We start from the raw sequence: 114,293 nt of genomic DNA on the forward strand, positions 1-114,293 counted from the left end.
GAATTCATCCATCCGCTCCTGCGCGCTGCCGTCCTTTGCGCCCTCGCCCAGCGAGGCAAAGCGATCGCTGATCATGTCGCCGAACGGCGTCAGCGTCGCTGCCAGAACGACCACCGCCACGGTCCCCACCAGGATGAAGCCGGCTTTGCGGCGCGTGGTGTTGAACAGCAGGCAGAACAGGATGCCGACCGCCAGCGAGATCCACGCCGTGCGGTAGGACGACAGCAGCAGAGCGAAGGCGGCGGGGCACACCAGCAGCAGCAATTCCCAGCGCAGCCGGGAGAAGCACACCACGATCAGGCCGATCGCGGTGAAGGTCGCGAAACTCGCCGGCCCGTTCATCGTGCTGAAGGTACGAACACCGTAGGGCACCGGCTGGCCGACCGAGGGAATCGATGCGAGCTGCATCCAGTAAATATCCCAGCTCGGCGGGTCGACATACTGGAAGATGCCGTAGATGCCGATGATCGGCAGGATGATGAGAAACGCCGGGGCTGCCGCCTGCACCATTTCGTCGCGGTCGGCATGTGCGATCAGCGCCGCCGCATAGATCAGCGGTGCGGTCCATTTCAACGCCCCTGAGGCGGCGCTCATCCAGTCGGCCTGCATGATCGACAGCGCGGTGGCATAGGCGACGCAGCCGCCGACCACCAGAAGCGGCACCATCACCGGGCTCGGCCCGCGCGACGAATTCAGCAATCGCAGCAGTCCTGGCGCCGGCGCCAGGATGGCCAGCATCGGACCGATCAGCAGCAGGCCGGACTGATCGAAGCCAGCGGACAGGTCGACAACCCGGCGCACGAACGGCGCGAAGGCAAACAGCACCAGCATGGATTGCAGATGCGAGGCCGCACCTTGCTGCCATGCGTACCAGCCGAGCGCGGCACAGCCGAGCACGAACAGCGGCTTGGCGAGGCCGCCCAGCGCGCCGCCGAGCACAGCCGTTCCGACGATCAGCGCCGCTGCGGCCAGCCAGCCGGGCAGCGGCCAGATGCCGATACGGAACGCGGGAACTGCTCCCACGCTCATGCCGCGGCTCCCGCGCCCAACCGACCGATCACGCCGGAGATGGATTGCAGCATCTGCGCCATGCCGTAATGCGAACGCGCACGGGCGACTGCGTAAGCGACCTGTCCGTTGAGGTCGGCGGGCCGCGACAGCACCCGCTTCACCGCGCGCGCCAGCGACTCGGAATCGTCGGGCGGCACCAGCGTGCCGGCCTTGCCGGCTTCCAGAATGTCCGACGCCGCCCCGGCATCGGTGGCGATCACCGGCACGCCGGCGAGCATCGCCTCGACCAGGGTGCGGCCGAACGGTTCGGGATCGATCGAGGGATGGATCACCGCATCGACGGCGCTCATCAGCCGCGGCACATCGCTGCGCTGGCCGAGAAAGTGGACGCGGTCGGCAAGACCAAGTTCATCCACGAGCTTGCTGAGACGCGTCGCATAGGCCTGTTCGCCGAACAGCGCGTCGCCGGCAATGATGCAGCTCACGCCGGGCAGCTGCGCCAGCGCCTGTAGCACCACGTGCTGTCCCTTCCACGGCGCCAGCCGGCTGAACACACCGATCAGCGGGCCGGTGGGCAATCCCAGTTGCTGCCTGATCTCGGCCGGCGACTGGCTTTCCGGCGTGACGTCGAGGCCGTTGGCAATGACCTCGACCAGATCCTGGCGGCCGCCTTCGGCGACGAAGGCGGCCGCCGCGGCCTGCGACGGCACGATCACCTTCGATGCGCAAGAATTGGCGAGCAACACCTGAACGCGGCGCTGCATGGCGCCGAAGTGGACGCCGCTGATGATGTCGTGCAGGTGCCAGACCAGCGGGCGCCGCGCCAGGGTGGCGGCGATAGCGGAGAGCACAAAGGCCTTCTGCGAATTGGCGTAGACGATATCGCGACTGCGCGCGGCGCGGGCGACTTCAAGAACGATGGCGCAGAGCCGACCGACCAGCGGCACCACCCTGAGGATCGAGCTGTCGCGTCGCACGCCGCCGAGGCCCTGGCCCCAGCGCGAGACGGTGACGTCGAGTTCCCGGCTTGCCAGCGCCTGGCGCAGCGGACCGTCCTCGAACAGAAAGGCCGACGCGCCCACCCAGGGCTGCACCACGTCGAGCAGCACCAGTTCGGCGCCCGAGACCTGTCCGGTGTGACTGACGAACATCACCCGCGGCGCAGGCATCACGTCGCCCTGAGATAGGCATCGACCGCCGGCTCGGCCGGACGGGCGGACGCATCCGGCTTCATCATGGTCATGGCGATGCCGAGCACCTTGCCGCCGGCCGCCTTGATGGCGCTGGTGGTCGCCACCGCCTCGCCGATGGAGAAACTGCCGGCCCGCATGCTGAGCAGCACGCCGTCGACCTGCCGCGCCAGCACGCCGACATCCATCAGCACGGCCGGAATCGGACCGTCGACCAGCACGACTTCGTAACTCTGGCTCCACAGCAGCAGGTCGGACATCTGCCTGCGGCGCAGCAGATCGAACTGGCTGGAGGCCGGGCCGGCGGCGATCACGTCCAGATTCGGAATCGAAGTGCGGACCACCACGTCGCCCGGTTGGGCGTCGCCGAGCAGCACGGCCTGCAGTCCGCGTCCTCCGGCAAGCGCCAGCGCCGCCTCGAAGCGCGGCGTGCGCAAGTCGCATTCCACGGCCAGCACTTTGCGCCCGGCGATGGCGAGATGCTGCGCCAGCGCCAGCGTCAGGAATGTCTTGCCCTCGCCCGCGCCAGGCGCGGTCATCAGGATCTTCTGGCAGGCCCCGGCTTTGGCCCCAACCGCCAGGCCAGCGGCGAGATCGCGCAGCGCCGCCTGATAGGCGGGGTCCTGCTGCGCCACCGAGAGCGAGCGGACCAGCGACAGGCCGGATTGCCCGGCAAGGATGGCACTGATCGGCGACTCCGGCACGTCATTGGCGATCACCGGCAGCCGCGCCAGGATCGACGCGCCGGTCACGACGGAAAGTTCAGTGGCGCGCTCAACCGGTGTCGCGACCGGTTTCGCAACGGCGGCCGTGACCGGTGGCGGCGTCGGCGCCGCTGCCGGTGACAGCGGCGGAGCAGCAGCCGGCGCCGGAATTGCCGGCAATGGCGCGGCCGGCTTTGCCGGCGCGGCGATCGCAGAAGCGGCCGCAGGCGGAGCGACAGCGACGGCCGGTGTCGCAGCCACCGGCGCGGCCTTGCGCGGCAAGGCCGGGCGTGTGGGCAGCCAGGCGGCGGCGGGCTTCAGCCGATCCCCGAACAGCACGGCAGCAAGGGCCAGCAGCAGGCCGATGGTCCCGCCGGCCGCGAGGAACGGGATCTTTTTCGGGAAGAACGGTTTGTTCGGTAACTCCGCGAGGCTGACCAGCCGGGTGCTGCCGAGCAATACCCGGCGCTCGGTCTCCAGCTCGCTGGTGCGCTTGTAGAGCTCGGCATATTGCTGGCGCTTGATTTCGGTGTCGCGCACCATGCTCTCGATCGAGGCCTCGTCGGTGGTGGCCGACCCGACCTCCGCCTTCACGGCATCGACCTGCTTGCGCAGCGAGGTCACCAGCGCGTCATTGGCGTCATAGGTCTTTTGCGCGCTCGCCGCGATGCTGGCGATCTCGGCAGTCAGCCGTTGCTGCACCAGGTCGCGTTCGCGCTCCAGCGCGCGCAGCGCCGGATGCCGCGGGCCCAGCACGTTGGATTGGCTCGCCGGCTGTGCACTCACCACCGTGAGCTGCTGCTTCAGATCCGCCACCGCACGGCTCGACAGCACTGACGGCGCGTCGCTGGCGCCGCGCGACTGGTTGGCCTTGATTTCCTGCAGCCGCGCCGCGGCGTCGGCGCGCGCCGCCTCGGCCACCGACAGTTGCTGGCTGATGCTGGTCAGGCGCTCCGAGCTGATCGGCGCGGTGGCGCCGCGGGCCAGGCCCTTGTTGCGCCGGAATGCCTGGATCTTGGCATCGGCGTCGCGCAACTGGGTGTCGAGCTGGGCCAGTTCCTTGCGCAACCACGAAGCCGCGACCTCGCGGCTGTTCGATCCGGCGGCGCGCTGGTCCTCGAGGAAGGCGTTGGTCAGCGCATTGGCCATGGTCTGCGCGACCTCGGGGATCGACGACTGGTAGGAAATATTGATGACCCGCGAGCGGCCGACGGCACCGATGGCGTAGCGGTTCTGCACGTAGTCGACGAAGTCTGCGCTGTCGGTCTGCATCCGATCGCAGATGCTTCCGCCGCGGGCGGCACGACAATCTGCGACCGCGGCATCGAGCACGCCGGGCAGCGCCATCGCCAGTCGCATCACCCGCGGCGAGCGGATCACCAGCAACTGGCTCTCGAGGTCGGCGGGATCGCCGATCTTCTGTGCCCAGGCCGCGGAGGTCGAGTTGTTGCCAAGCTCCTGCTCGGCGACGATCACCGAGCCGGTGGCGAGGTAGCGCACCGGCAGCACCAGAAGTGCGATGACCGTCAGCACCAGCACGCCGCCAAGCACTGCGGCGACTAGGCCGCGGCGCTGCCAGATCCGCTGCACCAGACCCGGCTCCCGGGTTTCGTTGCTGTCAGTCGCGTCCATTGTGGTTGGGTGCCTATCAGTCATTGCGGCCATCAGGCTGAGACACGGGATGGCAGTGGACGGCCGGATTTGACGTCGAGACCGGAGCGGCTCTGCTCCATGGCGCCTTCGACCACCGCCATGAACTCAGCACGAAACCGCTCGGCAGAGAACTGGCTGGCCTGCGCCCGGCAGTCGTCGCGCGAGAAGAGTTGTTCCTGCGCCACGAAGGCGCGCACGCACTCGGCGATCGCTGCAGGCTCCGCCGTGTCGAACAGCATGCCGGTGCGGCGGCCGAGCGCGGTCGACACCGTCTCGCGCGCGCCGCCGCGTCCCAGCGCCAGCACCGGCGTGCCCTCGGACTGCACCTCGACCACGATGATGCCGAAGTCTTCCTCCGCCGCGAACACGAAGGCGCGTGCCGTCGCCATCAGCCGGCGCAGCTCGGCGTCGCTGACAAAGCCGGCGAAGCTGACATTCGGCGTTGCCAGCGCCTTGAGGCGCGCCGCCTCCGGGCCGTCGCCGGCCACGATCAACTGTTCGTCCGGCAGGTCCGCGAAGGCGCGCACCACCGCTTCGATCTTCTTGTAGGGCACCAGCCGGCTGGCGGCGAGAAAATGCCGGCCGACCGGCAGTTCTACTGATAGCGCCGACAGGGTCACCGGCGGATACACCACCTGGGCGACGCGGCCGTAGATCTTCAGAATCCGGCGCGCCACGAATCTCGAATTGGCGATCATCACGTCCGGACCGTGCGCGGTGCGCGCGTCCCACATCCGGATGTTGTGCAGGATCAGCCGCGCGATCATGCCCTTCAGCCCGCGCGCATAGCCGCTTTCCTTGAGATAAGCGTGCTGCAGATCCCAGGCATAGCGCATCGGCGAATGTACATAGGCGACGTGGACCTGGTTCGGCCCGGTCAGGATTCCTTTGGCCACCGCATAGCTCGACGAGATCACCAGATCGTAGTCGGAGAAATCGAACTGCTCGATGGCCAGCGGCATCAGCGGCAGATAGGAGCGATGGCGGCTGGCGATGAACGGCATCTTCTGCAGGAAGCTGGTGTGCGTCTGCCTGATGCCGATCTTGGCGCGATCTTCCGGCGTCAGCACATCGAACAGGGTGAACACGTCGGCATCGGGATAGCAGTGCAGGATCTCACGCAGGACCTGCTCGGCGCCGCCGACGACATACAGCCAGTCATGTACAATCGCGACGCGCATCTCGTACCTCTTGCCGGCCCGGCCAACGCCGAACCCGCCGAATCTCATAGATCAACAGCAAGGCGGCACAAACGAATTTTGGCGCTTACGTTAATCCGGCAGGATGCCCTCGCGACCGACCAAATAGCGCATCGCGCGCCGCGATCGTCAACCGTCGCCGCCGCCCCCTTGCCGGATACCGGAACCGCAGTTCCGAAAGCTCTTGCCGACCGGGCGTCACGATGGCTAACGCGCTGTTCGCGCATCTTCATTTACCGATCCCTTGGTTAATATGGGGTTTAGAGCGGCGCTGCGGCTGCCCCTGCCGGCAGCGGCGCTCCCCTCCCGCCGCGCGTTCCGCCGCCGGAACTTTCACCGGCATGTGGCGTTTTGTCCCGCAGCAACGGAGTCAAGCGATGAGCATTCTGAAGTGGGCCCTGATCTTCTTTGTCGTGTCGATCGTGGCCGGCATTCTCGGCTTCACCGGCGTCTCGGCGGCCTCGGCCGACGTGGCGCGGGTGCTGTTCTATATCTTCGTGATCATCTTCGTGGTGCTGCTGATCCTGGGGTTCACCATCTTCCGGGCGTAGCGGCCGAGCTGATCTGGTAGTGCGCTCTTCCTTTTCCCCTCCCCCCGCGTCTTCGCGGTGGGGAGGGTGGCCGCGCGCAGCGCGGTCGGGTGGGGGACGCGCAGCAAACACTGCAGCGCGTGGCGCGCCCCCACCCCGGCCTCCACTTCGCCGATGCTGCGCATCGCCTTTGTTCGGCCGACCCTCCCCGCCTCGCGCGGCTGCGCCGCGCTCCGGGGGAGGGATTCTTCAGGCGCCTTGCCTGAACATCCGATTCAACTGTCAAACAGCCAAGCAACAACAATCCCGCGACGCTTGCGCGCCCGGGGTGTGCTGCATTCCCTTGCCCCCTCGAAATCGAGAGGGCGCGCGGAACGCCGGGTGCCCGATGCACCCATGGGCTTGTGCGCAAAGTGTAGTAAGCGCACAAGGCTTGCCACGGTCACACCGGACTGATCCGGCGTTCCGCGCGCGATGGTGTTAACGGCTTATTGCGTGCTCTCCCCGGCGGCCGACACGGTTTCTCGTCGCCGTCGCCTCCGGTTGAGGGTGTTCCGCGGACGGGTTGCCGCGGACTCTCCACCGGGCTTGGTGCTCACGCGGGGCACCAGGACCACACGCCTTCGCCGTCCGCGCAGCGCTGTCGTCTGCGCTTCCTCCGGTTCTCACTGGCCATTCTGGCGAGCCCTGAACCGAATTCCGCGCCTGACGCTGCTGCGTCCACCGCACCCCGCCCCGCGAACCTGACGATCGCGATACGCCCCTCTCGGTGGGGCGGGATGCGAGGGATTATAATCTTAGATGGGAAACCGTCAAGAGGAATTTCGGAATATTTTCTCTGCGCGCCTGTCGCTGCCGTTCCGTACCCCGGACGCGGTGCACTGCGCCGCGCTTGCGGCGTGGTGCGCCGCAGATCCAGGGGCCCAGCTTGTTGACATCAAGCAAGCTGGGTCCCGGGTCTGCGCAGCAGCACCGTCGGCGATGCTGCGCATCGCCTGTGCTGCAGCGCGCCCGGGACACGAAGAGCAACAGTGCGACCGGGACACGAACGACGCGGTCGCGCGCCCGGGAAACGAAGGGCGACAGCGCGCCTACCCCGCCTTCATCTCGTTCAGGCTCTTCGCCAAAATCTCGGCAAACGTCGCCGCGGCAACCGGCAGGGTGCGGCCGCGCAGCCGGCACAGCACGAGGTCGGCGGTCGGCACGTCGCGGACGTCGACCGGGCGGCTGACCAGCCCGAGTCCGAGATCGCCGGTCGGTGCGCCGATCTCGATCTGGAACGAGATCATGTTGCAGCGGAACACCAGTCCGCGCAGCATTTCGAACGAATTGGATTCGGCGAGCATGTTGAGCCGCAGGTCGCGCCGCGCGGTGACCTCGTCGAGCACCTGGCGACCGCTCAAGGTACGGTCCGGCAGCGCCGCGGGATAGTCGGCGCAATCCGACAGCCGCAGCATCTTCTTCGCCGCCAGTGGATGATCGGCGCGGCAGATCACTGCCAGCCGCTGTGGGATATGCGCGATGACCCGCAGCGACGGCCACATCGCCGGCCGATAGACCAGCGCCAGATCGACGTCGTAGGCGGCGAGCGCCGCCAGCGCCCGCTCGTGGTCCATCACCTTGAGATCGAACACCACCTTCGGATGTTTTTCGCGAAAGGTGGCGATGCGCGCCGCGAGGAAATCATGGGCCAGCGCCTGGCTGCAGGCGATCTGCACCGGGCCGCGGCGCAGGCCCCTGAGATCCTCGACCTGCGACTTCATACGCTCGGCATCGGCGATCTGGCTGCGCGCATAGCGCACGAACATCTCGCCGGCGGTGGTGAGTTTCACTCCGCGCGGCCGGCGCTCGAACAACGGCGTGCCGACCTCGGCCTCGAGATCCTGGATGCGCCGGTTCATCGCCGACGGCGTCAGGTTCAACAGCTCAGCGGCGCGGCGGATCGAGCCCGACCGCGCTACCTCCACCACATGGGTCAGCAGTTTCAGGTGCCGCATGGCGTCTCCGGACGAATTCCGAGTGATGCCTTTTCGGCACCGCTCCGTCAGAAACATAGCAGCAGATAAGCTCACTGGAACAGGCTTTACTTGTCCGAGGAGCGGCCGCGCTGAAGCCAGCACGGCCAGGGATGGCAGGCTTCAACAGGACAACAGCGATGATCGGACACCATGGATTTCGTGGACTGCGGACGCTTGCGCTCGCGCTGGCGGTAACCGCAGGCCCTTTCGCCACCGCCCAGGCACAGACCAGGATCAAGATGATCCTGAACTGGAAGTACGAGGGGCCGCAGGGCATGTTGTTCCTCGCGGACGACCGTGGCTACTTCAAAGCGGAAGGCCTCGACGTCACTTTCGACCAGGGCAACGGTTCCGGCGCCGCGGTGCCGCAGGTCGCCAACGGCGCCTATGACATGGGCTTCGGCGACATCAACGCGCTGATCGAACTGGCCGCCAAGAAGCCCGACGAGGCGCCGATCGGCGTCTACCAGATGTACAACCGGCCGCCCTTCACCGTGGCGGTGAAGGCCGGCAGCGCCATCAAGACGCCGGCCGACTTCATCGGCAAGAAGCTCGGCGGCGCCGCCAATGACGGCGCGCTGAAACTGTTCCCGGCGCTGTGCGCCACCGCCAAGATCGACTGCGCCAAGGTCGAGATCACCAACATGCAGCCGAACCTGCGCGAGCAGATGCTGATGAAGGACCAGGTCGACGGCGTGTTCGGCTACATCACCACCATCCGCTTCAGCGCCAAGCTGATCGGCGTCGATCCCGACAAGGAGTTGCGCTTCATCAAGTTCGGCGACTACGGCATGGACCTGTATTCCAACGCCATCATCGTCTCGCGCAAATTCGCCAAGGAGAATCCGGCCGCGGTGAAGGGCTTCCTCAAGGCGCTCAACCACGGCATCAAGGACGCCATGGCCGATCCCAAGGCGGCCGTCGACGCCGTCGCCAAGCGGGAATCGCTGATCAAGCAGGACGTCGAACTGGCGCGCCTCAACGCCACCTTCGCCGACGAGATGAATGCCCCGGAGATCGCCAAGATCGGCCACGGCGACATCAGCGATATCAGAATGGCCAAGGCCATCGACATCCTGGTCAGCGCCAAGGAACTGCCGCGCACGCCGAAGGTGAACGAGATCTTTGATCGCAGCTTCATGCCGCCGCTCAGCGAACGGCCGACGGCGATCAAGGCGGCGATGTGAGAACGAGACCCCTCATGGTGAGGAGCGCGCCCCTGGGCGCGTGTCTCGAACCATGAGGGATTGTGGCGCTCATCCTTCGAGACGCGCGCAAGTGCGCGCTCCTCAGGATGAGGGCTGAGTGAAACCGCAGAAAGTCATTTCCATGAACCTCTCCCTCGACAACCGCGTCGTGCTGATCACCGGCCCCGCCAAGGGCATGGGCGCCGCGATCAGCCTCGCTTTCGCTGCCGAAGGCTGCAAGCTGGCGCTGATGGGCCGCGACACCGCCGCGATTCAGCCGGTAGCCGACGAAGTGAAGGCCAAAGGCGGCCAGGCCGTCGTGATCGCCTGCGACCTGACCAGGGCCGAGCAATGCGACGCCGCGGTGGAGACCGCCAAGCAGGCGTTCGGCGGGCGCATCGACATCCTCGTCAACGTCGCCGGTGGTTCCGGGCCGATCGGCAAGACCGGCGTGCAGACCACGCCGGAGGAATTCGACGAGATCGTCACCCTCAACATGAACGGCTGCTTCCACGCCATGCGCGCGGCACTGCCCAGCATGATCGCGCAGCGCTACGGCAAGGTGGTCAATGTCGGCGGCACTTTTGGCATGCGCGGGCGTGCAGGCCGTGTCGCCTACTCGGCGTCCAAATGGGGCCTGCGCGGCATCACCAAGAGCTTTGCGCTCGAGGTCGGCCAGCACAACATCAACGTCAACTGCGTGGCGCCCGGCATGGTCGACGGCCCGCGCTTCCGCGACAAGGTCTGTCGCGACATGGCGCTGAAGCTCGGCATCTCCGAGGAAGAAGCCGCCGAGCGCCATGCCGCCGACTATGCACTGAAGCGCGTCACCGTCGACCAGGACGTCGCCAATGCCTGCCTGTTTCTGGCCAGCGACGTGTCGCGCCAGATCACCGGCGTCGACCTGCCGGTCGATGGCGGCTGGGCCATGCTGTGAGCGGAGACATGACCATGATCGCAGACCTCGTCATCAACGGCGGCACTATCGTGTCGCCGGATGCCACCTACTCCGCCAGCATCGCCATCAAGGACGGCAGGATTCTCGCCATCGGCGCGGCGGATGCGATGCCGCCGGCAAAAGAGACGCTGGACGCCAGCGGGCTGCACATCCTGCCGGGGGCCATCGACGTCCACGTGCATTTCAGGGATCCCGGCTATCCGCAGAAGGAAGACTTTGCCAGCGGCACCGCCGCGGCGGCATTCGGCGGCATCACCTGCGTGTTCGACATGCCCAACACGCTGCCGACCATCAACAATGCGCAATCGCTGGCCGACAAGCACGCCATCGCCTCGGCCAAGGCCTATGTGGATTACGGGCTCTACGCCGTGCTCGGCGAGGACAGCATCGCGCATGTACCGGCGCTGATCGACGGCGGCGTGATCGGCTTCAAGCTGTACATGGGCAACACCTTCGGCCGCATCCCCTCGCCGTCGACCGGCGCGATGCTGGAAGCCTTCGAGGTGGTGGCGCCCACCGGCAAGCGCATCTCGCTGCATGCCGAGACCAATTCGATCATGGAGCGCCGCGAGGCGCGATTACGCGCCGCAGGCCGCACCGAGCCGATCGCGCATCTGGCGGCGCGGCCTGCGGTGGTCGCGGTGGAAGCAGTCGAGCGCGCCGCGACGCTGGCGGAATGGACCGGCGCCCGCATCCACGTGCTGCATATTTCGTCGGCGGCCGAGTTGCGTCCACTTGCCGAGGCCAAGGCGCGCGGCGTCGACATTACCGGCGAGACCTGCCCGCAATATCTGCTGCTCGACGAGACCGACTACGACAAGTTCGGCGGCGTGGTGCGCGTCAATCCGCCGGTGCGCGAGAGGCCCAACCAGCAGCCGATCTGGGACGCACTGATGGACGGCACTGTGGACATGATCGCCACCGACCACGCGCCGCATGCGCCCGAGGAAAAGACACGGGCCGACATCTGGACGGTGGACTGCGGCTTCCCGGGCGTCGAGACCCAGATGCCGCTGATGCTGACGGAGATCAACAAGGGCCGCGCCACGCTGCAGGACTATGTGCGCTGGAGCGCCGAGGCGCCGGCCAAGGTCTGGGGCCTGTATCCGCGCAAGGGCACGCTGACGGTCGGCTCCGACGCCGACATCGCCATCGTCGATCTCAACCGCAAGTGGACGGTGGACGATGCCGCGATCCAGTCGACGTCGAAGATCTCGCCGTGGCACGGCCGCGCCGCCAGCGCGCTGCCGATCCACACCATCGTGCGCGGCCGTTTCGCGATGAAGGACCGAATCTTGCAGGAGGATGCGCGCGGCACCGGCCGTTCGGTGCATGCGATCCAGCAGATGCCGGTGCCGGAGCCGCGAAACACTGACAGCACCATGGCCGCCATCACCGCGCAGAAAGCCTGATCCGATGAACGCTCCGGTCGCAGTTCAAAAACCCCGCGCTGCGGACAATGTGATCGAGCTGGAGAAGGTCCGGGTCACCTTCGGCGATTCCAAACATGCTGTCACCGCGCTGGAGGAAACCTCGCTGCGCATCGACCACGGCGAGTTCGTCGCTCTGGTCGGGCCATCGGGCTGCGGCAAATCGACCATCCTCAAGCTGGTGGCGGGGACGCTGAGTGCCTCGCAGGGCCATGTGTTCGTCGCCGGCCGCGAGATTGGCGCGGGCGCCGCGCGGATTGGTATGGCGTTCCAGAACCCGACATTGCTGCCGTGGCTGAACATCCGCGACAACGTCATGCTGCCGCTGAAGATCGTGCCGCCGTTCAAAGCGGAGTTCGGCGCCAAGCGCAAGACCGAGTATCGCGACCGCGTCGAGGCCTCGCTGAAGCAGGTCGGGCTCGGCGGCTTCGGCGACAAGTTTCCCTGGCGGCTGTCCGGCGGCATGCAGCAGCGGGCGTCCTTGTGCCGCGCGCTGATCCACGATCCCACTTTGCTGCTGCTCGACGAGCCCTTCGGCGCGCTGGATCAATTCACCCGCGAGGAGTTGTGGGAGATCATGCAGAACCTGTGGATCGAGAAGAAGCCGACCGTGCTGCTGGTGACCCACGACCTCAAGGAAGCCGCTTACCTGGCATCGCGGATCTGCGTCATGCAGGCGCGCCCCGGCCGCATCGTCGACGACAGCGTGGTGCCGTTCGCGCGGCCGCGCACCATCGAGGTGTCGTTCGAACCGGAATTCGTCACGCTGACCCAGCGCCTGCGCGAGCGCATCGTCGCCGCCCGCGCCGTGCAGGAGGCCACGTCATGAGCGAGACCACGCGCCGCCGCATTCTCTCCACCGCCTGCATCATCGGCTTCTTCGTTGCCTGGGAATTGCTGTGCCTGATGTTCCACGTCTCGGACATCGTGCTGCCGCGGCCGAGCCAGGTGCTTATCACGCTGTGGACGCGGTTTCCGGCGATCATGCCGCACGCGGTGCAGACGCTGTACACCACCATGGTCGGCTTCGCCCTCGGCATCGTCATCGGCATTCTGCTCGGCGCGCTGATCGGCTCGTCGAAGCTCGCTTATGACGTGGCCTATCCGATGCTGGTCGGGTTCTCGTCGATCCCGAAAGTCGCCGTGGTGCCGATCTTCGTGCTGTGGTTCGGCGCCGGCACCGTGCCAGCGATCCTCACCGCCATGATCATGTGCATCTTCCCCATCGTGGTGAACGTCGCCACCGGCCTTGCCGCCACCGAGCCGGAATTGCAGGACGTCATGAAGACGCTCCGCGCGACCCGGATGGAGATCCTGTGGAATGTCGGCCTGCCGCGCACCATGCCGTATTTCTTCGCCTCGCTGAAGGTGGCGGCGACGCTCGCCTTCGTCGGCACGGTGATCTCGGAAACGGTGGCCTCCAACCGCGGCATCGGCAACCTGATGATGATCGCCTCCTCCTCCTTCGACGTGCCGCTGGTGTTCGCCGGGCTGTTTATTCTCGCCGCGCTCGGCGTCGGACTGTATGTCATCTTCTCGCTGATCGAAGCACGGGTGACCGGCTGGGCCGTGCGCAGCGATACATTTGCCGCCGGTGGCTGAGGACAACAGATGACACAGACCCTTCTTCCCACGCCTTCCACCGTTCACTGGGGCCATTTCGACGCGGCGCTGAAGCCGGTCGCGACCATCAACCCCGGCGACACCATCGTCATCAACAGCGTCAGCGGCGCCCCCGACGACCTGCCGGCGCAGCCCGGCATGAATGTGCGGCCGGAACTGACCGCGATCCACGCCGCGGTGAAGCCGGAGGTCGGGCCGCATCTGCTCACCGGCCCGGTGGCGATTACGGGCGCGATGCCCGGCGACGCGCTGCGCGTCGAAATCCTCGACGTGCAGCTCGCCGACGACTGGGGTTTTAACCTGTTCAAGCCCGGCTTCGGCACGCTGCCGGACGATTTCCCCCATGCGCGCCGCGTCCATCACGGCATCGATCGCGCCAAGGGCGTGGTGCACACATCATGGGGCATGGCGCTGCCGGCGCAGCCGTTCTTCGGCGTGATGGGCGCAGCCCCCGCGCCCGCCGTCGGCCGTGTCAGTTCGGTGATGCCGTCGACATTCGGCGGCAACATCGACAACAAGGAACTCGGCGCCGGCGCGGTGCTGTACCTGCCGGTGGCGGTGGAAGGCGGGCTGTTCTCGTGCGGCGACGGCCATGCCGCGCAGGGCGACGGCGAGGTCTGCCTCACTGCGGTGGAGACTGGCCTGACCGGCACCTTCAGGATCGATCTGGTGAAAGGCGCCAATCTCGAGGCACCCTACGCCGAGACAAAAACCCATCTGATCTCGATGGCCTTCGACGAGGATCTCAACGAGGCAGCCCGCGTCGCGCTGCGGCGGATGATCGCGCTGGTGGTGGCAAGGACCACGCTGACCGCCGACGACGCCTACATGCTCTGCAGCCTCGCCGCCGACATGCATGTCACGCAGCTGGTCAACCGCAGCAAGGGCATCCATGTGATGATGCCCTTCGCGCTGCTCGAACAGGCCAAGCGCTGATGGCCGCGCGTGCGATCAACAGCGTGGCCGTGTTCTGCGGCTCCAACTTCGGCGAGTCCGATGTCTATGCGGAGGGCGCGGCGAAGCTCGGCGCCGCCGTCGCCGCGGCCGGCATCACGCTGGTCTATGGCGGCACCACCAAAGGGCTGATGGGCGTGGTCGCCGATGCCGTGCTCAAGGCCGGCGGCAGCGCCCATGGCGTGATCACCGAGCGCCTGCTTGCGCGCGGCCACTCGCACGCCGCGCTGACCCGCAGCGAGACGGTCGGCACGCTACGCAACCGCAAGGAACGGATGACCGAGCTGGCGGATGCCTTCATCGCGCTGCCGGGCGGCATCGGCACCATGGAAGAGATGATGGAGGTCTGGACCATGAACCAGCTCTCGGAGATCGACAAGCCGGTCGGCCTGCTAGACATCGCCGGCTTCTTCGCGCCGTTCCTCGCTTTCATCGATCATATGGTGGTGACGAAATTCCTGCCGGCTGCGCACCGCCACTCGATCTGCGTTGATCCGGAGCCGGCGGCGCTGCTCGACAAGTTGCGGCACTTCCAGAAAACCGACGTGCCGAAATGGCTTTAGGTAGCAATCCACAAAGCAACGACGGCGCTCTTCACCTCTCCCCGCTTGCGGGGAGAGGTCGACCGGCGAGCGCAGCGAAGTCGGTCGGGTGAGGGGGAGCCGGTGTTTCACGCGATAGTCCCCCTCACCCGGATCGCGCGATGCTGCGCATCGCCGCAATCAGACCTCTCCCCGCCTGGCGAAGCTTCGCTTCGCTGTGCGGGGAGAGGTGAACGCCGCCGCCCCCAGCGTTCTGCTTCAACAATCACCACCCCGCCCTCACCGGAGACCTGACATGCGCTGTATCCTGACGTCCCTTCTCATCGCCGGCAGTCTCGCCGTGCCCTTCGCGTCAGGTGCTGCGGCAGCAGATCCGACCAAGATCAAGTTCACGTTGGACTGGAAGATCCAGGGCGTGCACGCGCCGTACTACTGGGCCAAGGCGAAGGGCTACTTCAAGGACGAGAACCTCGACGTCACCATCGACCAGGGCGAGGGCTCGGCCGCCACGGTGACCCGCGTGATGTCCGGCGCCTATGACGCCGGCTTCGGCGACATCAACGCCATCATCCAGAATGCCGCGACCAAGCCCGGCGAAGCACCCGTGATGGTCTACATGATCTACAGCAAGGCGCCGTTCGCGCTGCTGACCAAGGCCGACAGCCCGATCAAGACGCTGAAGGATCTCGCCGGCTCCAAGCTCGGCGCACCGGCCGGCGGCGCCTCCGTCAAGCTGCTGCCGCTGCTGGCCAAGCAGAACGGCGTCGACTACGGCAAGATCAACCTCACCACGGTATCGCCGGCGCTGCAGGAGCAGATGCTGCTGCAGGGCCAGGTGGAATCCGTGGCCGTGTTCACCGCTACCAGCTACATGAACCTGGTGTCGCTCAAGCTCGATCCGGACAAGGATTTCCGCTGGATGTATTATTCGGACTATGGGCTGGACCTGTATTCCAACGGCATCATGGTGTCGCCGAAGCTGGCGAAGGAGAAGCCCGAGGCGGTCAAGGGCCTGTTGCGCGCGATCAACCGCGCGCTGAAGGAGACGGTGCAAAATCCCGACGCCGCCATCGACCTGCTGGCCGCCGAGGAGTCGCTGATCAAGAAGGACATCGAGAAGCGCCGCCTGCTCTATGTCTACAAGACCCTGATCGACACGCCGGAAGCCCGCGAGCTGGGCCTCGGCGACGTCGGCGACAAGCGTCTGACCTCGGCCATCGCCACCGTCGCCGCGTCGTTCGAACTGCCGAAGGTGCCAGCATCAGGCGATGTGTTCGATCGCGGGTTCCTCCCCGCCAAGGCCGATCGCGTGCCGCCGACGGTTGCGAACTAAAGCACGACGCGGCACTGTGCCGGTGTAAGGCACCCAGACTCTACATGTCGTCCCCGCGAAAGCGGGGACCCATAACCTCCGGGCCCGTGGTCGCAGACCGGCACCCGCCCCATGACTCATATCTGCACGGCGTATGGGTCCACGCCCTGCGCGCGCCAAAGGCGCGCCGGGCGGGGACGACTCGCTGAAACGTTCGGAGATCACGGTATGACCGACCCCACCCGCACCATCGATTGCACCCATGTGATCGGCCCCACAGGATCGCTCGGCGCGCAGACGATTGCCATCAAGGGCGACGCGATCGCTGCGGTCACGCCGTCGAAAAGCGCCGCGGCTGAAAAGCTGCTGGCGATGCCGGCACTGGTCAATGCCCACGATCACGGTCGCGCGGTGCGCACCAGTTCGATCGGCGCTGACGCCATGCCGCTGGAGATCTGGATCAACTATATCGGGCTGTTTCCCGCGGTGGATCCCTATCTGGCCGCAGCGATGTCCTATGCCAACAGCGCGCTCGGCGGCGCCGGCACGGTGATGAACCACTACACCCGCGCTCAGGGCCTCACCGACCTGCCCACGGAAGTCGCCGAGGTGGCGCGCGCCGCGCGCGACGTCGGCATCCGCGCCGGATTTGCGGTGTCGATGAAGGACCGCAACCCGCTGGTTTACGGCGATGCCGGGCCGTTGCTGGCGGCGCTGCCGGCCGAAGCGCGGCGCGAGATCGAGGCGCGGCTGCTGAAGCCGCCGCTGTCGCCGCAGGACTACATCAAGCTGGTGGACGACGTCGCCGCCGCTGCCGACAGCCCGCATTTCAACGTGCAATACGGCCCCAACGGCGTGCAGTGGTGCAGCGACGAACTGCTGCAGGCCATCGCCAAAGCCTCGGAGCGCACCGGCCGCCGCGTCCACATGCACCTGCTGGAAACCAAATACCAGCGCGCCTGGGCCGACGAGACCTATCCGCACGGCGTGGTGCGCATGCTCGACAATATCGGCCTGCTGTCGCCACGGCTGACGCTGGCGCATTGCACCTGGGCCAACCAGTATGAGCTCGACCTGCTGGCCGAGCGCGACGTCACCATCACGGTCAATACCAGCTCCAACCTGCATCTGCATTCCGGCGTGGCGCCGGTGCCGCAGATGCACAAGTCGATCTGCAAGGTTGCCATGGGCATCGACAGCAAGGCGCTGGACGATGACGACGATGCGCTGCGCGAGTTGCGGCTGTCCTATCTGCTGCACGCCGGCACCGGCTTCGACCTGCAGACCACGCGGCTGCAGGCGCTGCAACAGGCGGTCGGCAACGGCCGCTTCGCGGTCACCAATGTCAACGACGGCGGCCGCATCGAGCCGGGCGCCGCCGCCGACCTGCTGCTGCTCGACTGGGCGGCGCTCGACAATGACGGCCTCCGCGACGACCTCGACCCGCTCCATGTGCTGTATTCCCGCGCCACCCGCGCGCACATCCGCGAGCTGATAGTCGGCGGACGCAGCATCGTGACGGACGGCCGCGTGCTCGGCGTCGACCTGCCGGCGGTGCGCGCCGAAGTGCTGGACAAGATGCGCGCCGGCATGGCCGCCAATGCCGGGATGATCCAGGCACTGGCGGCGCTGCAGCCGGGCGTGACCAAGTACTATCTCGACATGCCGTGCTGCTGACGGGCATCGCGCCACCGCGCGCACGGGTCTAACCTCTCCCCGCAGGCGGGGAGAGGTTAAGTAAGACCCGCCCCCATAAATATGGCTGTCGCAACGCGCACCGGCGGGGCTAATCTTCTCTGTGCGACCGGAATAGCAGTCGGGGACGATGGCATGACGCTGCCAGGTGACGAGCGCCTTGCGCAGGCGATCACGGTGTTGCTCGTGGAGGACGATGCGCCGACGCTGTGGCGGCTGCAGGATGCGCTGACGCAGGCCGGATTCCAGGTCACGGCAGCCGCGACGCTGGCCGAGGCGCGCAGTGCGCTTTCCCAGAAAGCACCGCGCGTGCTGCTGACCGACCTCCAACTGCCCGACGGCCATGGCAGCGCGCTGATCCGCGAGACGCGGCAGCGTTTTCCCGATACCGAGATCATGGTGATCTCGATCCTCGGCGACGAGGAGAGCGTGATCTCCGCGATCACCGTCGGCGCCACCGGCTATCTGCTCAAGGACGCCTTTCCGACCGACATCGCCGCCACCGTGCACGAGCTGGTCGCCGGGCATTCGCCGATCTCGGCGTCGATCGCGCGTTTCATCGTGCGCCGCACCCAGACCCAGGCCGAACCCGCGGCCTTGCCGGCGCTCAACACCATCCGGCTGACGCCGCGGGAGATCGATATCCTGTGGGGTATCGCCAAGGGCTTCAGCTACGCCGAGATCGCCGGCCATCTCGGCCTGTCCAAGCAGACCGTGCCCGGCCATATCAAGAACATCTACCGCAAGCTCGAGGTTCACACCCGCGGCGAGGCGGTGTTCGAGGCGGTACAACAGGGCCTGATCAAGCTGTGACGGAAACCGCGGACAAACCGTTTGCGTTCGCACCCCGGGCCTGGGGCTGGTACGCGCCCAAACTGCGGCTGGCGCCATATCTGGCGCTGCAGGCGCTGATCGCAATCGTGTTCGTGCTGCTGCTGCGCCAGCCGCAGCCGGAGCCGCCGGCATCCTTGCGGTTGACCGCGTTCGATCTCAGGGAAAGCGGCAGCGAGCGCGCCGTCACGCTGCCGCACTTCACCGCTTCGCGTTTCGCGATGCACGATCCGCCAGTCTACACCACGCGCTTCAGCGAACCGGACGACCCGCGCGCATGGTCGGTGTTGCTGCCGCGTTTCACCAACGGCGTCGAAGTCGCGGTCAATGGCGTGGCGATCCTCGACAGCCGCCGCGACCCCGCCGCCAACCGGCCCGACCGAAACACACCGGAGATCGCGGTGATCCCCGCCTCGCTGCTGCACAAGGGCGACAATGTGCTGTCGATCCGGCTGTTCGTCTGGGGACCGTTGACCGGCTATCTCGATCCCGTCTATCTCGGACCCGACGAGGTGCTGCGTCGGGTCTACGACAAGCGCATCCGCCGGTTCATCACTCTGCCGGTGGTGTTCTCCGCGTGGCAGGCGATCCTCGCGGTGATCCTCACCATCATGTGGCTGATGCGGCGCCACGAGCGGGCTTACGGCGTGCTCGCCGCCGCCATGGCGATCGGCGCCGTGCAGGCATTCCTGCCGACGCCGATGGAGCCGTCTGCGTTCTCCCGGCTCAACGCGACGCTGATTGCCTCGGCGCCGATCGAGGGCGCGCTGTTTCTGACATTTGCCATTCTGTTCTTCGAGGGGACCTGGCCACGCTACGGTTGGCTGATCTTTGCGCCGGGCCTGCTGGTGGTCGTCGTCGGGCTGTTCGGCGGCCAGCCGCTGGTGCGCAGCATGTTCGTCTGGGTCGGCGTGCCAACCGTCGGACTCTGCCTGTCGGCCATGGCTATCGTCGTGGCACGCGCCGTGCTCCGGCGACAGGACATTGCGAGCCTGATGCTGGGTTGCGCCGCCACCATTGCGCTGACCTGCTGGGTGAGCGACATCCTCGGGGTTCTGCAGGTGATCGACAACGGCCGGATTTTCGTGTCTCGCCTGTCCTATTCGGCGCTGCTGGTGGCGATCGGCGCCGGGCTCACCTGGCGCTTCGCACGCGCGCTCAACGAGGTCGACAGCTTCGCCAGCAACATGGTGACGCTGGTGCGCGAGGCCGAGGACAAGCTGAAGGCCAGCTTCGCGCGCGAGGAACAGCGCGCCCGCGCCGCGGCGCTGGCGCTGGAGCGCACCCGGCTGATGCGCGACCTCCACGACGGACTCGGCGGGCAACTCGTCAGCATCGTCGCACTCAGCGAACGCGACAATGCCGGTGCCCCGATCGGCGAGGCCGCGCGCGCCGCGCTGAAGGACCTCCGCCTCGTGATCGACGCCATGGACGATATCGGCGGCGACCTGATGCTGGCTTTGGGATCGTGGCGCGAGCGTGCCACGGCGCAACTGCGTCCGCATGACATGACTCTGCACTGGCAGACGCTGACGCCGCAGGGCCTGCCGGTGCACCCCGAGCTCAGGCCCTGGCACGTCATCCAGATCGTGCGGCTGCTCGATGAGGCCCTGACCAACGCCATCAAGCATGCCGGCGCACGACGGATCACGGTGACGATCGAGACGCTGACCGACCCGGCGCAAGGCGACTATGGCTGCATCACCATCGCGGATGACGGCAACGGCTTCGCGCTGGCGCCGGACGGCGCCGCGGCTGCCGGCGCGAGCTCGGCGCGCGGCCTGCGCAACATGAAAAGCCGCGCCGCGCGCTGCGGCGCGACGCTGGAGCTCGCCTCCGACGCCGGCGGCACGAGGGTGAAGCTCGTGCTGCCGCGCCGCTTTCCCGACGGCGACGCCGCCGGCTGATCCGCCGAGCGTCAGCGGCGGCCGACGCGGTTGACCGGACCGCCGCGATTCCACGGCGTACCCGGGCGGACGCCGACGCCGCGCGCACCGACCCCGACGCCGGCCACCCGCGTCGCCGCAACGACCGGCGCGCCGACGCGCGCCACGCAGCCCTGCGGCACGCCGGCGGTCTTGCACACCACCACCGCCTGGGCCTGTCCGGCGCCCAGCGAGATCGTGGGCGCCGTCGTGATCAGTCCGGCGCGCACCCATCCTGTCTTGCTCAGCATGTCATCTCTCCCTGTTGGACGTCCGGCGCTGCGCGGGACTGGTCGGTCGCTGCAGCCGACGCGGGGTGATCCTTGCGACGGCGGCGTGCGATGGAAAATCCCATGAAAATGGGAGAACGATCGCGCATTGCGCGATCGTCCCTGCGATTGCGCGATCATCCATGCCACGAATATGGCATTGGTCGGTCTCGCCTGCCCCGCCATGGTGAAGCGGTCGAAACGCGAGTCAGCTCAGCAACAACCGAAAGGTCGCTCCATGATCTGGTCCATCATCAGGAATTCCATCGGCATCGCCATCGTGACGGTGGCAGCCGCATCGTCAGCGCTGTCGCAATCCGGGCCGAGCCGCGAAGAGCAGCTCGCCTGCCGCTCCGATGCCGGCCGATTCTGCGCCGAGCACATAGGCAAGCCGCCGGAGATGAATGCCTGCCTGCGCGCCAACAAGACGAAACTGTCCGACTCCTGCCGCAAGGTGGTGGAGTCGAGGGGCGGGTAGAATTCACGGCGCCTTGCTAACCTCTCCCCGCTTGCGGGGAGAGGTCTAAGCCGAGCGACAGCGAGGCTTCGGGTGAGGGGGAGCCGGAGTTTTACACGATAGCCCCCTCACCCGACCGACGTCGCTGCGCTCCGCCGGTCGACCCCTCCCCGCCTAGCGAAGCTTTGCTTCGCGCGGCGGGGAGAGGTGAAGAACTCAATTAATGAATCCCCACCCCGACCAGCCGGTCGACCAGCGCGCGGTCGGATCGCAGCGCGTCAGGTGCGCCGGTCCAGCCGATGCGGCCGCGTTCCATCACCATCACACTGTCGGCAAAATCCAGCGCGCGTTCGATCTGCTGCTCGACCAGGATGATGGTGACCTCGCCGCCGGCGGCGAGCCGGGTCAGCAGCGCCATCAGCTCGTCGCAGATCACCGGCGCGAGGCCCTCGAGCGGCTCGTCGAGCAGCAGGATGGACGGCTTGCCGAGCAGCGTGCGGGCCATCGACAGCATCTGCTGCTCGCCGCCGGACAGACTGCTTGCCGTAATTGCCGCGCCGCTCGCGCAGCCGCGGGAACATGGCATAGGCCTCGTCCAGCGCCGATGGCGGGCGCTCCTTCAACCCGGTGCGCAGATTCTCCTCGACGGTCAGCGACGGAAAGATGTCGCGGGTCTGCGGCACATAGCCGATGCCGCGCTCCGCGCGCGCCGAGGTGCGCCGGGATGTGATGTCCTCGTCGCCGATGCCGATCCGGCCGCCATGGCGCGTGGTCAGGCCCATCAGGGTGGCGAGCAGCGTGGTCTTGCCCATGCCGTTGCGGCCGAGCACCGCAAGACGACCGCCGGCCTTCACCGCAAACGAAATGTCCTCGATGATCCGGGTCGGACCATAGCCGGCGCACAGGCCGCTGATCTCAAGGGGCGCGGCGGGCATCGGCATAGCTCCCCAGATAGGCACGGCGGACTTCGTGATCGGCGGTGACGTCTTTCGGCGAGCCTTCGAAGATCAGCCTTCCTGCCGCCAGCACCAGCACGCGGCTGGCGAACTTGAACACCAGATCCATGTCGTGCTCGATCATCAGCACCGCGATGTCGGATGGCAGCGCGTTGATGACGTCGAGAATCCGCGGCGCCTCGTCATGGGGCACGCCGGCGGCGGGCTCATCGAGCAGCAGCACCTTGGGCTTCAGCGCAATGCCTATCGCCAGCTCAATCAATCGCTGCTGGCCGTAGGCCAGTTCGGAGACCTTGCGGTAGGCCAGCGCATCGAGGCCGACACGAGCCAGGATGTCGCTCCATTCGGCGCGCACATCGGGCCGTTCGGTGGCGCGCGAAAAGAACCGTCGGGCGATGCCGCGGCGCTGCATGATGGCCAGGGCCACATTGTCAGCCACGGTGAGGGTCTGGAACAGCCGGGTGGTCTGGAACGTGCGCACCAGGCCGCGCTGCACGCGAGCGGGAATGCTCTCGGCGGTGATGTCGTCGCCCGACATCAGGAACGCCCCGACGCTCGGCGCGATGTCGCCGGTGATGAGGTTGACCAAAGTGGTCTTGCCGGCGCCGTTGGGACCGATCAGCGCCACGCGGTCGCCGGGCTGCAGCGCAAAGCTGACATTGTTGGTCACGTGCAAGCCGCCAAAGGCGCGCGAGATGCCGCGGGCTTCGAGCAGGGCGGTCATGATGCCCTCCCATGGCGCAGGCGCTGCGCCAGCGCCAGCACGGGCTCGATCAACCCCCGCGGCGCGAACACCACGATGCCGATCAGCAGCAGGCCGACCAGTGTCATCCAGTGAAACGGGTTGGCGGCGGCGACGATGTGCTCGAAGATCTGGAACAGCACAGCGCCGGCCAGCGCCCCCCACAGATGCCCGGCGCCGCCCAGCACCAGCATCACCAGCACTTCCGCGGAGCGCTCGAAGCTGACGCTGTCGAGCCCGACCACGCCGGTGCTCATGGCGGTCAGCGCGCCGCCGATGCCGGCCACCGCGCCGGAGACGCCGTACATGATGACGAGCCGCGGATAGACGCCCACGCCGATCATCTTGGCGCGCAGGTCGTCATCCTTGATGGCCCGGCACATCAGCCCGAACGGCGAGCGCACGAAGCGCGACAGCACGACGAACACGACGATCAAGACTGCCAGCGAAAACAGGAAAGCGGTGCGGCTGTACATGTCGAAACCGTAGATGCCGAACACCTTTGACGGCTCGATGCCTGAGAGGCCGTCGCTGCCGCCGGTGAGCCATTGCAGCTTGTTGGCGAGCGCCGCCACCAGTTGCCCGACGGCGATGGACAGCACCAATTGCGGCAGGCCGCGAAAGCGCGCGATCAGCGCGCCGGAGATCAGGCCCATCAGCGTGCCGGCAACGAGGCCGACACCGAGCAACGCCAGCGGATCGGTGACGCCGCGCACGCAGGCAATGCCGGCGGCATAGGCGGCGACGCCAAACTGCGCGGCATGGCCGAGCGTGGCGATGCCGCAATAGCCGGTGACGAGATCCAGTGACAGCACCAGAAACGAAATGCCGATCAGCCGCGTCAGGAAGGCCAGATCGTCGGGAAACAGGAACCAGCCGATGGTACCGAGCAAGGCAATGGCCAGCGCGCCGCCGGCTTCCTGCGCGAAGGGAATCATCCGTCGATGCGGAACTTGGCTCACGGCAATCTCACTCATGTGTGCTTCCTGCCGAACAGACCGTGCGGAAACAGGAACACGATGACGATCACGGTGAGATAGAAGAAGAACTCGCCGAATTCCGGCGCCAGGTACTTGCCGGTGGTGTCGGCAAGGCCGAGCAGCAGGGACGCCGACAGCGCGCCGGTGATCGAGCCGGCGCCGCCGACGGAGACCACCACCAGGAACGTCACCATGTAGCGCAGCGCGTAGAACGGCTCGATCGGCAGGATCTCGGCGCCGACCACGCCGCCGAACGCGCCGAGGCCGATGGCCAGCGCGAAGGTCGCCGCATAGATGATCTCGGTGCGGATGCCCAGCGCGTCGGCCATGCCGCTGTGATCGACCGAGGCGCGCAGCTTGATGCCGAATTCGGTCTTTTCGATCAGCAGCCACAACAGAAGCGCCGTCACGAGGCCGCAGGCAATGACGAACAGCCGATGCGTCGGGATCGAACGGAAGCCGATATCCAGCGGGCCGCTCAGGGTGGCCGGCAGCGGGATGGACTTCAGCGTCGGGCCGAAGATGAAATTGACGACGCCGATGATGAAGAAGGTGATGCCGATGGTCATCAGCACCTGGATCAGCGGATCGGACTTGCGATAGATCCGTCGATACAGCAGCAGCTCGAACGGGATCGAAACGATAATGGTGCCGACCACGGCGAGCATGATCGCGACGCTGTAATGCACGTGCAGGTCGCGGATCGCATAGGACGCGAGATAGCCGCCGATCATGGCGAAAGCGCCATGCGCCAGATTCACCACGCGCATCAACCCCATCATGATCGACAGACCGATGGAGATGATGAACAGCACCATGCCATAGGCCAGGGCGTCGGTGAGTATGCTGAGGGCAAGGCGCATGGGGTACTTTATTCGCAGAAACGGCGGTTGCCGCAAACATTCTGAACGAGAGGATGCTGGCTCTCTCCACGGTCGTCCCCGCGAAGGCGGGGACCCATAACCACCGTCGTCGAAAGCAGAACCGCGACGGCCTGAAGCATTTTATCCGAGAGCGCGGTGTCTATGGGTCCCCGCCTTCGCGGGGACGACTGGCTGAAAAGGGGTGCGTACCACCATCAGCCAGTCAGCCACAGATTCCTACTCCTTGCTCAGCGCCCAGTCCGGCTGGGCGTCAAAGGTCTGGCTTTCCTTGTTGATCAGCTTGCCGTCGACCTTCTCCACCGAGCGCAGATAGACGTTCTGGCGGATGTGGCGGGTGGCGGGATCGATGGAGACCGGGCCGCGCGGGCTGACCCACTTCATGCCCTTGACGGCGGCCAGGGCCTTTTCCGGATCGCGCTTGCCGTCGGTGGCCTCGATCATCTTGTAGATTAGGCGGGCACCGTCATAGGCGGCGACCGATGTCATGGTGACGTCATCGAGCTTGCCGCCACCCTTCTGGATCGAGGCGAGGAACGCCCTGTTCTCCGGCGAGTCATGCGACACCGAATAGTGATAGGTCGACAAAATGCCGATACCGGAATCGCCGATGGTCGGCAGATCGGGCTCGGTGACCACGTCGCCGGTGGACATCAGCTTGACGCCGCCCGCCTTCAGGCCGTTGTCGATATAGGCCTTGACGAAGCCGAGGGTCGGCGGCCCCGACGGCAGGAAGGTGAAGATGGTGTCGGCGCCGGAATTCTTGATGCGCTGCATGATCGGGCTGAAGTCGGTGGTGGCGAGCGGAATGCGGATCGCCTCGACCACGGCGCCACCGGCGGTCTCGAAGGTCTTCTTGAACGCCGCCTCGGCGTCGATGCCCGGGCCGTAATCGCTGACCGCGATCGCCACCTTCTTGGCGCCGTTCTTGAAGGCGACGTTGGCGGCCGGCACGGTGTTCTGCCACATGGTGAACGAGGTGCGCACGATATAGGGGCTTTTTTCGACGATGGCCGAGGTGGCGGCATTCATCACCACCAGCGGGGTCTTGGACTCCTCCAGCAGCGGTGCAATGGCCATGGCGTTCGGGGTGAAATAGACGCCGGCGAGATACTGCACCTTGTCCTTGACGATCAGTTCCTGGGCCAGCGCCTTCGACTTGGCGGGGTTCGGGCTCTCCTCGTCCTTGTAGACGAACTCGACCTCATGGCTGCCGACCTTGTTGCCGTGTTCGGCGACCCAGGCATCGATGCCCATCTTGAAGTTCTGGCCGAACAGCGCGTAGGGACCGGACATGGTCCCGATGACGCCGACCTTGATCACGTCGGCCGAGGCCGCGCCGGTCATCAGGCCCAGGAAGGCGAATGCAAGAATCGATTGGCGGTGTCTGATCATCATTGGTCCCCGGTGTTGGTCACGAAGTTTCGACAAACGTGTATTCAATAGATGTGCCGTAATGCGCCAGAGCAGGCGCGTCAAAACATCTCGAAATATTCGCGCTGCTCCCAGTCGGAAACCTCCGCCTGGAAACGCTCGACCTCGGCGAGTTTGATGTGGGTGTAATAATCCACCATCGTTGCGCCCATGGCATCGCGGAAGAACGGATCATCCTTCAGCGCAAACACCGCCTCGCGCAGCGACTTCGGCAGCAGCGGCGCGTCGCTCTCATAAGGCGTATCCGCCGACGGACCGGGATCGAGCGCGCGGTCGACGCCGTCGAGCCCGGCGAGGATCTGCGACGACATGTAGAGATAGGGATTGGCGGCGGGCTCGCCGACGCGGTTTTCCAGCCGCGTCGCGGAATCGTTGGGACCGCCGAGCACGCGGATCATGGCGCCGCGGTTGTCGCGGCCCCAGATCGCGCGGTCCGGCGCCAGCGAATAGGAGCGGTAGCGCTTGTAGCCGTTGATGGTCGGCGTGGTGAACACGGTGGCGGCGCGGGCGTGGGCCAGCAGGCCGGCGAGCCAGCCGCGGCCGAACGGCGACAGCGGCACGTTCTCCTCCGTGGACATGAAGGCGTTGGTGCCGCCATCGCGCGCCACGATCGACTGGTGCAGATGCCAGCCGGACGAGACCACGTTGGGAATCTTCGGCCGGCACATGAAGGTGGCGTGATAGCCGCGGCGATGGCAGATCTGTTTCACCGCTGAGCGGAACAGCACCATGCTGTCCGCCGGCGCCATGCCCACGGTCGGCGCGAAGGTGAATTCGCACTGGCTCGGGCCGTATTCCACTTCGATCGAACGCAACGGCAGGCCGAGCGCCAGCACGTCGCGGCGGATGAATTCCAGCACCGGCTCCATCTGGTCGTAGCGCTGCTCGGTGAGATACTGGTAGCCGAGCGACAGCAGGCTCACCTCCGGCGGACGACCGGGCTGGCCGGCATCCTCCGGCGCCATCCGCATCTCCTCGGACTTGAAGATGTGGCACTCGACCTCGAGGCCGGCGACGAAATCGTAACCGCGCTTGTTGAGATCGGCGAGCACGCCCTTGTAGAGATTGCGGGTGGCGAACGGCACCGGACGGCCATCGGCGAAATGCACGTCGCACAGCAGCCAGCCGGTGGCCTCGACCCACGGCAGCACGCGGAAGGTCAGCGGATCGGGAATCATCAGCGCGTCGGCGGCGCCCTGCATTTCGGGAATGCCGAAGCCGCCGCCGGCGGTGAACACCGGAAACACCGACTTGTGCGAGGTGTCCTTGGCGAACATGGTGGTGGTGATGCTGCAGCCGTTTTCCAGGCAGCGCAGTGCCTCGCTGGCGATCAGCGTCTTGCCGCGCAGGATGCCGTGCTGGTCCGGGAACGACAGCCGGATCACTTCCAGCTTCTGCTCCTCAACGATGCGGCGCAGCCGGACGGCAGCATCCTTCTGTTCTGCGGACCACAACCCGTGACGTTCGACGAAACTCAACGCGATCTCCTCATTCGATCAAACAAGCGCGGGCATCTTCCCCCCGCCCAGCGAAGCAAAGCTTCGCCAGGCGGGAGAGGGTGGCGCGAAAGACCGCAGGTCATTCGCGTCGGGTGAGGGCCTCTTGAGCGAAACACGGGCAGCCCCTCACCCGAAGCCTCGCTCACGCGAGGGTTCGACCTCTCCCCGCAAAAGCGGGGCGAGGTTAAGTGGTTACTCCGCCGCCGTCATGCGGGTCACGGTGGCCGGCGTCTCGTTCGGCACCGGTGCGGCCCAAGGTGCGCCGCGGCGGCGGGCGACGTCAACTTCCATCCAGTAGGTTTCCCAGCCCCTGGTCGGGCCGATGCCGTCCATGGTGCCCGGCCCCTGGATGCTGCGCGCATTGCTGGCGTCGAGGACCATCATCGGCTTCTGGCCGCCGGCGACCTTCTCGATCTCGGCGCGCAGCAGTTTTCTGTAGGCGATGATCGCCTTGTCGGAACTGCCGAGATGCTCGCGGGTGCGGTCCTGGATCTTGCCCATGGATTCCACCGCCCACTGGTCGTGGACGTTGATGTCGGCGCCCATGCCGGTATAGGTCTCGGTCGCCTGCTCGTGCGGATCGAAACCGTAATCGTTGCTGCGGTTTTTTCGCGACTTGTAATCCGGCAATTCGTAGAGCTCGAGCCTCTGCGCGCGCATCTTCACCTTGTCGACCGGCTTGGTGTAGCTGGTGAAGATCGCATACCAGTAGCAGTTCTCGTCATCCACCGGCACGTGCCACTGCGAAATGGTCATCTCGGTGCTCATGGGAATGACAAAACCGTGGGGGAACACCTGGTTGGTGACGCGCACATGGGTGCGCTCGTCGTCGAGCTGGCGCAGCGCAATCAGCCGCAACCCGTATTCGGTGCTTTCCACGTTGATGATCGGACGATCGTATTCGCGCAGGATCTTGGTCATCGGCAGCTCGCTTCCGGCGGAAGCGCCGCGGAACTGCTTGCCATAGGCCGCCGACGTGTCCTCGTCCTCGAAGAAGCGATGCAGGAACGAGGCATGCGCGGGATCGATGCCGACCTCCAGCGCCTGCAGCCAGTTGCATTCGAACAGGCCCTTGAAGGCAAAAGTGTAGGCGCCGGGGGCTGCGAAACAGTCGAGTTCGGGAAATGCCGGCGGCTCGCCTTCGCCGAGATAGGCCCAGAGGATGCCACCCTTTTCCATCACCGGATAAGCGCGCTGCTTGATGCCGGCGCACAGCTTGGAGGTCGCGGGTTCGGCCGGCGTCTCCAGGCACTTGCCGTTGACGTCGAACAGCCAGCCGTGAAAGGCGCAGCGCACGCCGCCGCCTTCGAGCCGGCCGAAGGCGAGATCGGCGCCGCGATGCGGGCAGTCGCGGTCGAGCAGGCCGTAGCGCCCCGCTTCATCGCGGAAGATGACAAAATCCTCGCCGAGCAGCCGGACCGGCTTGATCGGGCGCGGGCCGTCAAGTTCATCCACCAGCGCCGCCGGCTGCCAGTAATTGCGCATCAGCTTGCCGGCCGGCGCCTTCGGCCCGACCCGGGTGATCAGATCATTTTGCTCTTGGCTCATCATGGTGAGGGCCCTCGAATTGAACGATATCGCGCGGAATTCTCCGCCAGCGGCCAAACATATTTGTTCGTCTATTGAACTTATGGGCGATTTTATATCTAGATGAATTCCAAGCAAGAGGATTGTTGTGGCAGCGGTTGCCGCGATGCTGGGCAAGGCTGCCCGCAGCATTGGCTTGCACCCGGCGAACGCTTGTTCGATATACGCCACATCGCAAGGAGTCCGCCGTGCCCCGAACCCTCTCCATCTCCAGCTTCTGCACGCCGGGACACCCGCTATGAGCGGCCTGCTGATCATTGGCGCATCCTATGCCGGCGTCCAGGCGGCCATCAGCGCGCGCGAAGCCGGCTACCAGGCGCCGATCCGCATCGTCGCCGACGAGGCCGACCTGCCCTATCAGCGGCCGCCGCTGTCCAAGGGCTTTCTGTCCGGCAGCGTGGCGCACAGCAACCTGATCCTGCGCGGCGCCGATTTTTTTGCCGCCCAGCGCATCGATATGACGCTCGGCCACCGCGCCATACGGATCGATCGCGACGCCCGCTGCGTCGAGCTGCAAGGCGGCGAGCGCCTCACCTATGACACGCTGCTGATCGCCACCGGCTCCCGCGCGCGCAAACTTGCCATTCCCGGCCATGACCGCGACGGCATTTCCTATCTGCGCACCCTCGACGACGCGGTCGACCTGAAGCGGCGCCTCGACGCGGCCCGCTCGGTGGTGATCGTCGGCGGCGGCTTCATCGGACTCGAAGTGGCGGCCACCGCCGCCAAGGCCGGCAAGACGGTGACGCTGATCGAGGCGGCCTCGCGCTTGCTGGAGCGCGCGGTATCGCCGCTGATCTCCAACTACCTGCGCGACCTGCATCAGGGTCACGGCGTCGATATCCGCTTCAACGAGACCGCGGTGCGCATCGACGACGGCCCGGACAGCGCCCATGACGTGGTGTGCGGCGATGGCAGCAGCGTGCATGGCAATCTCATCGTCGCCGGCATCGGCGGCATCGCCAACGACGAACTGGCCTCGCAAGCGGGCATCCATTGCAGCAACGGCATCGACGTCGACGACTGCGGCCGCACCGATGTGCCAGGGATCTATGCGGCCGGCGATTGCAGCAACCACTACAACCGGCTTGTCGGCCGGCGGGTGCGGCTGGAATCCGTGCAGAACGCCACCGACCAGGGCAAGGCTGTCGGCGCCGCCATTGCCGGCAAGTCCGAGCCCAATGACAGCGTGCCGCGATTCTGGTCCGACCAGTACGACGCCAAGCTGCAGATCGTCGGCCTGTCGGCACCCAGCGATGTTGCGGTGATCCGCGGCGCCATCGAGCAAGGCAAGTTCTCGGTGTTCTACTATCGCGGCACCACCCTGACCGCGGTGGACAGCATCAACCGGCCGGGCGACCAGATGATCGCGCGCCGGCTGATTGCCGCATCGCAGTCGCCGACCCCGGAACAGGCTGCCGACCTCGCCTTCGACCTGAAGAAACTGGAAGCCGTCGGTTGACGCGCGCGAGGATGCGATGCCGAAACTGAAACGCGATCCCGACGATGCGCGCGGCACCGACTTCATCGAAAGCCTCGACCGCGGACTGCGGGTGTTCGAGCTGTTCGGCGCCCACCCGCGCCCGATGACGCTGAGCGATCTCGCCAAGGCTGCCGACCTGCCGCGTGCCACTGCGCGGCGCATCCTGTTCACGCTGGAACGCGCGGGCTATGTCGCCAGCGACGGCAAGCTGTTCACGCTGACGCCGCGCGTGCTGTCGTTGGCGTCCTCCTATCTCACCTCCAACCAGGTGGTGACGATCCTGCAGCCGGTGCTCGACCGGGTGTCGAGCGCGGCGCAGGAAATCTCCTCGCTGGCGATTCTCGACGGCAACGAGGTGATCTTCGTGGCGCGCAGCAGCCCGGCGCGGGTGTTCTCCGCCGGCATCGATCTCGGCTACCGGCTGCCTGCCTTCTGCAGCTCGGTCGGGCGCGTCCTGCTCGGCCAACTCTCCAACAGCGCGCTGGCCGAAACCATCGACGCGATGGAGCTGGCGCCGCTGACGCCGCACACCGTCACCGACAAGGACCTGCTGAAGGCCACCATCATCACCGACCGCGAAAAGGGCTATTCGCTGGTCGACCGCGAGGCCGAGCCGGGCTTCCGCTCGATCGCCGTGCCGGTGCTGCGCTATGACGGCACCATCGCCGCGGCCATCAACATGGGCGCCCATGTCGACCGCGTCTCCACCGGCGAAATGATCGACCGCTTCCTGCCGCTGCTGCGCGAGGGCGCGGAGTCGGTGAAGTCGATGCTGCTGTAGGTCTGGAAGAGCGCACTTTACCTCTCCCCGCCGCGCGAAGCGAAGCTTCGCTGGGCGGGGAGAGGTGAAAGGCGGCGTGTCATTCAACCAATGGAGATTCCATGCCGCATATCGTCATCGAACATTCCACCGACGGCCACGCCTCCTTCGACGCAACGACGCTGATGCAGGCGCTGCACGAGGCGGCGGCGGCCACCGGCGTGGTGCAGGCGGAGGATCTCAAGATCCGCGCGATGTCCTATGCGACCTATCTGGTAGCCGGGAAGCGCGACGGCTTCTGCCACGTGACGCTGTCCCTGCTGGAAGGCCGCACGCCGGCTCAGAAGGTGGCGCTCAGCGAGGCCCTGCGCGCGGCCATGGTTCGGCTGCTGCCCCAGACCAAAAGCCTCAGCGTCGACATCCGCGACATGGATGCGGTGGCCTACAAGAAGCGGCTGCTGGGATAACTGTTCACGTGTCGGACACCACCGTCCTCATGGTGAGGAGCGCGCCCTTGCGCGCGTCTCGAACCATGAGAATGTGGGCCCAATCCTTCGAGACGCGGTCGAAAACGACCGCTCCTCAGGATGAGGGGCCGTTCCATTGTCCTACGCAAAGCAGGACACACTTCATCGCAAACGCAATCGCGGCGCCCTGCTGGTGCAGGACGCCGCGATCAGACTCAAAGCCTGATGCGATTACCGGGCGGCAATCGCGGGTCGGATCAGACCGCGTCCTTGGCGGCCTTGACCGGACGGGCGCGCACGATCTTGCGGGCCGGCTTGGCCTTGAAGGTCATCGGTTCGCCAGTGAAGGGATTGGTGCCCTTGCGCGCCTTGGTGGCGGGCTTCTTGATGACCACGAATTTCGCGAAACCGGGAACGAGGAAAACGCCGTTCTTCTTCAGTTCCTTGTAGCCGATGGTGGCGAGCGTCTCGAGAACGCCCTTGACGTCCTTCTTGGTCAGCTCGGTGTGGGACTCGTTGATCTTCTCGATCAGCTGGGACTTGGTCATTTGGTCGGCCATGTGAGGCTCCTTTGGGGGTGATTCGGTCGTCAAACACTATGGGGAAACCGCAGGAAAAACTCGCACTCAATGCGAATTTCACAGTTTTTCACGGTGTTTTCGCCATTTATTTTCGATCAACCCTTCAAAACAAGGCCTCAGGGCGTTTTTGTCGGGGCGAATCGCCGGATTTCGCCGCAAACCGGCACCATTCGCGCCCTAGCAGTCCAGCGTAGTATCGCGCTCCCACTCCGTAAGATGACGGGCGTAGTCGTCCCATTCCTGCTTCTTCAGCTTGAGATAGGCCGGCACCAGCGGCCCCAGGCTCTGCTGCAGCAGCTCGGACTGCTCCAGTGCGCGGATGGCGTCGAGCAGGTTGAGGGGCAGCCGCTTGACGTCGCCGACGGTGTGGCCGTCGGTGTACATGTTGATGTCGAGGCGCTTGCCCGGATCGCGCTTGCTGGCGATCCCGTCGAGGCCGGCGGCGATGATCGCGGCCTGCATGGCATAGGGGTTGGCGGCGCCGTCCGGCAGCCGCAGCTCGAAGCGGCCGGCCTCGGGAATGCGGATCATGTGGGTGCGGTTGTTGCCGGTATAGGTCACCGTGTTGGGCGACCAGGTGGCGCCGGACAGGGTGCGCGGCGCGTTGATGCGCTTGTAGGAATTCACCGTGGGATTGAGGATCGCCGCCATGGCATCGGCGGAATGGATGATGCCGCCGATGAAATGATAGCCCAGCGCGGAGACGCCAAGCTCGCCCTTGTCGTCCTCGAACAGGTTGCGGTCGCCATCCCACAGGGAGACGTGGACGTGGCAGCCGTTGCCGGTGAGATGGCTGAACGGCTTGGGCATGAAGGTGGCGCGCATGCCGTGCTTCTCGGCGATCGACTTGGCCATGTATTTGAAAAACACGTGGCGGTCGGCGGTGACCAAAGCGTCGTCATAGCCCCAGTTCATCTCGAACTGACCGTTGGCATCCTCATGGTCGCTCTGGTACGGACCCCAGCCGAGCTCCTGCATGCAGTCGCTGATCTCGCTGATGACCTCGTAGCGGCGCATCAGGGCGGACTGGTCGTAACAGGGTTTGGCCTGACGATCGGCGGTATCGTCGATGCCGCGGCCGTCGGGCGAGATCAGGAAGAACTCGCATTCGACGCCGCTCTTCAACTGCATCCCCGGTCCGGCCTTGGCGATCAGTCGTTTCAGGGTATTGCGCGGCGCCTGCTCGACGGGCTTGCCGCTCATCCACGGATCGGCGGCGAGCCACGCCACTTCCGGCTTCCACGGCAACTGGATCATGCTCGAGATATCCGGCATCGCCAGCACGTCGGGATCGGCCGGCGTCATGTCGAGCCAGGTGGCGAAGCCGGCAAAGCCCGCGCCGTTTTTCATCATGCCGTTGATGGCGCTGGCGGGGACCAGCTTGGCGCGCAGTGTCCCGAACAGGTCGGTATAGGCGATCAGGAAATTCTTGATGCCGCGTTCTTTAGCTGTCGCCGCCAGATCCGTCATGTCGCCCCCGCACGATGATGAAACTCAGTAAGTCTTCCCCGGTATCCAGTCGGTGCCTGCAAGCGGCACGCCAGCCATCGCGGCAGCCTCCACCGTCAGCGCCACCAGATCTTCCGGTTCGAGATTGTGGACGTGGCTCTTGCCGCAGGCGCGCGCGATGGTCTGGCACTCCAGCGTCAGCACCGCGAGATAGTTGGCAAGGCGGCGGCCGGCCAGCACCGGATCGAGCCGTGCGGCCAGCTGCGGATCCTGCGTGGTGATGCCGGCGGGATCGCGGCCCTCGTGCCAGTCGTCATAGGCGCCGGCGGTGGTGCCGAGCGCGCGGTATTCATCCTCCAGCCGCGGATCGTTATCGCCGAGCGCGATCAGCGCCGCAGTGCCGATCGACACCGCGTCGGCGCCGAGCGCCAGCGCCTTTGCGACATCGGCGCCGGTGCGGATGCCGCCCGACACAATCAGTTGCACCTTGCGATGCAGGCCGAGGTCCTGCAGCGCCTGCACGGCCGGCCGGATGGCGGCGAGGATCGGCAGACCGACATTCTCGATGAACACGTCCTGCGTGGCGGCCGTGCCGCCCTGCATGCCGTCGAGCACCACCACGTCGGCGCCGGACTTCACCGCCAGCGCGGTGTCGTAATAGGGCCTTGAGGCGCCGACCTTGACGAAGATCGGCTTCTGCCAGTCGGTGATCTCGCGCAATTCCTCGATCTTGATCTCGAGATCGTCAGGACCGGTCCAGTCCGGATGGCGGCAGGCCGAGCGCTGGTCGATGCCTTCCGGCAGCCGACGCATATCGGCGACGCGCTTGGTGATCTTCTGGCCGAGCAGCATGCCGCCGCCGCCGGGCTTGGCGCCCTGCCCGATCACCACTTCGATGGCATCGGCGCGGCGCAGGTCGACCGGGTTCATGCCGTAGCGCGACGGCAGCACCTGATAGACCAGCAGCGAGGAATGGCCGCGCTCTTCCGGCGTCATGCCGCCGTCGCCGGTCGTCGTCGACGTGCCCATGGCGGAGGCGCCGCGGCCGAGCGCCTCCTTGGCAGGTCCCGACAGCGCGCCGAAGCTCATGCCGGCGATGGTGATGGGGATCTTCAGCTCGATCGGCTTCTTCGCAAAGCGCGTGCCGAGCAGCACGTTGGTGCCGCACTTCTCGCGGTAGCCTTCCAGCGGATAGCGCGAGATCGACGCGCCCAGGAACAACAGGTCGTCGAAATGCGGCAGCTTGCGCTTGGCGCCGCCGCCGCGGATGTCATAGATGCCGGTGGCGGCAGCGCGCTGGATCTCGACGATGGTGTGCGGGTCGAAAGTCGCCGAAAAGCGCGGCAGCGTGCGATGGGTGGGTTGGTCGTGCCCGGCCATGAAACGTCCGATCAATACGCGTCGACGTTGTCGACATGAAAATGATAAAGCTTTCGCGCGGAACCGTAGAGCCGGAAGGCTCCGGCATCGACGTCCGCGATCCCGGCCTTCGCCAGCACCGCATCGAGCACGCTGCGATCGTCTGATGTCATTGGCTTTTCCTCGCAGTCGGAGCCGAGGCTCTTCACCGCGCCGCGCACGAACAGCCGCGCCTCGTAGATCGAATCGCCGAGCGCCTCGCCGGCATCGCCGAGCACCACAAGATTGCCGGCCTGCGCCATGAAGGCGCTCATCGGCCCGATCGAGCCCTTCACCACAATGTCGATGCCCTTCATGGAGATGCCGCAGCGCGCCGAGGCATTGCCTTCGATGACGAGCAGCCCGCCATTGCCGGTGGCGCCGGCGGCCTGGCTGGCATCGCCCTGGACCCGCACCTCGCCTGACATCATGTTCTCGGCTATGCCGACGCCGGCATTGCCCTTCACCAATACGGTGGCTTCGCTGTTCATGCCGGCACAGTAGTAGCCGACGTGACCGTCGATCTCGACGGTGATGGGCAGGGTCAGGCCGCAGGCGATGGCGTGCTTGCCGCCGGGATTGGCGACCAGCCAATGGGTCTCGTTGGTGTCGGCGGGCAATGCGTGCAGGGTGGCATTCAGCTCACGCAGCGTGATCGAGGCGAGGTCAGCGGATGTCATCAGGCACGTTCCCAGGCATAGACCCGCGCCGGCTCGGGCTCGAACACGCGGGCCTTGTCGATGCCCGGCAGGCCATCGAGCGCGCGATACTCCGAACCGAAGGCGACGTAGTCGTCGGTCTCAGCCATCACGGCAGGCTTGCAGGCGATGGGATCGCGCAGCACCGCGAAGCCTGACTCTGTGCCGACCACGAAGGTATAGAAGCCATCGAGATCATCGAGGCTTTGGGTCAGCGCCTGCTCCAGGCTTGCACCCTCACGCATCCGCCAGGTCAGGTAGCCGGCCGCGACCTCGCTGTCATTGTCGGTGGCGAAGCTGAGGCCCTCGCCCTTCAAGGTGCGACGCACGGCGTTGTGGTTCGACAGCGAGCCGTTATGCACAAGGCACTGGTCGAGGCCGGTGGAAAACGGATGCGCGCCATTGGTGGTGACGGCAGATTCGGTGGCCATGCGGGTGTGACCGATGGCGTGGGTGCCAGACATCGACGACAGCGCGAAACGTTTCGCCACATCGCCGGGCAACCCGACCTCCTTGTACAATTCCATGCGGGCGCCGGAGCCGACCAGTTCGACGGCGGGCGCCAGCGCGGCAATCGCGGCGTGCAGCTGATCGTGCCTGTCGGACGGGACGGAGATGATGACGTGATTGGAGCGGACCACCGGGGCGAGCGCGCCGAGCCGGCTTTCCAGCTGCGCGATCACGGCATTGGCGTCGGCGCCTTCCGCGATCCGCAGCGTCGACTTGACGCGCCCGGCCTCGCCGCCGCCGAACACCGCAAAGCCGGCGCTATCAGGCCCGCGGTCCGACAGGGTTTCCAGCATGCGGTGCAGCATGGCGCCGAGCTGCGGCTCCAGCGCCTTGTTCTTCAGGAACAGTCCGGCAATTCCACACATTTTCGCCTCAAGAAACTTACTTTCTTTACAGGTATTCCGTGATATGACAGTTGTCAATGAAATCGCGCAGGCGATGACCCGGGAAACAGCATGCCGTCCGTGAAGGCCAAACCGAAATCTGCCAAGCCCGCCGCCAGGAAGACGGCAGCGAAGGCTGTGCCCGCCAAAGCCGGCGAGCTGCTGACCGGCTCCAACGCGCCGGCTGAAGTGGCCAGCACGCTGGAATCGCAGATCGGCAACGAGGTGCGCAAGCTGCGCAAGGAGCTCGAACTGACCGTGGCGGAGCTGTCGGCCTCGGCCGGGATTTCCACCGGCATGCTGTCGAAGATCGAGACCGGCAGCATCTCGGCTTCGCTGGGTACGCTGAACGCGCTGTCCACAGCGCTCAACGTGCCGATCAGCCGGTTCTTCCGCGAGACCGAGGAGCGCCGCGACTGCTCCTTCGTCAAGGCCGGAGCCGGCGTCAACATAGAGCGCCGCGGCACCAAGGCCGGCCACCAGTACAATCTGCTGGGCCATTCCATTCACGGCGAACTGGGCGTCGAGCCCTATCTGATCACACTGAAGGAAGACGCCGAGCCCTACACCAATTTCCGCCACGCCGGTGTCGAGCTGATCTACATGCTGTCCGGCAAGGTGCGCTATCGCCACGCCGACCAGACCTATCTGATGGAGCCGGGCGACGCGCTGTTCTTCGACGCCGCGGCGCGGCACGGGCCTGAAGAACTGATCAAGGCACCGATGACCTATCTCTCGGTCATCGTCTATCCCCGCCGCACCTGAACCATGGCCTGACATGCGCTATTCGCTGACATCGCTGATCAAGCAGACGCTGTCCGGCCACAGCGGCTGGACCCCGCAATGGCGCGACGCCGCGCCCAAACCCGAATACGACATCGTCATTGTCGGCGGCGGCGGCCATGGCCTCGCCACGGCCTATTATCTGGCGAAGGAATATGGCCTCAAGAACATCGCCGTGCTGGAGAAGAGCTGGATCGGGTCAGGCAATGTCGGCCGCAACACCACCATCATCCGCTCCAACTATCTGCTGTCGGGCAATATCCCGCTCTACGAGCTGTCGCTGAAGCTGTGGGAAGGTCTCGAACAGGATTTCAATTACAACGCCATGGTCAGCCAGCGCGGCGTGCTGAACCTGTTCCATTCCGACGGCCAGCGCGACGCCTATGCGCGACGCGGCAACATGATGATCCTGAACGGCGCCGACGCGGAGCTGCTGGATCGCGACGGCGTGAGGAAGCTGTATCCGTTCCTGAACTTCGATGCCGCGCGGTTTCCGATCCAGGGCGGGTTGCTGCAGAAGCGCGGTGGCACTGTGCGCCATGACGCCGTGGCCTGGGGTTATGCGCGCGGTGCCTCGGACCGCGGCGTCGACGTGATCCAGAACTGCGAGGTCACCGGCTTCGACATCGAGGGCGGCCGGGTGACGGGCGTCACCACGACGCGCGGCAAGATCAGGGCGAAGAAGGTCGGCGTCGCCGTGGCCGGCTCCAGCTCACGGGTGGCCGCCATGGCCGGGATGCGGCTGCCGATCGAGAGCCATGTGCTGCAGGCGTTTGTTTCCGAAGGACTGAAGCCGGTGATTCCCGGCGTCATCACCTTCGGCGCCGGACACTTTTATATCAGCCAGTCCGACAAGGGCGGGCTGGTGTTCGGCGGCGACATCGACGGCTACAACTCCTATGCCCAGCGCGGCAATCTGCCTGTCGCGGAGGACGTCTGCGAGGGTGGCATGGCCTTGATGCCGGCGATCGGCCGCGCGCGGATGCTGCGCAACTGGGGCGGCCTCGTCGACATGTCCATGGATGGCTCGCCGATCATCGACCGCACCCATATCGACGGGCTCTATCTCAATGCCGGCTGGTGCTATGGCGGCTTCAAGGCGACGCCGGGCTCCGGCCTGGTGTTCGCGCATCTGCTGGCGAAAGACGAACCGCATCCCGCCGCCACCGCGCTGCGGCTCGACCGCTTTCGCAGCGGCGCCATCCTCGACGAAAAGGGCCAGGGCGCCCAACCCAACCTGCACTGAGCATCATGCGCATCCCCTGCCCCTTCTGCGGCTCCCGCGACATCAACGAATTCGCCTATCACGGCGACGCCACGCTGACGCGTCCGACGACCCACGATGCCGATGCGATGTATGACTACGTCTATCAGCGCGACAATCCGGCCGGCTTGCATAAAGAGCACTGGTATCACCAGGCAGGCTGCCACGCTTGGCTGGTGGTGACGCGCAACATCACCACGCACGAGATCGTCGACGCGGCGCTGGCCCACGGAGCAACACCATGAGCCGCATCGCATCGGGCGGACTGATCGACCGCGGCAAAGCGCTGTCGTTTCGCTTCGACGGCAAGCCATTCCGCGGCTTCGCCGGCGACACGCTGGCCTCGGCGCTGCTCGCCAACGACATCATGCTGGTCGGCCGCTCGTTCAAATATCACCGGCCCCGCGGCATATTCTCCGCCGGGCCGGAGGAGCCCAATGCGCTGGTGACCCTGCGCTCCGGCGCGCGGGCCGAACCAAACACCAAGGCGACCACCGTCGAACTGTATGACGGGCTGGAGGCGTCGAGCCAGAATTGCTGGCCATCGCCGCGCTTCGATTTGCGCGCCGTGCATCAGCTGGCCGGGCCGCTGCTGAATGCCGGATTCTACTACAAGACCTTCATGTGGCCCGCTTCGTTCTGGGAAAACTTCTACGAGCCGGCGATCCGCGCCTCCGCCGGATTGGGCACGCTGAGCGGACAGGACGATCCCGACACTTACGAGAAGGCGCACGCGTTCTGCGACCTGCTGGTGATTGGCGCTGGCCCGGCCGGCCTTGCCGCGGCATTGGCAGCCGGTCGCGCCGGTGCGCGGGTTATCCTCGCCGAAGAAGATTTTGTGCTCGGCGGCCGGTTGCTGGCGGAGAACGACACCATCGACGGCGTGAGCGCGACGTCATGGGCAGTGCAGGCAGAAGCCGAACTCGGCACATTTGCAAACGTGCGCATCCTCCGGCGCACCGCCGTGTTCGGCGCCTATGACGGCGAATACGGCGCGCTGGAGCGCGTCTCCGATCACCTCATCGAACCCGCGCCATTCATGCCACGGCAGCGGCTGTGGAAGATCGTCGCCACCCAATGCATCCTCGCTGCGGGCGCGCAGGAACGGCCGCTGGTATTTCCGGGCAACGACCGGCCGGGCATCATGCTGGCCTCGGCGGTGCGGACCTATCTCAACCGATTCGGCGTCAGCCCCGGCCAGCGTGTCGCGATCTTCACCACGTCGGATGACGGCTGGCGCACGGCCGCCGACCTGCGCAAGGCCGGCGTGACGCTCGCCGGCATTGTCGATGCGCGACGTGACATATCGCCCGCCGTGCGCGGCCTCGCCGGCAACGCTCCGCAGTACCTTGGCGCCCATGTCACCGACACTTCCGGCTATCGCCGCCTCAGCTCCATCGCCATCGTCGATAGCGAAGGCAGGGCAACGACTATCGAAGCCGATACGCTCGCAGTATCCGGCGGCTGGAATTCGTCGATCGGCATCGCCACCCATCTCGGCGGCAAGGGCGACTGGTCGGACGCCGCCGCCGCTTTCCTGTGCGCCGCGCCGCCGAAGACCATGCAGATCGCGGGCGCCGCCGCCGGCCAATGGACGCTGGGCGACGCCTTGCAGCACGGCGCGCGCGCCGGCGCGGAGGCAGCAACGCGTGCAGGCCATGCGACGACAGCGATACCAACCTATCGCACCAGCGACGAAGCCGCCGGCGTTTCCCCCGTATGGCTGTTTGCGGGATCGCGCGCCAAGGCCTTCGTCGACCTGCAGAACGACGTCACCGCCACCGACATCGCGCTGGCAGCGCAGGAAGGCTTTCGCTCGGTCGAGCATCTCAAGCGCTACACCACGCTGGGCATGGCCACCGACCAGGGCAAGACGTCGAACGTCAACGGCCTCGCCATCCTTGCCGGCGAAATCAGGAAGACCATCGCCGAGACCGGCGCCACCCGCGCCCGACCGCCGCATGTGCCGGTGGCCATCGCCGCCTTCGCGGGCATCCACAAGGGCAAGCATTTCAAGCCGACCCGGCTGACCGCGAGCCTTGCCTTTTCCGAGGCGGCCAACGCGACCTTCGTCGAGGCCGGACAATGGTTGCGCGCGCAGTGGTTCAATGCGCGCGGCGAGACCGACTGGCTCACCAGCGTGACGCGTGAGGTGAGGGCAGTGCGCGAGCGGGTCGGCATCTGCGATGTCTCGACGCTCGGCAAGATCGCGCTGTGCGGCAGCGATGTCGGCGCCTTCCTCGACCGCATCTATATCAACACCTTCTCGACACTCCCCGTCGGCCGCGTGCGCTATGGCGCGATGCTGCGCGAGGATGGGTTCGTCATGGACGACGGCACCGTCGCGCGGCTGGCGCCCGAGCATTACGTGTTGACCACCACCACGGTGAATGCCGGCAAGGTCATGCAGCATCTGGAATACTACCACCAGGTGCTATGGCCGGAGCTCGACGTGCAGATGGTTTCGGTCACCGAACAATGGGCGCAATATGCGGTGGCGGGTCCGCGTTCGCGCGAACTGCTGCAGGCCATGCTCGGCGCCGCCATCGATCTGTCCAACGATGCCTTTCCCTATATGGGCTGCGTCGAATTCGATTTCGGCGACATTCCGCTGCGGCTGTTCCGCGTCTCGTTCTCCGGCGAACTGGCCTACGAGATCGCCGCCCCCGCGGATCGCGGCGAGGCGCTGTTGCGCGCACTGATGCAGGCCGGCGCAACCTTCGGCGTCTCGCTATACGGCACCGAGGCACTCAGCGTGATGCGCATCGAGAAGGGCCATGTCGCCGGCTCCGAACTCAACGGCCAGACCGTGGCGCGCGATCTCGGGCTGGGAAGGATGATGTCGCAGACGAAGGATTACATCGGCCGCGCCATGGCCGACCGCCCGGCGCTGGTCGATCCGACCCGCCCGACGCTGGTCGGATTGCAGCCCGTCGATCGCGGCCAGCGGCTGCGCAACGGCGCGTTGCTCTTTGCCCGCGGAGTGACGCCCTCTCCCGATAACGAGGCCGGCTACATCACCTCGTCGGCCTTCAGCCCCTCCTGCGGCCACTGGATCGGCCTCGGCCTGCTAGCCGATGGCCCCGAACGGATCGGTGAGATCATCCGGGCCTGGGACCCGATCCGGTCCGCCGATCTCGATCTCGAAGTGGTGTCGCCGGTCTTCGTCGACGCAGAAGGAGCGCGGCTGCGTGGCTGACCTCACCTCCATCTCCGCCTTCGTCGATTTGCCGCTGCCTATCGTCGGCCGCGGCCTCACCGTCCACGAACGAGCAGGCCTCGGCATCGCGACGCTGATGGCGCGCAAGGGCAAGATCGATGCGCTCGCGGCATCCATTAAGGAACAGTACGACATCGATCTGCCCAGCGGCCCGCACTGGCGCGGCAGCGACGCCCTCGCTTTGCTCGGTACCGGACCCGGACGATGGCTGGCAATTCACAGCGCGCCGCCGGCGCGTTTCGTCGCCAACCTCGCGCAACAACTCGAGGGCGTTGCCTCGGTGGTCGATCAGTCCGGCGCCTGCGGTGTATTACGGCTGAGCGGCCCCGCGCTGATCGAGACGCTGGCGAAGGGCGTGGCGATTGATCTCGATGCCAAGGCCTTTCCGGCCGGCAGCGTCGCCGTCACGCAGATCGCCCATGTCGGCGTCACGCTGTGCAAGATCGACGAGTCACCTGCGATAGACGTCATCGTCGCGCGCAGCCTCAGCGCGAGCTTCTGGCACTGGTTGTCGAGCTCGGCCGGAGCTTCTTCTTTCGGGTCGACATGACCGCAGCGCATTGTTTCCGGGATATTTCCTCACAAAGCGAGTGATGCGCAGTACCACCGCGCTATCCAGGTCGCGTTTGAAAACATAATGCAACAGGATTCCGCAGCAGTCTTTTGCTAGCCTTTCACAGCTCAGCCGCCATGGTCGATTCGAAATTAAAATCCGGATCGACCCATGCTGCATACCGTCATCGCGTCCCGTATCCTGCCACCGTTACGGCGCTTCTGCCGGTCGCAGGATGGCAACATCGCCGTAATCTTTGCGATCGTGATGGTGCCCACGATCGGCTTCATCGGCGCTGCGGTCGACTACAGCCGCGCCAATGCCGCGCGTTCGGCGATGCATGCGGCCCTGGACTCCGCCGCATTGATGGTCGCCAAGGACGATGCGGCGGGCGACATGACCAGGGCCCAGCTGAACACCAAGGCCAACGCCTACTTCACCGCACTATATACAAATACCGATGTACCGAGCGTCACCCTGACGGCGACCTATTCGAACAGTGCCACCACAGGATCATCTGTGGTGCTGTCCGGCTCCGGGACTATCAACACGTCCTTCATGAAGGTGGTCGGGTTTCCTACCCTGACCCTGTCCTCATCGTCCACGGCGAGTTGGGGCATGACCAAGCTCCGTGTCGCCATGGCGCTCGACAACACCGGATCCATGAAAGACGACGGCAAGATGTCTGCGCTGCAAACTGCCACCACCAACCTCATCAACCAGCTCAGTGCCTCCGCTCAGACCAATGGCGACGTCTACATCTCCCTGGTCCCGTTCGCCAACGTGGTCAATCTCGGCACCGGATACAAGAACAGCGGCTATATCGACTGGAGCAACTGGTCGACCGTGGGCAGCATCGAGGAGGGCTGGACCTGCGGCTCGAGCTACAATTCGTGGTACCGGACCATGCGATGCGGCTCGTCCAGCAACAACATCAATAGCTGGAACGGCTGCGTGATCGATCGGACGCAGAACTACGACGTTCAGATCACGGCACCGACTACCGCCGCCACCTATTATCCGGCCGACCAGTCGTCCTATTGCCCGACCGTGATCACTCCCCTGAGCTATAATTGGACGGCACTGAAGGCGTCGGTAGCGACCATGACGCCGAGCGGCGGCACCAACCAGCCGATCGGCCTGGTGTGGGCATGGCAGACGCTGCAGCAAACCGCGCCTTTCAACGCGCCGGCCGAAGACAGCAATTACACCTACAAGAAGGCGATCATTCTGCTGTCGGACGGCCTCAACACCATGGATCGCTGGTACGGCGACGGCAGCACGCCCTCGTCGCAGGTCGACGCGCGCCAGCAGCCGCTATGCGATAACATCAAGGCCGCCAACGTCACCATCTATACAATCCAGGTCAATACCGGCGGCGACCCGACCTCCGCGGTGCTCCAATATTGCGCCAGCGGCAGCGGCAACTTCTTTCAGCTCACCACGGCAAGCCAGGTCATCTCGACCTTCAACACCATCGGAACGGCGCTGACCAACCTGCGTATCTCCAAATAGGACCGCAGCGCCGTCCCGCCCGGCCGTTCAGAGGCGGGGCATGCTGACCGGGCGCGCCTCGCGGGTCTGCGCCGCCAGCCTGATGGCGGCATTGGTCGCGCCAAATCCCGCATAGTTGCGCCGTTCGACGATCTCGAAAAAGAAGCGCTCGTCGAAGGCGTGGGTGTAGATCTGGAAGAACTCGCCGTCGCCTTCGCGTTCATAGAGGATCTGGTTGTCGCGGAGCAGAGTCATGGTGGCCGTGTCGAGACCGTATTTGGCCTCGATATCGGCATAGTAGTTCTCCGGAATCTTCAGAAAGCTGGCGCCGCGCGCCCGCATCTCCGCGACCGCCGCAAAGATATCCTCGCATGAGAAGGCAATATGCTGAACGCCCGAGCCGAAGAACTCGGAGATGAAGCGGTTCGACAGCGTGCGCGTCGCCGACGATCCGTTCAGCACCACACGCAGCGTCTGGCTAGCGTTGATCAAGGCCTGGCTCTGCACCAGGCCGACGAGATCGGCGATTTCCATCTGCGGCAGCCGCTGCAGATCGAGAATGCCGACGTAGAACAACAGCCACGACGGCATTTCCTCGTAAGGCATCGACTGCGAGATATGGTCGACGGCCGTCAGGCGATCGGCGCCGGGATCGCTGGCGAGCGCCGCGAAATCGGTGTCCCAGTTGTTGCCGGTCCCATCGAGGAAATACAGCAGGCTGCCGCCGACGCCGTGGATCGCCGGAATTTCCAGTTCGCCGGGGCCGACGGGCTGATAGAAGGTCTTCGCCTTCAGCGCCTCGGCGCGCGCCATGGTTTTCGATGCATCGTCGACGTCGAGGGCGATGGCGCAGACCCCTGGGCCGTGGGTGACGTAGTGCGAATGCGCAAAGCCGCCCTGCTCGTGGTTGATGACGAGTTCGATGGCGCCTTGCGACCAGCGCTCCACTGCCTTGCTGCGATGGGCGCCGGTCTTGCGGAAGCCGAGTTGACCGAACAGGGTCGCGAGACCCGCCGCGCTCACTTCGTTGACAGCAAATTCGATGAAGCCAACGCCAAGGCTGCGCGCCGGCGGCGCCAGCTTGGCGGTCGGTTCGGCCAGCTGGTCTTTCAGCAGGATCAACGAGCGCAGGCCATCGGTGGCGGTGCGCGCGGCGGAGCCGGCACGGAACTGGTCGTTGAAAATTTCCAGCGACCACGGGCCGCTATAGCCGGTGGCCATCACCGCTTCCATGAAGCCTGTGACCGGCAGGTCGCCCTGCCCGGGGAAACAGCGGAAATGCCGGCTCCACGGCAGGACATCGAGCCCGAGCTTCGGCGCGTCGGCGAGTTGCACCAGGAAAATCTTGTCGGCGGGGATCGACGCGATCGCGGTCACCGGAAAGGCCGGCGCCAGCGCATGAAAGCTGTCGAGGATGACGCCGATGGATTTGTGGTCGGCGCGGCGCACGATTTCCCAGGCGTCGCGATAGTCGCGGACGTGCCGGCCCCATGCCAACGCCTCGAAGCCGACCCGCATGCCGTGTCTGGCCGCGAGGTCGCCGAGTTCGCGGAAATCGGCCGCAGCGCGATCGATGCCGCCGAGCCCCAGCGGCGACACGTTGCTGCAGATCAGCATCAGGTCGGTCTGCAGCTCCTTCATCAGTTCGAACTTGCGTTCGGCACGGTAGAAGTTGCGGCTGCGCTGCGGCTCCGGCATACCCTCGAAATCGCGAAACGGCTGGAAGGCGCAGATGGTCAGGCCGAGATCGCGGCACATCTGGCCGATCTCGCGCGGGCTGCCGCTGTACGACAGCAGATCGGCTTCGAAAATCTCGACTTCGTGGTATCCGGCGGCAGCGATGGCGCGCAGCTTTTCGTCGAGTGCACCGCTGAGAGAGACGGTAGCGATGGATAGTTTGGTCATGCGGTCTGCTCCAGAATGCTGCCCGGCGAAACCCGCGCGCCGGTTCGCGCCGCCAGTTGCACCGCTTCGACCACGGCCAAAGTTGCCATGGCGTCGTCCACGGAAATCAGCGGCGCCTCGCGGCGATCGATCACCGCACAAAAATGCCTGAGCTGCTCGACCAGCGGATCGGCCCGCTCCGACGCAAGATCCGCCCGCGCCAGCGGCGCCCACCACCCCTTGTCGCCCGGATAGGACCACAGGTCCATGGTCGGCACCGACAGTGAACCTTTGGTGCCGGCGAAGATGTAACAGGGCTGGTCCTGCCGCGGATAGGCGGCGTTCTCGCCGGACGACAGCTCCCAGCTCCACGGCGATGGCGTGGCGTCCGACAATGTCACGGTGCCGATCGCGCCATTGGCAAAGCGCAGCAGCAGCGCCGCAGTGTCCTCCACCGCGAAGCCGCGCACCTTGTTCGAGGTCAGCGCCTGCACCTCGACGATCTCGCCGCAGATGAAGCGCAGATTGTCGATGTCGTGGACGAGGTTGATCAGGATCGGGCCGCCGCCCTGCTCGCGGCGCCAGGAGACGTCGAAATAATCATCGGGTTTCTGCAGCAGCCAGAGTCCGACCACCGCCGTCAGTTGGCCAAGCCTCCCGCCGGCGACCGCATCGCGCACCGCCTTGATACCGGGATTGTGCCGGCGATGATGACCGACCAGCACCGGCACACCGGAGCGCCGGACCGCCGCTGCCAGCTCCTGCGCCGCGATGACGGTATCGGTCACCGGCTTTTCTACCAGCGTCGGGACGCCCCGTTCGACGCAGTCCAACACCATTGCCAGATGCAGCGCGTTCGGCGAGGCGATGATCGCGCCGTCGGGTTTTTCCTGATCCAGCAGTTCGCGGTGGTCGAAATACCACGACAGGCCGCGCTGCTGGGCAAATGCTTTCGCGGCGTCCGACGGGTCGGCGATCCCCGCCACTTCACATTCCGACGACGCTGCGATCAAATCGAGGTGCTTGCGGCCGATCAGGCCGGCGCCCATCACGCCGATCCGCTTTCGGCTGCTCACGCCGCGCTGTCCGCCATGGCGCCGCCAAGGAACAGCGCGCCGATGCGGGGATCGTTGAGCACCTTTTCGGCCTTGTCGAAGATCCGGGTCTGGCCGAGCTCCAGCACAATGCCGAAGTCGGAAATCTCCAGCGCCGAGCGGGCGTTCTGCTCGATCATCAAGATCGAGACGCCCTTGTCGCGCAGCTCCTTGAGGATGTTGAAAGTCTGCAGCACCATCAGCGGCGAGAGACCAATGGACGGCTCGTCGATCAGCACCAGCTGCGGATTGAGCAGCAGGCCGCGGGCGATTTCGAGCTGCTTCTGCTCGCCCCCGGACAGGGTCGAGGCCTGCTGCGTGGCCTTCTTGCGCAGCACCGGAAACTTGTCGAGCGCGGCCTCGATACGCGCCGGCAGGTCGGTGATGTCGCGCCCGGCCGCCACCGCGCCGAGTTCGATGTTGTGGCGCACCGACAGTTCCGGAAAGATGTTGCGGCCCTGCGGCACGTAGCAGATGCCGGCGGTGAGCAATTCGCGCTGGCTGAGGCCAGTGACGTCGCGCCCCCGAAAGATCACCTTGCCCTCGCGCAGCTTCAAGAGCCCGAAGATTGCCTTGAACACGGTGGACTTGCCGGCACCGTTCGGACCGATCACCGTGGTGATCGACCCCGCCGGCACCGAGAAGGTGGTGCCGTTAAGGATGGTCATCTTGCCGTAGCCGCCGACCAGATTCTGAACGTCCAGGATCGCATCGCTCATGGTTTCGTCCTCAATGTCCGAGATAGGCTTCGATCACGGCGGGATTGGCGCGGACTTCGCTGGGCTTGCCCATGGCCAACACCTTGCCTTCGGCCATCACGATCACGCGGGTGCACAGCGACATCACGAAATCCATGTTGTGCTCGATCACCACGAAGGTCGCGCCCTTTTCGCGGTTGATCGCCGTCAACCGGTCCTTGAGGTCGGCCAGCATGGTCAGGTTGACGCCGCCAGCGGGTTCGTCGAGCAGCACCAGCCGCGGTCCGCCCATGAAGGCCATGGCGGCGTCGAGCAGCTTCTGCTGGCCGTAGGACAGGCCACCGGCCGGCTCATCCGCGAGGTGGTCGAGTTTGAAGAAGCCGATCATCTGATTGGCGGCGTCGGTCAAGCCGGCATCGGAGGGGCCGAACAGCCGCGACAGCATGCTGCCCTGATGCTCCTGACCGGCGAGGATCAGGTTTTCGCGCACCGACAGTTTGGGAAACACCTGCAGCAACTGGAAGGTACGGCTGACGCCGAGGCCGTTCAGCTCCGACGGCCGCATGCCGGTGACGACCTTGCCGTCGACCTTGACCTCGCCGCCTGACGGCGTGAGCTGGCCGAGGATACAGTTGAACAAGGTCGACTTGCCGCAGCCGTTGGGGCCGATCAGGCCGAGGATCTCGCCTTCATGGACGTCGAAGGACACGCCGTTGACCGCCGCGATGCCGCCAAAGCTCTTGCTGATGTCGCTGACTTCGAGGACCGCGGTCATGGTGCCGTTTCCAGTTTCGATTTGGCGACAGCGCGCATGGCCGAAGCGATCTTGGTGCGGCGCTCGGATATGGCGCGGTCGAGAATGCCGAGGATGCCGGTGGGCGAATAGATCAGCAGACCGATCACCGCGACGGCGTAGATCATCAGGTAGTAGCCCTGGGTGAAGCGCAGCCACTCCGGCAGCAGCACTGCGATCATCGCGCCGAGGAACGGCCCGAAGAAGAACCCGGAGCCGCCGACGATCACCATCATCAAGAGATCCAGCGACAGCGACAGGCTGAACGGCACCGGATCGACATACTGCGTCAGCGGCGCGTACAGCGTGCCGGCAACGCCGCCGAGCGCCGAGCCGATGGCAAAGGCCATCAGCGTGTAGCGACGGGTGTCGATGCCCAGCGACAGCGCCCGCACCGGGTTTTCGCGCAGCGCCACGAAGGCGCGGCCCCATGGCGAGCGGATCAGCCACCACACCATCAGCGAGACGATTCCGAGCGAGCCGAGACAGAGATAGTAAAATGGCAGCGGCCGCCGCGTCGGGAAGCCGAACACTTCCGGCCGCGGGATGTTGCTGATGCCATAGATGCCCTTGGTGAGCCAGTCCTCGTTGCGAAACACGAGGAAGGCCAGCGTCGAAAAGGCCAGCGTGACGAAGGCCAGATAATGATGCTGCACGCGCAGCGCGGGATAGCCGAGGATCCAGCCGACCGCGAAGCACAGTACGATGGCCACGCCGAGTGCGGCGATCAGCGGCAAGCCGTTCGACGTCATGATGGCCGCGGCGTAAGCGCCGATGCCGACGAACGCGCCCTGCGCCAGCGACACCTGGCCGGCATAGCCCAGCGTCAGGTTGAGGCCCATGGCGGCGATGGTCATCACTGCCCACTGGCTCAGGATGAACAGGCCGTAGCGCTGGAAATTCATCGGCACGATGATCAGCGCAGCGATGACCACGAGACCGAGCCCGATCTGCCAATATTTGCTGTTGAGGGTCATACGGTGCGCTCCTCGGGCCGGCCAAGAATGCCCTGCGGGCGGAACAGGATGATCACGATCAGCAGCACCAATGGCACCGCCGCACGATACTGGGTCGAGACGTAGGCCGCGGCGAGGTTGTCGACGACACCGATCAGCAGCCCGCCGGCGATAGCGCCGCGCACCTGGTTGAAGCCGCCGACGATGGCCGCGATGAACGCCGCCTGGCCGAGCACTTCGCCGCTGGAAAACTTTGCGAGATAGATCGGGGTGATCAGCAGCGACGCCAGCGCCACCAGGAAGGCATTGATCAGGAAGGTGTACATGATCATGCGCTCCACGGGGACGCCGACGATGCGCGCCACCGTGGGATTTTGCGCGGCAGCCTGCATCTGGTGGCCGATCGAGGTGCGGTTCAGCAGCGCGGTCAGCGCGATCACCGCCACGATGGCCAGCGCCAGCACGCCGATGCTCTGCAGCGCCACCGGGCGACCGAACACCGAGACGTCACCCAACGGGACAATCGACGGAAACGGCGACGCCTCGGCGCTCCAGAACTGCTTGACCGCTTCCTTGATGCCGATCGCCAGCGCCATGGTGGCGATCGCCAGCGGCAGCACGCCATGGCGCAGCATCGGATCGACCAGCAGCAGCTTGAAGCCGAGGCCGAGCAGCAGCATCGACAGCAGGATGCCGACCAGGATCGCCAGCCAGAACGGTGCGCCGGCATGCATCACCGCCAGCATCAGGAAGGCCGGCAGCATGACGAATTCGCCCTGCGCGAAATTGATGGTCTGCGAGGTCTGCCACAGCAGCGTGAAGCCCACCGCGGCGATCGCATAGATCGCCCCGGTGGCGAGGCCAGCGACGAGAAGATCGAGAAGGTTGGACATGTGGTGGCTCCAATAGCGGCGGCGGCGTCCTTGCCTTCGCCCCGCTTGCGGGGAGAAGGTGTCTCGAACCCGCGGAGCGGGTTCGAGACGGATGAGGGGGACCCTCCGCAAGTTCGGAGCGCATGGAGAGTCCCCCTCACCCGACTTTCACGCGCTTCGCGCGTGCAAGTCGACCTCTCCCCGCAAGCGGGGAGAGGTTAAAACAAGCGCGTCAGTTATTCAGCTTCGGCAGCACGGCCTTGATGACCTGCTTGCCGTCAACCACTTCCGCCAGAAACCCCTGACGGTCGATATCTCCATTGGCGTCGAAGGTGACATCCATCAGGATGCCCGGCTCCTTGGCCGCGGTGATGGTCAGGCCGTGCAGGGCGTCGGCAAGCCCCTTGGGATCGACCTTGCCCATTTTCTCGGTGGCAGCCTTGATCATGTAGATCGCCAGCCAGCCCTTCATGCCGTTGTGGTCCGGCACGTAGTTGTACTTCTTGACGAACTTTTCGCGGAACGCCTTGACCAGTTCGACCGGCGCGTCGGTGGTGAGACCGACATGGGCACGGGCGCCATTGGCGGCATCGCCGGCAAGCTCGATCACCTTCTGCCCGACCAGGGTGGTCTCGCCCATCAACGGCGCGGTGATGCCCTGACGCTTGATTTCCTTGAGGACGCGTGCGCTCTCTTCTTCGTTGACGTAGACGAAGACCACGTCGGGGGCTGCCGACTTGATCTTGCTGACGTCGGCGGCGAAGTCGGCCTGGCCGGCTTCGGTGGAGAGATCGGCGGCGACCTTGATGTTGTACTTGGCGAATTCCTTGACGATGGAATCACGACCGCCCTTGCCGAAGTCGTTGTTGACCCAGACGATGGCGACCGACTTGGCCTTCAGCTCGTCGTTGATGTACTTGGCGACCTTGGGCATCGTGGACTGCTGGCCAAACGAGGTCCGGAACAGGAACTTGTTGCCGGCCTGGGTGAGTTCGGCGGCTTCGCCGCCCATGATCTGCGTGATGCCGGCTTCGGCGGCCAGCGGCGCGGTGACCTTGACCGAACCGGAATAGCCGGGCCCGAGCAGCACGTAGGGCTCGGTGTCGAGCGCCTTCTGGACCTGCGCGCGCGCGACGCCGGGATTGGACTGCGAGTCCGCGTGAGTGACTTCGAGCTTGCGGCCGAGCACGCCGCCCTTGGAATTGACTTCCTCGATCGCCAGATCGATGCCGTTCTTCCAGTTGGTGCCGACGGTGGCGCCGCCGCCGGAAAACTCGGCGACGTCCGCCAGCTTGATCGGCCCGGACTGCGCGAAGGCCGCGCCGGTCAGCATGGTCGCGAGCAGTGCGCCCGCCAGAATACGTGTTTTCATATCAAATCCTCCCTTGGTTGTGATCGTCTTTTCATTGCGAGCAGGCCTTATGGCCGACTACGTCGTCAGGCTGCGTTGGCGGGGTACCTCTTGGCCATTACGGCGTCGAATGCAATTCCCATTTCGGTGGTAGAAGGTGCCAGACCGGTGAACAGTTCGAACGCATCGGCCGCCTGATAGATCGCGAGATCCCGTCCGGTCATGACCTTGGCGCCGACGTCCCTGGCAGCCATCAGCAGCGGCGTCCACAGCGGCGAATAGACCGCATCGGCGACCCACAACCCGGCATGCAGCAGATTGTCCGGAACCGGCGTGCCCTTGCTCGGCGTCATGCCCACAGGCGTACCGTTGACCACGCCCACCGCCCCCGTCAGCGCGTCTGCGACGCTGGCGGCAACGCGGACCGTCAGCCTGCCACCCAACTGCGCTGCGAGTTGCTCGACCTTGGCGCGGTCGGTATCGAAGATCCGGATCTCGCTGACACCGAGGTCGGCCAGCGCAAAGGCAATGGCCTTGCCGACGCCGCCGGTGCCGATCACCGCCACCGGACCGCGGCCGGAGCCTTCGACCAGCGCCTTCACCGCGCGGGCAAAGCCGGTGGTGTCGGTGTTATGCCCGGTCAGGCGACCGTCGCGCACGACCACCGTATTGACCGCGCCAATCGCTCGGGCGCCGGGCGACAGCGCGTCGAGCAGATCCAGCACCGCTTCCTTGTAGGGGAACGTGACGTTGATGCCGGAGAAGCCGAGCCGGCGAACGCCATCGAGCAGCAGCTTCAATTCGTCGCGGCCGGCGCCGGCGACCTCTATCAACTGGTAGTGGCAGCGCGCACCCAGCGCGTCTGCAGCCGCTTCGTGCATCGCCGGCGACGCCGACTGCGCGATCGGCGCGCCGAGCAGGCCGGTGAGAAAACGGCGGCCGGAAGCGGGCAGGTTTTGCGTGGACGTGGTCATGGGATCAGAGCCAGTGCTGCAGAGCGGGCAATTCGTCGGCGAACGGCGCGAGGATAGCGCCGGGGCGATTGAACACAATTACCCTGTTATGCCACAAACATAACATCATGTTATCTTTTTACGTGGCTTGGCCGGCGGGGCTTTCGCGACCTGCTTCGGCCCGACGGCGCGCATTTCAGAGCGCAGGCAGTCGATGAAGTGCTCGATATGCATCGACAACGGTGCGCCGCGCTTCACGGCGACGTAGGTGTCGAAACGGGTCGGCTCGACGATGGGCAGCACGACCACTCCGGGGTAGCCGCCATGGGCGACGGTGAACTGGTCGATCACGGCGATGCCGAGGCCCGACCTCACCAGCGCACAGACGGTCGTGCCGAAGCGCGCCCGGATGGTGATGTCGTATTTGAGCCGATAGCGCGCGAAGATCTCGGCCATGATGCGACCATAGGGGTCGTTGGGATCGATGCCGATCAGGGGATAGTGCGTGATCTCCTTTGCCGACACGTGCTTGCGGCCGGCCAGTGCGTGGCCTTCGGGCACGATGCAGAACAATTCGCCCGACGCCAGCGGCAGGAAATCCAGACCGGGGTGATCGAGGCGATAGCTCATGGCGACGCAGTCGCCGCGGCCGAGCAGGAGGTAATCGACCGCCTCCTCGATCTTCAGGATATTGATGTCGATGCGCAGCTCTGAAAACCGCCGGCGCACCCGCTCGATGGCGCGCGGCACCATCACCTGGGAGATGCTGGGCACCGAGCCGATGCGCAGTTCGGACAGCGCGCCCTGCCCGATCTTGGAGATGATCTCGGTGAGATCGTCGACCTTCTGATAGACGCCGTTGATCTGCTCGAAGATATTGTGCGCTTCCGGGGTCGGGAAATAGCGGCCGTTCTGACGCTGGAAGAAGCGAATGCCCAGCGACTTCTCGGTATATTTCACCAGCCGGCTGATGCCGGGTGCGGAGACATTCAACAGCTTCGCCGCCCCCCCAATGGTCCCGGCGACCATCACGGCCCGCACGACCTCGATCTGGCGTAGCGTCATCATGAGGTGAAGCCGTCTCCTGCCGCAAAACCAGCGCTTTGTCGGATCGCGCCCGATGCGTCAAGAGTAGGCGGCTTGCAGCGAACGCACAATGCGCCCGCGTCTTCCGCCCCGGCCGGAACGCAGCCTAGTTCCGGCTCATGACGATGCTGACGTTGCGGATATCGCCTTCCGACGCGATGGAAAAATTCTGCCGGTTGCCCTTCGTCGAAACCGACAGGGTTGCCGAGAAGCCCGGAGCGTCAGCCACGGCAGAAATGGTGCCGCCGCTTTCACGCCCGACGAGACTGCCATTGATGCCGCGGCTCAGTTCGCTCCAGGAGCCCGCAATCTGTCCCTGCTCGCTAACAAGGTCGCTGTTCAGTTCGAAGCGATAGCTGTCGCTGGCGCAGCGAAGGCTCTGTTGCAGACGGGCGTCTGCGCGACCGACCTGATAGGTCGCCTTGCAACGCACCCGCTCCTTCGAACCATCGGACAGCGAAATCGTCCCTGCACCTGTCCAAGACCCCGCCATGCCCGCGAAGGGAGCAGACTGCGCGAGCGCCTGACAACCGGTGGACACGACAAAAAAGGCGACCGTCGCGAACTGAAGAGTTGATATCGTTTTCAAGGGATTGCTCCTGTGATCGGCATGCGAATGCTCTGGGGGACGGGACGGGGGCGAAGCTCAGTGGCCGTTCGGCGGCGTTTCTTCTTCAGGCCTCTTGATGCGAAACCAGGCCACATAAAGCGCGGGTAGGAACAGCAAAGTGAGGACGGTACCGACGACGATTCCACCCATCATGGCGTAGGCCATCGGCCCCCAAAACACTTCGCGGGCAATGGGTATCAGCGCCAGCGTTGCCGCCGCCGCGGTCAGCATGATCGGGCGCATGCGATGCTCTGTCGCCTCCATCACCGCCTCCCAAGGAGGACGGCCCTCCTCGCGCAAATGTTCTATCTGCACAATCAGGATCACCGAGTTGCGGATCAGGATGCCGATCAGCGCCAGCACGCCGAGAATGGCGACGAAGCCGAGCGGCGCGCCGCTCAGCAGCAGCGCCGCCACCACGCCGATCAGCGCCAGCGGCGCCACCGCAAACACCAGGAACAGGCGGTGGAAACTCTGCAACTGCAGCATTAGGATGGTGGCCATGGCGAACAGCATGATCGGCACGACGGCGACGATCGGCGCCTGGCTTTTGGCGCTCTCTTCGACGGCGCCGCCGGTCGCGACAGCATAGCCGACCGGCAACTTCGCCGTGAATGCGGCGAGCTGCGGCTTCATCTCCTCCACCACTGTGGCCGGCTGTACGGCATCGAGGATGCCGGCCTTCATGGTGATGGTCGGCTGGCGCGAGCGCCGCCAGATCGTCGGCTGCTCCAGTTCGTACCGGAACGTGGCCACCGCTGCCAATGGTACGGATGACCCGTTCGTTCCCGGCAGTTGCAGGTTGCGCAGCGTTTCCACCGAGCCGCGTTCGGAAGCGTTGGCGCGCGCCAGCACCTTCACCAGATAGATGTCGTCGCGCACCTGGGTCACGGAGGTGCCGTCGACCACGCCGTTCAGTGTCGAAGCGATGTCCTGAGAGGTGACGCCAAGCTGGCGCGCCTTGTCCTGCAGCACGTCGACCTTGACGACACGCTCCGGTTCCATCCAGTCGAAAACCACGTCGCCGAGATGCTTGTTGGCGCCGAGTACGCTCGCCAGTTGCTGGGCGAACTCGCGCACCTTGACGACCTCCGGCCCGCTCACCCGATACTGCACCGGCCGGCCGACCGGCGGTCCGATGTCGAGCAGCTTCACATAGGCGTCGGTGCCGGGAAACGTCTTCTTGAGATAGGCCTGCAACTGAACGCGCAGGCGATCGCGGACTTCGAGACCCTTGGTAACGATGATCACTTGGCCGAACGAGATGTCCGCCGGCTGCACGTCGAACGACAGCACGAAGCGCGGCGCTCCGGCGCCGACATAGGTCGACCAGTGATCGATGTCGGCGTTGCCCTTCAGCGCTTCCTGCTCGAACTGCGCCATCTGCGCGTTAGTCTCGGCAATCGAGGCATTCTGCGGCAAATTCCAGTCGACGATCAGTTCGTCGCGGTCCGACGAGGGAAAGAATTGCTGCTGCACCAGCCCCATGCCGCCCACCGACAGGGCGAACACAGCAACGGTGATGGCGATAGTCACCCAGCGCCAGCGCATGCTGAAGGCCAGCAGGCGGGAAAACGCCCGCGCAAAGCGCCCCTTCTCGGCGTGATGGTTGGGCAGCTTGTCCGGCAGCAGGGTGACGCCGAGCAGCGGCGTGAACAGCACGGCAACCACCCACGACACCACCAGCGACACTGCGATCACCACGAACAACGTGAAAGTGAACTCGCCCGCGGCGGAGTTGTTGAGCCCGATCGGTATGAAGCCGGCCACCGTGACCAGCGTCCCGGTCAGCATCGGGAACGCCGTCGAGGTGTACACATAGGTGGCGGCCTTGTGCAGGGTGTCGCCGACCTCCAGACGCGCCACCATCATTTCCACGGCGATCATCGCATCGTCGACCAGCAGACCGAGGGCGATGATCAACGCGCCCAGCGAAATCCGCTGCAGGGAGATCCCCGAATAGGCCATCACCAGGAAGGTGATTGCCAGCACCAGCGGGATCGAGATCGCCACAACCAGGCCTGCACGCATGCCGAGACTGAGGAAGCTGATCGCCAGCACGATGACGACGGCCTCGAACAATGCGCGCGTGAAGCCCGACACCGCGTGATCGACCACGAGCGGCTGGTCCGACACCAGATGGACGCCGACACCGATCGGCATATCGGCGACGATGCGGGTCATCTGCGCTTTCAGGGCTTCGCCGAATTCCAGCAGGTTGGCGCCGGCCTTCATGCCAATGGTCAGGCCGATCGCCGGCTCGCCGTTGTAGCGAAACAGCGAGGTCGGCGGATCGGCATAGCCGCGGCTAATCGTGGCAACGTCGGTGAGCGGAAAGAAACGATCGTTAACGCGCAGGTTGATGGTCTTGAGGCTTTCCTCGGAGGTGAACTGGCCACTTACGCGAACCGCAATGCGCTCCGGACCGGCCTGCAGCACGCCCGACGGCGCAATCGCATTCTGTGCCTGCAACGATGCCAGGATCGAGCGCGTGTCCAGGCCAAGGGCCGCGACCTTGCGCGTGGAGAATTCGAGGTAGATGACCTCGTCCTGTGCGCCGGTGATATCGACGCGGCCGACATTCGGCACCGTCAGCACCTTGGCACGGGCTTCCTCGACGCGGTCTCGCAATTGCCGCTGGCTCAGACCGTCGCTGGTGAAGGCGTAGATGTTGCCGTAGACGTCGCCGAAGCGGTCGTTGAAGGCGGGACCGACCACGCCCTGCGGGAAATCGCCTTTGATGTCGGCGATCATGTTGCGCACCCGCACCCAGGTCGGCTCGACGTCACGGGCCTTGGTGGTGGCAAGCAGATTGACGAAGATGGTGGTCTGGCCGGCGACGGTGAGGCTGCGGGTGAAATCCAGCGATTCCAGTTCCTCGAGCTTCTTCTCGATCCGCTCGGTGACCTGCAGGGTCATTTCCTGCGCCGATGCGCCCGGCCACTTCGCCTGAATCACCATGGTCTTGATGGTGAATGCCGGATCTTCTTCACGCCCCAGCTTGAGATACGAGAAGAAACCAGCCGCCATGAAGGCGATCATGAAGTACCAGACCAGCGAGCGGTGCTCGAGGGCCCAGTCAGACAGATTGAACGACTTCACAGTGCGCCTTCCTGACCAATGCGGACCTTCTGGCCTTCGGCCAGATGATGGACACCCGCGGTAACCACCCGCGCGCCGGCGGCGAGGCCCGCGGTCACGCGGACCCAGCCGTCGCCGTCGGGCCTGGACTGAACCTCGCGCGACGACACGGTGCCTGCGGCAGTGTCGACCAGCCAGATCCGTGTCTTGCCGTCCTTCGCGAGTATCGCCGAAGCTGGCACCCGCGGGCCGCGCTCCGGTGTGCCGGGGATCGTCGTCGTCACCGTGGTGCCGAGCCGGAATGCCTCCGGCGAATTCTCCAGCGTGATGCGGATGCGCCGGCTGCGCGTCACCGGATCGGCCTGCGGCGCGATCTCGCGCACCTTGCCCTGCGCGCTGATCGAGGGATCGAGCTGCAGCGCCACCGTGAATGGCATGCCGATCTTCAACCCGTTGGCCAGATCGTCGGAGACGTCGATGATCGCTTCGCGAATGTCCGGACGCGCGATGGTAACCACGGTCTGGCCGGGCGACACGACCTGCCCGACCTCGGCGCCGATCAGCGTGACCACGCCGCCGAAATCGGCCTTAAGCTGCGCGTAGCCAAGCTGCTCGCGCGCCTTGGTGAGATTGGCCTGGGCCCGCACCACCGCCGATTGCGCGGCCTGCCGCGCCTGTTCGATCGTATCGAAGCTGGCCTGGCTGGTGACGTTTTTCTCGAGCAGCGTGCGCTGACGCTCTTCGCTGCCGGCGGCGTTGGCGAACTGGGCCTGACTGTTGGACAGTTCCGCCGTCGCCATCCGCACCGCGAGCTCAAGGGCTGCCGGATCGATGGCCGCGAGTATCTGCCCCCGCTCGACGGTGTCGCCAATGTTGACCGGCCGGGCGATCAATCGTCCGAGCGTCCGGAAGCTGAAGTCGGTCTTGATCTTCGGCTCGATGGTACCGACGATGACCACATCGCCGGTCGCGGCGGATGAGACGATTGCCGACAGGACCGGGCGAACCGGAACCGGCGCGGCGGCCTCTTCCTTGCATCCGGCAAGCAACACGCAAAACGCAGCGGCAGCAATCAGGCGCATGGGTATCGACACGATCAGGCTCCTCCGCCGTCATAGGTCACGGTCTGGCCGGGCCGCAGCATCTTGCTGCCGTCGGTCACAACTCGCTCGCCCGGCTTCAGGCCACTGCGGATGACGAAGACTTCCTTCTCGTAGCTGTCCAAAACCACGGCTCTGAGCGACACCGTCTTGCTGGCAGGATCGACCACCCAGACAGCGGGCGCCTCGGCCAACACGGTCATCGCGCCAAAAGGCAACACGATACGCTGCACCGGGCTCCAGCTTCCCTCTCCAGTCACAACGCTACCCAGCGTCATCGCCGGCGGCGTGTTCTCGATGGCGACCTTGACGCGCACCGTAGCAGTCTTGGGATCGACGGTCGGCGCCACTTCGCGCACACGGCCGATCGCCTTGACGGTCGGATCGGCCACCAGACTCAGATTGACGACATTGGTTTCGGGTTGCCGGAACAGCACGGACTCGTAGACGTCGAACACCGCGTCGCGCGGACCGTCCTGCGCCAGCGTGAAGGCCGACTGTGCCGCCTGCGCAACCTGACCGACTTCGAGATTGCGCGCGGTGATGATGCCCCCGGCGCTTGCCCGCAACTCGGTATAGGTCAGGGCCTCCTTGGAGGTACCAAGCTGCGCCTTGGCGCTCTCGAGCGAGCCTTCCGCGGTCCGCAGCCCCTGCTGCGCCTGGTCGAACGAGGCCCGCGTGGTGAAGCCGCCGGCCAGCAGCGTCTGTTGCCGCTCGTAGGTCGCCGTGGCGACGCGCAGCTGGGACTCGGCCGAGGCGACTGCGGCAGTGGCGCCGTCGAGGTCGGCTTGCTGTTCGACCGGGTCGATCCGCGCCAACACGTCGCCAGCATTCACATGCATGCCGACATCGACCAGTCGGTCGGTGACGCGCCCGCTGACGCGGAACGACAGTTCGGCGCGAACCCGGGCCTGGATGTCGCCGGTCAGCGCGATCGACACCTGCCGCGCCTGCATCTGCACGACCTCGGTCTTAACGAAGGTCGCCGGACGCGGCGGTGCAGCCCGATCGTTGCATCCGGCGAGACTGCCGGCAGCAACAAGCAGGCATACGGCATGTGACAGGTGGGACATAAGGTTCGCCAAGTTGCCTTAAAGGAGCGCCCTGTTTATTATTGACTTACGCGAAAGTCAATAATAAACAGGGCGCCATAATAATGGTCAAAGACATGAATTCACCCGTCAAGCCGCGAGCCCGCCGCAAGGCGGAACGCCCCGCCGAAATCCTCGACGCCGCCTTCGAGGAATTCGTCGAACATGGCTACGCCGCCGCGCGACTCGAGGATGTCGCTAAGCGCGCCGGGGTGACCAAGGGCACGATCTATTTCTATTTCGAAACCAAGGAGCGCGTGTTCGACGAGATGATCCGCCACGTCTCCGGCTCGCTGTTTCCGCAACTCGACAGTTTTGTGGAGCAGCTCGACGGTTCGTATGCCGAACGCCTGCGCGCGCTGCTCGCCTTCGTATATGGACGAATCGGCGAGGATCGCATCGCACGCGAGACGCTGCGCTTCCTGATTTCCGAAGGAGCGCGGTTCCCGGACCTCGTCGACCGCCACTATGACGAGTTCATGCGGCCGGTGATCTTGCAATGCCAAGCGCTGATCGAAGCGGGCGTCGCAGCCGGCCAATTTCGAAACTCGCCGGCAACCAGGTTTATTGAGCTGATCCTGAGCCCGGCGCTGCTGCTCAACGTATGGTCGCTGCTGTTTCAAGAGCGCCGCAAGATCGATTTCGCAGCATTCGTCGCGGCCAATTTCGACCTGCTCATGAATGGACTCGCGACGCCCCCGCAATCGCGCGGCGGCTGATCCACGACGGCGGCTGTTGACCCGCAGTATGAGTTCTCGATATATTCGTCATACCTTCTGGTATGGAATGCGCGATGGCGACAAGGTCCACGACGACGTCCGCCGCGCTGACGCCGTCGACATCAACTCTCCCGCTTGCAACCCGCTTTGCCCGGAGGGCATCCGGTCCGGTAATCCTCCTGTTTGCTGTGCTGATCGCGGCGAACATCGCCGCATGGCTGTGGGCGCTGGCGATTTTTCGGGACCGTCCCGCCCTGCTGGGCACGGCATTGCTGGCCTGGGTGTTCGGACTGCGCCATGCCGTGGATGCCGACCACATTGCCGCGATCGATAACGTCGTGCGCAAGCTGATGCAGCAGGGCAAACGCCCGGTCACGGTCGGGCTGTTCTTCTCGCTCGGACATTCCACCGTGGTGTTCGCCGCCGTGGTGCTGCTGGTCGCAACGGCCGCCGCGATGAAAGACGACCTCGCCACGTTCCGGAGCTACAGCGGCGCGATCGGGATTTCCGTCTCGGCGATCTTCCTGCTGCTGATCGCCATCTTCAACCTGTTCATTCTGCGCTCGGTCTGGCGCGCGTTCCGCGCCGCGCGCAACGGAACGATCGCCGCTGCCGACGACGATACAGCGCTCCCGACCGGCATCATCGGCCGGATTTTTCGTCCGCTATTCCGGGTGGTGACCAAGAGCTGGCACATGTACGGCATCGGGTTGCTGTTCGGCCTCGGCTTCGACACCGCCACGGAGATCGGCCTGCTGAGCTTTGCCGGCACGGAGGCCGTCAACGGCGTGTCGCCGTGGCATATGCTGGTTTTTCCGGCGCTGTTTACCGCCGGCATGGCGCTGGTCGACACCGCGGACAGCGCGCTGATGGTGGGCGCCTACGGCTGGGCATTCGTCAAGCCGATCCGCAAGCTGTGGTACAACCTGACGATCACCGCCGTGTCCGTCGCAGTCGCGCTGCTGATCGGCAGCATCGAGGCCCTCTCGGTGATATCCGAAAAGCTTGAACTGAGCGGCGGACTGTTTGACCGAATCAGCGCAATCAATCGCGACCTCGCCGATTTCGGCTTTGTCATCGTCGGCGTTTTCATCGGCGCCTGGATTCTGTCGGCGACGATTTACTGGCTGAAGGGCTATGACCGGATCGGCGCGACCGCAGAGCCGGCGACGCCGACGCTGGGTTGAACAGGGTCTCAGTCACCGACCGGCAGGCGCGCTCGCCGATCCCTATCCGTAGAGCATTCTCGGCAGGATGGTGACGATCCCCGGAAACAGCGTCAACAACAGCACGAAGCCGATCATGATGAGCAGATAGGGCATCGTCACGCGGGCGATGTAGGACAGTCCGTCATCGGTGAGACCCTGGATGACGAACAGGTTGAAGCCGACAGGCGGGGTAATCTGCGCCATCTCCACCGCGATCACCAGGAAAATGCCGAACCAGATCTCATCGAAGCCGGCGCCCTTCACGATCGGCAGCACGATCGGCAGCGTCATCACGATCATCGAGAAGCCATCGAGGAAGCAGCCGAGCACCAGGTAGAAGATAATCAGCACGACGATCAGCATGAACGGTGACAGGCCGAGACCCTTGACGAACGCGGCCACCGATTGCGGAATGCCGAGGAAGGCGGCGGCATTGCCGAGGATCGAGGCGCCGAGCACGATCAACGCGATCATCGAGCAGGTGACCACTGAACCGATGATCACGTCGCGCATCACCTGCTGCGTCATCGATCCCTGCGCCCAGGCGACGAGGGCCGCGCCGAGTACGCCGACCGCAGCCGCTTCCGACGGCGTCGCAAGGCCGCCATACATCGAACCGAGCACGCAGGCGATCAGGAACAGCGCCGGCGCCAGATCCTTGAGGGCGGCGAAACGTTCGCGCCAGGGCACTTGCGACAGCATCGCCTCGGACTCCGGCACCAGGGTCTTGTCGAGGGTGGTGTGCAGCATCACCCAGCCCATGAAGGTCGCCGCCAGCAGCAGGCCCGGCAACACGCCGGCGGTAAACAGTTTCAGGATCGAGACGTCGCCGAGTACGCCATAGATGATCATGATGTTCGACGGGGGAATCAGAAAGCCCAGCGTGCCCGCCCCGGCGAGCGAGCCGATCGCAATATCCCTCGAATAGCCCCGGCGCAGCAGTTCGTTGAGCGACATCCGGCCGATCACCTGTGTGGTCGCGGCTGACGAGCCGGAAATCGCAGCAAAGATCGTGCAGCCGATCACGTTGACATGCAGCAGCCGTCCCGGCAGCAGTCCCGCCCACGGTGCCAGCCCCTGAAAGAGCGATCGCGACAGCCGGGTGCGAAACAGCAGTTCGCCCATCAGGATGAACAGCGGCAGCGCCAGGAGCTCCTGCGTGGTCAGGATGTTCCAGGCATATTGCGGAAGCAGCTTGTCGAGCGGGATCGAGCGAAACATCGCCAGCAACAAGGTCGCAGTGAGAGCAAGCGTAAGCCCGATCCACAGCCCCCCCGCCAGTAGCGCGAACAGGATGGCGAACAGGCTGACGACTTCGATTGTCATGGAAATTGTCTTCCGGAGCGGGAGTGGTGCTGGCAGTGATTGCCTGCCCGTTCATTCAACGGGCGTGGCCTTCATGCTGTGATCTTCGAGTGGCAGACCGAGCGTCGCCTGGATGGCCCGCGCCAGGAACTGCAGCGTCAGCAGCAGCATCCCGAAGGTGACGACGGCTTGGGGAAACCACAACGGCGTATCGCTTGACGTCGACAACTGCCCGCGCGTGAAGGCACCCCAGGCGAACTTGACCATCGCCCATGTCATAAATGCCATGAAGGCAAAACCCGCGAGCGCCGAAAGAACCTCGAGCGCGCGGCGGATCGGCGCCGGTGCGTTCTTCAGCAGGATTACCACGCGAATATGGCCGCCGACACGGAGCGTCATTGCGGCGCCGAACGTGAAAGATGCGGCCATTAGGTAGGAGGAATACTCCCAGGCAATCGAGATCGTCGGCGGGAAGAACGGCAGGAAATTCGACAGGAAGCGTGTCGCGACCTCGGCCAGCATGAGCAGCGTGAGCATTACCAGGCAGCCGCCGCCGATCCAGCCATCGAGCCGGCCGAGCCGATCGATCCCGTCGAGCAGGATCCGCAACGGCGCTGGCGCCGCTGCGTTGAGGCTGTCCGGAGCAGCCGGTAAGACAGTCGCCACGGCCATGCTCCTAGCGTTTCAATTCGGCGAGATAGGCCCGTACCGGCTTGTCTGCCGCAGGCACGCGCTTCAGAAACGCGTCGAGCAGTGGCGCGGTTCGCGCTCGTACGTCCGTCATCATCGAGGCAGACACCGGCACTTCCTCCATACCGCCATCCTTGAGGCGTTTGAGGCTGTCGATGTCGGCCTTTAGCGAATTCGCCCAGAACCCCGCCTCCATCTTCGCCGCGATATCAGCGACCAGCTTCTGCTGATCCGGGCTGAGAGCCTTCCAGGATTCGAGATTGACGGTCAGCATCTGCGACGACCAGACATGGTTGGTCGGATAGACGTATTTCAGGAACTCCCAAAACTTGCCGTCGACGCCCGAAACTGCCGAAGTCGAAACCCCGGCGACCGCCCCCGACGCAAGCGCGGGAATCGTCTCGCCCCAGGGAATCATGACCGCGCCCATGCCGAGCGCATTCAGCATGTCGACGCCGTTCTTGTCCGGCGCGCGGATCTTGATGTTCTTCAATCCATCGACACCCGCCACCTTGACCTTGAGGTGAAGATACTGCGTCGGCCACGGCACGATATAGAGGATCTTCTGATTGTTGCGGGCGGCGATGCTGTCGTATTCCGGCCGAACATACTTATGCAGGATCTTCAATTCGTCGACGTTGCCGACGAGAAACGGAATGCTTTCCACGCCCATGAAGGGCTCATCACCGACCTGCTGGATATTGAGCACGTCAGCGAGCGGGACGAGACCGTCGCGCACGGCGCGCAAATGTTCGGGCCCCTTGAAGCCGAGCTGACCGCCGGCCTTCACGGTGATGTTGACGGCGCCGTTTGTCTGCTTTTTGACCTCTTCGGCGAACGCCATCGCATTCTGGGTATGAAAATTGGAATCGGGCCATACCGTCGACATGTCCCAGTTCGTCGGCGCCGCCATCGCGCGCGTTGAGAGGTGGCCGGCGGCGAGCATCGTCACCGCTCCCGTCGTGAAGGTCCGCCGTGTAATCATGTCGTCATCTCCGTTTCTCGAAATGAAGCGCAAGGCCGGCAGGGTTCATCCCGCAGAACCGTAGATCGCATCTGCATTCTCGCGCGACACCAGGCCACTTTCGACATCGGCACGCACAGCGGCGGACGCCCGCTCGCTGGGGGCGCCGATCCCGGCGCCGCCAGGTGTCAGCACCACCAGCCGATCCTCGGGAGGCACGGTTTGAAAACCCTTGCCGCGCAGCTTCTGCCCGGACTTCAATCCGACATAACCGGCCTGGCCGTCATGGCCTCCGTCGCGGCCGCGCGGCGGATGATCGATGCGGTCGAACGCGGCGAGAATGTCGAACGGCGCATCGACGCCGCTGCCCACTTCGATGATCTGGCCAAGGCCGCCACGCGTGCGTCCTGCGCCGCCGGAATCCGGGCGCAGCTCCTTGCGCCAAAAGATCAGCGGCGTCTGGGTCTCCGCAATCTCGACCGGCGTGCCGCGCACGCCGCTGGGATAGGCGGTGGCCGACAGCCCGTCTTTGGCGAACCGCGCGCCGGTGCCGCCGTTGCTGGTCACTGCCATGGAGAATCCGTAGTTGCCGCCAGCGCCGCTGCGCGTCTGGCCGCGCACATTGAGATTCCACAGGCACGACGTGCCTTCGGCCGGCACCCGCTCGGGAATGATCTGCTTCAGGCAGCCGAACACCACGTCGGGCAGCATCTGGCCGATGACATGACGCGATGCCACCGGGGCGGGTTTTGGGGCGTTCAGGATCGAGCCGGCAGGCGCCGCCACGGTGAGTGGCAGCAACGAGCCGGCATTGTTCGGAATTTGCGATGCCACGACGCAGCCGAGGCCGAACACCGTATAGGCCGTGGTGTAGGACAGCGGCACGTTGATGCCGAACTTCGATGCCGGCGATGTACCGGAAAAGTCGACGTGAATGCCTTCATGCGAAATCGTCAGCGTGGCCGCCAGCGTCACCGGCTCATCATAGCCGTCGACGACCATGCTGTTATGCCAGGTGCCCTTCGGCAGTTTGGCAACCTCGGCAAGAACCGCTTCGCGCGAGCGGTCACAGATATAATCGCCCAGTTCATCGAGCGCGTCGATCTCGAATTCGCGCATCATCTCGACAAGGCGCTGACAGCCGACGTCGTTACAGCCGGCGAGCGAATAGGTGTCGCCCTCGGTGTCGATGGGCAACCGTGTGTTGCTGCGGATCATCGCCATCAGCGTCTCATTGACCACACCCTGATCGACCAGTTTCAGCATGGGGATATAGAGCCCCTCCATGAAAACGTCGGTGGCGTCGGGTCCGAAGCCGATGCCGCCGATGTCCATCAGGTGACTGGTGCAGGAGAACAGCGCCACCGGTCTGCCGTCCTTGAAGCACGGCGTGGTGACGACGAAATCGTTGAGATGGCCGGTCCCCATCCACGGGTCGTTGGTAATGTAGGCATCGCCTTCCTTCATCGTCTCGATCGGGAAGTGGGCGATGAAATGCTTGACCGACTCGGCCATGGAATTGACGTGGCCTGGCGTGCCGGTAACGGCCTGCGCCAGCATCCGGCCCTTGACGTCGAACACCCCCGCTGAAAGGTCGCCGCATTCGCGCACGATCGGACTAAAGGCGGTTCGCAGCAGCACCTGCGCCTGTTCCTCGACCACCGCGATCAGCCGGTGCCACATGATCTGCAGGTTGATCAGCTTCGTGCCCTGGACTTCGCTCATGTTACGCTGCCTTCCGTTCCATAACGATGCTGCCGGCGCCGTCGATATGGGCGTTGAAGCTCGTCGACACGAATGTCGAGGTTTCATCCTCCGCGATGACGGCCGGTCCCGCGATGGTGGCGCCGGGATCCATCTGGTTGCGGTTGTACAGCGGGATGTCGATGACCTGTCCCACCCGCCCGTCGAAGAACTTTCGGCTGCCCACGGCGATGCCGGCCGGCTTGCGCGCGACATCGGCGACCCGCGGCGGATTGCGTGGTTCGGTGGTGGCCAGCACCGACCAGGTCAACACCTCGATCGCGGCGCCCGGAATGGCGCGCTCGAACAATGCCGCATAATTCGATTCGAACGTCAGACGCAGCTCGGCGAAATCCGCCACAGTCAGTCGCCGGTTGGGCAGCTTGGCGACGATCTCGTGGCCTTGACCGACATAGCGCATGAAGGCCGCGCGCCGTTCTAGCACCGCTGCGCCAGCCGCGCCGGGCTCCACCAAAGCGCGCGCCTCCGTCGCCATCTCCTGCAGAAGATCGGAAATCGCCTCGGCATCGAAGTCGTCGAGGCGCGCGGGACGGCTTCGCACCAGTTCATAAGCGATCGGCGCCGCGAGGAATCCCACCGCCGAACCCACGCCAGCGTTCGAGGGCACGATGACGCGCGAGATGCCTATCTTCTCGGCAACGCGCGCCGCATGCAGCGGCGCAGCGCCACCGAAGGCGATCAGGGTGTGCTGGCCGACCACGACGCCCCGCTCCACCGCATGCACGCGCGCCGCACTCGCCATATTCTCGCACACGACCTCATGCACGGCGTAAGCGGCGGTTTCCGCCGTCAGCCCCAGCGGTTCGCCGATGGCGCGCAGCAGGGCTTGCTTCGAAAGCTCAGGATCAAGTTTGATCGTACCGCCGGCAAAGGCATCAGGATCGATCTTGCCGAGCGCCACATCGGCATCGGTCACCGCAGGCTGCAAACCGCCGCGGCCATAGCAGGCGGGTCCCGGTTCGGACGACGCACTTTCGGGTCCGACGGTAACGCGTTTCAACGCATCCACCCGGGCGATCGAGCCGCCGCCTGCGCCGATTTCCACCATCTCGATGACCGGAATACGCAGCGGCAGACCGGAGCCTTTCAGGAAGCGCGCCGCGCGATCAACTTCGAACACCCGCGAGGTCTCTGGTTGGAATTTCTCGATCAGGCAAATTTTTGCCGTGGTACCGCCCATATCGAACGACAGGACTTTGGCTTCGCCAAGACGCGCCGCAATCTGCGACGCAAAGATCGCGCCGCCGGCGGGGCCGGATTCCACCAGCCGCACAGGAAAGCGCTGCGCCGTCTCGATCGAGGTGACGCCCCCGCCCGAGGTCACCAGATAGATGGCGCCGCGAAACTGCTCGACCTGCAGCGCCTCGGCCATCCGCGTCAGATAGCCGTCGATCAGCGGCTGAACATAGGCATTGGCCACGGCGGTCGAGGTGCGTTCGTATTCGCGGATTTCTGGACACACCGCCGACGACAGGGTCATCCACACGTGCGGCAATTCTTCTTTCAGGATCGCCGCGGCACGCCGCTCATGCTCGGGATTGGCATAAGAATGCAGAAAGGCGAAGGCGACGCTTTCCACATTCAGCGCGCGCAGGGCTGGGGCGAGTGCGCGCACCGCGGCCTCGTCGAGCGGCAACCGGACCGCACCGTACGCGTCTATGCGCTCCGGCACCGTAAAGCGCAGCGACCGCGGCGCCAGCGGTTTCGGCTTGTCGATGGAAAGATCGTACTGATCGTAACGGCTCTCGGTGCCGATATCGAGCACGTCGCGGAAACCCTGCGTCGCGACGAGCGCCGTCTTGGCGCCACGACGCTCGATAATGGCATTGGTCGCGAGCGTCGTTCCATGAATGAAAACGTCGATGTCACTGATGTGCGCGCGCGCGTCAGCCAGAATGAGACGCATCCCGTCCAGCACCGCCTCCTCGGGCCGCGACGGCGTCGTCAGCAGCTTGCGCGTCCTGCGATCCGGGCCCACATCGAGCACGATATCAGTGAAAGTGCCGCCGATATCAACGGCAAGCCGAACTTCGGCTCCCTGAAACATTGCTTGATCTCCGAGCCGCGAACTGAGTGAGCTGTACAGCTGAACAACAGTTCAGCAATTTCCATGCCATCGCGTACGAGCGGAGAAATTGGCTGCGCCATTAACTTGCTTGGCCCTTGCAGCCCGGAAGTTCTGCGAACCTGCGCTTCACCTTTGCAGCGAAGCGAGAGAGGCGCATAAGCGCACCGCTGAATTTTGCGCCATCCTCACGAGAAACGCGCGCCGGCCATCGGCGCAACGCTTGCCTCGCGATTGCGCATAGCTCGAACGCCACGTCGTACACGTCAGCCGCAATGTCCGTCAGCACCACGATCATGATTGCAACACCGCAACAACTCCTGGTTGGCTCGCGGCCGGCGAAGATCGTGACGATAGCTGTTCAGCGCGTCACGTGCATCCATCAGTTGCCGAGGGCTGTCGCGTCGAGACCGAATGCTGTCTCAGGAGGGTTATTCTGTCGCGGCACCGCACCCGCTCATAACGCCACACATATTGCGTTAGAAGATCGAGACCAGCCGGCCCGTTCTCCGAAGAACACGGCGCAGTCTGCGCCCTCATGGCGCCTCCATCGGACACCTCTCTAACGTCGGCGATTCGTTCAGTCGGATGATGGATCGCTCGGCTGACGCACGCGATCGCTCCGACCTCAAGCGGTCTATCGGTGGAGCACAGAGATTTAGAGCGCAGGCCCCCCACGATCCTTGCCGTTCTCGACGGACAGTGTTGAGGTTTACGAACGACTACGGAAAATGAGTTGCATTCGGCATTTCGGGACGTATCTGCTCGTCCTGGAGAATGACTTCGGCCGTCTGATTATGGTGTCCGTGAGCAGGGCGACGGCATCATCCGCACCGCCGCTCAGGACGGCCGTCATGATCGCCTGATGGCCGCCGCTGCGCCGGTCATCGACTTCGGCATCGATGTCCGCGCATCCGTGCAGGCAAATAGCGAACGCGCCGTCCGGCGGCACCGTCGCTCCGTCAGTCCACTTTCGGACCCGCCTTGCTGTCGGGCGTGACATCGACCGACATGGCGCGGCCGGTCACCTTCGGGGAAGGACGGCAATCCTTCATGCAAGGATCCTTCTTCCAGAAGTGTTTCTCGCTCGTGTCCCGGTCATCTTCATAGAAGGCCGACGCATTCGGCATCTTGATCGATGTGAAGGTCTTCTCGTTGAGCTCGAAATTCTCGTCCTTGATGATGTCGCTCATGCTGAGAACGTAAGCGGTCAAGGCATAGGCTTCGTCGGCGGTCAGCGACTGCGCATTGCCGAATGGCATCGCCCGCCTGATGTAATCGAACAAAGTCGACGCATCCGGCCAGAACGATCCGACGGTCTTGTCCGGCCGGTCGGCCTTCAGCGTTCCGATCCCACCCGCAATCACGGGATAGCGGCCGACGCCCTGGCCGAACTCGCCATGGCAGGACGCGCATTTCTCCTGGAAAATGGCATCGCCGATTTTCGCAGTGCCTTTGCCGACCGGAAGCCCCTTCCCGTCCGGTCGCACATCGGTATCCCAGGCCTTGATCTCCTCGGGCAACGCCGGACGCCCGAGGCCGAGCTTGCCGGACGTCGCCGACGCCACCTGCTGCGCGCGGCCTGCATCGATCGCCGCAGTGACGAGACCGCCGCCGAGCAGGGCGATGGCGAGCAACCTAACCGATCTCGACATTTTCCGTCTCCCCGCCTGCGCGCACCAGCCACGTCTGAATGCCGTTGTTATGATAGATCGAGTTGACGCCCCGGACCTTGCGCAACTCGTCCTTGGTCGGCTGCACGTAACCGGTCGAATCCATGGCGCGCGACTGGATCATCATCTCCTGCCCGTTCCAGTCGAGATCGACATAGAAACGCGTCATCGACTTGTCGAGCACCGGCCCGTCGAGGCGAGCGGCCTGCCAGTTGCGGCCACCATCGAGGGTCACATCGACCCGCTTGATCGTTCCGCGCCCGGACCAGGCGATACCGCTGAGAACGTTGCGGCCCTTGTGCTTGAGCGGCGCCTGCGGCGAGGGGTTGGTGACCACCGACTTGGCATCCATCACGAATGTATGTTTGCGCGACCGCCCGTCGGGCATCAGGTCGGTGTACTTCGATGTCTCCTCGCGGGTCTGCCACGGCTGGTCGCCAGCCTCGATCCGACGCAGCCATTTGACCCAGAGATTGCCCTGCCAGCCCGGAATGACCGCACGCAGCGGATAGCCCTGCTCCGGACGAAGCGCTTCGCCGTTCATCGCAAAAGCGATCAGCACGTCGTTCAACGCCTTCTCGATCGGCAGCGAGCGATTCATGCCGGAGGCGTCGGCGCCCTCGAGCATCAGCCATTTGGCGTTCGGCTTCAGTCCGGCCTCGTCCAGCAGCACCTTGAGCGGCACGCCGGTGTACATGAGATTGTGGATCATGCCGTGGGTGAACTGGCAGCCATTGAGCTGCGCGCCGCGCCACTCCATGCCCGAATTCGCCGCGCATTCGAGAAAGTAGACCTTGTTGACGCGCGGCATGCGCTTGATATCTTCCATGGTGAAGACGAGCGGCTTGTCCACAAGGCCATTGATCATCAGCCGGTGGTCGGCCGGATTGATCTCGGCGACGCCGCCGTGATGGCGCTCGAAGCAAACGCCGGACGGCGTGATGATGCCGTCCAGTTGATGCAGCGGCGTGAAGTTGACCGAGGATTCTGGCGATGCCGTCAGCCAGGAGACGTCGCGGCGCACCACATCCTTTTCGAACTTCGATGGCGAGCCATAGGGCCGCGACTGCACGCCATCGCCAAGATAGCGATTCCAGTCCTGCACGTGCGTAATCAATGGATCCGGCTTGCCAGCCTCACCGGCCGCGCCCGGAACGGACGACAGCGCGACGCCTGCGCCCGCGAGCCCTGCGGCTCCCAGAAAGCGACGGCGATTGAGAAAATCCGCTGAAGGCTTGTCACTCATGCGGCATGCTTTCTTTCCAATTATCCCGATACGTGAATATGTCGGACGCAAGAATGCGCGACGCTCGATAGTTCAGATGCCCGTGACGTTGACCGCGGTGTTCGGCGCGATCTTCACCGAACCGGCCTTCGAGATATGCGCGGCAACGACATCCCATATCGGCGGCCCCTGCGTGTTTTCATTGATGCTGGCCCAGCCGGACACGCTGTAGGTCTTCGACGCTTCGATCGGACTGCCTGATTTCAGGTGAGTCAGTTTCGAAATGCGCGAGCCGACGGGCTTGGCTATATCGATCGCGTAGCCCATGCCGCCGATCCGCACCATGTCGCCGCCGCCCTGGAAGTAGGGATCGGGATGGAAGATGTTGTCGGCGATATCTTCGAGGACATCCTTGAGCTGGGCGCCGGTCATCTGGTTGCGATAGCAGTTCGGATAGGTGATCGCGGTCGCGTTGGTGACATGCTCCCAGGTGATGTCGTCGCCCGGAAGCAGCGTGCCTCCCCAGCGGAAGCCGGGCGACAGCGCGATCTCGACGTCGCGCTCCGCAATCATGGCGTTGCAGATCAGGTCGTCGAACGTGCCGTTGAAGTTGCCGCGCCGGTACAGCAGGGAATCGGTTTTGCCGATCGTGCGCGCCAGATCCTTGGCGAAGGGCGCCCTCACCTTCTCGACCAGCGCGGTCATCGCCGGATCCGGCGTGATGGCGTCGGCAAAGACCGGCATCAGCTTGAACCGCACGCCCGCGACCTTCTTGTCCTTCACCTCGATGTCGAGGCGCGAGACGAATTTGCCGTGCGAGCCCGAGGCCACCAGAACCGTGTCGCCGACGCGGACAAGGCCGGGCATGGCATCGTGGGTGTGCGCGGTGAGGATGACGTCGATCCCCTTGACGCGGCCGGCGAGCTTGCGGTCGACGTCGAAGCCGTTGTGCGAGAGCAGGACAACGATCGACGCGCCGTCGGCACGGGCGTCGTCGACCTGCTTCTGCATATCCTCTTCGCGAATGCCGAATTCCCACTTCGGAAACATCCAGCGCGGATTGGCGACAGCGGTGCGCGGCAGCGCCTGACCGATGACGGCAATTTTCGCACCGCCCCGCTCGAACATCTTGCGGCCCTCGAACACAGGCTCCTGCCACTCATTGTCGCGGATATTCTGCGCCAGGAATGCAAACGGCGCCTTGTCAGCGATCTCCTTGACGCGATCCGCGCCGTAGGTGAACTCCCAATGACCGACCATCGCGTCGACCTTGAGCGCCGACATGACGTCGACCATGTCCTGGGCCTTGGTCTGCAGCGAGGTCCAGCTACCCTGCCGGCTGTCGCCGCCGTCGAGCAATAGCACCTTGTCCGCGCCTCGCTCGGCCCGCACCGCGCCGATCAGCGCAGCGATGCGGTCCATGCCGCCCATGCGCCCGTAGTTGCGCGCGAGCGACACGAAATCGTCGGAGGTCAAGGCGAAGGCATCGGCAGAGCCGGTCGCGATATTGAAGTACTTCCGGAACTCGCCGTCGGTGATGTGCGGCGGCAATCCCTTGACTTCACCGACGCCCAGATTGACCGACGGCTCGCGGAAATGCAGCGGCATCAACTGGGCATGGATATCGGTGACGTGCAGGATCGTGACCGTCCCGAGCGGATCGAAGCGGGTGATGTCGGCCTGCGACAGGCGCTGCTGGGCCGCAACGCGCCCGAGATCGCCAAGCCCGCTGCCAACCAGCAATGCCGACGCAGCCGCAGTCGCCTGCAGGAATTCCCGCCTCGATATCATTGTCCCACCCTTGCTAACCTGGCTTTGGCCAGATGATTTCCGAGGAGGCCCTTCGCGGCCTCCTCAACGACCGCCGGCGCGCGTTGCATCGCGCCTGCGGATCATGCTGCGACGGTCAGCTTGTTCTTTGAAACATAGTTCGAGCCGTCGTCGTCCTTCCAGGTGAAGGTGAACTCACCGCTCTCAGCCGCCTTGTAGAAGAACGACTGATAGGGATTAGCGGAAATCGCCGGATTCCAGCCCGCCTCGAACACCATCTTGCCGTTGAACTCGGCGACGAAGGTGTTGATGATCTTGCGCGGCACGATCTTGCCGGCGGCGTCCTTGCGCTGCCCGGATTCCATCTCGTGCGAGATCAGCGTCTTGATTTCGATGATTTCGCCGGGCTTGGCCTGGGCGGGAACGCGAACACGCGGTGTCGGTTGCGTAGCCATTGGGAGTCCTCGCTTTGAATTCGATTCAGCTTCCGGGATAAGACGATCAGCCGCCGCAGCCGCCGATGGTCACCTTCACATTGGCCTTCGCCATATGCAGGTTGCCGTTCGACATTTCCGCGATGCAGATGATGTTCTGGGTCTGCGCAAGCCGCATCCGCGTCGAGGCGGAGGCCTTGCCGCAGGCGGGCGTGAACTTGTAACTCACCACTTCCGGAAGCGGATTGCCGTCGGCGTAGACATGCACAGACTTGACATAATCCGCGTCGGTCATCGGGCTCTCGATATCGACATTGACGGGAACGACCAGGCCGTTCTCGGCAATCTCGGGCACATCGAGCTTGATCTTGCCGCTCTCGAACTTCTTGTCGCCGTAGAGCTTCTTGATTTCGGCGGCAACTGCCTGCTCGTCAGCAAATGACATCTTCGGGGCCAGCAAAGCTGCGAACCCCATGATCGAAGCGAGAGCAAGCGTCTCCCGACGATTTTTTTCAACCGAAGTCCAAACCATATGGGCATCCTCCAGCGGGATCACTTGGCGTATCCCTAGACGATGGAATCGCTTGACGATTCCAAATTTGATCTATCATGATCTGCAAATATCATTATATTGTTTTTCTTGAATGTAAAGATGCCCGAGACAATTCGGGCGCAGGGCCAACACGGTCTTGATGGGAGGATGAGGAATGATCCGAACCGTAATCGGTTCTGCACTGGCCACGATGGTGCTTTGCACAATATCCTTTGGAGCATCCGCGCAGGATGCGAGTGAGAAAGAGATCGAGCGCTACCGCGCGATGATTTCCGATCCGATGTCCAATCCCGGATTTCTTGCAGTCGACCGCGGCGAAATTCTCTGGAGCGAAAAACGCGGCACCAAGAATGTGTCGCTCGAGCAGTGCGACCTCGGACTCGGCGCGGGCAAACTGGAAGGCGCTTATGCTAAGCTTCCGCGCTATTTCAAGGACGCCGACAAGGTCATGGATCTTGAACAGCGGCTGCTGTGGTGCATGCAGAATGTCCAGGGCCTCGACACCAAGGACGTCGTCGCGCGCCGGTTTTCAGGCCCGGGCCGCGCTTCCGACATGGAGGACCTGGTGGCCTATATCGCCAACAAGTCCAGCGACATGAAAATCGAAATACAGCTTGGCCATCCCAAGGAGCAGGAGATGGCAGCCGTCGGCGAGGCGCTGTTCTACCGGCGCGGCGGGGTGATGGATTTTGCATGCGCCACTTGCCATGCCGACGAGGGAAAGCGGATCCGGCTGCAAGGCCTGCCGAACTTCTCGAAGCCCGGCAAGGAAGCACAGGACACCATGGGCTCATGGCCGACCTACCGCGTCTCGCAAGGCGCGCTACGGACGATGCAGCATCGGCTGTGGGACTGCTACCGACAGCAGCGCTGGCCGGTCCCCGAATACGGCTCCGACAGCATCACCGCCCTGACCATGTTCCTGAACAAGCAGGCGGATGGCGGTAACATCACCGTCCCGTCGATCAAGCGCTGAGGGGCATAAGATGAAGAACATTCTGCAAGTTGCGCTCGTCCTCGCCGCCGGCATCACGACGCTTTCGCCCGCGGCTTTCGCGCAGACCAGCCCGGCAAAGGCGGCCTCCGCAACCGTCGCCCCCGCCCTTGTCGATGCCTATCTCAAGTCGACATTCGGCAAGGCGCCGCCCGAATGGCAGGCGCGCATCGAACCCGATGAAACGCTGAAGACCTGCAATCTCTACCGCAACGACGTGCCGTCCGCCGAAGCCGACAAGATCGTCAAGCGCGAACTCGCAAAGGTCGTGTTTCCGGCCGACGGGAAGCTGCTCGGCGACTGGAAGGAGGGCGCGAAGATCGCCAATAACGGCCGCGGCGGGCAGTTTTCCGATGACGACAAGACCGTCAGCGGCGGCAACTGCTACGCCTGCCATCAGATGGAGCGTGACGAAGTCAGCTACGGCACGCTGGGACCGAGCCTCACCTCCTATGGCAAGGACCGCAAATACAGCCCGGACGACATCAAGCAGGCCTACACCAAGATCTACGATTCGCAGGCTGTGCTGGCGTGTTCGAACATGCCGCGCTTCGGCGCCAACAAGTTCCTGACGGAGAAGCAGATCAAGGATCTCGTTGCCTTCCTGTTCGACCCGGCTTCGCCGGTCAACAAGTAGCCGCATCAGACTGAAGCGGGCATGCCGCGCGCAAGGAGAGAATCCACCATGGCGATCCGAACCCTGCTCGCGGCATCTGCGCTGATCGCGCTGTCCACCCTGTCAGGTCAGGCGCAGGACGCGCTTGTCACCTACAAGTCATTGAGTCCGGAACTCGCGCTGGATTCCGCCCGCGCGGCACTCACCGAATGCCGCAAGCGCGGCTACCAGGTCGCGGTGGCGGTGGTCGACCGCTCCGGCGTGACCCAGGTCATGCTGCGCGACCGCTTCGCCGGCGCTCATACGCCGGCCACCGCCACCGGCAAGGCTTGGACCGCCGCGTCGTTCAAGACGAGTACGGGCGATCTGCAATCCATGAGCCTTCCCGGCATGCCACAAGCCGGCATCCGCAATCTGCCCGGCACCGTGATCATTGGCGGTGGCGTGGTTGTCGAAGCGGGCGGTGTACTGGTGGGCGCAATCGGCGTCTCCGGCGCGCCCGGCGGCGAGGCCGACGAAGCCTGCGCCAAGGCCGGCATCGAGGCGATCAAGGACAGGCTGGATTTCTGACGCGCCTTAACACGTCGCGTCAGGCCTGCTTTCTCAGCCAGTCGGGAAACGACATGGTGTCGTAGCCGTTTTCGCGCACGTAGCGGAACATGGCGAGAAATTCCGACGGCTCCAGCAGGCCGGGCATGCGGGCAACCTCGCGCGCCTGGCCGCTCTTGCCGGCGAGACCATCGACCTTCTCCGCAAGAAACTGGATCGTCGGGGTGAAGCGAACGCCATAGGCCTCGCCGAGCGCCTTTTCGGCCAGCTTGCGGCCGTCGAAATCGGTCACGGCGCGCGAGCCGATATGATTGAGGTGCAGCACTTCGAAATTGTCGCGGATATAGTTCTCGATCTTCGGATCCATCATATGGACCTCATGCATCCGCTTGCATGCCGGACATCCCCGGAGGCCCCACATGATCGCCAAACGCTTGCCCTTCGCGGTGGCGCCGGCGAGGTCCTCGGAGAGATCGAGAAAACTCTCCAGATACCAGTCCATCTGGTACAGGCCGTCGTCGCCCAGCTTCGCAGCGGCCTTCGCAGGCGACGATCCGAAGGCCATCGCGCCGAAGCCGAGACCAAGGCCGACAACGACATCCCTTCGTGTTAACAGGCCTGCAGGTTTCAGCACCGGCGTCTCCTCCTTGTTTCCCGGCTCAACCGATCGACGAAAACGCGGGAAATGCCTGCAGCAGCCAACCGGCAATGTGCGGCATCGCGCCAGTCAAAAACAGAACGCCGGTCAGCACAAGGGCCGAGCCGATCACCTTCTCGACAAGGTTCATATGACCGCGCAGCCGCGCCATCAGCCGGACGAAGCGACCGGCAAAAAGCGCGGCGAGCAGAAACGGAATACCAATCCCGAACGCGTAGACACCGAGCAGCAGAGCGCCGCGGCCGGCCGATCCCTCGACACCGGCGACCATCAGGATCGCCGCCAGCACCGGCCCCACGCAGGGCGTCCAGCCGAAGGCGAACGCCAGGCCGACAACGTAGCTCCCTAGATAGCCTGCCGGTTTGCGCACCGCTTGAAAACGCGCCTCGCGAAACAGCAGGCCGATCCGGAACACGCCGAGAAAGTGCAGGCCAAGAATCAGGATCACCGCGCCGGCAATGAGTCCAAGCGTGTCGAAATACTGCGTCACGGCCTTGCCGATCAGCGAGGCGGACGCGCCGAGCGCCACGAACACGGTGGCAAAGCCGAGCACGAAGGCGACCGACATCGCCACCACATGCCAATTCGGCCGCGCCGCTCTCCCCTGCTCCGGGCTTGTCAGTTCGTCGAGGCTGACCCCGGCGAGAAAGCACAGATAGGGCGGCACCAAGGGCAGGATGCACGGCGAGAGGAATGAAAGCAGTCCCGCCCCCAACGCGCCAAACAGGGAAATATTCGAAATCACGGCATTACCAGCTCTGGTAGATACATGCGAATTCGTGTATATGTATCATATGGTCGGCAAATTGCTTCTTAAATCGTGGCTCATTCAGCTGTCTCTTGTGGTTCTGTTTCTTGCGCCCGTTACGTCGCGAGCTTCAGAATTGCTGATGTTCGAGCGCGACGGATGCGTGTATTGCCAGCGCTGGAATCGCGACGTCGGGCCGATCTTCGACAAGACCGACGAAGCCAAGCTGCTTCCGCTGCGGCGCATCGACATCGACAAGCAGTCGACTGCTGGCGTCACGCTCGCATCGGCCGTGCGCTTTACTCCGACCTTCGTAGTCGTCGATGAGGGTCGCGAAATCGGCCGCATCACCGGTTACATCAACGACGATGCCTTCTGGGGATTGCTCGGCACATTCGTGCCCCGGCTGCAATCCCGTCGCCTGACCGAGCACTCGCAGCCGGGCCAATCATCCTTCGACAGGTCGAACGGCACGCAGACGCCATGACATCCATCATTTCAAGCGATATCGAGACCGAACTTCGCGACGGCGCGGAATATTCGCCCGAGCTCGACCAGCTGATGCGCAAGGCGCGCAAGGCCAGCAACTTTCTGAAGGCCGTCTCCCATGAGAACCGGCTGTTGCTGCTGTGCCTGCTCGCCGAGCGCGAACGGTCGGTTTCGGAACTGGAGAACATCCTGTCCTTGCGGCAGTCCGCCGTTTCCCAGCAGCTGGCGCGTCTGCGCTATGACGGCATGGTCGACACTCGGCGCGACGGCAAGACGATCTACTACAGTCTCGCCAATGACGACGTACGTCGCGTCATTTCAGTCATTTACGACATCTTCTGCGCACCGCCGGTGCCGACAACCAAAACATAGATCTGCCAACGGGCAACCGCGCGCCCCACAGGCGTGCGACACAAGCCCGCGCAGAATTCGGGAGTGACGCCATGCAGAGCCTGTCTGCCTGGATGCTCGCGCTGGTTGGCTTTGCCATCGGCGCGGCTGCAGGATTTGCCGTACGTCACGCCAAACTATGTTCGTTCGGTGCGATCGAAGACGCGCTGATGGGTGGCGATAGTCGCCGCCTGAGAATTTTCGGGCTGGCCTTGGGTATTGCGATCGTCGGAACCCAGGCACTGGTCATCGGCGGTCTTCTTGATCCGGCGCAGACGACCTATACGCCGGCCGCCATTCCCATCGTTGCGATTATCATCGGCAGCGTCATGTTCGGGGTCGGAATGGCATTGGTCGGCACCTGCGGTTTCGGTTCGCTGGTGCGGCTGGGGGCCGGCGACCTGCGCAGCCTGATCGTGCTGATCGTGCTCGGCGCCACCGCCTATGCGACCTTGCGCGGCGTCTTCGCCAACTTCCGCATCGTTGTTCTTGAAGGCCTTTCCATCGCCATGCCGGATGATATCCGCTCCGACCTGGCATCCCTGTCGGCGCGGACGCTGGGTTATGACGTCCGCGCGCTCATCGCTGCGATCGCAGGCGGCGGCCTCTGCCTGCTCGCCTTCAGCCACCCGAGACTCCGCCGTTCGCCACGCCTGCTGTCCGCAGGTGTGGCATTGGGTCTGCTGACGGTCGCTGGCTGGATCGCCACGTCCTGGATCGGCGACGAATTTTCCGGCCCGATGCGTCCGCAGAGCCTGACCTTCGTCTCCACCGTGGGAAAGGCCTTCTATGCGGCCCTGCTGAGTACGCCCGGCTTTGCGGATTTCGGCGTCGGTTCGGTGTTCGGCGTGATCGCCGGCGCATTCCTGGCGGCATGGCGCAGCGACGAGCTGCAATGGGAGGCCTTCGACGATGATCGCGAGATGCGCCGCCATCTCGGCGGAGCGGCATTGATGGGCATTGGCGGCATTCTGGCCGGCGGCTGCACCATCGGCCAGGGCATCACCGCCGGATCCATGCTGTCGCTGTCATGGCCGTTCGCCGTGGGCGGCATGATGATCGGCGCGCGGCTGGGGATCGCCACGCTGATCGACACCACGCCACGCCGGCTGCTGTCACGCGGCTGGGCCAGCCTGCTCGGAAAAACCCATCCGTCGAAGTAGCAGCCGCAGCCTTACGGCCGCAAATAGCTCCAGCCGTCTTCCTGAAGCTCGATCAGACGAACGGCGCCGGAGGGCACCAGCTGGGCCTGCGCGATGATGCTGATCGCATGTCCTTCCCGCTTCTCCATGCCCTCTTTGGTATTGTTGCAGGCTGACAGCTTGATTTCGGACGGGAAGCTGCCGTCCACGATCTGCTTGATGCGGTCCTTCACCGGCGAGGTATCGGCGCGCAACATGTGCAAGCCCGGGCCGTAGGTCACGATCTCGACCTGAACCGTCTCACCCTTCGACTTGTACTGCTCCATGATGTTGGTCGCGTTGTTCAGCGCCAGATTCATAACGTCGGGATCGTTCTGGTCGACCTGGATTGCCACGCGATGTTGCTTCGGCTCGGCAGCGGTTCCGGCGACGGCGCTCGCGACCAGCAAGCCGATGGCGACAACTGCACTGCACAACAACTTCATCTCAACTCTCCATCAGGGGCGGACAATCGTATAGCCGCTTTCGCTCAGCTTCTGTAATTCGGCGACGCCGGCTTCGACTTCCTTCGCGTGCGGATTGATCTCCGGCCGCTTGCCCGTCTCGCGTTCGATCGTATCCAGGGTGTTTCCGCACACCGAGAAGCGGACGCCCTGGCTCGCCAGGCTGTCCACGAGCTGCCGGTGCTCGTTGCCGGTTTTCAGGAGATCGATCCCGGGGCCGAAGGTCACCACCTCGACGGCCACCTTGTCGGGGCCATAAAACTTCAGGATATTGCTCGCAACGCTGAGCACCAGCCGCTCCTTCCTGGAATCGGATTCCGAGAGCTGCAGCGCGAGAAAATGTTCGGCGAAAGGCTTGTCTTCGGATGGCACCGCGGTCGCGGGCCTGCTCTGCGAGGCCGCGGGCATCACCATCGCAGGTCCGACGGCAATTGCCAGGAGTGCCGTCAGCAAAAGTCGTCGCATCATCTGGGCTCGCCCCTCATCGCCTGGCTTCTTCCGAACCGGCCATGATGGTCTAACCCATTCTGCGCTGTCAGACCATCGCGCAGTCGCGGTCAGGCTGTTGCGCTGAACGCTATTGGGCGACCAGCGCCGGCGCCACCGCGCGGCGTCGCAGGCCCACTGCCGCACCGGTCAGGATTCCAGCAACTGCGATGGCCGACGAGATCGACAGCGTCGAGAGGCCGGTCAGGCCCTGCCCCACCGAACAGCCATAGGCCATGGCGCCGCCGATCCCCATCAGCGCCGCACCCGACATCGAGCGCATCATGTGATCGGCCGAGGCATATCCCTCGACGCGAAAGCGTCCGGTGAGCAGCGAGGTCGCGACGCTGCCGGTCAGGACGCCGAGTACGACGGCAATGCCGAAGTTCAGCGAGAGCCCGGTCGACAGCATCGCATACTGCAACGTGTCGGCAACGGGGGCGATGAAGGTCAGCGAGGTCACGGGGATCGGGTTGAACTCGTCAGCGCCGAGCCAGCCTGTGGTCAGCCATCCCGCCGTCACCAGCAGACCGATGGCAAGCCCCGTCGCGATCTGCGCGCGCGAACGACGGAACTGCCGGTCGGAAAATGCAAACGCCAGAAGCGCTCCGCTGCCGATCAGCGTCGCAACGATACGGGCTGCGGTATCGCCAATCCCGATCGACGCCAGCAAGGCCGGTGCCGACACGGTCGCTGGCGAAATCTGGGTCCATTGCATGATCGCAAGGCGCGACGGCGCGAGCAGGCCTTTCAGCGTCATCTGGGCCGCGATCCCGATGATCACCAGAACCACCAGCGACCGCAGATTGCCGTTGCCCAGCAACACCAGCGCACGCGACGCGCATCCGTTCGACAGGATCATGCCGAGGCCGAACAGCAGCCCGCCTACGAAAATCAACGGCGGCGAAAACGACGGCTGCAGATACAGCGACTTGCCGATCTCCACGACACCCGCTGCCGCAAGGACCTGCGCGCCGGCAATCGCCACGGCCAAAGCGACGGCATAGCTGCGAATTTTGCGGCCGTCATTCGCGTTCCACCAGTCACGCAGACCGCTGGAGAGGCAAAAACCGCTCAACAGGCCGATCACACCGAAGGCAATGCCCATCACAAATCCGGCAGAAACCGATATATCGAGCATGCAAATTCCCCGGCCGATCCAAATTCATCAATATCGACACAGACTTATGCCGCCGCCGGGGGGCGGTCCATAGAGCGCGGGAATTAAGAAGGAAGTTGCCGACGACAGCGCTCAAGGAGTGATTTCTGCTACCCCTGACCAGATTTGGGTGAAAATCGCCTCCGGCTGGACTTATCGCGGGGGTTCGGGCGACCGCACGCAGCCACGTTCATCCGTCCTGCGGATGTTCAGTCGAAACCGGACGGTCTTGCAACGCGCGATCGGGCAACCCGACGGCGCCGCGATCACTCGCGCGCGATCACCGAATCCAGCCAGGGACAATTGAGCGGCGGCACCGACGGATCCGGCACTTGGACGCCTCGGGCGGCAGCGTCGAGTCGCATGTTGCGCAACCTGCCACGCATATCCTCCGGCATATAAAGTCGCTCGTGGCCCCAGAGGCTCGGGCCGTCGAAGGTTTCGTGGGGTTGCCACGTCTCCGGATCGATCACCCGTCCGCCCCAGCCGTATTCGATGAAAAAGCCGGACGGCGTGTGGGAATAGAACGAGGTGACGTGGTCGTTGGTGTGGCGTCCAAGCGTGTAGGCAACGCGGCCCTCGTCCGGCTGGGCGAGATCGTAGCCTTGGCCGACGTCATCCAGGCTGCCGAGTTCGACCATGAAATGATGCATGCTGCGCTTGCCGGATTCCACCATGGCAAAGCTGTGGTGGCGTCCGTTGAGATGGAAGAAATACAGCTTGTACGGTGTCAGCCCGTAATCGCTGACATGGAATCCGAGCAGATCGCGGTAGAAGGCGAGCATCGGCTCGATATCGTCGACATTGAGCACCGCATGGCCCATGCCGAGCGGCCCGGTCCGAAATCCGCTGATCGGGCGTCCGGGGACGAACGGTTCGCTGGCGAGTTCGGGCTTCCAGAAGATCTCGATCCGGTTGCCGCCGGGATCGGCGAAGGAGATCAGCTCGGCGACGTGGCGCGCGTCGGCCAGCGCGCGGCTGCCCGCGGTCACCGCTGTGCCGTGGGACTCGAAACGCGCCGCGATCGATTGCAGATCGGATTTGTGGTCGACTTCCCAACCAAGGAAACCGAGACCGTTGTCGTGATCGCCATCCACCACGAGACGCTGCTTGCGGTCGTCCATGCGGAACGCACGCAACTTACCGCCGCGGTCGACTTCCTGCATACCCAGCAGCCGCGTCGCCAGATTGCTCCAGTCGTCAAGTTTGGCAGATTGAATTCCGATATATCCCAGGGATTTGAGTTCCATCGGAGCCTCCGTAATCGGCGATCTGTTGTTGCGGCGCGAAAGCGCATCGCGCCTGTTTGCAGAATACGGGACGGACGACGCCCGGCAATCGGCTCGCGCAATGTGTCCGGTAAGCGGACGATGCGATTGCCGCTGGCATGCTCACTCCGATATTTTATCGCAGATTCCGGCTAATGTTGCGGATTCGAGCTGCGATGACGCGGCGCGCCGCCCTAAGCAGAGATGATGATGCCTGACCAGAAAGCCAGAAGAACGGAAGGCGTTCGCGCCTTCAAGCGCGGGCTCGACGTGCTGCAGGAGGTCAATCGCTCCGGCGGCATTCGTGCCGGCGAAGTCGCTCAGCGGCTTCAACTGGCGCGACCGACCGTCTATCGGCTGCTGGAGACGCTGGAAGAGCTCGGCTACATCGCCCGCAGTTCGTCCGACGAACGGTTCCGGGTGACCCGCCGCGCCAGCAACCTGGGCGACGGCTACGACCCCAGCGTGGTCATTTGCCAGGCGGCGGCGCCCTTCATCAGCGACCTCAGCAAGCGGCTGATCTGGCCGATGGACCTGTCGACTTATGAGAATGCGGCGATGGTGATCCAGGAGACGACCCATGCGCGCAGTCCGCTCTCGATCGATCGGGCCATGATCGGGCGGCGGCTGCCGATGCTGCGCACCTCCGCCGGCCGCGCCTACCTGGCGTCATGTCCCGGGTCCGAGCGTGACGTGATCGTCAAGCACCTGCGGCGGATCGACGATCCCGCCGACGGCCCCTATCTGGAGCCAGGACGTTTCGAACGCATGATGGCGGAGACGGCGGAGCGCGGTTACGCAGTGCGCAGCGAAGGCGAATTCAACATCAAGACCTCAAGCATCGCGGTGCCGATCGTCCGCGACGACCTGGTGCTCGGCTGCATTTCCGTGATCTGGATCAGCGCCGCCCTCAAGCTGGAGGAAGCCATAGCGCAGTTCGCGCAGCCGATGCAGGAGACGGCCGCCGCCATTCCGGTCAGCATCTAGCACCCCGTGCAACGAAGAGAGTCCTCTCGCGGCTTCCGAGAAGCAGCCGGCATTGTTCGGATGACCGACGAAAATCAAGCGGTCTTGGGCGCAACGGCACGGCCGGCGCCCAGATAGGATGCGACGATGCGCGGATTGTCGGCCAGCGCCGCGGCCGGCCCCTCGAAGGAAATTTCGCCGGTCTCCATGACGTATCCGTAGTCCGCGACCTGGAGCGCCGCGCGTGCGTTCTGCTCCACCAGCAGGATGCCGACGCCGGTGCGTCTGAGGTCGGCGATGACACGGAAAATCTCGCGCACGATCAGCGGCGCCAGGCCAAGGCTGGGCTCGTCCAGCAGCAGCAGTTTGGGTTGCGACATCAGCGCGCGGCCGAGCGCCAGCATCTGGCGTTCGCCGCCCGATAGCGTCTTTGCCAATTGCGACCGGCGTTCCTTGAGCCGGGGAAAGATGCCATAGACCCGATCGAACGAGGCGGCGAGATCGCCGCGCGCGGCCCGCCGCGGATAATGCCCGAGCAGCAGATTGTCCTGCACGCTCATGGTGGTGAACAACTGCCGGGTTTCCGGCACCAGCGACATACCCTCGGCGACCAGCCACTCCACATGTTCGCCGGCATCCGGCTGGCCGCGGAAGCTGATCTGGCCGGACTGGCGCGGCAGCAGACCCATGATGGTGGACAGCAGCGTCGTCTTCCCCGCGCCGTTCGGCCCGATCACCGTGACAATGGCGCCGGCATCCACGCTGAGCGAGACCGCGCGCACGGCCTCGATCTGGCCGTAGGATACGCTGAGATCGCGGACCTGCAGGAGGGGGACGTTCATGCGACACTCCCGAGATAGGCTTCGATGACGCGCTCGTTCTGCTGCACCTCCACAGGCGTCCCCGCGGCGATCTTCTCGCCAAAACTCATGACCACGAGGCGGTCCACGAGGTTCATCACGAAATCCATGTCGTGCTCGACCAGCAGGATGGCGAGGCCTTCGCTGCGCAGGCTCTTGAGCAGATCGGACAGCGCCTCCTTCTCCTTCAGCCGCAGGCCGGCGGCCGGCTCATCGAGCAGCAGCAGCAGCGGATCGGCGGCGAGCGCACGGGCGATTTCGAGAATGCGCTGCTGACCGAGCGACAGCGAACCGGCGAGATCGTTGATATGCGCGCCGAGGCCGACGCGCGCGATCTGGCGTGCCGCCTCCTTCATCAGCATCTCTTCGCGTCCCCGTTCGGCGTGCAGCGCCGACACCAGCACGCCTTGCGATGCGCGCAGATGCGCGCCGAGGGCAACGTTGTCGAGCACGGTCATGTCCGGCAGCAGCCGAACATGCTGGAACGTCCGGCTGATGCCGCGCCGGGCGATGGCCGGCGGCCGCAGTCCGTCGATCCGTTCTCCGTTGAAGGTCACGGTGCCGCCGCTGATGCCCAGGCTGCCGGCAATCAGATTGAACATCGTGCTCTTGCCGGCGCCGTTCGGACCGAGCAGGCCAAGGATCTCGCCGCGGGAGATATCGAGACTCATGTCGCGAACGGCGGTCAGGCCGCCGAAGCGCTTGCTGACGCCGTCGACCTGCAGCAGCGGCGCGCGCGTATCGACCTTCTCGCGCGTCGGCAGGTCGGCCGCGGTCGCATCGATTGCGCGGGGTTGCCGCTTGACCGCGACGCGGGCGATCCACGGCCACAGGCCATCCTTGGCGCGCTGCAGCACCAGCACCATAATCAGCCCGAAGGCGATGCCCTCGAGATTGCCCTGGCTGCCGGCGAGGTGCGGCAGCACGTCCTGCAGTTTTTGCTTGAGCAAGGTGACGACGCCAGCACCCAGCACCGCGCCCCAGATATGGCCGGCGCCGCCGAGCACGGCCATGAACAGGTATTCGATTCCGATCTGCAGGCCGAACGGCGTCGGATTCACGAAGCGCTGCATGTGGGCATAGAGCCAGCCCGACACGCTGGCGAGACCGGCTGCAATCAGGAACGCGATCAGCTTGCTGCGCTGGGTGTTGACGCCCATCGCCTCGGCCACATCGATGCCGCCCTTGAGCGCGCGCATGGCGCGGCCCGGGCGGGAATCCAGCAGGTTGCTCGACAGCCACAGCGCGCCCAGCACCGCGACCCAGATCAGATAGTAGAACGCCGAATTGTCGCTCAGTGCGAATGTCCCGATGGTGACGGGAGGCAAACCGCCCATGCCGGTGTGGCCACCCAGCGTCTGCAGATTTCCGAACATGAAATACAGGCTGACCGCCCAGGCGATGGTCGCGAGCGGCAGATAATGCCCGGATAGTTTCAGCGTCGCGAAGCCGATGATCGAACCGACGCCAAGCGTGAACAGCAGGCCGATCACCAGGGTCAGCCACGGCGACAGGCCATAGGCGGCGGTCAACCAAGCCGTGGAGTAGGCACCGAGGCCTGCAAACGCCGCCTGGCCGAACGAAGTGAGGCCGCCGACGCCGGTGAGCAGCACAAGGCCGAGCGTCGCCAGCGAATACAGACCGATATAGTTGAGGATCGTCACCGAGAATGGCGACAGCACGAAGGGGGCGACGCCCACAACGGCAACGAAAACGAGGACCAGGATGCGCGGATGAATCATTCTTCTTCGTGCCCCGGATCATCGGTCAGCAGCGTTCGGGCGAGCAGCACCGGAATCAGCAGCGAGAAGACGATGACCTCCTTGAAGGAGGATGCCTCGAAAGCGGACACGGACTCGATCAGGCCAAGGAGGATCGCGCCCAAGGCCGCCAGCGGATAGCTCGCGAGCCCGCCGAAAATGGCGCCAACCAGGCCGCGCAGTCCGATCAGAAATCCGGTGTCGTAATAGATCGTCGTGGTCGGCGCGGCGAGCAGCCCGGCGCAGACCGCGATGAACACCGCCAGTGCAAAGGCGCGCTTGCCGGATTTCCCGGTGGCGATGCCCATCAGCCGGGCGCCGACGCGGTTGACGGCGGTGGCGCGCAGCGCCTTGCCCTCGAGCGTATGTTCGAAGAAGACGTAGAGACCTGCGATCAGCGCGACGGAGGTTCCGAGAATGACCAGCGACTGGCCGGTGATGGTCAACGGTCCGAGCGCAAAGTCAACGTCGATCATCGACGGCGCCCGCATGCCGTCCGACCCGAACACCAGCAGGCCGAAGCTGACCAGCGCAACGTCAACGGCGATGGAGACGATCAGCAGCACGAGAACGCTGGCGGCTGCGACCGGCGCGTAGACAAGGCGATACATCACCGGTCCCAGCGGCACCAGGATCAGGCAACACAAGGCACCCTGCGCCAGGACCGGCCAGTCGTCGGTCTTCACCACCTGCAGCAGCGCCGCCAGCGCGAGCGGATATCCGACATTCCAGAACAGGATGGCAGCGAGATCGCCGCACGTGCGCCACTGCCGCTGATAGATATCGAGCGCGGCAACGGCAAGGCCGCCTCCGACCAGCAGCCAGACCGTCGCCGGGCATTTGCCAGCCTGCAGTGCAGCCAGCGTCAGCGCGGCGAACGCCACGAATGTTCCGGACGGAATGAAAATCACCCGCGTGATCTGGAACACGAGCACGGTTGACATTGCCAGCAAGGCATAGATCGCACCGTTCACGATCCCGTCCTGGGCGAGCATCAGGGCAATGTCGAAATTCATGGGCGATGCGATTCACAATTGGTCATCAGCGGCGGGGCGAAGCCGCGGCAGGCACGACACCGCCATCGGCCGATGCCGGAGGCGGTGTCGTGGAGAACGTAATGACGGTTACTGGACCAGCACCCACTTGCCCTTATCGAGTTTGCCGAGCAGCAGCGAGCTCTGCTCGAGCCCGGTATGATAGGTCGGGCTCATGTTGTATTCGCCGCGCGATCCCATGACGCCCTTCAGGTTTTCGATCGCTGTCCGCAATCCCTCGCGGAATTCCGCGGTGCCGGGCTTGCCGGCCTTGATCGCGGCGGGAACGGCCCGCTCGACCAGGATCACCGCGTCATAGGCCGACCCGGCAAAGATATTCCGGGTGTCGACGCCATACTTGCCTTCGTATTTGGCGATGAACTCCAGGGCCGCCTTCTTGGCGGGATAGCTGTCGGGGAACGATTCCGCACCTATGGTCGGGCTCAGCGGCACGAAGATGCCTTCGCTCTTTGTCCCCGTCAGCTTGCGGAAATCGCCGAAGGTCGCCCCCAGCGTGCCGTATAGCGCGCCGCGATAGCCCTTCTCGCGCAATTGCAGCACCGGCAATGCCGCAGGCGCTGCAGACGCCGCGATCAATACGGCGTCCGGCTTGGCCGCGACGATCTTCAGGACCTGGCCGACCACGCTGGTATCGGTACGGGCATATTTTTCATCAGCCACGATCTCGATGCCGGCGTTCTTGGAAAGCTCGGCAGCAACCTTGCTCCAGGCTTCGCCATACGGATCCGCAAAGCCGATCACCGCAAGGCGCTTGACGCCGGACTTCTTCATATTCTCGAACAGCGGCGTGGCTTCGTGCTCATCGTTCGGCGTGGTCTTGAACACCCAGCGCCGCTTCGCGTCGACGGGAGACACCAACGCATTGGTCGGCGCCAGAGTGATCATCGGGACCTTGGCTTCGGCCGCCGTATCGATGATCGCAAACGAGCCCGGAGTGGTGGTCGGCCCGATCAAAATGTCGATATTGGATTCCTGGATCAGCTTGCGCATCCCGGTCACGGCCGCCGTCGTATCCGAGGCTTCATCGACTGCGATGTAATTGACCTTCTGCCCGGCGATTTCGGCGGGACCAAAACCTGCGCCATTCTTTTCCGCATTGCCTATCGTGGCAGCGGGGCCGGTCGACGACACCAGCACGCCGATGTTGACGTCGGCTTTTGCACCGATCGGGCAGATCACGAGCCCAAGCGCCATCACAAACGAAAACCTGTCGAAATGAGACGTCACGGAGTCCTCCTCGAAGCGTTGTGTTTTGCGCCTGTGCTCGGCGTTTCCACTGCTACCGCTAAACGACAACCCTCGATAAAAATAACCAATTGCGTAGTTTGTCCGCGTGGCGGACTCTTGCCGAGCTCTGCGCTCGGCCAGCCCCTGTCGGCTCCGCCGGGGCTTGCAGCACGACACCCATCGCCGCATCGAGCATGACGAGCAGTCGGCCGATCACGCTGTCCGCTGCGCGGACAAATGTGGCGATGGGGTTGAACGGCCGCGGTAGCTGCGAAACAGATGACGCATGGTACACAACAATCCTGCAGCATCTGACGCCAACACCGACATCGTCATCGTCATCGTCGGGCTGGGCCCGGTCGGTTCGACGCTGGCAAACCTGCTCGGCCTTTGCGGCATCCGCACGCTTGTCCTCGAGCGCGAGGCCGACGCCTACCACCTGCCCCGCGCGGTCCACTTCGACGACGAGGTCATGCGGGTGTTCGAGACGATCGGTCTCAGCGACCAGATCGCCCGCGACGTCATTCTGTCGCCCGGCATGCATTTCGTCGATGCAAACGGCAAAATGATCCTCGACTGGTCGCGCCCCGCCCACATCTCGGCAATGGGCTGGCACCCGAGTTATCGCTTCCACCAACCCGACCTGGAGCGGGTGTTGCGCGCCGGCCTGGCCAGGTGGCCGAGCGTGACCGTCCGCAGCCGCTGCGACGTCTTCGCGCTGGATTGCGACGCGGACGGCGTCACGGTCCGCTTCGAGGACCTCGCCAACGGGCGCCTGTCGCGCTGTCGCGCCAAGTATGTGGTCGGCTGCGATGGTGCACGCTCGCTGGTGCGCCGGCTGATCGGGTCCGGCATGCTCGACCTGGGCTTCCACGAGCGATGGCTGGTGATCGACGCACTGCTGACGCGACCGCGCCCCGATCTCGGCGACTACAGCCTGCAACATTGCGATCCGGCGCGGCCGGCCACCTATGTGCGTGGCACCGGCAATCGCCGTCGATGGGAAATCACCCTGCGGGACAACGAGGATTCTCAGGCCATGACCACGCCGGCCCGGGTGTGGGACCTGCTGCAGAAATGGATCACGCCGGACGATGCCGAGCTTGAGCGCGCGGCGGTCTACACATTCCATTCGGTGATCGCCGAGCGCTGGCGCGGAGGACGCCTGCTGCTGGCCGGCGACTCCGCACATCAGACGCCGCCCTTTCTCGGCCAGGGCATGTGCGCCGGCATTCGCGACGCGGCGAACCTCGCCTGGAAGCTGGCACGCGTGGTCAAGGGCGATGATAACGACGCGCTGCTCGACAGCTATCAGAGCGAGCGCGCGCCGCACGTGCAAGAGTATATCGAGCTGGCGATCAGGCTGGGCGGCGTCATCAACACCAAGGCCATCGAGGCCGGGTTGCCCAATGGCCAACGCAACGCCGACGGCGCACCGCGGATGGAATCGACAAAGCCGTTTCTGGGCGCCGGCCTGAGCGCAGGCCGAAGCGAGATGACCGGACAGCTTGCTCCGCAACCCGTACTCGCCGACGGCACGCGACTGGATGCGCGCATCGGCTACCGGTTTGCGCTGCTGGCAACTCCCGCCGTTTCCGCCGCGCTGTCGGACGATGTGCGACGCCAGATTGCCGATGCCGACATCGTCCTCGTCGACGATGCCGTACCGGCGCTGCAAGACTGGCTGTCGCAGAACAACGCCGGACTCGTTCTGGTGCGACCAGATCGCTACGTGCTCGGATTTGTCCGCGATCAAGCCGACCTCCCGACACTGCTGGGAGCACTCGTTTCCGCCCCCTGCCCGGTGTCCTAGTTGCGGCTCTTGGCAACTCTCCACCTCGAAACGGAATATCAAAAGGAAGTCCCATGAAGCTCGTCTCGTTCGTCGAAAACGGCCGCTCCTCCTACGGCGTCGTGAAGGAAAAAGGCGTCGTCGACCTCGGCCGGCGACTGAGCGAACGCGGCTTCGCGACGCTGCGTCAACTGCTGGCCGGCAACGCACTCGCGGACGCCGCCAGGCTTGCCGCATCCGAGCAGGCGGATTTTTCGCTCGAAAAAATCCAGCTTGCGCCTGTCATCCCGGACCCCGACAAGATCATCTGCGTTGGGATGAACTATCGCGATCACGTAGCCGAAGTCGGCAGGGCCGTGACGGAGAAGCCGTCGCTGTTCGCGCGCTTCGCCGGCAGCCAGGTCGGGCATTTGCAACCCATGGTCAAGCCGACCGTCTCCGAACAGTTCGACTATGAGGGCGAGGTCGCCGTGGTGATCGGCAAGGCCGGCCGGCACATCTCGGAAGCCGACGCGCTCAGCCATATCGCGGGCTATTCCTGCTACAATGAAGGTAGCATCCGCGACTGGCAGCGCCACACCACCCAGTTCCTGGCGGGAAAGACCTTCGCTGGCACCGGCGCCTTCGGTCCCTGGCTGGTTACGTCGGACGAAATCCCCGACCCGACCACGCTGACGCTGGAAACCCGGCTGAACGGTCAGACCGTGCAGAGCACGACGACAGACAAGCTGATCACCAGCATTCCCGAACTGATTGCCTATTGTTCGACGATGCTGCCGCTGCTTCCGGGTGACGTCATCGTCACCGGCACGCCAGGAGGCGTCGGCCTCAAGCGCAATCCACCGCTTTTCATGAAGCCGGGCGACACCGTCGAGGTCGAAGTCTCCGGGATCGGCGTGCTGCGTAACCCCGTGATTGCCGAATAACAAACGGCGCGGCATCGATCCCTATGCCGCGCCAAAATCAAGAATAATGCCGGGAGGAGAAGACGCGATGGGCGCTGCGATTCCGTCTTATGACGTCGATCTATACAGCGATGAGGTGCTGGCCGAGCCCTACCCGCATTACAAGGCGCTGCGGGACGCCGGTCCCGTGGTCTGGCTGCCCCGCAACGACCTCTATGCCATCGCGCGCTACAAGGACGTGCGAGAATCCCTGCGCGCCCATAAGGTGTTCTCCTCTGCCGAAGGCGTTGCCGCCAACGAGGCGGCCAACCAGGGCTCGAAGGGCACCACAATCGCCAGCGATCCACCCGACCACACCGCGATGCGGCAGGTGATCGGCGCGCCGATGCTGCCAAGCCGGCTGGCGCTGATCCGCCCGCGGATCGAGGAAATGGCCGGCGCGCTGGTCGAGCGGCTGGTGGCGCAACGAGACTTCGATGCGGTCACCGATCTGGCCCAGCATATCCCGGTCAATATCGTATCCGAGCTCGTCGGCCTGCCCGAGCAGGGCCGCCAGAACATGCTGAAATGGGCTGCCGCGACCTTCGACATGCTCGGCGCCGCGAACGATCGTTGTGCCGCTGCGCAGGACAGCATCCGCGAAATGCGCAGCTACGTGATCAACGAGGCAACCCGCGACAAGATTCGCCCGGGGAGCTGGATTTCCAAAATCTACGATGCCAGCGACCGCGGTCTTTTTCCGGAGTCACGCTGTCCGGTGCTGATGCGCGATTACCTCGGTCCCGCCCTCGACACGACCATCTTCGCCATGGCGAACATCATCTGGCTGTTCGGCAGGTTTCCGGAACAATGGGATCTGGTCCGCGCCGACCCGGCTCTGATTCCTAACGCTCTCAATGAGGCCGTGCGCCTGGAGTCGCCGATCCGCGGCTTTACACGCCAGTTGACCGCCGATCACGACATTGAGGACGTCCGCATTCCGGCGGGGTCGCGCGTCGCGCTGTTCTATGCCTCCGCCAATCGCGACGAACGTAAATGGGAGGCCCCGGAAGCGTTCGATGTCCGCCGCAAGGTCAACGACCACGTGGGCTACGGCCACGGTGTCCACACCTGCGCGGGCATGCATCTGGCGCGGCTGGAAATTCACTCGGTGCTGGCAGCGCTGGTACCAAAGGTCGAGCGATTCGAGATCGGCGCGACCGTTCCCGCCATCAATAACGTGCTGCGCGGCTTTTCAAGTGTCCGAGTTCGCGTTCACTAGATCGGGCCAGCCGGTCACCGGCCAGGCTCAGGACCCATTAAATTTGTTGCGCGATGGTTGGGTGATTGATTCAATGGCGGTGTGGGGGGCACTGCCATGGATGATTTGTTGTTGCTTTCTAGCTAGATCGAAGGCCCTGCGTCTGCCGTCTTGCTGCTCATCCACTGAAGCGAAGTCCGTTCCTTGAAGCGTTTTTGAAGAGCCGTGACGGTTTGCAGCGCTCCGGATCGGATAATGCAACATCTCGAGTATCTAACCAGGATGGCAATTCCCTGGGTGGCAGCTTCGGGCCAGAGTTCTTGTCGACGTGTTGCGAAATAGACTTCAATGCTTGGACGCCATTCGATCGCGGGTCTGAATGATAATCTCAAGAATACGTCGCAGATGACGCACGGATCCACCGGGCCACGCGGCAGTGACGCTGGCGAGTTCATGGGCATCGAGCGGAGTGATCCAGCGGTTATCAATGCCGCGATCGGCGGCAAGACCTCTGATCATCACAGGCAACAGCGCATCAAGATCCCGGATTGTCGGTTTTGGAAACGCAATGATCCTGAAGCGGTCGAGGAGCGGAAGGGGAAGTGGATCAATTGTGTTGGCGGTCGCAATGTAGTTCACGTGGCTTAGATCGAGCGGGATCTGCAATGCAGGATCCGGATAACAAGCGCTTGTTTCGGACTCCAACAGGCCAAGCAGACAATCCCACAACCGACCGTAATCATTGCGCGTGCTGGTCTTTTCGATCTCGTCGATCAATACAAAAGGATTGGCGGTTTTGCCCCGGGCAATCGCGAGGAAGGCATGGCATGGTTGGGCCGTGTTCCATCGCCGATCGGTGCCGGCAAAGGTGTTACCGTCTGATTGTGCAGCGTCATTGCGCCAGATAGTCAAGCCCAAAACCTCGCCTAGCCGGCGGGCGAATCGGGATTTTCCACTGCCCGGTTCGCCGACGAGCAGCAGCGGTCGCAACCGCACAGTGGGACGGCTGACGAGGTCTGTAAGTGTGAAATCGATGACATCGATGGCATAGGGAAATTCGGCGAACAATGCCGCGCGGACGCGGTCGAGGGGAGGTGTATGGATGAGCGGCAACGAAGTTCGCAGAACGTGTTTCAGCGGCTCTGTAAGTTTAAGGGCCTTCATCTCGGTCTCAGACATGCGCCCGACGGTCACATGGTGCTCAGCAATCGGCTCGATCGTTAGCTGATCGCGCATTGTGGAATCTGCGGCCGGTTGATGCGATGGCCTGACCGCCTGATTTGTCTCCATGTCACGGCGGATATAGTTCGTCGCATTGACGACTGCGGCGCGGATGCGATGGCGCGCCGACCGGTCGCCCAGGTACACCGCGCTGCTTATCGCCGGCCAATGGCGAGTACCATCGGTCAACCCTTTCGCGGCGGGCAGCGCGGCAAAACCGTAGACTAATTCTTCGAGGTCCGCGCACTGCTGATCCTCGAGATGTGCGGCAACCTGATGCAGGGCGTGGATCATGGCGCGCGTGACGCGCCGGTAGGCTGTGAAGCTTTCGAAATCGTGTGGCACGGACAGCGACAGCAATCGAACGCAGTCACTCAGGCTGCGCAAAAGCGGCAGGTCCGCTATCACAGCGAGGCGGTCGAGTTCGGCAGCGAGAGCGCGACCGCTTTCGGCGTCCTGGGTGGCAGCCCAGACGACGTTTTGCGGGAGATTTGGGCAGAGTTCATCGATCTCCGCAACTAGGCGTTGTGCGACGACTTCGTCGCGGTTTTCCTTGGACAGCATAGCGTATCGCAAAATTCTTGGCAGGCCTTTGAGACGCTCCAACTCGCTATCGGCTGAATCTGCCGCAGCGCCGTTTGCGACAGTGTCCGGATCGACTTCACGGGGGCTCAAGGCATCATTGCCGTCGTCGTCGTCGTGGTTCAATTGACGTCTCCGGACCAGCCGGCTTCGTCGCAGCCGTCGAACGTAAACGGCGAGGTTGCGAGGATGCGATCGCAATCGTCGGGATCGGCGGGGCGTCCCAGCCGGTAGAATCGTGATAAAGTTCGAGCCCAGTGTCCTTCCGGATCGGCAACCCAGACCTGTGAAGTGACGATTCTGGCGATCCTAGTAGCGGATGCTGCGTGACCTGGCCGACGAGATGCAGGCCGAGCGGAGAGAGCACGGGGACATAGGAATCGAGCATTGGTGCGGTGCGCAAACGCGCCGTCACGAACGTGAGGTCATGTTCGAGCATGAGGCAATCCTTGGCCAACGCTTGTAGCCGGTCTGATAATGCGCGCGTGATGTGGACTGGATCGAGAAATGGAAACATTTTGGTCAGCATGGAAGTCTTTCGTTGGTCAGAACGGGTCAACCGGGGGGAGGCACCAAGGCTGCCTGCCTTGGCACGCCCATCCGGCAAGCAATGCTGTTGAGACCACGGGCGGCTGACGGAGTTCGCTTGAACGTCAAAGATCACCGTCATCTTCAGCCAGCATGAGCATGAACGCATCGGCCCGAACCGCCGCTGCTGTCGCGAAGGCGCGGCATTGAGCGCTCAAAAGCGGATCCTGCCAGATCGAGCGTTCGTCGAAGAGCGTCATCAGGGTACTCTCGTCGAGGAACGGGACCTCGATTGCCACCTCCCGCGGCTCACCCGGCAGGAGTTCGCGATGCGGATCGCAGTCGCGCAGCATGCGACCCAGCACATCTATCTGGTGGGTACGCCCGCTGTCCGGAACAATGGTTGCGATGAGCGTCGGCACGGCGATATCACGATAACGCTGGACGTCGCGGGCCCGCGCGAAGGTGCGCACCGCCCAATCGATTTCTAGAACCGACGCGCGCGCCGGTATCAGCACCATTGACGCATCGCGCATAGTGGCGGCATTCGCGGCGCGCTCGTTGCAGCATAGATCCACTACGACATGTCCGTCTTTGCCGACCTCGGCCATGGCCATCTCGCGCAACGCGGTCACAAAGCGAGCGTCGGCGCTGTGGATCATGGTCGCCAGTCCGGCGCTGAGGTCCGACGGAAGCGCATAGGGGGCTGGCAGCATCAGCTCGCAGCACGTTACCGGTAGCGTTGCCTCGAGCGGCTCAATCGTCGAGAGAAGGCCATGGTAGGTCTGTCGCACCAGGATCGTCGGTCTATCCTGTAAGTGCAGTCCGTACGCGAGCAGCGCAGCGGTCAGGCTGCGGCCGCCGCCGCCGTTGAGACCGGCGACCAGATAAATCTGCATGGTCATGATGGCATTCTCACGCGGCACGACGAGAACGAGCGCAACCCAGCGTCTCCGGCCCGCCCGGTTCTGCGTCATATGCAGCGCGCAACCGCGCGGTTGCGCGGGACAACCGCGCATGCAGGGTGCCGATCGGCAATCCGAGCCGTGCCGCGATCTCGTCATGCGACAGTTCTTCGATCCGCGCGAGATAGATGATCTCTTGATCGACCACCCGCAACGTAGAAAGCGCTGCCAACGCATCGGCGACGTCAAGCCTGAGTTCCTGGGGCGCGGCGACCGGCAGGTCGATCGTTACTGCATCGCCGTCATCCGTAGTCACCGGCGACAGTGGCACCGAGGTGCGGACGTGAGCGCGGCGGCGCGCATTCCGGATGTGGCTGTTCAGAATGGACATCAACCAGCCGGACAGATTGTCCTCGGCATACCGATCCGCGCTCATCAGCGCAGTGATCATCGTGTCCTGTACGTAATCGTCAGGGGCACCGATCTGGGTCCGTCTACCGATCAGAAACGTGGCCTGGCGGCGCAGGGCCGGCCGCAGAGCGATGATGCGTTCGATATATTTCGGGGGAAACCTGGACGGTGACATGTGCGCTCCTTTGCCTGGGGCGAACCTGGCAGGATCCCAAAGGGTTGTCTAGGATCTAGATCCTATTTTGTGGACCGCCCGCTCGCTGGCCTCATCTGGTCAACCATCCAGCCAGCGTCCCATTGCGGCATCCAACGCCTGGCCGGAGATCCGACAGCCACTCGATATACTGGCCGAATGAAGCCGGCGGCTGGGGAAGTGCTTCCGGAAGGTGCGTCACGGCCCGCCCGAAAACAGTCCAGGCACCTTGCGAGCGGCAGTCTGGAAGGCGATTCAGACGTCAACGCCGTTGGGTGAAGTAACGGGGGGAATACACCAACTGCTGGGCGTCAACCCGCGCCCGGCCGTGCCAGATGAGGCTTGCGCTGTGCTAGCCAGCCGTCAGCGTAGCGCTCCACCAGTTGGTCAATTCGGCGATATGCAGCATCACGGTCGAAACCCTGGGCTGCCAGGAGCAAAACGAGGTGATCACACCACGACCCGAATTTAGCATCCGGGGTGCGCAGAGCTTCAGTGATCATCAGGTGGAGCGCCACCCTCGCCACATCGTCACGCGACGGTTTGCGCAACGCAGTCTGCTGCAAGCGATACGCCCGCTGCTGCTCCGCTTGCTCAGCGCGGCGTTGCGTGATCGGTCTACGCATCAGCAATCCTCCGGAAAATGTTCATTACGCTGGCCCCCGCGGCACACACGTTCCAGCCATTCCAGTATGCGTCTGGTCGGAGCAAGCGACAAATCTGCGCCGGCAGAGATTCTTTCCTTCGACCAGGCCTCGATGCTGATCGAAATCAAACCCTTGGCTGAATGCGGAAAATCAGGTGATATCGAGCGACCTTCGAGAAATCGGACGGACCGTCGGAAGGACCGGGGTCGTTACGAGCGTTTGACCAGGCGGAAAAGACGATCGGAGGCCGGGCGTTTTGGCGAACCCGTGTCGCGTCTCTGAGATCGCAATCGATGGAAGAAAGCGACTAGTCCCCCGGCAACGCGTGAACGCCGCTCCCGCGGCGCCTCGCCCACATCACATTCTGAATCGGAAATTTCGGACTCCGCAACGCAAAACTCGAGGATTGCAACGAAGATATCTGGCTTTGAATCGCCATTTTCGAACTTTGAATCAAAAATGCGCAACTGCTTCTGCGTCTGGTGCAACTTTAGTTGCTGTTTGCGCAACTTGCCCCGGGTTGCCCCGAACATCAAACACGGGGGAAAGCCTGACTAAGCAGTCTCCGGGAACGTATGTGAGCTTGCGCATGGCGAAATCTTGCGGTCGCCCCGTTACAGATCAATAGCGTAAGCGTCATTCAAGGAATGCAACGCATATACTTAACATTGAATCGGCGCTGTCTGATCTCGAATCATCGATATCGAACTTTGCAACGTAAATATCGGGCTTTGAATCAGATGTTTCAAAATGCGGAGCTCACTTGCGTGGATTTTGCCATGTCTGCAGCGCGGCTATTGAACGATGAAACGAAGATTTCGAGTTTTGAATCGTCATTCTCTGAGTTTGAATCGTAAATGCGCAACTGCGATCGCGTACGCGGCAACTGATTTCGATGTGTCTGGGAATTGGAAAAGGCTGCCGACAGAGCGAGATGGCGTCCAATTGCTGAACCAATGGCTGGTGGCGCGGCACATGTTCGGAAATCGCCGTCCGCCGCCAAGATCGGAAGGGGGTAGTCACCCTACATAATCAAAGTAACGGAAATCATGGGATCTGAATCGGAATTATGTCGATATGAATCAGGTTTACCGAACTTTGCAACGCACTTGCACGTCTTTGAATCGCTGTTTCAAAGTGTTGAATCGGATGCGAAGGAAATGCCGTCACTTGCTTCCAGTCAATTGAAGGAAATCGTTGCGAACGCTAACGCGAGACGATGGATGAGCGGCTCTGGAACTGGATCGCCTGCCGGGCCGTAGTGTATAGAATGATACACCCCATGCCCTATGCTAAACGGGCGCTCAGAGCTGAGCTAACTCCAGCGTGGTCATGCGGTGGCGCGTCCCGTCCCCGGCGAAGATGTTGTTGGCCGCGCGACGCGGGCTATACGGGCCGAGCACGCTCCTACGTTGGCGGCCATGTGGCGCCATCTAGGCATCGGTAGCCGTCGATTCCACTCGGCAGCCTTTTTGTCCCGGTTTGATCCGGTGCGAGAATAATTGCCTCGCACCGGATCAATCGGCAGACCTATTTTGCCGTCGGCATCGCGAATTCGGCGCCGTGCGCCGTGCTTTCCGGCCAGCGCTGCATGATCGACTTCTGCTTGGTGTAGAAGCGCACGCCTTCCTCGCCGTAGGCATGCATGTCGCCGAACAGGCTGCGCTTCCAGCCGCCGAAGCCATGCCAGGCCATCGGCACCGGGATCGGCACGTTGATGCCGACCATGCCGACCTGGACGCGGCGCGAAAACTCGCGGGCGACATTGCCGTCGCGGGTGTAGCAGGACACGCCGTTGCCGAACTCGTGGTCGTTGATCAGCTGCAACGCTTCGGCGAAATCGGCGACGCGGACGCAGGACAGCACCGGCCCAAAAATCTCTTCCTTGTAGATCTTCATCTCCGGCGTGACGTTGTCGAACAGCGTGCCGCCGGTGAAGAAGCCGTTCTCGTGACCGGCGACTTTGATGCCGCGACCGTCGACGACCAGCTTGGCACCTTCCTCGACACCGAGGCCGATATAGCCTTCGATGCGCTCCAGCGCCTGCTTCGTCACGACCGGGCCCATTTCCGCCGCTGCTTCCATGCCGTTGAGGATCTTCGGCTGCTTGACCCGCTCGGCAAGCAGCGGGACGATCTTGTCGCCGACATCGCCGACCAGCACGGCGACCGAGATCGCCATGCAGCGCTCCCCAGCCGAGCCGAAGCCGGCACCGATCAGCGCATCCACGGCCTGGTTAAGGTCGGCGTCGGGCATGACAACCATGTGGTTCTTTGCGCCGCCGAGCGCCTGCACGCGCTTGCCGTATTGCGCGCCCTGCTGGTGCACATAGTGGGCGATCGGCGTCGAGCCGACGAAGCTGACGGCGGAGACGCCCTGATGCTGCAGCAGCGCGTCGACGACGACCTTGTCGCCCTGCACCACGTTGAACACGCCCTTTGGCAGCCCCGCCTGCATCAGCAGGTCCGCCATGAACAACGACGGCGAGGGATCGCGTTCGCTCGGCTTCAGGATGAAGCAGTTGCCGGCGGCAATCGCCACCGGGAACATCCAGCACGGCACCATCACCGGGAAGTTGAACGGGGTGATGCCAGCGACCACGCCGAGCGGCTGGCGCATGGTCCAGTTGTCGATGCCGGTGGAGACCTGGTCGGTGTAGTCGCCCTTCAGGAGCTGCGGAATGCCGCAGGCGAATTCAATGATGTCGATGCCGCGCGCGACCTCGCCCTGGGCATCGGAGAATACCTTGCCGTGCTCGGCGGTGATCATCGCCGCCAGCGTGTCGGTGTGCTCGTTCATCAGCGCTAGGAACTTGTTCATGATGCGGGCGCGGCGGATCGGCGGCATATCGGCCCAGGCCGGGAAGGCGCGACGCGCGCTCTTGACCGCGTCGTTCACCTCCTCGACGGAGGACAACACCACCTGTCGCGCCACGGCACCGGTCGCCGGGTTGTAGACCGCCTGCCTTCGGTTTGCCGCAAGCGCGGACGGCGCGCCGTCGATGAAGTTTCCGACGTCCTGGGTGGCTGAATAGGCTGGCGTGCTCATGATCGGTCCTCGGTTGAAACGTCCGGTGTATTTAGCGGCCGCGCTCCCGCGACCACAGATCAAATGATTGGACTGACTGTTCAAGATATTGAACAATAGACCGATGAAAACCAAGAAGGTGGAATCGCTGTGGTCGCATCTGCATTGGCTCGGCGTGCTGGCCGAGACCGGCAGCTTCACGGCCGCCGCCGGCCGGCTCGGCGTCAGCAAGGCGGCCATGAGCCACCGTGTCAGCGAGCTCGAGCAGGCGATCGGCGTGCCGCTGGTCCGGCGCACCACGCGCAGCGTGCGGCTGTCCGAGGCCGGGCAGCATCTGGTCGACTCCACGCGCGCGTCCTTTGCCGAGATCGAGCGCAATTTCGCGGGGGTGAAGGATCTCGCCGGCGCGCCGCGGGGGTGCTGCGCGTCACCGTGCCGGTGGCGCTGGGACGGCAGCGCATCGTGCCGCTGATCCCCGACTTTCTCCGGCTGTATCCGGAGGTCCGCATCGAGCTCGAACTGTCGGATCGCCTGAGCTCGCTGGCGAAAGAAGGATTCGACCTTGCGGTCCGCCACGTCGCCACGGTGCCGGATACCCATGTGGCGTGGAAACTCTGCGATACCCAGTCAGTGCTGGTCGCCAGCCGCAGCTATCTGAAGCGCCGCGGCACGCCGGCCCGACCGGAGGATCTCGGCGCCCATGATTGCCTGCACTATCTGCGCGACAGCGTGGCGCCGACTTGGGCGTTCGAGCCGCGCAAGGGCAAGAGCGGGCGGATCATCGTGAAGATTTCCGGTGTGTTCGCCGCCAACAACAGCGAGGTGTTGCGTGAGGCGGCACTTGCCGGGCTCGGCATCGCCTTGGTGCCGGACTTCAGCGCCCAGCAGGAGATCGCCGCCGGCCGGCTGCATCCGGTGCTGGCCGATTGGCGCGTGGTCGGCGCGTTCGGCGAGCAATTGTTCGCCATCCGCCCCTATGCGCCGCAGGTGCCGCGCACCGTGGAGGCGCTGGTGTCGTTCCTGCGCGAACGGCTGGCCGGCGGATTCTCGGCGCCGTCCTGACGACGGCGCTTCAGACCGCGCAGTAGCGCTCCTGGATTTCCTTGTCGGCGAGCAGGGCCGCGGCACTGCTCTCATAGACCACCTCACCCTGGTCGATGATGATTGCGCGATCGGCGAGCCGCAGCGCCCATTCGACATTCTGCTCCACTAGCAGCAGCGTGACGCCCTCATCGCGTAGGCGACGAAACAACACGCCCATCTCCTCGACCAGCACCGGCATGATGCCTTCGGAGGGTTCGTCGAGCAGGATCATCTTCGGCTTGGCGATCATCGCTCGCGCTATTGCCAGCATCTGCTGTTCGCCGCCCGACATGGTCACCGCCTCCTGATCGAGGCGCTCTTTCAGGCGCGGGAAGCTTTCAGCGATCTCGTCGATCGCGACGCGCTCGTTGATCTTGGCGTCGCTGGCGACCAGACCAAGCTGCAGGTTCTCCCGCACCGTTAGCCCGGGCACGATGCGACGCTCTTCCGGAACATAAGCGAGGCCGAGCTTGAAGCGCTGGTGGGCGCGCAGCGGCGACAGATCCGTGCCGGCGAAGCGCATCGCGCCGGTGGTCTTCGGCATCAATCCCATAACCGAACGGATCGTGGTGGTCTTGCCCGCGCCGTTGCGGCCGACCAACGCAACGACCTCGCCCTGGGCAACCGAGATCGACACGCCGTGCAGGGTATGACTCGAGCCGTACCAAGCGTGCAGGTCCGTGGTTTCAAGCATAGCCATCGTTCTGTCCCAGATAGACGCGACGGACCTCGGGGTCCGTCTGGATGTCGTGCGGCGAGCCATCGGCGATCAGGCGACCGTGATGCAGCACGAGGATGCGATCGCTGAGGCCGAGGATCATCTTCATTTTGTGCTCAACGAGGAGTATGGTCCGCTGCGCCGCCAGCTTCTCCAGCAGCGCCACCATCTCCTTGGTCTCCTCCGGTCCCATGCCCGCGGTCGGCTCGTCCAGCAGCAGAACTTCGGGATCGGAAACCACCGAGATGGCCACTTCGAGGGCGCGCTGCTGGCCATGGGCCAAATATTTCGCGATGTCATTGCGCCGGCCGATCAGCCCAACCGACTCGAGTGCGGCGTCGGCCTTTGCACCGAGTTCGGAAAAACTGTTTCGGTTGGTCCAGATATTGTAGCGCGAACGGCCCCCCGCGGTCGCCTGGGCCGCGACGCGGACATTCTCGTGCACGCTGAGGTCGGGAAAGATGTTGGTGATCTGGTATGACCGCGCGATTCCGAGATGCACGAACTGATGCTGGGGCGTTCCCGACAGATCCTTGCCCTTGAACCGGATCAATCCGCTCGACGGCGTCAGCACCCCCGACAGCAGGTTGAAGAAGGTGCTCTTGCCGGCGCCGTTCGGTCCGATGATCGACGTCACCTTGCCCGGCAGGAACGTGGTGGTGACGCCCTCCAGCGCGACGAAGCCGCCAAACCTGCATCCGATGTTGTTAACGGCAAGAAGCGGCGCGTTCATCGAATGACCTTTGCCAAGAAGGTGCCCCAGATACCTTTGGGCAGGAACAGGACGAAAAGAACGAAGATCGATCCAACGATGATCTGCCAGTGCGACGTCCACAGCGAGAACACATCCTCCATCAGCAGGAACACCAGCGCGCCGACGAACGGGCCAAAAAAGCTGCGTGCGCCGCCCAACAGGGTCATCATCACGATCATGCCCGAGGTCTGATAGTGCAGAAGGTCCAGCGGCACGAAGGCGAGGTGAAGCGCCGTCATGGTGCCGGCCAGCGCGCAGATCAGGCCCGACAAGGTGAAGGCCAGCAGCTTGGTCAGTTCGATATCGAAGCCGCAGGTCCGCGCGCGACGCTCATTCTCGCGGATCGCCTCGATGGCCGCGCCGAACGGCGAATTCAGGATGCGCGAGACCGCCCACAGTGCCAGCGCCGCGAATGCCAGCAGGATGTAGTACTTGTTCACCGGATCGAGGAAATTGATCTTCCATCCGACCAGGTTGATGCTCTCCACGGTGAAGCCGCGCAGACCGTTCTCGCCACCGGTCCAGGACGATGCCTGCAGCGCGGCGTAGTAGATCGGCTGCGCCAGCGCCAGCGTCACCATCGAGAAGTAGATCCCCCGCGTACGCGTCGAGAGCATTCCGATGATGAAGGCCAGCACGCCGCCGCAGAGCACGCCGAGCGGCACCGCCGCAAACCACGGAATGCCGAACCGGCCGATGGCAATGCCGGTGATGTAAGCGCCGGCGCCGAAGAACGCCGCGTGACCGAACGACAGCATGCCCGTGTAGCCAAACAGCAGATTGTAGCCCACCGCCAGCACGCCGTAGATCAGCACGTTGACGGCAAGCGCCTGCGACGGCAGCAGCCACGGCAGCAGGCACAGCGCCACAATCGACAGCGGCACGCGGTACGTCGTTAGGGTGCCGGCGAGCGCGGAGGGGGCGGCCGTGCTGGAAGGGATCGGTGCGGCGAGCGCCGGAGTTGACATGGTTTTGTTCCGTTACGCGAGTTTGCCGAACAGGCCTTCGGGCCGGATCAGGAGGACGATCGCCATCAGCGCGAACATCACGATGGTGGCCATTTCCGGCGCGAACAATGCGGTCATGCTGACGGCAACGCCGACCAGGACGCCGGCGATGATCGATCCCAGCAGCGAGCCGAGGCCGCCGATCACCGTCACCACGAAGGCTTCGGCGAGCACCAGCGATCCCATTTCAGGATTTACCGACCGCATCGGCCCGGCCAGCACGCCGCCGAGCGCGGCCAGGGCGGCGCCGAGACCGAACACCAGCAGCCACACCTTGCTGATGTCGACACCGAGCACCTTCATGATGGTCGGGTCGCGCGCGCCGGCGCGGACGATCAGTCCGAACCTGGTCTTCTCCAGACCAAGCCACAGCAGGACGAGCACAGCGATGACGACGCCGACTACGAACAGGCGATAGATCGGGAAGAAACCGACGCCGAGGTCGAGCACGCCGGTGAGCTGCGGCGGCGTCGGGAACGGAATGCCGTCGCTGCCGAAGACGATCCTGACAGCTTCAACCAGCACATAGCCCAGACCGAAGGTCAGCAGCAGCGGATCGTCGATGGAGCGGCCGTACAACGGCCGCACGAGGACGAATTCGATCACCATGCCGAACAGGCCGACCATGATCGGCGCCGCGACCAAGCCCCACCAGAAGCTTCCGGTGACCGACGCCACCCACAATCCGGCATAGGCGCCGACCATGAACAGCGCGCCATGCGCAAAATTCACCACGCCCAGCATGCCGAAGATGATCGACAGGCCAAGCGCAGCGATGACGAGGATCGCGCCGAGGGCAACTCCGGAAAAGAGCTGCATCAGGATGAGTTCTGCGTCCATGGTCGGGTTCGATTTCCTGTCAGGCGGGGAAACCGAGTTCGGTGCAGCTCCGCAGAACCTCTTCCGAAGCCGGTTCGTTGGCGACGACCTGGAACAGATCCATGTCGCTCTTCATGTCAGCCTTCTTCTTCGATTCGAGCACCAGCACCGACTGGATCGACTGATGGTCGCACTTGCGATAGTACTGCGGCCCCTTGGCGACGTTGTATTTGAGGTCTTCCAGCGCCGCGATCACCTTGTCGGTCTCGGTGCCGCCCGCGGCCTGCATAGCCAGCAGCAGCGACGACAATCCGGTATAACCATAGGCGCCGTAGTCGGTCGGGATCGCGCCGCCATTGGCCGCGCGATAGGCATCGTTAAACGCTTTTGCCGACGGGATCTCGCTTTCCAGACCCCAATAGTAGTTGGCGCCGCCGACCACACCTTCGAACACCTCGGGTCCAACCGCCAGCCGCTGGTTGTGCAACAGGACGGGCACCACGATCTTCATCTGCTGCTTGAGGCCGAAATCGACCGCCTGCTTGATGGAATTGGCCTGGTCGCGGCCGAAATTGCTGATGCACAGGATGTCAGGCCGCATCGAGCGCAGACGCGGCATCAGCGTCGAATAGTCCGCCGCGCCGAACGGATGCAGGATCTCGCCGACATTCTCCGCGCCGATCGCGGCCTGCGCGCGCTTGAAGCCGCGCACCATCTCGTGGCCATAGGCATAGTCGGCCGAGAGATAGGCGACCTTGGTGCCCTTCTTGAACGTGTGCCGCGCCACGGCGCCCGCCGTCATGTGCGGATTGAGCGCTTCATGGAAGGTGAACTTGCTGGCGTCCTTGAGCTCGTTAATGGTGTCGGACTGGCTGATCGAGACGTAGATCACGCCGCGCGCACGGGTCACTTCGTTGACCGCGAGCTGCACGGCGCTCGACAGTGAGCCGACGATGGCGTGGACCTTGTCCTTTTCGATCAGCTCGAGCGTCCGCGTCGCGGCTTCGCCGCCGTTGAGCTTGTCGTCGCGCACCAGAAGTTCAATCTTGCGGCCATTGATGCCGCCCTTCTCGTTGAACTGCCTGACGGCAAGCTCGGCGCTTTTGACCTGATCCTTGGCTTCGGCTGCGAAGGGTCCAGTCAGCGGCGTCGGAAAGCCGATGCGGACGGTGTCGTCCGCGGCGCGTGCGACCCATGGCATTGCAAGAAAGCTTGCACCTGCGCCCAGCCCAGCCAGCGCACGACGCCGTGAAATTTTCTGCTGCGAGATATTCCGAATGACGTCTCTCATGACTTCCCTCCGTATGCGTTTTTGTTGGCTTTGTTAGATATGACCGAGTGCCTTCAGGATTCGTACGGGCGTCATGGGCACTTGCGCGAGCGACCCGCCGAACGGCGCCAGTGCGTCGTTCACCGCGTTCAGTGCCGCCGCCGATGCGGCAGCGGTTCCCGCTTCGCCAACGCCCTTGGCACCGAGTTGCGTGTCCATGGTCAACGTCTCGACGTGATCGATGACGATGTCCGGCATTTCCACCGCCATCGGCACCAGATAGTCCGCCAGCGAGCCGTTGATCGGCTGGCCGCTGTCGCCATAGAGACATTCCTCGAAAAAGGCGGCGCCAAGACCCTGGACGACGCCGCCGCGGATCTGCTCGTCCACCAGCATCGGGTTGATGACGCGGCCGCAATCCTCGACCACCCAGTGTTTGAGGATCCTGACGAAACCGGTCTCCGCATCGAGCTCGACGAGGCAGCCTTGAATGCCATTGGTGAAGGCGAACGGATAGCCCTCGGGCGCGTAATGATGCGCGACCGAAAGCTGCGCCTGGGTGCCGGGCGGCAGCGTATCGGAACGGAAATAGGCGATGCGGGCGAGCTCCGCGAGCTCGATACGCGGCTGCGCCGTTGCCGCATCGACCACCCAGCCGTTCTGCAGGTCGAGCCGCTCCGGCTGCTCCTGCAGGATGACGGCGGCAACCGACAGCACATTTTCCTTCAGCTTCCGGGCCGTCCGCAACGCGGTTTCGCCACCGATGCCGGCGCCGCGGCAGGCCCAGGTCGCACCGCCGTGCGGCGTCGTCTCGGTATCGCCGGTGATCACCTTGACGCGCGCGCGGTCGACGCCGAGATGCTCGGCGACGATCTGGCCGATGATCGTTTCGGTGCCCTGCCCCAGCTCGGTGACAGAGATCGCGCAATGCACGTCTCCCGACGGCGTGATCTTCAGAAACGCGCCGTCCTGGGCGGAAATCCGCGCACCACCGACGCCGTAAAACGCCGGACCCGGGTTGGTGATCTCGACGAAGCTCGCGATGCCGATGCCGCGATGAATCCCACGCGCCCGCAACTCGACCTGTTCGGCGCGCAGCCTGTCGTAATCCATCAGCGATCGCAGCTTCGCGAGACAGGCGTGATGCGACAGCGCCTCGAACTTGTAGCCGGTCGGCGACGCGCAGGGATAGGCATCGTCCGGAATAAGGTTTTGGGCACGGACGTCGAACACGTCCCGCGATGTCCTGGCTGCGACCAAATCCACCAGCCGCTCGGTGACCGTGCAGGCGATGGGATGACCGACCGCCCGGTACTGACTCATCTGCACCTTGTTTTGGAACACCACCTGTAGATCGGCACGATAGTTCTGGAAGCCGTAAGGCGCACCCATCAGGCGAAAAACCTGATTGCCTTCCACGACGCTGGTGCGCGGATAGGCCGAAAACGCGCCGATGCCGGTCACATCCTCGACATCCATCGCCACAATCATGCCATCGGCATCCGCCGCCATACGGGCGCGGACGCGGTGGTCGCGGGCGTGAATATCCGATACGAAGGATTCCATGCGGTCGGCGACATATTTTACGGGACGGCCCAGCATGATGCTGATGCCGACCACCGCCATGTCCTCGTGATAGACGTGCAGCTTCATGCCGAACGAACCGCCGATATCCGGCGCGATCACCCGTACGCAGGCTTCCGGAATGCCGTAATGGCGCGCGTAGAGGTCCTGGAACTGGTACGGCGTTTGCGTCGCGTGGTGCACCGTCAGTCGCGGCTCGCTGGCATCGTAGTCAGCGATGATGGCGCGCGGCTCCATCGTCACCGCGGTGTGGCGTCCGAAATGGAACTCACCCTCGACGACGTGCGCAGCGCTGGCGAAAATCTCGTCCACGCCGCCGGTATCGATGGTGGCATGAAAGCAGACGTTGTCGCCAAGCTCCGGCGAGATCACCGGCGATCCAGGAGCCCGCGCCGCATCGAGATCGACGATCGCCTCTAGCTCCTCGAATTCGATGGAGACCACTTCTGCGGCATCCTCGGCCAGCGCGCGCGTATCGGCGACGATGGCAACCACGGCCTGGCCGGACCACACCACCTTGTCGATCGGGAGCGGCAGTTGCGGTGGCGACTTCATGCCCTTGAAATGATCGAGCGTGCCGACCCAGGGCGTGCAAAGCCGCGCGAGATCCTCGCCCGTAGCAATCAGCCGCACGCCGGGCATCGCTTTGGCAGCTTCGGTGTCGATGGAAACAACACGGGCATGAGCGTAGGGGCTGCGCACGAACGCCGCATGCAGCATGCGCGGTAGCACGATGTCCGTGACGTAGCGACCGCGGCCGGCGAGCAGCCGCTTGGCATTGGGACGAGGGACCGAGCGGCCGATATAGGAGTTCGGGCGATCAAGCGGGCTCAACGGAGCATTCATGCGCCAGCCTCCTCGGTCTGCCGGCTTTCGGCGCGGCGCAGCGCCACGACTTCGATCGCGTCGACGATCGCTTCATAGCCGGTGCAGCGACAGTAATTGCCCGACAGCGCATCGCGGATCGCGTCGCGCGACGGCACGCCGGGCAGCGACAGCAGGCCGTGCGCAGTCATCAGGATGCCGGAGGTACAGAACCCGCACTGCAGGGCGTTGCGTTCATGAAAGGCTTCCTGCAAGTCGGCAATTACCGAGCGATCGCTCAATCCCTCGATGGTCTCGATGGCCGAGCCATCGGCCTGTACCGCAAACATCAGGCAGGAATGCACCACGCGACCGTCCACCAGCACAAGGCAGGCGCCGCATGCGCCCATCTCGCAGCCGGTGTGCGTGCCGGTGAGTTCGAGCCCCTGGCGCAGAAAATCGGCCAGCGTCTCGCGCGGCGCGACGCCGCACGAAACGGCCTCGCCGTTCACCGTCATCTTGATCGCGGCGAGATCGGTCATGACGCCACCATCAGTCTTCCGAGCAACCGCCCGAGCAGCACGCGCGCCAGATGCAACCGGGCAGCTGCCGGCGTGTGTTCGTCGTCGGGCGGCGACAGGTCGCCGGCGAGCGCGGCCTGGGCTTCGACGATACCCGTCTGGTCGAGGTCGCGGCCGGTCAAAAGGCCTTCGACCTTTGCTGCCCGCATCGGCGTGTTGCCCACCGAGAAAAACGCAACCCTCATCGACTCGACGCGAGGTCCGCTGAACTCGGCGAGCAGTCCTGATCCGACGATGGCGTAATCGCCGCGGCGACGCGCGAGTTCATCGAACGCCCAGCGATGGCGGGGACCGACAACGGGAACGTGAATGGCGACCAGCAGTTCGCCCGGCTCGATGGCGGTCTGGAACAGGTCGATGAAGAAATCATCGGCCGCCACGCGGCGATTGCCGTCGCGGCCGGCGATTTCAAGTTCGGCGCCCATCGCCAGCATCATCGCGGGAAATTCCGACGCAGGATCCGCCAGCGCAACGCTGCCGCCGAGCGTGCCCTTGTTGCGGATCGCCGGATGCGCCACGAACGGCGCGGCCTCGCGCAGCAGCGGCGCATGCCGGGCGATCAGGGGATCGGTCAGCGCCTCGCAATGCCGGGTCAGCGCGCCCATGCGAAGCCAATCGCCTTGAAGCTCGACGCCACGCATGGATTCGATATGGGCGACGTCGATCAGCAATTCCGGCGCCTGCAGCCGCAACGCCAGCGCGGGCACCAGACTCTGGCCACCAGCGATATAGCTCGCATCCGCGCCGGACGTCGCGAATGTCTCCAGCGCCTCCGCCACCGTGGCGGGACGCGCGTAGCTGAACGCTCGAGCCTTCAAGATAAATTCTCCAGGGCCGTCCCACTCACCCAGATTTGTAACCAACTGGTCTGAAATCTAGATCACGCGTCGAAACCGGAGTCAACGGGTTGCGACCATTTGGTCATTTTCTAGCGCTACGCTATCAACGTAGGGGAACAGCGGAGCAATGCAGGACGTCGATGGCGAAAAAAGCCGCAAAAACAAAGGCACCGCGGCGCAACATGCGGGCCGCAGACCGCGAGCGATTAATTGTCGACGAAGCTATCCGCTTTTTTGCGGAACACGGCTTCGAAGGACAGACGCGCGAACTCGCCAAACGGATGGGCATCACGCACTCGGCGATCTACCGCCACTTCCCGAGCAAGGAGGCGCTGATCGAACGGGTCTATGAAGAGGTCTATCTTAGCCGGTGGGACACTTCGTGGGGTGCACTGATCAAGAACCGCAGCATGTCCGTCGAGCAGCGCCTGACGCAGTTCTATCTCGAATATGTCGAACGCGTTTTCGAGTACGACTGGGTGAGAATTTTCGTGTTCTCGGGCTTGAAGTCGTTCGATATCACCGGGCGCTATCTTGAGATCGTCCGCAAGGAGATCATCGAACCAGCCTGCCACGAGCTGCGAAGCGAACTGCGGCTGCCCGGTAGTTCAACTATTCCGCTGTCGGAGCGCGAAGTCGAGATGTACTGGGGATTGCACGGCCGGATCTTCTACATGGCCATCCGGCGGTTCGTGTACGGCACCCCGACCCCCGGACGGCTCGACGATATCGTCCATGATGCCGTCAGGGGCTTCATTGCCGGCTCACGCGTTCTGCTGCCGGACATAATTCCGGCCGGCAAATGACCAGCGGCGTTGCGCCGCATGTGCGGCCAATCCGCGTCGCGATTGCGGGCGCGAACGAGTGTGGGGTGACGCCCGATCGTGAAGAGAACCTGTCTGGACCGAAGCTAGTCAATCCGGTCCGGATAATTCTCAACTTTCGCGATTTCGTCGAGGCGGCTCCTCAAGAATGCCCCCTCCCCGGCGTGACGACTACTTGGGCCGGATGGCGTCGGCGGTGCCCTGGATGAAGGCCTGGATCTTCACCACATCCTTGTCGGTCAGCTTGCCGGTGAAATCCGGCATGCCCCTGTCGCGGAACGGGCCCTTGAAAACAATGCCCTTCAGGTTGGCAATGGTTTCAGTCGGCAAATAGCCCAGGTTCGGAACGTTGCCGCCTTTGTCGACGCCCGGGACGCCGTGGCAGGTGGCGCAGGCTGCGACATAGATCGCGGTGCCTTCGGCGACGTCGGCGGGGTCATATTTCACGCCCTTGAGCAGTCCCTCGGTCTGGTACTTCACGAAGGCCGGCAGCGGTGCTTTGCCGTCGACGGCAAAGGTGTAGACGGTGCCCGGGCTCTGCAACTCGGTGGCGCGTTGCGAGATCCCGAACACGCCGCCCCAGCCGACTGCGATGGACACATATTGCTTGCCGTCGATCAGATAGGTCGATGCCGCGGCGACGACGCCGGTGCCGGTCGGCGACTCCCATAGCTTGTCGCCGTTAGCGGCATTATAGGCGATGAAGCGGCCGTCGGCGGTGCCCTGAAACACCAGGTTGCCGGCGGTGGTGAGCGTGCCGCCGTTCCACGGCGCCACATATTCGGCGCGCCACGCCTCCTTCTGCTTCACCGGATCCCACGCGATGAGGCGCCCGAAAGCCGGAGCCTTGGGCGGCGTGGCATTGAGCATGAAGCCGACATTCCAGCCGGTGGTGCCGCCGAACTTGCCGGGCGTCGGCGCATTCTGGGCAAAGGTCTTTTCTGGCGTGAGGTTCACCGGCACGTTCTGCGCCGGCAGATAGACCAGCCCGGTCTGCGGATTGAACGACATGGGATGCCAGTTATGCGCACCGTAGGGGCCGGGAACAGCGTCATAGGGCGCATCGCCGCGCGCCGCCGCAACCTCGATCGGCCGGCCGTTGGCATCGTAGCCGGTGGCCCAGTTCACATCGACGAAGTTTTTGGCCGAGATGAACTTGCCGTTGGTCCGGTCGACGACGAAGAAGAAACCGTTCTTGGGCGCATGCAGGATGACCTTGCGGGGCGCGCCGTCGATGGTGATATCGGCGAGAATCATCGGCTGGGTCGAGGTGTAGTCCCAGTTGTCGCCCGGCGTTTCCTGATAGTGCCAGACGTATTTTCCGGTGTCGGCATTCAGCGCCACCAGCGAGGCGAGATACAGGTTGTCGCCGCCGTCGGGGCTGCGCACGTTCCTGTTCCAGGGCGAGCCGTTGCCGGTGCCGATATAGACCAGATTGAGCTCGGGATCGTAAGTCATGGTGTCCCACGGCGTGCCGCCGCCGCCATTGAGCCAGTACTTGCCGGCCGGATCCCAGGTCTTGGCCGCCGCGGCCATCGACTCGTCTTCGAACGGCTTGGCCGGATCGCCGGGAACGGTGAACCAGCGCCACGCCTGGCTGCCCGTCTCGGCATCGTAAGCCGTGACATAGCCGCGCGCGCCGTATTCCGCGCCGCCCTGGCCGATGATGACCTTGCCGTTGAACACGCGCGGCGCGCCAGTGATGGTGTAGGAATGATCGTGATCGATCAGCGTGTCCTTTTCCCACACCTTCTGCCCGGTGACCGCATCGAGCGCGATCAGCCGCCCGTCATAGGCGGCGACTAACACCTTGCCCTTGTAAAGGGCGACGCCGCGGTTGACGACGTCGCAGCAACCCTTGTAGCCCTTCTCGCGATCCACGCCGGGATCGAACGTCCAGATATTCTTGCCGGTGCGCGCATCGATGGCGTGCACCACGCTCCATGACGCGGTCTGATACATGATGCCGTCGACCACCACGGGAGTCGCCTCGACGCCGCGCGACGATCCCAGACTGTAGCTCCAGACCAGCCCCAGCTTCTTGACGTTATCGACGTTGATCTGGTTGAGCTTGCTGAAACGCGTTTCCGCATAGTCCAGACCGATGGTCGGCCAATCCTGCGAGGTCGCCGTGTTAGCCTTGATCGACGCACCATCGACCGCGGAGGTCACCGCCTTGATGTGATCGGCAGAGCCCTTTGCTGCGCTCTGGGCAAATGCAGTGCCGGCAGAAACCGTGAGGCTGAGCGCCAGCGTGATCGACGCCACACGCGCCAGTGAAGAAAGACAAAGGGTTTCGGAGGAATGACCACGCACAGAATCGGGGCGTCGCAAACGAGCCATTAATATTCCTCCCAAATGATCTCTAGCGGATCTGCCGATATCGTATGCGAAAGAAAATCGTCGGGTCAATCGAATACCGATTGCGACATGCGGAGGAGAAAGCAGACACAAATGCCGCGCGCCGAATGCGACAATGCCGATATCGACCGTACGACATCACATGGACTCGCATGTCGTCAGTTTCGATGCAGCACAGGCATCGTGATTTTTGGTTCGGGATCATGTCCCGCAGCATGCGGGACAATTTCCCGCCAACTTGAATGATGCGCCAGGCCGGCGCGGGTGTGTAGTTGATCGAGTGCAACGCTGGCGACGTCTTCGGCCTCGACGACCGGGCATTGCAACGACAGGCCGCGCGAGACAGCCTCGTGTTGCGATCGCTGCTGGCCTGACATCAGGCTGAGCGCACGCGCGCGATGCGAATGTCAAACAGCCACGCTTGCGCATTCTCGCGGCGCATGATGCGTCCGAGGTGTGAGCAGTTCTCCCCTCGAACCCATGAGGGGAGGCGGCGCGCCCACAGGCGCGGGGGTGGTGGTTGGGACGCGATCCATCTCGCGATGGAATCGCGGCGCCTGTGGACGCGCCACCGCGGGATTTAAGGCTGGGGGACCGTGCTTCCGGGACAGCTTCCAACGGGATTTCCCCGCCTTCCCCTGTCCGCGTCCAGCCGACAGATTGCGGCAGAGCCCCGTAGTGGGCCCGGACGGTGACGTCCAGCCTCCCGGGGCGCACTTGCGAGGCGCGCGCGCGGGACACCGCATCCTGCTCCGCTACCAAGACGCCTCATGACAGCG

The 114,293-nt window shown here is 64.3% G+C and carries 102 protein-coding genes and 1 pseudogene (1 of these 103 cut by a window edge); 37 read left to right on the forward strand and 66 right to left on the reverse strand.

All coding sequences use genetic code 11. From position 1 onward, the window contains the following. The 4 genes in view from ACUXVA_RS29730 to ACUXVA_RS29745 are tightly spaced (at most 32 nt apart) and all read right to left on the reverse strand, a layout consistent with a single transcriptional unit that may run on beyond the window. A protein-coding gene (locus tag ACUXVA_RS29730; protein ID WP_445489837.1) for an O-antigen ligase family protein crosses the window boundary here: on the reverse strand, positions 1–1,029 show its 5' portion. Its footprint begins 369 nt before the window's first position; only the first 1,029 of its 1,398 coding nucleotides appear in the window; it begins with the start codon at positions 1,027–1,029; its stop codon lies off the left edge, out of view. Continuing rightward, positions 1,026–2,180, reverse strand: coding sequence for a glycosyltransferase (locus ACUXVA_RS29735; protein ID WP_265082332.1), 1,155 nt, complete (start codon positions 2,178–2,180; stop codon positions 1,026–1,028). Before ACUXVA_RS29735 ends, ACUXVA_RS29730 begins: the two co-directional genes overlap by 4 nt. Then, positions 2,180–4,537 (reverse strand): polysaccharide biosynthesis tyrosine autokinase, encoded by a 2,358-nt coding sequence (locus ACUXVA_RS29740; protein WP_445489839.1) that lies wholly within the window; start codon positions 4,535–4,537, stop codon positions 2,180–2,182. The genes ACUXVA_RS29735 and ACUXVA_RS29740 overlap by 1 nt, the downstream gene beginning before the upstream one ends. A 32-nt stretch (positions 4,538–4,569) precedes the next feature. Further along, the gene (locus ACUXVA_RS29745; RefSeq protein ID WP_265082330.1) at positions 4,570–5,739 is read right to left on the reverse strand and encodes a glycosyltransferase; all 1,170 of its coding nucleotides are present in this window, start codon (positions 5,737–5,739) and stop codon (positions 4,570–4,572) included. 395 nt (positions 5,740–6,134) lie between these two features. Between ACUXVA_RS29745 and ACUXVA_RS29750 the strand changes: the two genes are divergently transcribed. Then, the gene (locus ACUXVA_RS29750; RefSeq protein ID WP_265082329.1) at positions 6,135–6,308 is read left to right on the forward strand and encodes a DUF1328 domain-containing protein; all 174 of its coding nucleotides are present in this window, start codon (positions 6,135–6,137) and stop codon (positions 6,306–6,308) included. A gap of 1,070 nt (positions 6,309–7,378) precedes the next feature. Here the strand turns inward: ACUXVA_RS29750 and ACUXVA_RS29755 are convergent. Next, positions 7,379–8,284, reverse strand: a complete 906-nt coding sequence (locus ACUXVA_RS29755; protein WP_445489842.1) for a LysR family transcriptional regulator — start codon at positions 8,282–8,284, stop codon at positions 7,379–7,381. A gap of 158 nt (positions 8,285–8,442) precedes the next feature. On the opposite strand from ACUXVA_RS29755, the gene ACUXVA_RS29760 reads away from it, so the two are divergent. From ACUXVA_RS29760 to ACUXVA_RS29810, 11 genes are all read left to right on the forward strand, one after another. Next, positions 8,443–9,492: an ABC transporter substrate-binding protein gene (locus ACUXVA_RS29760; RefSeq protein WP_265082327.1), complete on the forward strand. Its 1,050-nt coding sequence runs from the start codon at positions 8,443–8,445 to the stop codon at positions 9,490–9,492. A 118-nt stretch (positions 9,493–9,610) separates the two neighbouring features. Beyond that, positions 9,611–10,429 (forward strand): SDR family NAD(P)-dependent oxidoreductase, encoded by an 819-nt coding sequence (locus ACUXVA_RS29765; RefSeq protein WP_265082326.1) that lies wholly within the window; start codon positions 9,611–9,613, stop codon positions 10,427–10,429. An 8-nt stretch (positions 10,430–10,437) separates the two neighbouring features. Next, positions 10,438–11,862: a dihydroorotase gene (locus ACUXVA_RS29770; protein WP_265082325.1), complete on the forward strand. Its 1,425-nt coding sequence runs from the start codon at positions 10,438–10,440 to the stop codon at positions 11,860–11,862. A 4-nt stretch (positions 11,863–11,866) separates the two neighbouring features. Next, on the forward strand, positions 11,867–12,709 hold the full coding sequence (locus ACUXVA_RS29775; protein WP_445489845.1) for an ABC transporter ATP-binding protein: 843 nt from the start codon (positions 11,867–11,869) through the stop codon (positions 12,707–12,709). Then, the gene (locus ACUXVA_RS29780) at positions 12,706–13,482 is read left to right on the forward strand and encodes an ABC transporter permease (RefSeq protein ID WP_265082323.1); all 777 of its coding nucleotides are present in this window, start codon (positions 12,706–12,708) and stop codon (positions 13,480–13,482) included. Before ACUXVA_RS29775 ends, ACUXVA_RS29780 begins: the two co-directional genes overlap by 4 nt. A gap of 9 nt (positions 13,483–13,491) precedes the next feature. Next, complete coding sequence (locus tag ACUXVA_RS29785; protein WP_445489848.1) at positions 13,492–14,439, forward strand: acetamidase/formamidase family protein; 948 nt, start codon at positions 13,492–13,494, stop codon at positions 14,437–14,439. Continuing rightward, positions 14,439–15,020: an LOG family protein gene (locus ACUXVA_RS29790; RefSeq protein ID WP_265082322.1), complete on the forward strand. Its 582-nt coding sequence runs from the start codon at positions 14,439–14,441 to the stop codon at positions 15,018–15,020. The genes ACUXVA_RS29785 and ACUXVA_RS29790 overlap by 1 nt, the downstream gene beginning before the upstream one ends. Before the next feature lie 274 nt (positions 15,021–15,294). After that, positions 15,295–16,332 carry an ABC transporter substrate-binding protein gene (locus ACUXVA_RS29795; RefSeq protein ID WP_265082321.1) on the forward strand — a complete coding sequence of 346 codons (1,038 nt, stop codon included), beginning with the start codon at positions 15,295–15,297 and terminating at the stop codon, positions 16,330–16,332. Between the two features lie 207 nt (positions 16,333–16,539). After that, complete coding sequence (locus tag ACUXVA_RS29800) at positions 16,540–17,988, forward strand: amidohydrolase family protein (RefSeq protein ID WP_445489851.1); 1,449 nt, start codon at positions 16,540–16,542, stop codon at positions 17,986–17,988. Positions 17,989–18,141: 153 nt separating this feature from the next. Then, complete coding sequence (locus tag ACUXVA_RS29805) at positions 18,142–18,819, forward strand: response regulator transcription factor (protein ID WP_445489853.1); 678 nt, start codon at positions 18,142–18,144, stop codon at positions 18,817–18,819. Between the two features lie 62 nt (positions 18,820–18,881). Then, entirely contained in the window at positions 18,882–20,744 is a 1,863-nt protein-coding gene (locus tag ACUXVA_RS29810; RefSeq protein ID WP_445493370.1) for a sensor histidine kinase, read from the forward strand. Positions 20,745–20,755: 11 nt separating this feature from the next. On the opposite strand, the gene ACUXVA_RS29815 is transcribed toward ACUXVA_RS29810, so the two are convergent. Next, positions 20,756–21,013 (reverse strand): hypothetical protein, encoded by a 258-nt coding sequence (locus ACUXVA_RS29815; RefSeq protein ID WP_265082318.1) that lies wholly within the window; start codon positions 21,011–21,013, stop codon positions 20,756–20,758. 256 nt (positions 21,014–21,269) lie between these two features. Here ACUXVA_RS29815 and ACUXVA_RS29820 point away from each other — a divergent pair, with 256 nt between their 5' ends. Further along, complete coding sequence (locus tag ACUXVA_RS29820) at positions 21,270–21,509, forward strand: hypothetical protein (RefSeq protein WP_265082317.1); 240 nt, start codon at positions 21,270–21,272, stop codon at positions 21,507–21,509. 199 nt (positions 21,510–21,708) lie between these two features. On the opposite strand, the pseudogene ACUXVA_RS29825 reads toward ACUXVA_RS29820, so the two are convergent. The 7 genes and pseudogenes from ACUXVA_RS29825 to ACUXVA_RS29855 all read right to left on the reverse strand — a co-directional run bounded on the left by ACUXVA_RS29825 (position 21,709) and on the right by ACUXVA_RS29855 (position 29,531). Beyond that, positions 21,709–22,423, reverse strand: a pseudogene (locus ACUXVA_RS29825) (ABC transporter ATP-binding protein). Further along, positions 22,404–23,168 carry an ABC transporter ATP-binding protein gene (locus ACUXVA_RS29830; protein WP_265082315.1) on the reverse strand — a complete coding sequence of 255 codons (765 nt, stop codon included), beginning with the start codon at positions 23,166–23,168 and terminating at the stop codon, positions 22,404–22,406. Before ACUXVA_RS29830 ends, ACUXVA_RS29825 begins: the two are co-directional and overlap by 20 nt. Further along, entirely contained in the window at positions 23,165–24,163 is a 999-nt protein-coding gene (locus ACUXVA_RS29835; protein ID WP_445489856.1) for a branched-chain amino acid ABC transporter permease, read from the reverse strand. The genes ACUXVA_RS29830 and ACUXVA_RS29835 overlap by 4 nt, the downstream gene beginning before the upstream one ends. Then, positions 24,160–25,029: a branched-chain amino acid ABC transporter permease gene (locus ACUXVA_RS29840; RefSeq protein WP_265082314.1), complete on the reverse strand. Its 870-nt coding sequence runs from the start codon at positions 25,027–25,029 to the stop codon at positions 24,160–24,162. Before ACUXVA_RS29840 ends, ACUXVA_RS29835 begins: the two co-directional genes overlap by 4 nt. A gap of 237 nt (positions 25,030–25,266) precedes the next feature. Then, the gene (locus ACUXVA_RS29845; RefSeq protein WP_445489858.1) at positions 25,267–26,442 is read right to left on the reverse strand and encodes an ABC transporter substrate-binding protein; all 1,176 of its coding nucleotides are present in this window, start codon (positions 26,440–26,442) and stop codon (positions 25,267–25,269) included. Positions 26,443–26,522: 80 nt separating this feature from the next. Beyond that, positions 26,523–27,959, reverse strand: a complete 1,437-nt coding sequence (locus ACUXVA_RS29850; protein ID WP_265082313.1) for a glutamine synthetase family protein — start codon at positions 27,957–27,959, stop codon at positions 26,523–26,525. A 213-nt stretch (positions 27,960–28,172) separates the two neighbouring features. Beyond that, entirely contained in the window at positions 28,173–29,531 is a 1,359-nt protein-coding gene (locus ACUXVA_RS29855) for an aromatic ring-hydroxylating dioxygenase subunit alpha (RefSeq protein ID WP_265082312.1), read from the reverse strand. Positions 29,532–29,805: 274 nt separating this feature from the next. Here ACUXVA_RS29855 and ACUXVA_RS29860 point away from each other — a divergent pair, with 274 nt between their 5' ends. From ACUXVA_RS29860 to ACUXVA_RS29870, 3 genes are all read left to right on the forward strand, one after another. Continuing rightward, a complete protein-coding gene (locus ACUXVA_RS29860) occupies positions 29,806–31,029 on the forward strand; it encodes an NAD(P)/FAD-dependent oxidoreductase (RefSeq protein ID WP_445489861.1) in 1,224 nt (407 codons plus the stop codon). A 16-nt stretch (positions 31,030–31,045) separates the two neighbouring features. After that, on the forward strand, positions 31,046–31,831 hold the full coding sequence (locus ACUXVA_RS29865) for an IclR family transcriptional regulator domain-containing protein (protein ID WP_265082309.1): 786 nt from the start codon (positions 31,046–31,048) through the stop codon (positions 31,829–31,831). A gap of 101 nt (positions 31,832–31,932) precedes the next feature. Then, on the forward strand, positions 31,933–32,277 hold the full coding sequence (locus ACUXVA_RS29870; protein WP_445489863.1) for a 5-carboxymethyl-2-hydroxymuconate Delta-isomerase: 345 nt from the start codon (positions 31,933–31,935) through the stop codon (positions 32,275–32,277). A 257-nt stretch (positions 32,278–32,534) separates the two neighbouring features. On the opposite strand, the gene ACUXVA_RS29875 is transcribed toward ACUXVA_RS29870, so the two are convergent. The 5 genes from ACUXVA_RS29875 to ACUXVA_RS29895 form a co-directional block, all read right to left on the reverse strand. Continuing rightward, on the reverse strand, positions 32,535–32,837 hold the full coding sequence (locus tag ACUXVA_RS29875) for an HU family DNA-binding protein (RefSeq protein ID WP_265082307.1): 303 nt from the start codon (positions 32,835–32,837) through the stop codon (positions 32,535–32,537). 198 nt (positions 32,838–33,035) lie between these two features. Then, positions 33,036–34,328 (reverse strand): type III glutamate--ammonia ligase, encoded by a 1,293-nt coding sequence (gene glnT, locus ACUXVA_RS29880; protein ID WP_265082306.1) that lies wholly within the window; start codon positions 34,326–34,328, stop codon positions 33,036–33,038. A 24-nt stretch (positions 34,329–34,352) separates the two neighbouring features. Further along, positions 34,353–35,687 carry an FMN-binding glutamate synthase family protein gene (locus ACUXVA_RS29885; RefSeq protein ID WP_265082305.1) on the reverse strand — a complete coding sequence of 445 codons (1,335 nt, stop codon included), beginning with the start codon at positions 35,685–35,687 and terminating at the stop codon, positions 34,353–34,355. Between the two features lie 11 nt (positions 35,688–35,698). After that, entirely contained in the window at positions 35,699–36,385 is a 687-nt protein-coding gene (locus tag ACUXVA_RS29890; RefSeq protein WP_265082304.1) for a GltB/FmdC/FwdC-like GXGXG domain-containing protein, read from the reverse strand. Further along, a complete protein-coding gene (locus ACUXVA_RS29895; protein WP_265082303.1) occupies positions 36,385–37,278 on the reverse strand; it encodes a class II glutamine amidotransferase in 894 nt (297 codons plus the stop codon). The genes ACUXVA_RS29890 and ACUXVA_RS29895 overlap by 1 nt, the downstream gene beginning before the upstream one ends. Positions 37,279–37,368: 90 nt before the next feature. Between ACUXVA_RS29895 and ACUXVA_RS29900 the strand changes: the two genes are divergently transcribed. The 6 genes from ACUXVA_RS29900 (at position 37,369) to ACUXVA_RS29925 (ending at position 44,631) form a co-directional block, all read left to right on the forward strand. Further along, positions 37,369–38,061, forward strand: coding sequence for a helix-turn-helix domain-containing protein (locus ACUXVA_RS29900; protein ID WP_265082302.1), 693 nt, complete (start codon positions 37,369–37,371; stop codon positions 38,059–38,061). Between the two features lie 13 nt (positions 38,062–38,074). Then, positions 38,075–39,325 (forward strand): sarcosine oxidase subunit beta family protein, encoded by a 1,251-nt coding sequence (locus ACUXVA_RS29905; RefSeq protein ID WP_265082301.1) that lies wholly within the window; start codon positions 38,075–38,077, stop codon positions 39,323–39,325. 5 nt (positions 39,326–39,330) lie between these two features. After that, positions 39,331–39,588, forward strand: coding sequence for a sarcosine oxidase subunit delta (locus tag ACUXVA_RS29910; protein WP_265082300.1), 258 nt, complete (start codon positions 39,331–39,333; stop codon positions 39,586–39,588). Continuing rightward, entirely contained in the window at positions 39,585–42,542 is a 2,958-nt protein-coding gene (locus ACUXVA_RS29915; protein ID WP_445489868.1) for a sarcosine oxidase subunit alpha family protein, read from the forward strand. The genes ACUXVA_RS29910 and ACUXVA_RS29915 overlap by 4 nt, the downstream gene beginning before the upstream one ends. Then, on the forward strand, positions 42,535–43,113 hold the full coding sequence (locus ACUXVA_RS29920; protein WP_265082299.1) for a sarcosine oxidase subunit gamma: 579 nt from the start codon (positions 42,535–42,537) through the stop codon (positions 43,111–43,113). The genes ACUXVA_RS29915 and ACUXVA_RS29920 overlap by 8 nt, the downstream gene beginning before the upstream one ends. Before the next feature lie 174 nt (positions 43,114–43,287). Beyond that, positions 43,288–44,631 carry a vWA domain-containing protein gene (locus tag ACUXVA_RS29925; RefSeq protein WP_445489871.1) on the forward strand — a complete coding sequence of 448 codons (1,344 nt, stop codon included), beginning with the start codon at positions 43,288–43,290 and terminating at the stop codon, positions 44,629–44,631. 27 nt (positions 44,632–44,658) lie between these two features. Here ACUXVA_RS29925 and ACUXVA_RS29930 read toward each other — a convergent pair whose 3' ends face one another. The 13 genes from ACUXVA_RS29930 to ACUXVA_RS29990 all read right to left on the reverse strand — a co-directional run bounded on the left by ACUXVA_RS29930 (position 44,659) and on the right by ACUXVA_RS29990 (position 60,161). Further along, positions 44,659–46,515, reverse strand: coding sequence for a bifunctional sugar phosphate isomerase/epimerase/4-hydroxyphenylpyruvate dioxygenase family protein (locus ACUXVA_RS29930; RefSeq protein WP_265082297.1), 1,857 nt, complete (start codon positions 46,513–46,515; stop codon positions 44,659–44,661). Continuing rightward, entirely contained in the window at positions 46,512–47,570 is a 1,059-nt protein-coding gene (locus ACUXVA_RS29935) for a Gfo/Idh/MocA family protein (protein WP_265082296.1), read from the reverse strand. The genes ACUXVA_RS29930 and ACUXVA_RS29935 overlap by 4 nt, the downstream gene beginning before the upstream one ends. Next, on the reverse strand, positions 47,567–48,307 hold the full coding sequence (locus tag ACUXVA_RS29940; RefSeq protein ID WP_265082295.1) for an ABC transporter ATP-binding protein: 741 nt from the start codon (positions 48,305–48,307) through the stop codon (positions 47,567–47,569). The genes ACUXVA_RS29935 and ACUXVA_RS29940 overlap by 4 nt, the downstream gene beginning before the upstream one ends. A 10-nt stretch (positions 48,308–48,317) precedes the next feature. Then, entirely contained in the window at positions 48,318–49,061 is a 744-nt protein-coding gene (locus tag ACUXVA_RS29945; protein WP_265082294.1) for an ABC transporter ATP-binding protein, read from the reverse strand. Continuing rightward, a complete protein-coding gene (locus ACUXVA_RS29950; RefSeq protein WP_265082293.1) occupies positions 49,058–50,056 on the reverse strand; it encodes a branched-chain amino acid ABC transporter permease in 999 nt (332 codons plus the stop codon). Before ACUXVA_RS29950 ends, ACUXVA_RS29945 begins: the two co-directional genes overlap by 4 nt. Then, a complete protein-coding gene (locus ACUXVA_RS29955; protein WP_445489875.1) occupies positions 50,053–50,928 on the reverse strand; it encodes a branched-chain amino acid ABC transporter permease in 876 nt (291 codons plus the stop codon). Before ACUXVA_RS29955 ends, ACUXVA_RS29950 begins: the two co-directional genes overlap by 4 nt. Before the next feature lie 211 nt (positions 50,929–51,139). Beyond that, positions 51,140–52,279, reverse strand: a complete 1,140-nt coding sequence (locus tag ACUXVA_RS29960) for an ABC transporter substrate-binding protein (protein WP_265082291.1) — start codon at positions 52,277–52,279, stop codon at positions 51,140–51,142. 65 nt (positions 52,280–52,344) lie between these two features. Then, positions 52,345–53,232: a shikimate dehydrogenase gene (locus ACUXVA_RS29965; protein WP_265082290.1), complete on the reverse strand. Its 888-nt coding sequence runs from the start codon at positions 53,230–53,232 to the stop codon at positions 52,345–52,347. Between the two features lie 105 nt (positions 53,233–53,337). Beyond that, positions 53,338–54,279, reverse strand: coding sequence for a LysR family transcriptional regulator (locus ACUXVA_RS29970; RefSeq protein ID WP_445489878.1), 942 nt, complete (start codon positions 54,277–54,279; stop codon positions 53,338–53,340). Positions 54,280–54,403: 124 nt separating this feature from the next. Beyond that, positions 54,404–54,886, reverse strand: coding sequence for a hypothetical protein (locus tag ACUXVA_RS29975; RefSeq protein ID WP_265082289.1), 483 nt, complete (start codon positions 54,884–54,886; stop codon positions 54,404–54,406). A gap of 57 nt (positions 54,887–54,943) precedes the next feature. Continuing rightward, a complete protein-coding gene (locus ACUXVA_RS29980; RefSeq protein ID WP_445489880.1) occupies positions 54,944–58,009 on the reverse strand; it encodes an efflux RND transporter permease subunit in 3,066 nt (1,021 codons plus the stop codon). Beyond that, positions 58,006–59,082 (reverse strand): efflux RND transporter periplasmic adaptor subunit, encoded by a 1,077-nt coding sequence (locus ACUXVA_RS29985; protein WP_265082287.1) that lies wholly within the window; start codon positions 59,080–59,082, stop codon positions 58,006–58,008. Before ACUXVA_RS29985 ends, ACUXVA_RS29980 begins: the two co-directional genes overlap by 4 nt. A 2-nt stretch (positions 59,083–59,084) precedes the next feature. After that, a complete protein-coding gene (locus ACUXVA_RS29990; RefSeq protein WP_445489883.1) occupies positions 59,085–60,161 on the reverse strand; it encodes an efflux RND transporter periplasmic adaptor subunit in 1,077 nt (358 codons plus the stop codon). 95 nt (positions 60,162–60,256) lie between these two features. On the opposite strand from ACUXVA_RS29990, the gene ACUXVA_RS29995 reads away from it, so the two are divergent. Together ACUXVA_RS29995 and ACUXVA_RS30000 are read left to right on the forward strand one after the other, a co-directional pair. After that, entirely contained in the window at positions 60,257–60,898 is a 642-nt protein-coding gene (locus ACUXVA_RS29995; RefSeq protein WP_265082286.1) for a TetR/AcrR family transcriptional regulator, read from the forward strand. Positions 60,899–60,972: 74 nt separating this feature from the next. Next, positions 60,973–62,085 carry a HoxN/HupN/NixA family nickel/cobalt transporter gene (locus tag ACUXVA_RS30000; RefSeq protein ID WP_265082285.1) on the forward strand — a complete coding sequence of 371 codons (1,113 nt, stop codon included), beginning with the start codon at positions 60,973–60,975 and terminating at the stop codon, positions 62,083–62,085. A 42-nt stretch (positions 62,086–62,127) separates the two neighbouring features. On the opposite strand, the gene ACUXVA_RS30005 is transcribed toward ACUXVA_RS30000, so the two are convergent. The 10 genes from ACUXVA_RS30005 to soxY all read right to left on the reverse strand — a co-directional run bounded on the left by ACUXVA_RS30005 (position 62,128) and on the right by soxY (position 74,528). Then, positions 62,128–63,432, reverse strand: coding sequence for a TRAP transporter large permease (locus ACUXVA_RS30005; protein WP_445489886.1), 1,305 nt, complete (start codon positions 63,430–63,432; stop codon positions 62,128–62,130). 51 nt (positions 63,433–63,483) lie between these two features. Next, complete coding sequence (locus tag ACUXVA_RS30010) at positions 63,484–64,077, reverse strand: TRAP transporter small permease subunit (protein ID WP_265083603.1); 594 nt, start codon at positions 64,075–64,077, stop codon at positions 63,484–63,486. A 10-nt stretch (positions 64,078–64,087) separates the two neighbouring features. Beyond that, positions 64,088–65,086 (reverse strand): TRAP transporter substrate-binding protein, encoded by a 999-nt coding sequence (locus ACUXVA_RS30015; RefSeq protein WP_265082284.1) that lies wholly within the window; start codon positions 65,084–65,086, stop codon positions 64,088–64,090. Between the two features lie 45 nt (positions 65,087–65,131). Continuing rightward, positions 65,132–66,790: a hydantoinase B/oxoprolinase family protein gene (locus tag ACUXVA_RS30020; RefSeq protein WP_265082283.1), complete on the reverse strand. Its 1,659-nt coding sequence runs from the start codon at positions 66,788–66,790 to the stop codon at positions 65,132–65,134. 1 nt (position 66,791) lies between these two features. Beyond that, positions 66,792–68,876, reverse strand: coding sequence for a hydantoinase/oxoprolinase family protein (locus ACUXVA_RS30025; RefSeq protein ID WP_265082282.1), 2,085 nt, complete (start codon positions 68,874–68,876; stop codon positions 66,792–66,794). 980 nt (positions 68,877–69,856) lie between these two features. Next, complete coding sequence (locus ACUXVA_RS30030; RefSeq protein WP_265082281.1) at positions 69,857–70,549, reverse strand: c-type cytochrome; 693 nt, start codon at positions 70,547–70,549, stop codon at positions 69,857–69,859. Then, entirely contained in the window at positions 70,533–71,813 is a 1,281-nt protein-coding gene (gene soxC, locus ACUXVA_RS30035) for a sulfite dehydrogenase (protein ID WP_265082280.1), read from the reverse strand. Before soxC ends, ACUXVA_RS30030 begins: the two co-directional genes overlap by 17 nt. Positions 71,814–71,885: 72 nt before the next feature. Next, positions 71,886–73,583 carry a thiosulfohydrolase SoxB gene (soxB, locus tag ACUXVA_RS30040; RefSeq protein WP_445489890.1) on the reverse strand — a complete coding sequence of 566 codons (1,698 nt, stop codon included), beginning with the start codon at positions 73,581–73,583 and terminating at the stop codon, positions 71,886–71,888. Between the two features lie 101 nt (positions 73,584–73,684). Further along, complete coding sequence (gene soxZ, locus ACUXVA_RS30045) at positions 73,685–74,017, reverse strand: thiosulfate oxidation carrier complex protein SoxZ (protein ID WP_265082278.1); 333 nt, start codon at positions 74,015–74,017, stop codon at positions 73,685–73,687. 46 nt (positions 74,018–74,063) lie between these two features. Next, positions 74,064–74,528: a thiosulfate oxidation carrier protein SoxY gene (gene soxY / locus ACUXVA_RS30050; RefSeq protein ID WP_445489892.1), complete on the reverse strand. Its 465-nt coding sequence runs from the start codon at positions 74,526–74,528 to the stop codon at positions 74,064–74,066. A gap of 175 nt (positions 74,529–74,703) precedes the next feature. Here soxY and soxA point away from each other — a divergent pair, with 175 nt between their 5' ends. The 3 genes from soxA to ACUXVA_RS30065 are packed head-to-tail and all read left to right on the forward strand — an operon-like array spanning position 74,704 to position 76,729. Further along, positions 74,704–75,525 (forward strand): sulfur oxidation c-type cytochrome SoxA, encoded by an 822-nt coding sequence (gene soxA / locus ACUXVA_RS30055; protein ID WP_445489894.1) that lies wholly within the window; start codon positions 74,704–74,706, stop codon positions 75,523–75,525. Between the two features lie 10 nt (positions 75,526–75,535). Continuing rightward, positions 75,536–76,180, forward strand: a complete 645-nt coding sequence (gene soxX / locus ACUXVA_RS30060; RefSeq protein ID WP_265082276.1) for a sulfur oxidation c-type cytochrome SoxX — start codon at positions 75,536–75,538, stop codon at positions 76,178–76,180. A 48-nt stretch (positions 76,181–76,228) separates the two neighbouring features. Next, positions 76,229–76,729 (forward strand): GlcG/HbpS family heme-binding protein, encoded by a 501-nt coding sequence (locus tag ACUXVA_RS30065; RefSeq protein WP_265082275.1) that lies wholly within the window; start codon positions 76,229–76,231, stop codon positions 76,727–76,729. A gap of 19 nt (positions 76,730–76,748) precedes the next feature. On the opposite strand, the gene ACUXVA_RS30070 is transcribed toward ACUXVA_RS30065, so the two are convergent. Both ACUXVA_RS30070 and ACUXVA_RS30075 read right to left on the reverse strand, forming a co-directional pair. Next, complete coding sequence (locus ACUXVA_RS30070) at positions 76,749–77,273, reverse strand: SoxW family protein (RefSeq protein ID WP_265083602.1); 525 nt, start codon at positions 77,271–77,273, stop codon at positions 76,749–76,751. Between the two features lie 94 nt (positions 77,274–77,367). Continuing rightward, the gene (locus ACUXVA_RS30075) at positions 77,368–78,111 is read right to left on the reverse strand and encodes a cytochrome c biogenesis CcdA family protein (RefSeq protein ID WP_265082274.1); all 744 of its coding nucleotides are present in this window, start codon (positions 78,109–78,111) and stop codon (positions 77,368–77,370) included. 49 nt (positions 78,112–78,160) lie between these two features. Between ACUXVA_RS30075 and ACUXVA_RS30080 the strand changes: the two genes are divergently transcribed. The 3 genes from ACUXVA_RS30080 (at position 78,161) to ACUXVA_RS30090 (ending at position 80,156) form a co-directional block, all read left to right on the forward strand. After that, entirely contained in the window at positions 78,161–78,601 is a 441-nt protein-coding gene (locus ACUXVA_RS30080; protein WP_445489897.1) for a thioredoxin fold domain-containing protein, read from the forward strand. Next, entirely contained in the window at positions 78,598–78,975 is a 378-nt protein-coding gene (locus ACUXVA_RS30085; RefSeq protein ID WP_265082273.1) for an ArsR/SmtB family transcription factor, read from the forward strand. Before ACUXVA_RS30080 ends, ACUXVA_RS30085 begins: the two co-directional genes overlap by 4 nt. Positions 78,976–79,046: 71 nt before the next feature. Continuing rightward, positions 79,047–80,156, forward strand: a complete 1,110-nt coding sequence (locus ACUXVA_RS30090) for a YeeE/YedE family protein (RefSeq protein ID WP_445489900.1) — start codon at positions 79,047–79,049, stop codon at positions 80,154–80,156. A gap of 11 nt (positions 80,157–80,167) precedes the next feature. Here ACUXVA_RS30090 and ACUXVA_RS30095 read toward each other — a convergent pair whose 3' ends face one another. From ACUXVA_RS30095 to ACUXVA_RS30110, 4 genes are all read right to left on the reverse strand, one after another. Beyond that, positions 80,168–80,620 (reverse strand): DsrE family protein, encoded by a 453-nt coding sequence (locus ACUXVA_RS30095; RefSeq protein WP_265082271.1) that lies wholly within the window; start codon positions 80,618–80,620, stop codon positions 80,168–80,170. Positions 80,621–80,632: 12 nt separating this feature from the next. Then, the gene (locus tag ACUXVA_RS30100; RefSeq protein ID WP_265083600.1) at positions 80,633–81,106 is read right to left on the reverse strand and encodes a DsrE family protein; all 474 of its coding nucleotides are present in this window, start codon (positions 81,104–81,106) and stop codon (positions 80,633–80,635) included. 109 nt (positions 81,107–81,215) lie between these two features. Then, complete coding sequence (locus ACUXVA_RS30105; protein ID WP_445489902.1) at positions 81,216–82,265, reverse strand: YeeE/YedE family protein; 1,050 nt, start codon at positions 82,263–82,265, stop codon at positions 81,216–81,218. A 284-nt stretch (positions 82,266–82,549) separates the two neighbouring features. After that, on the reverse strand, positions 82,550–83,533 hold the full coding sequence (locus tag ACUXVA_RS30110; protein ID WP_445489904.1) for a VOC family protein: 984 nt from the start codon (positions 83,531–83,533) through the stop codon (positions 82,550–82,552). 228 nt (positions 83,534–83,761) lie between these two features. Here ACUXVA_RS30110 and ACUXVA_RS30115 point away from each other — a divergent pair, with 228 nt between their 5' ends. Further along, a complete protein-coding gene (locus ACUXVA_RS30115; RefSeq protein WP_265082268.1) occupies positions 83,762–84,538 on the forward strand; it encodes a DNA-binding transcriptional regulator in 777 nt (258 codons plus the stop codon). 74 nt (positions 84,539–84,612) lie between these two features. Here ACUXVA_RS30115 and ACUXVA_RS30120 read toward each other — a convergent pair whose 3' ends face one another. The 4 genes from ACUXVA_RS30120 to ACUXVA_RS30135 all read right to left on the reverse strand — a co-directional run bounded on the left by ACUXVA_RS30120 (position 84,613) and on the right by ACUXVA_RS30135 (position 89,419). Continuing rightward, a complete protein-coding gene (locus ACUXVA_RS30120; RefSeq protein ID WP_265082267.1) occupies positions 84,613–85,359 on the reverse strand; it encodes an ABC transporter ATP-binding protein in 747 nt (248 codons plus the stop codon). Beyond that, the gene (locus ACUXVA_RS30125) at positions 85,356–87,119 is read right to left on the reverse strand and encodes a branched-chain amino acid ABC transporter ATP-binding protein/permease (protein ID WP_445489907.1); all 1,764 of its coding nucleotides are present in this window, start codon (positions 87,117–87,119) and stop codon (positions 85,356–85,358) included. The genes ACUXVA_RS30120 and ACUXVA_RS30125 overlap by 4 nt, the downstream gene beginning before the upstream one ends. Beyond that, positions 87,116–88,153: a branched-chain amino acid ABC transporter permease gene (locus ACUXVA_RS30130; RefSeq protein WP_445489909.1), complete on the reverse strand. Its 1,038-nt coding sequence runs from the start codon at positions 88,151–88,153 to the stop codon at positions 87,116–87,118. Before ACUXVA_RS30130 ends, ACUXVA_RS30125 begins: the two co-directional genes overlap by 4 nt. Before the next feature lie 108 nt (positions 88,154–88,261). After that, on the reverse strand, positions 88,262–89,419 hold the full coding sequence (locus ACUXVA_RS30135; protein WP_265082264.1) for an ABC transporter substrate-binding protein: 1,158 nt from the start codon (positions 89,417–89,419) through the stop codon (positions 88,262–88,264). A 286-nt stretch (positions 89,420–89,705) separates the two neighbouring features. On the opposite strand from ACUXVA_RS30135, the gene mhpA reads away from it, so the two are divergent. The 3 genes from mhpA (at position 89,706) to ACUXVA_RS30150 (ending at position 93,377) form a co-directional block, all read left to right on the forward strand. Beyond that, entirely contained in the window at positions 89,706–91,232 is a 1,527-nt protein-coding gene (mhpA, locus tag ACUXVA_RS30140; protein WP_445489912.1) for a bifunctional 3-(3-hydroxy-phenyl)propionate/3-hydroxycinnamic acid hydroxylase MhpA, read from the forward strand. Between the two features lie 53 nt (positions 91,233–91,285). Next, complete coding sequence (locus tag ACUXVA_RS30145) at positions 91,286–92,137, forward strand: fumarylacetoacetate hydrolase family protein (protein ID WP_445489914.1); 852 nt, start codon at positions 91,286–91,288, stop codon at positions 92,135–92,137. A gap of 67 nt (positions 92,138–92,204) precedes the next feature. Then, positions 92,205–93,377 carry a cytochrome P450 gene (locus ACUXVA_RS30150; RefSeq protein WP_445489916.1) on the forward strand — a complete coding sequence of 391 codons (1,173 nt, stop codon included), beginning with the start codon at positions 92,205–92,207 and terminating at the stop codon, positions 93,375–93,377. A 324-nt stretch (positions 93,378–93,701) separates the two neighbouring features. Here the strand turns inward: ACUXVA_RS30150 and ACUXVA_RS30155 are convergent, their stop codons facing one another. The 6 genes from ACUXVA_RS30155 to ACUXVA_RS30180 form a co-directional block, all read right to left on the reverse strand. Beyond that, a complete protein-coding gene (locus ACUXVA_RS30155; RefSeq protein ID WP_445489918.1) occupies positions 93,702–95,285 on the reverse strand; it encodes an AAA family ATPase in 1,584 nt (527 codons plus the stop codon). Next, positions 95,282–95,467 carry a DUF6634 family protein gene (locus tag ACUXVA_RS30160; RefSeq protein WP_445493291.1) on the reverse strand — a complete coding sequence of 62 codons (186 nt, stop codon included), beginning with the start codon at positions 95,465–95,467 and terminating at the stop codon, positions 95,282–95,284. Before ACUXVA_RS30160 ends, ACUXVA_RS30155 begins: the two co-directional genes overlap by 4 nt. Before the next feature lie 345 nt (positions 95,468–95,812). Further along, complete coding sequence (locus tag ACUXVA_RS30165) at positions 95,813–96,592, reverse strand: hypothetical protein (protein ID WP_445489920.1); 780 nt, start codon at positions 96,590–96,592, stop codon at positions 95,813–95,815. A gap of 10 nt (positions 96,593–96,602) precedes the next feature. Continuing rightward, on the reverse strand, positions 96,603–97,178 hold the full coding sequence (locus ACUXVA_RS30170) for an RNA polymerase sigma factor (RefSeq protein ID WP_265082259.1): 576 nt from the start codon (positions 97,176–97,178) through the stop codon (positions 96,603–96,605). A 329-nt stretch (positions 97,179–97,507) separates the two neighbouring features. Next, positions 97,508–97,822 carry a hypothetical protein gene (locus ACUXVA_RS30175; protein ID WP_265082258.1) on the reverse strand — a complete coding sequence of 105 codons (315 nt, stop codon included), beginning with the start codon at positions 97,820–97,822 and terminating at the stop codon, positions 97,508–97,510. A 1,551-nt stretch (positions 97,823–99,373) separates the two neighbouring features. Continuing rightward, on the reverse strand, positions 99,374–100,891 hold the full coding sequence (locus ACUXVA_RS30180) for a CoA-acylating methylmalonate-semialdehyde dehydrogenase (protein WP_445489922.1): 1,518 nt from the start codon (positions 100,889–100,891) through the stop codon (positions 99,374–99,376). A gap of 103 nt (positions 100,892–100,994) precedes the next feature. Here ACUXVA_RS30180 and ACUXVA_RS30185 point away from each other — a divergent pair, with 103 nt between their 5' ends. Both ACUXVA_RS30185 and ACUXVA_RS30190 read left to right on the forward strand, forming a co-directional pair. Beyond that, positions 100,995–101,342, forward strand: coding sequence for a LysR family transcriptional regulator (locus tag ACUXVA_RS30185; RefSeq protein WP_265082256.1), 348 nt, complete (start codon positions 100,995–100,997; stop codon positions 101,340–101,342). Next, positions 101,288–101,932 carry a substrate binding domain-containing protein gene (locus tag ACUXVA_RS30190; RefSeq protein WP_265082255.1) on the forward strand — a complete coding sequence of 215 codons (645 nt, stop codon included), beginning with the start codon at positions 101,288–101,290 and terminating at the stop codon, positions 101,930–101,932. Before ACUXVA_RS30185 ends, ACUXVA_RS30190 begins: the two co-directional genes overlap by 55 nt. Before the next feature lie 10 nt (positions 101,933–101,942). Here ACUXVA_RS30190 and ACUXVA_RS30195 read toward each other — a convergent pair whose 3' ends face one another. Genes ACUXVA_RS30195 through ACUXVA_RS30230 form a run of 8 tightly spaced genes read right to left on the reverse strand, consistent with a single transcriptional unit; the run spans position 101,943 to position 110,308 of the window. Further along, positions 101,943–102,647: an ABC transporter ATP-binding protein gene (locus ACUXVA_RS30195; RefSeq protein WP_265083599.1), complete on the reverse strand. Its 705-nt coding sequence runs from the start codon at positions 102,645–102,647 to the stop codon at positions 101,943–101,945. Then, entirely contained in the window at positions 102,640–103,404 is a 765-nt protein-coding gene (locus ACUXVA_RS30200) for an ABC transporter ATP-binding protein (protein WP_445489925.1), read from the reverse strand. The genes ACUXVA_RS30195 and ACUXVA_RS30200 overlap by 8 nt, the downstream gene beginning before the upstream one ends. Next, entirely contained in the window at positions 103,401–104,393 is a 993-nt protein-coding gene (locus tag ACUXVA_RS30205; RefSeq protein WP_445489927.1) for a branched-chain amino acid ABC transporter permease, read from the reverse strand. Before ACUXVA_RS30205 ends, ACUXVA_RS30200 begins: the two co-directional genes overlap by 4 nt. 12 nt (positions 104,394–104,405) lie before the next feature. Continuing rightward, the gene (locus ACUXVA_RS30210; RefSeq protein ID WP_265082254.1) at positions 104,406–105,272 is read right to left on the reverse strand and encodes a branched-chain amino acid ABC transporter permease; all 867 of its coding nucleotides are present in this window, start codon (positions 105,270–105,272) and stop codon (positions 104,406–104,408) included. A 19-nt stretch (positions 105,273–105,291) separates the two neighbouring features. Beyond that, the gene (locus ACUXVA_RS30215; RefSeq protein WP_265082253.1) at positions 105,292–106,542 is read right to left on the reverse strand and encodes an ABC transporter substrate-binding protein; all 1,251 of its coding nucleotides are present in this window, start codon (positions 106,540–106,542) and stop codon (positions 105,292–105,294) included. 33 nt (positions 106,543–106,575) lie between these two features. Further along, positions 106,576–108,951 (reverse strand): xanthine dehydrogenase family protein molybdopterin-binding subunit, encoded by a 2,376-nt coding sequence (locus ACUXVA_RS30220; RefSeq protein WP_445489930.1) that lies wholly within the window; start codon positions 108,949–108,951, stop codon positions 106,576–106,578. Further along, positions 108,948–109,451: a (2Fe-2S)-binding protein gene (locus ACUXVA_RS30225; RefSeq protein ID WP_265082251.1), complete on the reverse strand. Its 504-nt coding sequence runs from the start codon at positions 109,449–109,451 to the stop codon at positions 108,948–108,950. Before ACUXVA_RS30225 ends, ACUXVA_RS30220 begins: the two co-directional genes overlap by 4 nt. Beyond that, positions 109,448–110,308: an FAD binding domain-containing protein gene (locus ACUXVA_RS30230; protein ID WP_265082250.1), complete on the reverse strand. Its 861-nt coding sequence runs from the start codon at positions 110,306–110,308 to the stop codon at positions 109,448–109,450. The genes ACUXVA_RS30225 and ACUXVA_RS30230 overlap by 4 nt, the downstream gene beginning before the upstream one ends. Positions 110,309–110,511: 203 nt before the next feature. Between ACUXVA_RS30230 and ACUXVA_RS30235 the strand changes: the two genes are divergently transcribed. After that, positions 110,512–111,135 (forward strand): TetR/AcrR family transcriptional regulator, encoded by a 624-nt coding sequence (locus ACUXVA_RS30235; RefSeq protein ID WP_265083597.1) that lies wholly within the window; start codon positions 110,512–110,514, stop codon positions 111,133–111,135. A gap of 189 nt (positions 111,136–111,324) precedes the next feature. On the opposite strand, the gene ACUXVA_RS30240 is transcribed toward ACUXVA_RS30235, so the two are convergent. Further along, positions 111,325–113,496, reverse strand: coding sequence for a PQQ-dependent dehydrogenase, methanol/ethanol family (locus ACUXVA_RS30240; RefSeq protein ID WP_445489932.1), 2,172 nt, complete (start codon positions 113,494–113,496; stop codon positions 111,325–111,327). Positions 113,497–114,293 lie beyond the last annotated feature (797 nt).

Source organism: Rhodopseudomonas sp. RCAM05734, assembly GCF_052658035.1.

Excerpts from the sequence above, each read along its gene's own strand:
- ACUXVA_RS30200 (WP_445489925.1), bottom strand. The coding sequence starts at position 103,404 with ATGAACGCGCCGCTTCTTGCCGTTAACAACATCGGATGCAGGTTTGGC.
- ACUXVA_RS29965 (WP_265082290.1), bottom strand. The coding sequence starts at position 53,232 with ATGACCACGTCCACGCAAAACCTGCCCGCTTCCGGCCGCCGTTTTCTC.
- ACUXVA_RS29990 (WP_445489883.1), bottom strand. The coding sequence starts at position 60,161 with ATGTCCCACCTGTCACATGCCGTATGCCTGCTTGTTGCTGCCGGCAGT.
- ACUXVA_RS29740 (WP_445489839.1), bottom strand. The coding sequence starts at position 4,537 with ATGGACGCGACTGACAGCAACGAAACCCGGGAGCCGGGTCTGGTGCAG.
- ACUXVA_RS30180 (WP_445489922.1), bottom strand. The coding sequence starts at position 100,891 with ATGAGCACGCCAGCCTATTCAGCCACCCAGGACGTCGGAAACTTCATC.
- ACUXVA_RS29745 (WP_265082330.1), bottom strand. The coding sequence starts at position 5,739 with ATGCGCGTCGCGATTGTACATGACTGGCTGTATGTCGTCGGCGGCGCC.
- ACUXVA_RS30110 (WP_445489904.1), bottom strand. The coding sequence starts at position 83,533 with ATGGAACTCAAATCCCTGGGATATATCGGAATTCAATCTGCCAAACTT.
- glnT (WP_265082306.1), bottom strand. The coding sequence starts at position 34,328 with ATGACGGATCTGGCGGCGACAGCTAAAGAACGCGGCATCAAGAATTTC.
- ACUXVA_RS29775 (WP_445489845.1), top strand. The coding sequence starts at position 11,867 with ATGAACGCTCCGGTCGCAGTTCAAAAACCCCGCGCTGCGGACAATGTG.
- ACUXVA_RS30225 (WP_265082251.1), bottom strand. The coding sequence starts at position 109,451 with ATGACCGATCTCGCCGCGATCAAGATGACGGTGAACGGCGAGGCCGTT.
- ACUXVA_RS30240 (WP_445489932.1), bottom strand. The coding sequence starts at position 113,496 with ATGGCTCGTTTGCGACGCCCCGATTCTGTGCGTGGTCATTCCTCCGAA.
- ACUXVA_RS30065 (WP_265082275.1), top strand. The coding sequence starts at position 76,229 with ATGGCGATCCGAACCCTGCTCGCGGCATCTGCGCTGATCGCGCTGTCC.
- ACUXVA_RS30235 (WP_265083597.1), top strand. The coding sequence starts at position 110,512 with ATGCGGGCCGCAGACCGCGAGCGATTAATTGTCGACGAAGCTATCCGC.
- ACUXVA_RS30220 (WP_445489930.1), bottom strand. The coding sequence starts at position 108,951 with ATGAATGCTCCGTTGAGCCCGCTTGATCGCCCGAACTCCTATATCGGC.
- ACUXVA_RS29940 (WP_265082295.1), bottom strand. The coding sequence starts at position 48,307 with ATGAGCGATGCGATCCTGGACGTTCAGAATCTGGTCGGCGGCTACGGC.
- ACUXVA_RS29915 (WP_445489868.1), top strand. The coding sequence starts at position 39,585 with ATGAGCCGCATCGCATCGGGCGGACTGATCGACCGCGGCAAAGCGCTG.
- ACUXVA_RS29855 (WP_265082312.1), bottom strand. The coding sequence starts at position 29,531 with ATGATGAGCCAAGAGCAAAATGATCTGATCACCCGGGTCGGGCCGAAG.
- ACUXVA_RS29905 (WP_265082301.1), top strand. The coding sequence starts at position 38,075 with ATGCGCTATTCGCTGACATCGCTGATCAAGCAGACGCTGTCCGGCCAC.
- ACUXVA_RS29865 (WP_265082309.1), top strand. The coding sequence starts at position 31,046 with ATGCCGAAACTGAAACGCGATCCCGACGATGCGCGCGGCACCGACTTC.
- ACUXVA_RS29750 (WP_265082329.1), top strand. The coding sequence starts at position 6,135 with ATGAGCATTCTGAAGTGGGCCCTGATCTTCTTTGTCGTGTCGATCGTG.
- ACUXVA_RS30090 (WP_445489900.1), top strand. The coding sequence starts at position 79,047 with ATGCAGAGCCTGTCTGCCTGGATGCTCGCGCTGGTTGGCTTTGCCATC.
- ACUXVA_RS29960 (WP_265082291.1), bottom strand. The coding sequence starts at position 52,279 with ATGAAAACACGTATTCTGGCGGGCGCACTGCTCGCGACCATGCTGACC.
- ACUXVA_RS30095 (WP_265082271.1), bottom strand. The coding sequence starts at position 80,620 with ATGAAGTTGTTGTGCAGTGCAGTTGTCGCCATCGGCTTGCTGGTCGCG.
- ACUXVA_RS29755 (WP_445489842.1), bottom strand. The coding sequence starts at position 8,284 with ATGCGGCACCTGAAACTGCTGACCCATGTGGTGGAGGTAGCGCGGTCG.
- ACUXVA_RS30005 (WP_445489886.1), bottom strand. The coding sequence starts at position 63,432 with ATGACAATCGAAGTCGTCAGCCTGTTCGCCATCCTGTTCGCGCTACTG.
- ACUXVA_RS29875 (WP_265082307.1), bottom strand. The coding sequence starts at position 32,837 with ATGGCCGACCAAATGACCAAGTCCCAGCTGATCGAGAAGATCAACGAG.
- ACUXVA_RS30205 (WP_445489927.1), bottom strand. The coding sequence starts at position 104,393 with ATGTCAACTCCGGCGCTCGCCGCACCGATCCCTTCCAGCACGGCCGCC.
- ACUXVA_RS29770 (WP_265082325.1), top strand. The coding sequence starts at position 10,438 with ATGACCATGATCGCAGACCTCGTCATCAACGGCGGCACTATCGTGTCG.
- ACUXVA_RS30030 (WP_265082281.1), bottom strand. The coding sequence starts at position 70,549 with ATGTCGAGATCGGTTAGGTTGCTCGCCATCGCCCTGCTCGGCGGCGGT.
- ACUXVA_RS30130 (WP_445489909.1), bottom strand. The coding sequence starts at position 88,153 with ATGAATTTCGACATTGCCCTGATGCTCGCCCAGGACGGGATCGTGAAC.
- ACUXVA_RS30210 (WP_265082254.1), bottom strand. The coding sequence starts at position 105,272 with ATGGACGCAGAACTCATCCTGATGCAGCTCTTTTCCGGAGTTGCCCTC.
- ACUXVA_RS30125 (WP_445489907.1), bottom strand. The coding sequence starts at position 87,119 with ATGATTCATCCGCGCATCCTGGTCCTCGTTTTCGTTGCCGTTGTGGGC.
- ACUXVA_RS30025 (WP_265082282.1), bottom strand. The coding sequence starts at position 68,876 with ATGTTTCAGGGAGCCGAAGTTCGGCTTGCCGTTGATATCGGCGGCACT.
- ACUXVA_RS29925 (WP_445489871.1), top strand. The coding sequence starts at position 43,288 with ATGCTGCATACCGTCATCGCGTCCCGTATCCTGCCACCGTTACGGCGC.
- ACUXVA_RS29795 (WP_265082321.1), top strand. The coding sequence starts at position 15,295 with ATGCGCTGTATCCTGACGTCCCTTCTCATCGCCGGCAGTCTCGCCGTG.
- ACUXVA_RS30165 (WP_445489920.1), bottom strand. The coding sequence starts at position 96,592 with ATGACCATGCAGATTTATCTGGTCGCCGGTCTCAACGGCGGCGGCGGC.
- soxC (WP_265082280.1), bottom strand. The coding sequence starts at position 71,813 with ATGAGTGACAAGCCTTCAGCGGATTTTCTCAATCGCCGTCGCTTTCTG.
- soxB (WP_445489890.1), bottom strand. The coding sequence starts at position 73,583 with ATGATATCGAGGCGGGAATTCCTGCAGGCGACTGCGGCTGCGTCGGCA.
- ACUXVA_RS29805 (WP_445489853.1), top strand. The coding sequence starts at position 18,142 with ATGACGCTGCCAGGTGACGAGCGCCTTGCGCAGGCGATCACGGTGTTG.
- ACUXVA_RS30015 (WP_265082284.1), bottom strand. The coding sequence starts at position 65,086 with ATGATTACACGGCGGACCTTCACGACGGGAGCGGTGACGATGCTCGCC.
- ACUXVA_RS30020 (WP_265082283.1), bottom strand. The coding sequence starts at position 66,790 with ATGAGCGAAGTCCAGGGCACGAAGCTGATCAACCTGCAGATCATGTGG.
- ACUXVA_RS30080 (WP_445489897.1), top strand. The coding sequence starts at position 78,161 with ATGGTCGGCAAATTGCTTCTTAAATCGTGGCTCATTCAGCTGTCTCTT.
- ACUXVA_RS29930 (WP_265082297.1), bottom strand. The coding sequence starts at position 46,515 with ATGACCAAACTATCCATCGCTACCGTCTCTCTCAGCGGTGCACTCGAC.
- mhpA (WP_445489912.1), top strand. The coding sequence starts at position 89,706 with ATGGTACACAACAATCCTGCAGCATCTGACGCCAACACCGACATCGTC.
- ACUXVA_RS30185 (WP_265082256.1), top strand. The coding sequence starts at position 100,995 with ATGAAAACCAAGAAGGTGGAATCGCTGTGGTCGCATCTGCATTGGCTC.
- ACUXVA_RS29840 (WP_265082314.1), bottom strand. The coding sequence starts at position 25,029 with ATGCGCCTTGCCCTCAGCATACTCACCGACGCCCTGGCCTATGGCATG.
- ACUXVA_RS29870 (WP_445489863.1), top strand. The coding sequence starts at position 31,933 with ATGCCGCATATCGTCATCGAACATTCCACCGACGGCCACGCCTCCTTC.
- ACUXVA_RS29895 (WP_265082303.1), bottom strand. The coding sequence starts at position 37,278 with ATGTGTGGAATTGCCGGACTGTTCCTGAAGAACAAGGCGCTGGAGCCG.
- ACUXVA_RS29800 (WP_445489851.1), top strand. The coding sequence starts at position 16,540 with ATGACCGACCCCACCCGCACCATCGATTGCACCCATGTGATCGGCCCC.
- soxZ (WP_265082278.1), bottom strand. The coding sequence starts at position 74,017 with ATGGCTACGCAACCGACACCGCGTGTTCGCGTTCCCGCCCAGGCCAAG.
- ACUXVA_RS29955 (WP_445489875.1), bottom strand. The coding sequence starts at position 50,928 with ATGTCCAACCTTCTCGATCTTCTCGTCGCTGGCCTCGCCACCGGGGCG.
- ACUXVA_RS29890 (WP_265082304.1), bottom strand. The coding sequence starts at position 36,385 with ATGACATCCGCTGACCTCGCCTCGATCACGCTGCGTGAGCTGAATGCC.
- ACUXVA_RS30115 (WP_265082268.1), top strand. The coding sequence starts at position 83,762 with ATGCCTGACCAGAAAGCCAGAAGAACGGAAGGCGTTCGCGCCTTCAAG.
- soxY (WP_445489892.1), bottom strand. The coding sequence starts at position 74,528 with ATGGTTTGGACTTCGGTTGAAAAAAATCGTCGGGAGACGCTTGCTCTC.
- ACUXVA_RS30000 (WP_265082285.1), top strand. The coding sequence starts at position 60,973 with ATGGCGACAAGGTCCACGACGACGTCCGCCGCGCTGACGCCGTCGACA.
- ACUXVA_RS29845 (WP_445489858.1), bottom strand. The coding sequence starts at position 26,442 with ATGATCAGACACCGCCAATCGATTCTTGCATTCGCCTTCCTGGGCCTG.
- ACUXVA_RS30100 (WP_265083600.1), bottom strand. The coding sequence starts at position 81,106 with ATGATGCGACGACTTTTGCTGACGGCACTCCTGGCAATTGCCGTCGGA.
- ACUXVA_RS30195 (WP_265083599.1), bottom strand. The coding sequence starts at position 102,647 with ATGCTTGAAACCACGGACCTGCACGCTTGGTACGGCTCGAGTCATACC.
- ACUXVA_RS30150 (WP_445489916.1), top strand. The coding sequence starts at position 92,205 with ATGGGCGCTGCGATTCCGTCTTATGACGTCGATCTATACAGCGATGAG.
- ACUXVA_RS29835 (WP_445489856.1), bottom strand. The coding sequence starts at position 24,163 with ATGAGTGAGATTGCCGTGAGCCAAGTTCCGCATCGACGGATGATTCCC.
- ACUXVA_RS29830 (WP_265082315.1), bottom strand. The coding sequence starts at position 23,168 with ATGACCGCCCTGCTCGAAGCCCGCGGCATCTCGCGCGCCTTTGGCGGC.
- ACUXVA_RS29945 (WP_265082294.1), bottom strand. The coding sequence starts at position 49,061 with ATGACCGCGGTCCTCGAAGTCAGCGACATCAGCAAGAGCTTTGGCGGC.
- ACUXVA_RS30175 (WP_265082258.1), bottom strand. The coding sequence starts at position 97,822 with ATGCGTAGACCGATCACGCAACGCCGCGCTGAGCAAGCGGAGCAGCAG.
- ACUXVA_RS29910 (WP_265082300.1), top strand. The coding sequence starts at position 39,331 with ATGCGCATCCCCTGCCCCTTCTGCGGCTCCCGCGACATCAACGAATTC.
- ACUXVA_RS30145 (WP_445489914.1), top strand. The coding sequence starts at position 91,286 with ATGAAGCTCGTCTCGTTCGTCGAAAACGGCCGCTCCTCCTACGGCGTC.
- ACUXVA_RS30085 (WP_265082273.1), top strand. The coding sequence starts at position 78,598 with ATGACATCCATCATTTCAAGCGATATCGAGACCGAACTTCGCGACGGC.
- ACUXVA_RS29860 (WP_445489861.1), top strand. The coding sequence starts at position 29,806 with ATGAGCGGCCTGCTGATCATTGGCGCATCCTATGCCGGCGTCCAGGCG.
- ACUXVA_RS29760 (WP_265082327.1), top strand. The coding sequence starts at position 8,443 with ATGATCGGACACCATGGATTTCGTGGACTGCGGACGCTTGCGCTCGCG.
- ACUXVA_RS30170 (WP_265082259.1), bottom strand. The coding sequence starts at position 97,178 with ATGTCACCGTCCAGGTTTCCCCCGAAATATATCGAACGCATCATCGCT.
- ACUXVA_RS29780 (WP_265082323.1), top strand. The coding sequence starts at position 12,706 with ATGAGCGAGACCACGCGCCGCCGCATTCTCTCCACCGCCTGCATCATC.
- ACUXVA_RS30070 (WP_265083602.1), bottom strand. The coding sequence starts at position 77,273 with ATGGCCTTCGGATCGTCGCCTGCGAAGGCCGCTGCGAAGCTGGGCGAC.
- ACUXVA_RS29790 (WP_265082322.1), top strand. The coding sequence starts at position 14,439 with ATGGCCGCGCGTGCGATCAACAGCGTGGCCGTGTTCTGCGGCTCCAAC.
- ACUXVA_RS29900 (WP_265082302.1), top strand. The coding sequence starts at position 37,369 with ATGCCGTCCGTGAAGGCCAAACCGAAATCTGCCAAGCCCGCCGCCAGG.
- ACUXVA_RS30105 (WP_445489902.1), bottom strand. The coding sequence starts at position 82,265 with ATGCTCGATATATCGGTTTCTGCCGGATTTGTGATGGGCATTGCCTTC.
- ACUXVA_RS29820 (WP_265082317.1), top strand. The coding sequence starts at position 21,270 with ATGATCTGGTCCATCATCAGGAATTCCATCGGCATCGCCATCGTGACG.
- ACUXVA_RS29950 (WP_265082293.1), bottom strand. The coding sequence starts at position 50,056 with ATGACCCTCAACAGCAAATATTGGCAGATCGGGCTCGGTCTCGTGGTC.
- ACUXVA_RS30215 (WP_265082253.1), bottom strand. The coding sequence starts at position 106,542 with ATGAGAGACGTCATTCGGAATATCTCGCAGCAGAAAATTTCACGGCGT.
- ACUXVA_RS29785 (WP_445489848.1), top strand. The coding sequence starts at position 13,492 with ATGACACAGACCCTTCTTCCCACGCCTTCCACCGTTCACTGGGGCCAT.
- soxA (WP_445489894.1), top strand. The coding sequence starts at position 74,704 with ATGATCCGAACCGTAATCGGTTCTGCACTGGCCACGATGGTGCTTTGC.
- ACUXVA_RS29970 (WP_445489878.1), bottom strand. The coding sequence starts at position 54,279 with ATGATGACGCTACGCCAGATCGAGGTCGTGCGGGCCGTGATGGTCGCC.
- ACUXVA_RS30120 (WP_265082267.1), bottom strand. The coding sequence starts at position 85,359 with ATGAACGTCCCCCTCCTGCAGGTCCGCGATCTCAGCGTATCCTACGGC.
- ACUXVA_RS29815 (WP_265082318.1), bottom strand. The coding sequence starts at position 21,013 with ATGCTGAGCAAGACAGGATGGGTGCGCGCCGGACTGATCACGACGGCG.
- ACUXVA_RS29995 (WP_265082286.1), top strand. The coding sequence starts at position 60,257 with ATGAATTCACCCGTCAAGCCGCGAGCCCGCCGCAAGGCGGAACGCCCC.
- ACUXVA_RS29735 (WP_265082332.1), bottom strand. The coding sequence starts at position 2,180 with ATGCCTGCGCCGCGGGTGATGTTCGTCAGTCACACCGGACAGGTCTCG.
- soxX (WP_265082276.1), top strand. The coding sequence starts at position 75,536 with ATGAAGAACATTCTGCAAGTTGCGCTCGTCCTCGCCGCCGGCATCACG.
- ACUXVA_RS29885 (WP_265082305.1), bottom strand. The coding sequence starts at position 35,687 with ATGGCCGGGCACGACCAACCCACCCATCGCACGCTGCCGCGCTTTTCG.